Origin of the sequence: Achromobacter sp. B7 (assembly GCF_003600685.1) — a bacterium.
In the GTDB taxonomy this organism is placed as follows: domain Bacteria; phylum Pseudomonadota; class Gammaproteobacteria; order Burkholderiales; family Burkholderiaceae_B; genus Achromobacter; species Achromobacter spanius_B.
In genome coordinates this window covers 513,632-626,811 of record NZ_CP032084.1, presented here as the reverse complement: position 1 = coordinate 626,811, position 113,180 = coordinate 513,632, and the positions used below count along the sequence as shown (strand labels likewise).

Annotated in this window: 104 protein-coding genes and 1 pseudogene (1 of these 105 cut by a window edge); 35 read left to right on the top strand and 70 right to left on the bottom strand. The window is 65.1% G+C overall.

All coding sequences use genetic code 11. The features are described 5' to 3' along the window. Positions 1 to 17: 17 nt before the first annotated feature. Both DVB37_RS02855 and DVB37_RS02850 read left to right on the top strand, forming a co-directional pair. Positions 18 to 581 carry a cysteine hydrolase family protein gene (locus tag DVB37_RS02855; protein ID WP_120153772.1) on the top strand — a complete coding sequence of 188 codons (564 nt, stop codon included), beginning with the start codon at positions 18 to 20 and terminating at the stop codon, positions 579 to 581. A 17-nt stretch (positions 582 to 598) separates the two neighbouring features. Then, positions 599 to 1,561, top strand: a complete 963-nt coding sequence (locus DVB37_RS02850) for a GlxA family transcriptional regulator (RefSeq protein WP_120153770.1) — start codon at positions 599 to 601, stop codon at positions 1,559 to 1,561. Between the two features lie 70 nt (positions 1,562 to 1,631). On the opposite strand, the gene nrdR is transcribed toward DVB37_RS02850, so the two are convergent. The 4 genes from nrdR to tyrS all read right to left on the bottom strand — a co-directional run bounded on the left by nrdR (position 1,632) and on the right by tyrS (position 5,809). After that, positions 1,632 to 2,111 (bottom strand): transcriptional regulator NrdR, encoded by a 480-nt coding sequence (gene nrdR / locus DVB37_RS02845; RefSeq protein WP_046806113.1) that lies wholly within the window; start codon positions 2,109 to 2,111, stop codon positions 1,632 to 1,634. 220 nt (positions 2,112 to 2,331) lie between these two features. Next, positions 2,332 to 3,582 (bottom strand): serine hydroxymethyltransferase, encoded by a 1,251-nt coding sequence (gene glyA / locus DVB37_RS02840; RefSeq protein WP_046806112.1) that lies wholly within the window; start codon positions 3,580 to 3,582, stop codon positions 2,332 to 2,334. Positions 3,583 to 3,850: 268 nt separating this feature from the next. Then, the gene (locus DVB37_RS02835) at positions 3,851 to 4,507 is read right to left on the bottom strand and encodes a YbhB/YbcL family Raf kinase inhibitor-like protein (protein ID WP_104145164.1); all 657 of its coding nucleotides are present in this window, start codon (positions 4,505 to 4,507) and stop codon (positions 3,851 to 3,853) included. A gap of 72 nt (positions 4,508 to 4,579) precedes the next feature. Further along, entirely contained in the window at positions 4,580 to 5,809 is a 1,230-nt protein-coding gene (gene tyrS, locus DVB37_RS02830; protein ID WP_120153768.1) for a tyrosine--tRNA ligase, read from the bottom strand. 257 nt (positions 5,810 to 6,066) lie between these two features. On the opposite strand from tyrS, the gene DVB37_RS02825 reads away from it, so the two are divergent. Both DVB37_RS02825 and DVB37_RS02820 read left to right on the top strand, forming a co-directional pair. After that, a complete protein-coding gene (locus DVB37_RS02825) occupies positions 6,067 to 7,476 on the top strand; it encodes a peptidoglycan DD-metalloendopeptidase family protein (protein ID WP_120153766.1) in 1,410 nt (469 codons plus the stop codon). Positions 7,477 to 7,609: 133 nt separating this feature from the next. Then, positions 7,610 to 8,689, top strand: coding sequence for an anhydro-N-acetylmuramic acid kinase (locus tag DVB37_RS02820; RefSeq protein ID WP_240434125.1), 1,080 nt, complete (start codon positions 7,610 to 7,612; stop codon positions 8,687 to 8,689). 69 nt (positions 8,690 to 8,758) lie between these two features. Here the strand turns inward: DVB37_RS02820 and erpA are convergent, their stop codons facing one another. The 12 genes from erpA to pmbA form a co-directional block, all read right to left on the bottom strand. Then, the gene (erpA, locus tag DVB37_RS02815) at positions 8,759 to 9,130 is read right to left on the bottom strand and encodes an iron-sulfur cluster insertion protein ErpA (protein WP_006217313.1); all 372 of its coding nucleotides are present in this window, start codon (positions 9,128 to 9,130) and stop codon (positions 8,759 to 8,761) included. An 86-nt stretch (positions 9,131 to 9,216) separates the two neighbouring features. Beyond that, entirely contained in the window at positions 9,217 to 9,966 is a 750-nt protein-coding gene (locus DVB37_RS02810) for a DUF6776 family protein (RefSeq protein ID WP_371683101.1), read from the bottom strand. 46 nt (positions 9,967 to 10,012) lie between these two features. Continuing rightward, entirely contained in the window at positions 10,013 to 11,077 is a 1,065-nt protein-coding gene (gene argC / locus DVB37_RS02805) for an N-acetyl-gamma-glutamyl-phosphate reductase (protein WP_046806107.1), read from the bottom strand. 221 nt (positions 11,078 to 11,298) lie between these two features. Beyond that, positions 11,299 to 11,691, bottom strand: a complete 393-nt coding sequence (gene rpsI / locus DVB37_RS02800; protein ID WP_006217310.1) for a 30S ribosomal protein S9 — start codon at positions 11,689 to 11,691, stop codon at positions 11,299 to 11,301. Positions 11,692 to 11,700: 9 nt separating this feature from the next. Continuing rightward, on the bottom strand, positions 11,701 to 12,129 hold the full coding sequence (gene rplM / locus DVB37_RS02795) for a 50S ribosomal protein L13 (protein ID WP_006217309.1): 429 nt from the start codon (positions 12,127 to 12,129) through the stop codon (positions 11,701 to 11,703). Between the two features lie 328 nt (positions 12,130 to 12,457). Beyond that, on the bottom strand, positions 12,458 to 13,168 hold the full coding sequence (locus tag DVB37_RS02790; RefSeq protein ID WP_046806106.1) for an ABC transporter ATP-binding protein: 711 nt from the start codon (positions 13,166 to 13,168) through the stop codon (positions 12,458 to 12,460). Between the two features lie 55 nt (positions 13,169 to 13,223). Further along, positions 13,224 to 14,012, bottom strand: a complete 789-nt coding sequence (locus DVB37_RS02785; protein WP_120153760.1) for an ABC transporter ATP-binding protein — start codon at positions 14,010 to 14,012, stop codon at positions 13,224 to 13,226. Beyond that, positions 14,005 to 14,886 (bottom strand): branched-chain amino acid ABC transporter permease, encoded by an 882-nt coding sequence (locus DVB37_RS02780; protein WP_046806104.1) that lies wholly within the window; start codon positions 14,884 to 14,886, stop codon positions 14,005 to 14,007. Before DVB37_RS02780 ends, DVB37_RS02785 begins: the two co-directional genes overlap by 8 nt. A gap of 3 nt (positions 14,887 to 14,889) precedes the next feature. Continuing rightward, a complete protein-coding gene (locus DVB37_RS02775; RefSeq protein ID WP_046806103.1) occupies positions 14,890 to 15,771 on the bottom strand; it encodes a branched-chain amino acid ABC transporter permease in 882 nt (293 codons plus the stop codon). Positions 15,772 to 15,943: 172 nt separating this feature from the next. After that, on the bottom strand, positions 15,944 to 17,098 hold the full coding sequence (locus DVB37_RS02770) for an ABC transporter substrate-binding protein (protein WP_006226687.1): 1,155 nt from the start codon (positions 17,096 to 17,098) through the stop codon (positions 15,944 to 15,946). A gap of 259 nt (positions 17,099 to 17,357) precedes the next feature. Then, the gene (locus tag DVB37_RS02765) at positions 17,358 to 18,452 is read right to left on the bottom strand and encodes a TRAP transporter substrate-binding protein (protein ID WP_120153758.1); all 1,095 of its coding nucleotides are present in this window, start codon (positions 18,450 to 18,452) and stop codon (positions 17,358 to 17,360) included. Positions 18,453 to 18,611: 159 nt separating this feature from the next. Beyond that, positions 18,612 to 19,976: a metalloprotease PmbA gene (pmbA, locus tag DVB37_RS02760; protein ID WP_046806101.1), complete on the bottom strand. Its 1,365-nt coding sequence runs from the start codon at positions 19,974 to 19,976 to the stop codon at positions 18,612 to 18,614. Positions 19,977 to 20,034: 58 nt separating this feature from the next. Here pmbA and yjgA point away from each other — a divergent pair, with 58 nt between their 5' ends. The 6 genes from yjgA (at position 20,035) to DVB37_RS02730 (ending at position 25,050) form a co-directional block, all read left to right on the top strand. Then, entirely contained in the window at positions 20,035 to 20,586 is a 552-nt protein-coding gene (gene yjgA / locus DVB37_RS02755) for a ribosome biogenesis factor YjgA (RefSeq protein WP_046806100.1), read from the top strand. Positions 20,587 to 20,615: 29 nt separating this feature from the next. Then, a complete protein-coding gene (locus DVB37_RS02750) occupies positions 20,616 to 21,293 on the top strand; it encodes an alpha/beta hydrolase (RefSeq protein ID WP_120153756.1) in 678 nt (225 codons plus the stop codon). Positions 21,294 to 21,700: 407 nt separating this feature from the next. Next, a complete protein-coding gene (locus tag DVB37_RS02745) occupies positions 21,701 to 22,696 on the top strand; it encodes an ABC transporter substrate-binding protein (protein WP_046806098.1) in 996 nt (331 codons plus the stop codon). Next, a complete protein-coding gene (locus DVB37_RS02740) occupies positions 22,696 to 23,508 on the top strand; it encodes an ABC transporter ATP-binding protein (protein WP_120153753.1) in 813 nt (270 codons plus the stop codon). The genes DVB37_RS02745 and DVB37_RS02740 overlap by 1 nt, the downstream gene beginning before the upstream one ends. A 3-nt stretch (positions 23,509 to 23,511) precedes the next feature. Then, on the top strand, positions 23,512 to 24,348 hold the full coding sequence (locus DVB37_RS02735; RefSeq protein ID WP_120153750.1) for an ABC transporter permease: 837 nt from the start codon (positions 23,512 to 23,514) through the stop codon (positions 24,346 to 24,348). A 9-nt stretch (positions 24,349 to 24,357) separates the two neighbouring features. Beyond that, the gene (locus DVB37_RS02730) at positions 24,358 to 25,050 is read left to right on the top strand and encodes an isochorismatase family cysteine hydrolase (RefSeq protein ID WP_120153748.1); all 693 of its coding nucleotides are present in this window, start codon (positions 24,358 to 24,360) and stop codon (positions 25,048 to 25,050) included. Between the two features lie 120 nt (positions 25,051 to 25,170). On the opposite strand, the gene DVB37_RS02725 is transcribed toward DVB37_RS02730, so the two are convergent. Further along, positions 25,171 to 27,612 carry a GNAT family N-acetyltransferase gene (locus DVB37_RS02725; RefSeq protein WP_120153746.1) on the bottom strand — a complete coding sequence of 814 codons (2,442 nt, stop codon included), beginning with the start codon at positions 27,610 to 27,612 and terminating at the stop codon, positions 25,171 to 25,173. 119 nt (positions 27,613 to 27,731) lie between these two features. Here DVB37_RS02725 and gltX point away from each other — a divergent pair, with 119 nt between their 5' ends. Further along, positions 27,732 to 29,138 carry a glutamate--tRNA ligase gene (gene gltX / locus DVB37_RS02720; protein WP_046806093.1) on the top strand — a complete coding sequence of 469 codons (1,407 nt, stop codon included), beginning with the start codon at positions 27,732 to 27,734 and terminating at the stop codon, positions 29,136 to 29,138. Between the two features lie 233 nt (positions 29,139 to 29,371). On the opposite strand, the gene DVB37_RS02715 is transcribed toward gltX, so the two are convergent. From DVB37_RS02715 to DVB37_RS02705, 3 genes are all read right to left on the bottom strand, one after another. Beyond that, positions 29,372 to 30,571: an MFS transporter gene (locus DVB37_RS02715; RefSeq protein ID WP_120153744.1), complete on the bottom strand. Its 1,200-nt coding sequence runs from the start codon at positions 30,569 to 30,571 to the stop codon at positions 29,372 to 29,374. A 157-nt stretch (positions 30,572 to 30,728) separates the two neighbouring features. Continuing rightward, positions 30,729 to 31,235 carry a hypothetical protein gene (locus DVB37_RS02710; RefSeq protein ID WP_046806514.1) on the bottom strand — a complete coding sequence of 169 codons (507 nt, stop codon included), beginning with the start codon at positions 31,233 to 31,235 and terminating at the stop codon, positions 30,729 to 30,731. A gap of 267 nt (positions 31,236 to 31,502) precedes the next feature. Next, on the bottom strand, positions 31,503 to 31,952 hold the full coding sequence (locus tag DVB37_RS02705) for an Lrp/AsnC family transcriptional regulator (protein WP_046806515.1): 450 nt from the start codon (positions 31,950 to 31,952) through the stop codon (positions 31,503 to 31,505). Positions 31,953 to 32,082: 130 nt separating this feature from the next. Here DVB37_RS02705 and DVB37_RS02700 point away from each other — a divergent pair, with 130 nt between their 5' ends. From DVB37_RS02700 to DVB37_RS02680, 5 genes are all read left to right on the top strand, one after another. Then, positions 32,083 to 35,589: an indolepyruvate ferredoxin oxidoreductase family protein gene (locus DVB37_RS02700; protein WP_120153741.1), complete on the top strand. Its 3,507-nt coding sequence runs from the start codon at positions 32,083 to 32,085 to the stop codon at positions 35,587 to 35,589. Between the two features lie 303 nt (positions 35,590 to 35,892). Then, entirely contained in the window at positions 35,893 to 38,823 is a 2,931-nt protein-coding gene (locus DVB37_RS02695) for a ribonucleoside-diphosphate reductase subunit alpha (RefSeq protein ID WP_046806517.1), read from the top strand. Positions 38,824 to 38,842: 19 nt separating this feature from the next. Then, complete coding sequence (locus DVB37_RS02690) at positions 38,843 to 40,039, top strand: ribonucleotide-diphosphate reductase subunit beta (RefSeq protein ID WP_104145178.1); 1,197 nt, start codon at positions 38,843 to 38,845, stop codon at positions 40,037 to 40,039. Positions 40,040 to 40,386: 347 nt separating this feature from the next. Then, positions 40,387 to 41,151 (top strand): histone H1-like DNA-binding protein, encoded by a 765-nt coding sequence (locus DVB37_RS02685; RefSeq protein ID WP_104145179.1) that lies wholly within the window; start codon positions 40,387 to 40,389, stop codon positions 41,149 to 41,151. Between the two features lie 148 nt (positions 41,152 to 41,299). After that, positions 41,300 to 41,860 carry a YggT family protein gene (locus DVB37_RS02680; protein ID WP_046806520.1) on the top strand — a complete coding sequence of 187 codons (561 nt, stop codon included), beginning with the start codon at positions 41,300 to 41,302 and terminating at the stop codon, positions 41,858 to 41,860. A 51-nt stretch (positions 41,861 to 41,911) separates the two neighbouring features. Here DVB37_RS02680 and DVB37_RS02675 read toward each other — a convergent pair whose 3' ends face one another. The 14 genes and pseudogenes from DVB37_RS02675 to DVB37_RS02615 all read right to left on the bottom strand — a co-directional run bounded on the left by DVB37_RS02675 (position 41,912) and on the right by DVB37_RS02615 (position 53,670). Then, positions 41,912 to 43,357 carry a D-alanine--poly(phosphoribitol) ligase gene (locus DVB37_RS02675; protein ID WP_120153739.1) on the bottom strand — a complete coding sequence of 482 codons (1,446 nt, stop codon included), beginning with the start codon at positions 43,355 to 43,357 and terminating at the stop codon, positions 41,912 to 41,914. A gap of 16 nt (positions 43,358 to 43,373) precedes the next feature. Beyond that, positions 43,374 to 44,501 carry an MBOAT family O-acyltransferase gene (locus DVB37_RS02670; RefSeq protein ID WP_120153737.1) on the bottom strand — a complete coding sequence of 376 codons (1,128 nt, stop codon included), beginning with the start codon at positions 44,499 to 44,501 and terminating at the stop codon, positions 43,374 to 43,376. Positions 44,502 to 44,508: 7 nt separating this feature from the next. Beyond that, on the bottom strand, positions 44,509 to 44,661 hold the full coding sequence (locus DVB37_RS02665) for a hypothetical protein (RefSeq protein WP_104145181.1): 153 nt from the start codon (positions 44,659 to 44,661) through the stop codon (positions 44,509 to 44,511). After that, positions 44,658 to 45,845 (bottom strand): D-alanyl-lipoteichoic acid biosynthesis protein DltD, encoded by a 1,188-nt coding sequence (locus tag DVB37_RS02660; RefSeq protein ID WP_120153735.1) that lies wholly within the window; start codon positions 45,843 to 45,845, stop codon positions 44,658 to 44,660. Before DVB37_RS02660 ends, DVB37_RS02665 begins: the two co-directional genes overlap by 4 nt. Next, the gene (locus tag DVB37_RS02655) at positions 45,823 to 46,062 is read right to left on the bottom strand and encodes an acyl carrier protein (protein WP_046806524.1); all 240 of its coding nucleotides are present in this window, start codon (positions 46,060 to 46,062) and stop codon (positions 45,823 to 45,825) included. The genes DVB37_RS02660 and DVB37_RS02655 overlap by 23 nt, the downstream gene beginning before the upstream one ends. Before the next feature lie 394 nt (positions 46,063 to 46,456). After that, positions 46,457 to 46,960, bottom strand: a complete 504-nt coding sequence (locus tag DVB37_RS02650) for a glycine zipper 2TM domain-containing protein (RefSeq protein WP_046806525.1) — start codon at positions 46,958 to 46,960, stop codon at positions 46,457 to 46,459. Between the two features lie 215 nt (positions 46,961 to 47,175). Further along, positions 47,176 to 48,117: a carbohydrate kinase family protein gene (locus tag DVB37_RS02645; RefSeq protein ID WP_046806526.1), complete on the bottom strand. Its 942-nt coding sequence runs from the start codon at positions 48,115 to 48,117 to the stop codon at positions 47,176 to 47,178. A gap of 12 nt (positions 48,118 to 48,129) precedes the next feature. Next, positions 48,130 to 49,206 carry a DUF3426 domain-containing protein gene (locus DVB37_RS02640; protein ID WP_240434124.1) on the bottom strand — a complete coding sequence of 359 codons (1,077 nt, stop codon included), beginning with the start codon at positions 49,204 to 49,206 and terminating at the stop codon, positions 48,130 to 48,132. Between the two features lie 384 nt (positions 49,207 to 49,590). Continuing rightward, positions 49,591 to 49,656 (bottom strand): annotated as a pseudogene (locus DVB37_RS28595) (zinc-ribbon domain-containing protein); the annotation flags it as partial. Positions 49,657 to 49,682: 26 nt separating this feature from the next. Then, positions 49,683 to 50,609 carry a 50S ribosomal protein L11 methyltransferase gene (prmA, locus tag DVB37_RS02635; protein ID WP_120153731.1) on the bottom strand — a complete coding sequence of 309 codons (927 nt, stop codon included), beginning with the start codon at positions 50,607 to 50,609 and terminating at the stop codon, positions 49,683 to 49,685. Between the two features lie 95 nt (positions 50,610 to 50,704). Further along, positions 50,705 to 52,051: an acetyl-CoA carboxylase biotin carboxylase subunit gene (accC, locus tag DVB37_RS02630; RefSeq protein ID WP_046806529.1), complete on the bottom strand. Its 1,347-nt coding sequence runs from the start codon at positions 52,049 to 52,051 to the stop codon at positions 50,705 to 50,707. Between the two features lie 9 nt (positions 52,052 to 52,060). Beyond that, positions 52,061 to 52,516 carry an acetyl-CoA carboxylase biotin carboxyl carrier protein gene (accB, locus tag DVB37_RS02625; RefSeq protein WP_046806530.1) on the bottom strand — a complete coding sequence of 152 codons (456 nt, stop codon included), beginning with the start codon at positions 52,514 to 52,516 and terminating at the stop codon, positions 52,061 to 52,063. A gap of 88 nt (positions 52,517 to 52,604) precedes the next feature. Continuing rightward, on the bottom strand, positions 52,605 to 53,039 hold the full coding sequence (gene aroQ / locus DVB37_RS02620) for a type II 3-dehydroquinate dehydratase (RefSeq protein WP_120153729.1): 435 nt from the start codon (positions 53,037 to 53,039) through the stop codon (positions 52,605 to 52,607). Between the two features lie 97 nt (positions 53,040 to 53,136). Next, complete coding sequence (locus tag DVB37_RS02615) at positions 53,137 to 53,670, bottom strand: TlpA disulfide reductase family protein (RefSeq protein ID WP_046806532.1); 534 nt, start codon at positions 53,668 to 53,670, stop codon at positions 53,137 to 53,139. A 94-nt stretch (positions 53,671 to 53,764) separates the two neighbouring features. On the opposite strand from DVB37_RS02615, the gene mpl reads away from it, so the two are divergent. The 13 genes from mpl (at position 53,765) to DVB37_RS02550 (ending at position 70,000) form a co-directional block, all read left to right on the top strand. After that, positions 53,765 to 55,135, top strand: a complete 1,371-nt coding sequence (gene mpl, locus DVB37_RS02610) for a UDP-N-acetylmuramate:L-alanyl-gamma-D-glutamyl-meso-diaminopimelate ligase (RefSeq protein ID WP_120153727.1) — start codon at positions 53,765 to 53,767, stop codon at positions 55,133 to 55,135. Positions 55,136 to 55,160: 25 nt separating this feature from the next. After that, the gene (locus DVB37_RS02605; protein WP_046806573.1) at positions 55,161 to 55,763 is read left to right on the top strand and encodes a YqiA/YcfP family alpha/beta fold hydrolase; all 603 of its coding nucleotides are present in this window, start codon (positions 55,161 to 55,163) and stop codon (positions 55,761 to 55,763) included. Positions 55,764 to 55,836: 73 nt separating this feature from the next. After that, complete coding sequence (locus DVB37_RS02600) at positions 55,837 to 57,738, top strand: ribonuclease catalytic domain-containing protein (RefSeq protein ID WP_046806534.1); 1,902 nt, start codon at positions 55,837 to 55,839, stop codon at positions 57,736 to 57,738. Positions 57,739 to 57,866: 128 nt separating this feature from the next. After that, complete coding sequence (locus DVB37_RS02595) at positions 57,867 to 58,538, top strand: response regulator transcription factor (RefSeq protein WP_046806535.1); 672 nt, start codon at positions 57,867 to 57,869, stop codon at positions 58,536 to 58,538. Further along, complete coding sequence (locus DVB37_RS02590; RefSeq protein ID WP_120153725.1) at positions 58,525 to 61,011, top strand: extracellular solute-binding protein; 2,487 nt, start codon at positions 58,525 to 58,527, stop codon at positions 61,009 to 61,011. The genes DVB37_RS02595 and DVB37_RS02590 overlap by 14 nt, the downstream gene beginning before the upstream one ends. A gap of 139 nt (positions 61,012 to 61,150) precedes the next feature. Continuing rightward, positions 61,151 to 62,248, top strand: a complete 1,098-nt coding sequence (locus DVB37_RS02585) for an ABC transporter substrate-binding protein (RefSeq protein ID WP_046806537.1) — start codon at positions 61,151 to 61,153, stop codon at positions 62,246 to 62,248. 151 nt (positions 62,249 to 62,399) lie between these two features. After that, entirely contained in the window at positions 62,400 to 64,178 is a 1,779-nt protein-coding gene (locus DVB37_RS02580) for an iron ABC transporter permease (RefSeq protein ID WP_120153722.1), read from the top strand. After that, positions 64,171 to 65,259, top strand: coding sequence for an ABC transporter ATP-binding protein (locus DVB37_RS02575; RefSeq protein ID WP_046806539.1), 1,089 nt, complete (start codon positions 64,171 to 64,173; stop codon positions 65,257 to 65,259). Before DVB37_RS02580 ends, DVB37_RS02575 begins: the two co-directional genes overlap by 8 nt. A gap of 152 nt (positions 65,260 to 65,411) precedes the next feature. Beyond that, positions 65,412 to 66,269, top strand: a complete 858-nt coding sequence (locus DVB37_RS02570) for a TonB family protein (protein WP_046806540.1) — start codon at positions 65,412 to 65,414, stop codon at positions 66,267 to 66,269. Continuing rightward, complete coding sequence (gene aroE, locus DVB37_RS02565) at positions 66,266 to 67,129, top strand: shikimate dehydrogenase (RefSeq protein ID WP_104145190.1); 864 nt, start codon at positions 66,266 to 66,268, stop codon at positions 67,127 to 67,129. The genes DVB37_RS02570 and aroE overlap by 4 nt, the downstream gene beginning before the upstream one ends. A gap of 5 nt (positions 67,130 to 67,134) precedes the next feature. Further along, entirely contained in the window at positions 67,135 to 67,860 is a 726-nt protein-coding gene (mtgA, locus tag DVB37_RS02560) for a monofunctional biosynthetic peptidoglycan transglycosylase (protein ID WP_046806542.1), read from the top strand. Between the two features lie 131 nt (positions 67,861 to 67,991). Further along, positions 67,992 to 69,170 (top strand): LPS export ABC transporter permease LptG, encoded by a 1,179-nt coding sequence (gene lptG / locus DVB37_RS02555; RefSeq protein ID WP_104145191.1) that lies wholly within the window; start codon positions 67,992 to 67,994, stop codon positions 69,168 to 69,170. Continuing rightward, positions 69,167 to 70,000, top strand: a complete 834-nt coding sequence (locus DVB37_RS02550) for a symmetrical bis(5'-nucleosyl)-tetraphosphatase (RefSeq protein ID WP_046806544.1) — start codon at positions 69,167 to 69,169, stop codon at positions 69,998 to 70,000. The genes lptG and DVB37_RS02550 overlap by 4 nt, the downstream gene beginning before the upstream one ends. Before the next feature lie 13 nt (positions 70,001 to 70,013). Here DVB37_RS02550 and DVB37_RS02545 read toward each other — a convergent pair whose 3' ends face one another. Genes DVB37_RS02545 through DVB37_RS02520 form a run of 6 tightly spaced genes read right to left on the bottom strand, consistent with a single transcriptional unit; the run spans position 70,014 to position 74,930 of the window. Next, a complete protein-coding gene (locus DVB37_RS02545; protein ID WP_046806545.1) occupies positions 70,014 to 70,739 on the bottom strand; it encodes an amino acid ABC transporter ATP-binding protein in 726 nt (241 codons plus the stop codon). Next, positions 70,736 to 71,452 carry an amino acid ABC transporter permease gene (locus DVB37_RS02540; protein WP_046806546.1) on the bottom strand — a complete coding sequence of 239 codons (717 nt, stop codon included), beginning with the start codon at positions 71,450 to 71,452 and terminating at the stop codon, positions 70,736 to 70,738. The genes DVB37_RS02545 and DVB37_RS02540 overlap by 4 nt, the downstream gene beginning before the upstream one ends. Before the next feature lies 1 nt (position 71,453). Then, complete coding sequence (locus tag DVB37_RS02535; RefSeq protein WP_046806547.1) at positions 71,454 to 72,155, bottom strand: amino acid ABC transporter permease; 702 nt, start codon at positions 72,153 to 72,155, stop codon at positions 71,454 to 71,456. A 28-nt stretch (positions 72,156 to 72,183) separates the two neighbouring features. Continuing rightward, complete coding sequence (locus tag DVB37_RS02530) at positions 72,184 to 73,011, bottom strand: ABC transporter substrate-binding protein (RefSeq protein WP_046806548.1); 828 nt, start codon at positions 73,009 to 73,011, stop codon at positions 72,184 to 72,186. 30 nt (positions 73,012 to 73,041) lie between these two features. After that, positions 73,042 to 74,259: an aminotransferase class I/II-fold pyridoxal phosphate-dependent enzyme gene (locus DVB37_RS02525; protein WP_120153720.1), complete on the bottom strand. Its 1,218-nt coding sequence runs from the start codon at positions 74,257 to 74,259 to the stop codon at positions 73,042 to 73,044. Next, the gene (locus tag DVB37_RS02520) at positions 74,256 to 74,930 is read right to left on the bottom strand and encodes an RraA family protein (protein WP_120153718.1); all 675 of its coding nucleotides are present in this window, start codon (positions 74,928 to 74,930) and stop codon (positions 74,256 to 74,258) included. The genes DVB37_RS02525 and DVB37_RS02520 overlap by 4 nt, the downstream gene beginning before the upstream one ends. A gap of 216 nt (positions 74,931 to 75,146) precedes the next feature. Here DVB37_RS02520 and DVB37_RS02515 point away from each other — a divergent pair, with 216 nt between their 5' ends. Then, positions 75,147 to 76,037 carry a LysR family transcriptional regulator gene (locus DVB37_RS02515; RefSeq protein WP_046806551.1) on the top strand — a complete coding sequence of 297 codons (891 nt, stop codon included), beginning with the start codon at positions 75,147 to 75,149 and terminating at the stop codon, positions 76,035 to 76,037. A 27-nt stretch (positions 76,038 to 76,064) separates the two neighbouring features. Here DVB37_RS02515 and DVB37_RS02510 read toward each other — a convergent pair whose 3' ends face one another. From DVB37_RS02510 to DVB37_RS02485, 6 genes are all read right to left on the bottom strand, one after another. Next, positions 76,065 to 76,805, bottom strand: a complete 741-nt coding sequence (locus DVB37_RS02510; RefSeq protein ID WP_046806552.1) for a 1-acyl-sn-glycerol-3-phosphate acyltransferase — start codon at positions 76,803 to 76,805, stop codon at positions 76,065 to 76,067. Then, entirely contained in the window at positions 76,802 to 78,148 is a 1,347-nt protein-coding gene (locus DVB37_RS02505; RefSeq protein WP_120153715.1) for a dihydroorotase, read from the bottom strand. Before DVB37_RS02505 ends, DVB37_RS02510 begins: the two co-directional genes overlap by 4 nt. Next, positions 78,145 to 79,146, bottom strand: a complete 1,002-nt coding sequence (locus DVB37_RS02500; protein ID WP_120153713.1) for an aspartate carbamoyltransferase — start codon at positions 79,144 to 79,146, stop codon at positions 78,145 to 78,147. The genes DVB37_RS02505 and DVB37_RS02500 overlap by 4 nt, the downstream gene beginning before the upstream one ends. A gap of 22 nt (positions 79,147 to 79,168) precedes the next feature. Then, a complete protein-coding gene (gene ruvX, locus DVB37_RS02495) occupies positions 79,169 to 79,570 on the bottom strand; it encodes a Holliday junction resolvase RuvX (protein WP_046806574.1) in 402 nt (133 codons plus the stop codon). Then, the gene (locus tag DVB37_RS02490) at positions 79,563 to 80,150 is read right to left on the bottom strand and encodes a YqgE/AlgH family protein (RefSeq protein ID WP_046806555.1); all 588 of its coding nucleotides are present in this window, start codon (positions 80,148 to 80,150) and stop codon (positions 79,563 to 79,565) included. Before DVB37_RS02490 ends, ruvX begins: the two co-directional genes overlap by 8 nt. 148 nt (positions 80,151 to 80,298) lie before the next feature. Next, positions 80,299 to 80,463 carry a rubredoxin gene (locus DVB37_RS02485; protein ID WP_003814980.1) on the bottom strand — a complete coding sequence of 55 codons (165 nt, stop codon included), beginning with the start codon at positions 80,461 to 80,463 and terminating at the stop codon, positions 80,299 to 80,301. Positions 80,464 to 80,625: 162 nt separating this feature from the next. On the opposite strand from DVB37_RS02485, the gene DVB37_RS02480 reads away from it, so the two are divergent. From DVB37_RS02480 to hemL, 3 genes are read left to right on the top strand one after another with little or no spacing between them, the layout of a single operon-like run. Next, positions 80,626 to 81,435: a hydroxymethylpyrimidine/phosphomethylpyrimidine kinase gene (locus DVB37_RS02480; RefSeq protein WP_104145197.1), complete on the top strand. Its 810-nt coding sequence runs from the start codon at positions 80,626 to 80,628 to the stop codon at positions 81,433 to 81,435. Continuing rightward, positions 81,432 to 82,097, top strand: coding sequence for a thiamine phosphate synthase (gene thiE, locus DVB37_RS02475; RefSeq protein WP_046806557.1), 666 nt, complete (start codon positions 81,432 to 81,434; stop codon positions 82,095 to 82,097). Before DVB37_RS02480 ends, thiE begins: the two co-directional genes overlap by 4 nt. Positions 82,098 to 82,102: 5 nt before the next feature. Further along, positions 82,103 to 83,380: a glutamate-1-semialdehyde 2,1-aminomutase gene (gene hemL / locus DVB37_RS02470; RefSeq protein ID WP_046806558.1), complete on the top strand. Its 1,278-nt coding sequence runs from the start codon at positions 82,103 to 82,105 to the stop codon at positions 83,378 to 83,380. Positions 83,381 to 83,430: 50 nt separating this feature from the next. On the opposite strand, the gene DVB37_RS02465 is transcribed toward hemL, so the two are convergent. Further along, positions 83,431 to 84,180, bottom strand: coding sequence for a lytic transglycosylase domain-containing protein (locus DVB37_RS02465; protein ID WP_104145199.1), 750 nt, complete (start codon positions 84,178 to 84,180; stop codon positions 83,431 to 83,433). Positions 84,181 to 84,415: 235 nt separating this feature from the next. Between DVB37_RS02465 and DVB37_RS02460 the strand changes: the two genes are divergently transcribed. After that, on the top strand, positions 84,416 to 86,194 hold the full coding sequence (locus DVB37_RS02460) for a DUF342 domain-containing protein (protein WP_120153711.1): 1,779 nt from the start codon (positions 84,416 to 84,418) through the stop codon (positions 86,192 to 86,194). Between the two features lie 15 nt (positions 86,195 to 86,209). On the opposite strand, the gene DVB37_RS02455 is transcribed toward DVB37_RS02460, so the two are convergent. The 6 genes from DVB37_RS02455 to DVB37_RS02430 are packed head-to-tail and all read right to left on the bottom strand — an operon-like array spanning position 86,210 to position 91,993. After that, complete coding sequence (locus DVB37_RS02455) at positions 86,210 to 87,016, bottom strand: SDR family oxidoreductase (protein WP_120153709.1); 807 nt, start codon at positions 87,014 to 87,016, stop codon at positions 86,210 to 86,212. A gap of 13 nt (positions 87,017 to 87,029) precedes the next feature. Further along, positions 87,030 to 87,638 (bottom strand): cysteine hydrolase family protein, encoded by a 609-nt coding sequence (locus DVB37_RS02450; protein WP_120153707.1) that lies wholly within the window; start codon positions 87,636 to 87,638, stop codon positions 87,030 to 87,032. Further along, positions 87,638 to 88,171: an aromatic-ring-hydroxylating dioxygenase subunit beta gene (locus tag DVB37_RS02445; protein WP_046806562.1), complete on the bottom strand. Its 534-nt coding sequence runs from the start codon at positions 88,169 to 88,171 to the stop codon at positions 87,638 to 87,640. The genes DVB37_RS02450 and DVB37_RS02445 overlap by 1 nt, the downstream gene beginning before the upstream one ends. After that, positions 88,162 to 89,505, bottom strand: coding sequence for an aromatic ring-hydroxylating dioxygenase subunit alpha (locus DVB37_RS02440; protein WP_046806563.1), 1,344 nt, complete (start codon positions 89,503 to 89,505; stop codon positions 88,162 to 88,164). The genes DVB37_RS02445 and DVB37_RS02440 overlap by 10 nt, the downstream gene beginning before the upstream one ends. Positions 89,506 to 89,514: 9 nt before the next feature. After that, positions 89,515 to 90,759 carry a dienelactone hydrolase family protein gene (locus DVB37_RS02435; protein ID WP_120153705.1) on the bottom strand — a complete coding sequence of 415 codons (1,245 nt, stop codon included), beginning with the start codon at positions 90,757 to 90,759 and terminating at the stop codon, positions 89,515 to 89,517. Between the two features lie 55 nt (positions 90,760 to 90,814). Further along, positions 90,815 to 91,993: an ABC transporter substrate-binding protein gene (locus DVB37_RS02430; protein ID WP_120153703.1), complete on the bottom strand. Its 1,179-nt coding sequence runs from the start codon at positions 91,991 to 91,993 to the stop codon at positions 90,815 to 90,817. Between the two features lie 277 nt (positions 91,994 to 92,270). Here DVB37_RS02430 and DVB37_RS02425 point away from each other — a divergent pair, with 277 nt between their 5' ends. Beyond that, positions 92,271 to 93,257, top strand: a complete 987-nt coding sequence (locus DVB37_RS02425; RefSeq protein ID WP_046806566.1) for an AraC family transcriptional regulator — start codon at positions 92,271 to 92,273, stop codon at positions 93,255 to 93,257. Positions 93,258 to 93,306: 49 nt separating this feature from the next. On the opposite strand, the gene DVB37_RS02420 is transcribed toward DVB37_RS02425, so the two are convergent. From DVB37_RS02420 to DVB37_RS02340, 17 genes are all read right to left on the bottom strand, one after another. Then, a complete protein-coding gene (locus DVB37_RS02420) occupies positions 93,307 to 93,714 on the bottom strand; it encodes a RidA family protein (RefSeq protein WP_006217230.1) in 408 nt (135 codons plus the stop codon). Positions 93,715 to 93,764: 50 nt separating this feature from the next. Then, the gene (locus tag DVB37_RS02415) at positions 93,765 to 94,190 is read right to left on the bottom strand and encodes a thioesterase family protein (RefSeq protein WP_046806567.1); all 426 of its coding nucleotides are present in this window, start codon (positions 94,188 to 94,190) and stop codon (positions 93,765 to 93,767) included. Between the two features lie 53 nt (positions 94,191 to 94,243). Then, positions 94,244 to 95,884, bottom strand: a complete 1,641-nt coding sequence (locus tag DVB37_RS02410; protein WP_120153701.1) for an AMP-binding protein — start codon at positions 95,882 to 95,884, stop codon at positions 94,244 to 94,246. A 72-nt stretch (positions 95,885 to 95,956) separates the two neighbouring features. Continuing rightward, positions 95,957 to 97,126: an acyl-CoA dehydrogenase family protein gene (locus DVB37_RS02405; protein WP_120157379.1), complete on the bottom strand. Its 1,170-nt coding sequence runs from the start codon at positions 97,124 to 97,126 to the stop codon at positions 95,957 to 95,959. Between the two features lie 2 nt (positions 97,127 to 97,128). Continuing rightward, positions 97,129 to 97,986 carry an enoyl-CoA hydratase family protein gene (locus tag DVB37_RS02400; RefSeq protein ID WP_046806569.1) on the bottom strand — a complete coding sequence of 286 codons (858 nt, stop codon included), beginning with the start codon at positions 97,984 to 97,986 and terminating at the stop codon, positions 97,129 to 97,131. Between the two features lie 41 nt (positions 97,987 to 98,027). Beyond that, positions 98,028 to 98,819, bottom strand: coding sequence for an SDR family NAD(P)-dependent oxidoreductase (locus DVB37_RS02395; RefSeq protein WP_120153699.1), 792 nt, complete (start codon positions 98,817 to 98,819; stop codon positions 98,028 to 98,030). Beyond that, entirely contained in the window at positions 98,816 to 101,167 is a 2,352-nt protein-coding gene (locus DVB37_RS02390; RefSeq protein WP_120153697.1) for a bifunctional salicylyl-CoA 5-hydroxylase/oxidoreductase, read from the bottom strand. Before DVB37_RS02390 ends, DVB37_RS02395 begins: the two co-directional genes overlap by 4 nt. Positions 101,168 to 101,901: 734 nt before the next feature. After that, the gene (locus tag DVB37_RS02385) at positions 101,902 to 104,517 is read right to left on the bottom strand and encodes an EAL domain-containing protein (protein WP_120153695.1); all 2,616 of its coding nucleotides are present in this window, start codon (positions 104,515 to 104,517) and stop codon (positions 101,902 to 101,904) included. Further along, a complete protein-coding gene (siaD, locus tag DVB37_RS02380) occupies positions 104,518 to 105,318 on the bottom strand; it encodes a biofilm regulation diguanylate cyclase SiaD (protein WP_046807397.1) in 801 nt (266 codons plus the stop codon). After that, positions 105,315 to 105,692 (bottom strand): biofilm regulation phosphoprotein SiaC, encoded by a 378-nt coding sequence (siaC, locus tag DVB37_RS02375; RefSeq protein ID WP_104144762.1) that lies wholly within the window; start codon positions 105,690 to 105,692, stop codon positions 105,315 to 105,317. Before siaC ends, siaD begins: the two co-directional genes overlap by 4 nt. A 40-nt stretch (positions 105,693 to 105,732) precedes the next feature. Further along, entirely contained in the window at positions 105,733 to 106,272 is a 540-nt protein-coding gene (gene siaB, locus DVB37_RS02370; RefSeq protein WP_120153693.1) for a biofilm regulation protein kinase SiaB, read from the bottom strand. 24 nt (positions 106,273 to 106,296) lie between these two features. Continuing rightward, complete coding sequence (siaA, locus tag DVB37_RS02365; protein ID WP_205571601.1) at positions 106,297 to 108,285, bottom strand: biofilm regulation protein phosphatase SiaA; 1,989 nt, start codon at positions 108,283 to 108,285, stop codon at positions 106,297 to 106,299. A gap of 252 nt (positions 108,286 to 108,537) precedes the next feature. Beyond that, positions 108,538 to 109,242: an ABC transporter ATP-binding protein gene (locus tag DVB37_RS02360; protein WP_046807400.1), complete on the bottom strand. Its 705-nt coding sequence runs from the start codon at positions 109,240 to 109,242 to the stop codon at positions 108,538 to 108,540. Then, positions 109,242 to 110,033, bottom strand: coding sequence for an ABC transporter ATP-binding protein (locus tag DVB37_RS02355; protein ID WP_120153691.1), 792 nt, complete (start codon positions 110,031 to 110,033; stop codon positions 109,242 to 109,244). The genes DVB37_RS02360 and DVB37_RS02355 overlap by 1 nt, the downstream gene beginning before the upstream one ends. Further along, positions 110,030 to 110,995 (bottom strand): branched-chain amino acid ABC transporter permease, encoded by a 966-nt coding sequence (locus DVB37_RS02350; protein WP_120153689.1) that lies wholly within the window; start codon positions 110,993 to 110,995, stop codon positions 110,030 to 110,032. Before DVB37_RS02350 ends, DVB37_RS02355 begins: the two co-directional genes overlap by 4 nt. Beyond that, positions 110,995 to 111,915, bottom strand: coding sequence for a branched-chain amino acid ABC transporter permease (locus DVB37_RS02345; protein WP_046807392.1), 921 nt, complete (start codon positions 111,913 to 111,915; stop codon positions 110,995 to 110,997). Before DVB37_RS02345 ends, DVB37_RS02350 begins: the two co-directional genes overlap by 1 nt. A 131-nt stretch (positions 111,916 to 112,046) precedes the next feature. Next, positions 112,047 to 113,180: the 3' portion of an ABC transporter substrate-binding protein gene (locus DVB37_RS02340; protein WP_120153687.1), read on the bottom strand. The gene runs 30 nt beyond the window's last position; 1,134 of the gene's 1,164 nt are visible here — the last part of the coding sequence; the start codon falls outside the window, past its right edge; the stop codon is at positions 112,047 to 112,049.

The window sequence follows — 113,180 nt, the reverse complement described above, 5'->3', positions numbered from 1 at the left end:
GGCCTGGAGGCCGGACCATGAAACAAGCACTGATCGTCATCGACGTCCAAGAGTCTTTTCGGCAACGTCCGTTTTGGGACGAAACCGAGTACCCCGCGTTCGTGACGCAGCTCCAAGGCCTGATCGATTCGGCGCGCGCCAAAGACATTCCGGTGCTGCAGGTGTTTCACAAAAGCCCGTCGGACGACGCCTCCAACCCCTTCTCGCTGGCTTCGGGACAAGTCAAAACGCTTGCCGAGCTCCGCATTTCGCCCACGGCCGTTTTCCACAAAACCGTGCATTCGTCGCTGTTTGCGGTTGATGCCAACGGCGCAACGCTGCACGATTGGTTGCGTGAAAACGGGGTGGAAGGCGTCATCGTCAGCGGCATCCGCACCGAACAATGCTGCGAAACCACCTCGCGCCACGCCAGCGATGCGGGTTTCAAAGTGGTGTTTCCGACGGACGCCACGCTGACCTTCGCGATGCAAAGCCCTTCGGGCAAGCATTACAGCCCGGCCGAGATTCGCGACCATACCGAACTGGTACTGAACGGCCGCTTCGCGCGCATTGCGCGGGCAGCGGACGCGCTGGCGGGCTGAAACGAGGCAGGGCACCCATGATTCCGGTGTATTTCGTTCTACCGCGCGGCATTGTTCTCCTGGACCTGGCGGGGCCGGCGGAAGCGTTCCGCGTGGCCAACAAGCTGTGCCCGGGTACGTTCGAACAGCACTTTTGCGGACCCTCACCGGAAGTGGAAAGTGGGATTACGGGCTTGCATCTGGCCCGCATCCGGCCACTGCCGGCGACGCTGCCAGCCAATGCGCTGGTCATTATTTCGGGCGTGGTCGGCCAACACACCCGTCTGGAGGACCCCGACGCGCACGCCATCATCAAGTGGCTGGCCGTCCGCCATCCCGCCGACGGCTTCACGCTGATGACGGTGTGCGCGGGCGCGCTGTTTGCGGCCTCGGCGGGGCTGACCCGCCAGCGCGACTGCACCACCCACCACTCATGCCTGGCGCAACTGAGCAGTATTGATCCCAGCGCCCGCGTGCATGACAACCGCATCTTCATCGAAGACGGCAACCTGGTCAGCAGCGCGGGCATCACCGCCGGCATCGACCTGGCGCTGCATATGGTCGCGCGTCACTGCGGGCCGCGCGTGGCCAGCGAGGTCGCGCGCGAGATGGTCGTCTACCAGCGCCGCGCGGGCACCGATACCGCGCTGTCGCCATGGCTGGAACACCGCAGCCACATGCACCCCACCGTGCACCGCGTGCAGGACGCGGTGATTCGCGATCCCGCCGCGCCATGGTCCGCGCAATCGTTGGCGGACCAGGCGTACACCAGCCCTCGGCACCTTACCCGGCTGTTCCGTGAGCATGCCGGCTGCACACCGATGGATTACCTGTACCAGATCCGGGTGGCGCTGGCGCGCGACTTGCTGCGTGAAACCCGGCTGGACCTGGAGCGTGTGGCCGAAAAATCCGGGTTCGGATCTGCCCAGCACATGCGCCGCGTTTGGCGCAAATTTCAGCCCCAATCCCCCAGCCTGGCGCGTTCGGCGCCCATGCAATAGCGGCGCCGAAGCGCCGCTGTTTCACCGCCATATCGCCACCGCCCGACAACGCCGGCCTGCGAACGTCGACTTATTCCTTGCGCAACTTGCCTGGCAGCAGTGGCCCCTGCATTTCACGGATGGCCTCGACGAATTCGCCGATGTCCTCGAAGCTTTTGTAGACCGAGGCAAAGCGAACGTACGCCACCTTATCCAGCTTGCGCAGTTCGTTCATGACCAGCTCGCCGATATGTTCCGACGGCACTTCGCGTAGCCCGCTGGCCAGCAATTGCTCTTCGATGCGTGCGACCGCGGCGTCCACGTCTTCAGTACTGACGGGTCGCTTGCGCAGGGCCAGGCTCAGGCTGGCGCGCAGCTTGACGGGATCGTAGTCGCTGCGGCTGCCATTGCGCTTCACGATGGAAGGCATGGCAAGTTCCACCCGTTCGTAGGTGGTGAATCGCTTGTCACAGGACAGGCAACGGCGGCGGCGACGGATGGCGTCGCCCTCTTCCGACACCCGGCTGTCGACGACCTGCGTTTCGGCATTGCCGCAAAATGGACACCGCATGTGTGTTCCCTATAGGCACGAATGGCAAAATTTGAGCATATTGTAACGACGCGCCCATGGGAAGCGCCGACAGGGATTAATTTGTCCCTAATATTTTCGATGAATGGCGCGAGGATACCGCAGTGCCGCGCAAAGCAAAGGGACGGCGCCTTGCGGGGCCGTCCCTTTATCCGTCGCCCGCGCGGCAAACCACGCAGGCTGATTGCTTACCGCGTATGGCTTAACGCTTGCCGTACACGGGCAGGCGCGAGGTCAACTCGTTGACGCGGGCGCGCACGGCGGCGATGTTGGCTTCGTCGCGCGGGTTGTCCAGCACGTCGGCGATCAGGTTGGCGGTGAGTTCGGCGTCGGCTTCAGTGAAACCGCGCGTGGTCATGGCCGGGGTGCCCAGGCGGATGCCGCTGGTCACGAAGGGCTTTTCCGGGTCGTTCGGGATGGCGTTCTTGTTGACCGTGATGTGGGCCTGGCCCAGCACGGCTTCCGCTTCCTTGCCGGTGATGCCCTTGGAGCGCAGGTCGACCAACATGACGTGGCTTTCTGTACGGCCGGACACGATGCGCAAACCGCGCTTGACCAGCGTGTCGGCCAGCACCTTGGCGTTCTTGACCACTTGTTGCGCGTAGTCCTTGAAGCCGGGTTCCAGCGCTTCCTTGAAGGCCACTGCCTTGCCGGCGATGACGTGCATCAGCGGGCCGCCTTGAATGCCGGGGAAGATGGCCGAATTGATGATCTTCTCGTGCTCGGCCTTCATCATGATGACGCCACCGCGCGGGCCGCGCAGCGACTTGTGCGTGGTCGACGTGACGAAGTCGGCATGGGGAACCGGATTGGGATAGGCGCCGCCGGCGACCAGGCCCGCGTAGTGGGCGATGTCGACCATGAACAGCGCGCCGTTTTCGCGGGCGATGCGGGCCATGCGTTCGAAGTCGATGTGCAGGGCGTATGCCGACGCGCCGGCCACGATCAGCTTGGGCTTGTGTTCCTTGGCCAGCTGCTCGACTTGCGCGTAGTTCAGGACTTCATTTTCGTCCAGGCCGTACGAGATGAAGTTGTACAGCTTGCCGGAAGCGTTGACCGAGGCGCCGTGCGTCAGGTGGCCGCCTTCAGCCAGGCTCATGCCCAGCACGGTGTCGCCCGGCTTGAGCACGGCCATGTACACGCCCTGGTTCGCTTGCGAGCCGGAGTTCGGTTGTACGTTGGCGGCTTCAGCGCCAAAAATCTGCTTCAGGCGGTCGATAGCCAGTTGCTCGACCACATCCACGTATTCGCAACCGCCGTAGTAACGCTTGCCCGGGTAGCCTTCGGCGTACTTGTTCGTGAGCTGCGTGCCTTGGGCTTCCATGACGGCCGGGCTGGCGTAGTTCTCCGAAGCGATCAGCTCGATGTGCTGCTCTTGGCGAACGTCTTCCTTCTGGATGGCGGCCCAAACGTCCGGGTCAGCCTTGGACAAGGTAAGGTTGCGGTCAAACATGACGGGGGATTCCTGAGGCGGTAAGAGAGGAGAAAGCAGTGTCGGGTGGGTAAACCCGAAGAATTTGCGTAGTTTACCGCGTCAACCAGAATCAATTGCCGCCAAAATGCGCCGAAGGCAGGCAATTTTCGGCCGACGGGCGCGAAAACCACGGCACAGGCTGACGGCGGGAAATCGCGCTCATACCGACTTGAACAAGATTCATGCAAGGCGCCGCATAAAAAAAGGGCCGCACTCAACCGCGGCCCTTTTGGTTTTTGCAACGGCGTCAGGTCGCTGACGTTGCGCCGATCTGTTTAGGCGCCAGCCGCGGGTTCAGCGTGTAGGTGCCCGTGACCGAAGCCTGCGCCAGCACGTGCTTTTGCATGGCGCGCAGCGCGTCTTCGCCGGTGAATGAACCGTTCAGGTTCAGGCTCTGGACGTCCAGCGCATACAGCGTGAACACGTAGCGGTGGACGATGGAATCGTTCCAGGGCGGGCACGGGCCGTCGTAGCCGAAGTAGTCGCCGCTCATGTCGTGGTCGTTGGCGAACCAGGACGAATACGAGTTGATGCCCTGGCGGGCGTCCATCGGCGCCAGCGGGCCGCCTTTTCCGCGCGGGGTAATTCCATTGGAGAACGCGCCTTCGTCGATTTCGCGAAGATCCGCTGGCAGGTCCACCAGGACCCAATGGAAGAAATCAACGCGGGGCAGGTCGGCGGGCACTTCGCGGCCTTCCTGGTTGACGTCATCGGGCTGCGACGGCACGTCCGGATCATGGCAGATCAACGCAAACGACTGCGTTCCCGCCGGGACGTCGTCCCACGAAAACTGCGGGTTGTGGTTGTCAGCCAGCGCGACGTGCGATTGCGCATCGACTTTGCCGAACGCATAACGCTCGGGAATCGACTCGTGATCGGAAAAAGACAAACTCGAAAGTTTCATGTCGTGCTCCTTGAAATGCCGCAAAGGCGTACCAGCCTTCGTCCGTACCCTCAGCGTATCAAAACTTCGCAATCATGGGTTCAAGTTAACACGCGCGAACTTGCGCTTGCCCACTTGCACCACGTAGGTGCCCGCAGGCAATTGCAACGATTTATCTTCCACCCGATCGCCATTGACGCGCACCCCGCCTTGCTCGACATTGCGCTGCGCCTCGGAACCGGATGCGACCAGGCCGGCCTCGCGCAGCAGCTTCAGGATGCCGACGGGCGCCCCGCCGATATTCACTTCGGGCATGTCTTCGGGGATGGCGCCGTCACGGAAGCGCGCCTCGAACGAGGCCAGCGCGTCGTCCGCCGCCTTGGCCGAATGAAAGCGCGTGATGATTTCCTGAGCCAGCATGACTTTGGCATCACGCGGGTTGCGGCCGCCATCCGTCTCTTGCTTGAGGGCAGCGATGTCTTCCAGCGAGCGGAACGACAGCAGTTCGAAGTAGCGCCACATCAGCGTGTCCGAAATGGACATCAGCTTGCCGAACATCGAATCGGGCGACTCTGAAATACCGATGTAGTTGCCCTTGGACTTGGACATTTTCTCGACGCCGTCGGTACCGACCAGCAGCGGCATCGTCAAAATGCACTGGGGCTCCTGGCCATATTCCTTTTGCAGCTCGCGCCCGACCAGCAAGTTGAATTTCTGATCGGTGCCCCCCAGCTCCAGATCGGACTTCAGCGCCACGGAGTCATAGCCCTGCATCAACGGATACAGGAATTCGTGCACCGAAATCGGGATGCCACCCTTGAAGCGCTTGGTGAAATCCTCGCGTTCCATCATGCGGGCAACCGTATAACGGGACGCCAGCTGGATCATGCCCCGAGCACCCAGCGGATCGCACCATTCGGAGTTGTAGCGGATCTCGGTACGCGCCGGGTCCAGCACCAGGCTGGCCTGCGCGTAATACGTCTTGGCGTTGGACTCGATCTGCTCGCGCGTGAGCGGCGGGCGGGTGCTGTTGCGGCCGCTGGGATCGCCGATGGTCGAGGTGAAATCGCCGATCAGGAAGATGACGTTGTGGCCAAGGTCCTGCAACTGGCGCATCTTGTTCAGCACCACCGTGTGGCCCAGATGGATGTCGGGCGCGGTGGGGTCCAGCCCCAATTTGATGCGCAGCGGCACACCGGTGGCGCGGCTCTTTGCCAGCTTGCGCGCGAATTCGGATTCAACCAGCAGTTCGTCGCAACCGCGCTTGGCTATACGCAGATCAGCTTCGACTTCAGGAGTGATAGGGGCTTCAGAGGGAGACATGGCAGGGGGACCAAAGCGGCTTCAGCCGACAAAAAGGTGTAAAAAGTGACGAAAACTATCGAAAATTCTAGCCGAATCAGCTAGGATACCGCCCAATCATACGCAACTGCCATATATACGCAGTTGTGGTTCGGTCTACCACCCGTTGTTCACAAGATGCGCCCCGCGCCAGCCCTTGCCCCGGATATCGTGGCGCGCGGGGGCCGTTCGTGTCACGCACCCTGCGAGCTCATGCCACCTGAGAGGGTATCTTCACGATGAATCGTGGCCTCCACGAACTGGCGAGTAGCATCAAGCGCAAAGTTGCTGCCCTGTTTGCGCCCGTTGAGCCCAAGCCGCATCGCTCGGGACTTTTCCGTCGCACTGTTCTCGTCACCGCTATTGGTCTGTTTGCCGGCGCCGCCGCCCTGGGCATGGTGCAGCAACCCGACCGCTCCGAACTCCCCCCGTCCCGCATCATCCAGAGCGTTCTGCCGCTGACAGCCGAACAGGTCGAAGTCAGCACGCCCAGCGCCGCGCCGTACATCAGCGAAACCCGCATTCGCTCCGGCGACACGCTGGCCGCGGTGTTGCAGCGCCTGGAGCTGGACGCGCCCAGCCTGCAAACGTTCCTGACGCATGACCCCAGCGCCCGCAGCATCTACAAGCTGTACCCGGGCCGCTCGGTGCAAGCCGCCACGGACGAACAGGGCAACCTGATCTGGCTGCGTTACATCCACACGCCGGGCAACGAGACCGACGGCCAGGTCGTCACGCGCATGCTGCACGTCGCCCCTGCCGGCGACACCTACAAGGCCGAGGAAGTCACCGAAAGCACCGAGCGCCAGACGCGCGTTGCCGTGGGCACGATCAAGTCGTCGCTCTTTGGCGCGACCGACTCCGCCGGCATTCCGGACTCGGTCACCATGCAGATGGCCGACATCCTCAGCGCCAAGATCGACTTCCTGCGAGACCTGCGCCAAGGCGACCAGTTCCGTGTGGTCTACGAAGTCCGCTCGCACGACGGCCGCTATGCCGGCGCGGGCCGCGTGCTGGCCCTGGAATTCATCAACGACGGCAAGACCTACAACGCCGTCTGGTTCAGCCCTGACGAAAAATCCGGTTCGTACTACGACTTCGACGGCACCAGCCTGCGTGGCGCGTTCCTGCGCACCGCGTTGAAGTTCAGCCGTATCAGCTCGACCTTCGGCATGCGCATGCATCCCATCCACAAAACGTGGACGGGTCACAAGGGCGTGGACTACGCGGCGCCTTCGGGCACGCCGATCCACTCCACGGCGGATGGCACGGTCGAGTTCTCGGGCTGGCAGAACGGTTACGGCAACGTCGTCATCGTGAAGCACCACGGCAAGTATTCGACGCTGTACGCGCACCAGAGCCGCATCGCCGAAGGCATTACCAAGGGCGCCAAGATCTCGCAGGGGCAACTGCTGGGCTATGTCGGTTCCACCGGCTGGGCCACCGGCCCGCACCTGCACTACGAGTTCCGCGTGGACAACCAGCCGATCGACCCACTGGCGGTGGACCTGCCCGTTGCTCGTGCCCTGGAACCGGCGGAAGTCCGTGCATTCAACAATGCCGTGGCGCCCTACAAGCAACAGATCCAACTGCTGACGCAATTCCAGCAGACACTGCCCGACGCGTTGACCAACGTGGCCAGCCGCTAGGCGGCCAGATCCGCAAACGTCCAGAAAGGCGGCCCGCGCACACTCTGCCGGCCGCCTTTTTCTTTTTATCGAGGCGCCCGTGAACTCCCCTTCAACCGCATCGCCCGCACACCAGGGGCTTTATATCGGCTTGATGTCCGGCACAAGCGTCGACGGCGTGGACGGCGTGCTGGTGCGCCTGGGCGACTCCCAGGCCCCGCAGGTGCTGGCCAGCGCCAACCTGCCCATGCCGGAAAACCTGCGGCGCGAGCTCTTGGCGCTGAACGTTTCCGGCAACGATGAGCTGGCTCGCGCCGCCTTGGCCGCCAATGCGCTTGCCCGCTTGTATGCGCAAGCGGTTTCCGCCCTGCTTCAGGACGCCGCAGCGGATGCCACCGACGTGATCGCCATCGGCGCGCACGGCCAGACCGTCAGGCACCGACCCGATAGCGGATATACGGTGCAATTGAATGCGCCCGCGCTGCTTGCAGAACTGACCGGGATCGACGTCGTAGCGGATTTTCGCAGCCGCGATGTGGCCGCCGGGGGCCAGGGCGCGCCGTTGGTGCCGCCCTTTCACGCGGCGATCTTCGGCACGCCGCATGGCCGTGCCGTCCTCAACCTGGGCGGTATCGCCAACGTCACCCTGCTTGTTCCTGGCCAGCCCGTGCGTGGCTTCGATACCGGCCCCGCGAACGTGTTTCTGGACGCCTGGTGCCAGCGTCACCTGGGCCAGCCGTACGACGCAGACGGCCGCTGGGCCGCCACCGGCCAGGTGGTGGCGCCGCTGCTGGAACAGATGATCGCCAGCGAACCGTGGTTTGCGCTGCCCGCGCCCAAGTCCACCGGGCGCGACCTGTTCAACCTGCAATGGCTTGATGATCGTCTGGCGGCCTTTGACGGCCCAAAGCCCGCGCCCCAGGACGTGCAGGCCACGCTGCAACGCTTGACCGCCCGCACCGTGGCAAACGCCATCGATGCCGCGGCGGCGGGCACGCAGGACGTCTTCGTATGCGGAGGAGGCGCGCGCAACGCGGGCCTGATGCAAGAGCTGGCGTACTGCCTGCAACGGCCCGTACAGCCAACCGACGCGCTGGGCGTGCCGGCACAACAGGTCGAGGCATTGGCCTTTGCGTGGCTGGCGCAGGCGTTCGTGCAGCGGCGGCCGGCCGGGCATCCCGCCGTGACGGGTGCACGCGGGCCGCGAATTCTGGGCGCGCTGTATCCGGCCTGATCGCCCAATCACTGCAATGCAAAAAGCCCTTCGGCGTGCCGAAGGGCTTTTACTTTCCTGCCAGGGTTATTACACCGAGAACGAGGAACCGCAGCCGCACGTGGTGCTGGCGTTGGGATTGCGGATGACGAATTGCGCGCCTTCCAAGTCTTCCTTGTAGTCGATTTCGGCACCGACCAGGTATTGGAAGCTCATCGGGTCAACCAGCAGTTGGACGCCGGCCTTGTCCAGCACGGTGTCGTCTTCGTTGACGACTTCGTCAAACGTGAAGCCGTACTGGAAACCCGAACAGCCGCCACCTTGGACAAAGACGCGCAGCTTCAGGTCAGGGTTGCCTTCTTCGGCCAGCAAATCCTTCACTTTGGCGGCAGCCGAGTCGGTAAAGACCAAGGGCACAGGCGGGGCGGCCTGAAGATCGACGGTTTCGGTTACTGCATTCATGGTTCACTCCTGGCCGGGTCGGCCATATTTCGGTGAGCGGCAACGGCGCTCGCATAGTGTCACTATAGCGCAGGGCTTGACTAGACTCAAAGTTCCAGTTTGACACTTCGCGACGCGCGGACGGTTTCGCCTTCCAGGACGCTGACGGTCACGCTTTCGGGGACAAATCCCTCGGGTACGGCCAGGATGCCCTGGCTGCGTTGGTACTGATCGAACTGCAACGCCAGCGAGGCGGCCGTGGTGGTTTCGCCTGTAGTCGTTACCGGGCCGGTCTCGGCCTTGACCTGCATCGGCGCCAGGTCGACGGTAACGGTTTCGCCCTTGAGCACGCCCGTGGCTTGAAACCGCAACGCGCCCGCAAACGGCGTGCCGCCATTGCGGCCGCTGCGCATCAACAACACTTTGTAGCGCAGGCCGCCGCCTTCACGGTCGATCTGCACGCCCCGGATATCCACCGACCCTTCCGGGCCCGCAGGCAATAATTGTTCGTAGAACGCCAGCTGGTCGCGCACCCGCCCGACCTCGGCCTGGGCGACGCGCAACTGCGTTTCAAGCTCTTGACGCGCCGACCGCTCAATGACGAGCTCGCCGTCCGCCGTATCCAGCTGGCTTTGCGTGTAGCGCAGCTGGGCGTTTTGCTGGCGCATGGCCTCTGCCTGCGCCTCGGCCTGTTGTGTACTGATCACCAAGGCGTCCGGCGGACGAGCCTGCCGCAGCGCATAGCCGTAACCGACGGCGCCTCCCAGCAGCACGCCGAACAGCAGCCCGGCAACGATGCGCAGCATCCCGCCTGCTGGGCGGGATGGCGAGTGGGAGGACGGGGCGTCGACGGACATAAAGCGCGCAGGGCCGGCCACTTGCGCCGCCGGCCCGTGCAAAGCCTCAAGGCAGGATTGCCACCTGATCCAGGCCCGTGGATTCGGTAAACCCGAACATCAGGTTCATGTTCTGCACGGCCTGGCCGGCAGCGCCCTTGACCAGGTTGTCCTGCACGACCATGACGATCAGCAGGTCACCGTTGTCGGGGCGGCTAAGGGCGATGCGCAGGTTGTTGGATGCGCGTACCGACCGGGTCTCGGGCAGGCTGCCGGCGGGCATGACGTCAACAAAAGGCTCGTTGGCGTAACGCTCTTCGAACAGGGCCTGGAAGTCCGTGTCGCGCGCTTCGGGCAGGATGCGCGCGTACAACGTCGAGAACATGCCACGGATCATCGGCACCAGATGCGGCACGAAGGTCAGACCGACCTTGCCACCGGAGATCTTTTCCAGCTGCGACGAAATTTCCGGGTGGTGACGGTGACCCGACACGCCGTACGCCTTGAAGTTGTCGGACGCTTCGGAGAACAGCGAGCCAACCTCGGCCTTGCGCCCGGCGCCCGACACGCCCGACTTGCAGTCGGCGATCAGGGATTGCGTGTCGACCAGGGCCTTGCCGCCTTCCAGCAACGGGGCCAGGCCCAGCAGCACGGTGGTCGGGTAGCAGCCGGGGTTGCCGATCACGCGCGCCTTGGCGATGGCTTCGCGGTTCAGCTCAACCAGGCCGTACTGGGCTTCAGCCAGAATTTCGGGGCACGTGTGGGGGATTTTGTACCAACGTTCGAACGTCGGGATGTCCTGCAGGCGGAAGTCCGCCGCCAGATCGATGATGCGGGTTCCGGCGGCCAGCAGCTCTTGCGCTTGCGCCATCGCCACCCCGTGCGGGGTCGCGAAGAACACCACGTCGCATTCGGTCAGCGACGCCTTTTCCGGCGCGGAGAAGGCCAGATTCACGCGACCGCGCAGGTTCGGATACATATCAGCGACCGGCAAGCCGTCTTCCTTGCGGGACGTGATGGCGGTCAATTCCACATTGGGATGCTGCGACAGCAAGCGCAGCAGCTCGACGCCGGTATATCCGGTGCCGCCGACAATACCAACCTTGATACGGGTATTCGATGCTTGGGCCATGATAGGTATGAACTCTTCGTAGGACGAAAACAGATTGTATCGCCCGGAGAATACAGGGTTGCGCCGACGCGAGCATCGCGTGGAACGATCTGGACTCATCCGACCGAAAAAGGCGGCGCGGAGTTCCGCGTTGCAGAAGGCGGGCGGGACAAATCGGACACCCATCCGCCATCAATGCCCATAAACAAAAAACCCGCCGAAGCGGGTTTTTTGCAGCAACATTAACGCTTGCTGAACTGCTTGCGACGACGTGCCTTGCGGAAGCCGACCTTCTTACGTTCGACTTCACGGGCATCGCGGGTCACAAAGCCAGCTTGCGACAGTGCGGGCTTCAGGGTCGCGTCGTAGTCGATCAGGGCACGCGTGATGCCGTGACGGACTGCGCCAGCCTGGCCGGTTTCGCCGCCGCCGTGGACGTTGACTTTGATGTCAAACGATTCCAGGTGGCCGGTCAGTTCCAGCGGTTGGCGCACGATCATGCGACCAGTTTCGCGGGCGAAGAAATCGTCAACGGGCTTGCCGTTGACAACGATCTTACCCGTGCCCTTCTTGATGAAAACGCGAGCCACCGAAGTTTTGCGACGGCCGGTTCCGTAATTCCAGTTACCGATCATGGCGTTTCCTTAGATATCCAGCGTCTTGGGCTGCTGGGCGGTGTGCGGGTGCTCGGCACCAGCATAGACCTTCAGCTTCTTGATCATGGCGTAGCCCAGAGGACCCTTGGGCAGCATGCCCTTGACGGCCTTCTGAATGGCGCGACCGGGAAAACGCTCTTGCATTTTCTCGAAGTTCGTTTCGCGGATACCGCCCGGGTACGTGGTGTGGCGGAAGTACTTCTTGTCCTTCGCCTTGGTACCGGTAACGACGATATCGGAAGCGTTGATGATGACGATGTAATCGCCAGTATCAACGTGCGGCGTGAATTCAGGTTTGTGCTTGCCACGCAGACGACGTGCGACTTCGCTGGCCACACGACCGAGGACTTTGCCCTTGGCGTCGATCACAAACCAGTCACGTTGGACTTCATGCGGCTTGGCCACAAAGGTCTTCATGATGGTTCCTAAGAATAAAAAGTTCTTGCTGACTAGAACGTCTAGCCAGTGTTCTTTCCCCAACTGGGCAAAAACCAAAAACCTGATGAACCGCAACCCAAGGATTCGGTTCGGGGTTTTGCCTTTATCGACGTCCCGCCTAAGCGTTATTACCCGCCCGTGCAATAGTCAAAATGAGGGAAAGCCTGAAATTCTAACACGGCTGCTCAAAGATTGGGCAAGCGAAAAGAAGTCAGGTGGCGGCTGGCCGCAAGCAACGTTGCAGCCAGCGCACAGAAAAATCCAGGGACAAATCGCCCGCGCCCGGGCCGGCCAGAGCCCGGCGCGCTCAGGCGCCCAGGTAGGCTTCCAGCACGCGCGGGTGGCCCAGCAGTTCGCGGCCCGTGCCGGTCAGCGCCATGGCGCCGTTTTCCAGCACATACCCGCTTTGCGCGATCTTCAGCGCCTGACGCACGTTCTGCTCCACCAGGAACAGGGTCAGCCCATCGGCGTTGATGGCGCGCAGCGAACGGAAAATTTCCTGCACGACGATCGGCGCCAGGCCCATGGACGGCTCGTCCAGCAGCAGCAGGCGCGGCTTGGCCATCAGGGCCCGGCCAATCGCCAGCATCTGTTGTTCGCCACCCGACAGGTTGCCGGCGATGCCCGTGATCCGTTCCTTCAGGCGCGGAAACAGGTTGAACACGTATTCCAGGTCGGAAGCCACGTTCTTCAGGCCACGGCGATACGCGCCCAGCTCCAGGTTTTCCAGCACCGTCATGGTGGTCAGGATGGCGCGGCCTTCCGGCACCTGCACGATCCCGCGCGCCACCAGTTGGTGCGGCGCCAGGTTGGTGATGTCTTCGCCTTCGAACAGGACGCGGCCGCGCGCCTTGGGCAACAGGCCCGACAGCGCCAGCAGCGTGGTGGACTTGCCGGCGCCGTTGGCGCCGACCAGGGCGGTGATCTCGTTGGCGTTCAGGTCCAGGTCGATGCCGCGCACGGCTTCGATGTGGCCGTAGTTGACTTCGAGTCCGCGGACTTCAAGCATTGCGCTCATTGTGCAGCCTCCGCGCAACGCGCTACGGTATTCATCTTGGGAGCAGCCCGGCGACTCATTTGGCGGCCTCCACTTGTTCGGTGTCTTCGTCGTCTTCGCGGCCCAGATAGGCCTCGATGACCTGCTCGTTGTTGCGGATTTCGTCGGGGCCGCCGCAAGCGATGATCTTGCCAAAGTTCAGCACCGCGATGCGTTCGCACAGGCCCATGACGAAGCGCATATCGTGTTCGATCATCAGGATGGTGTAGCCGCGATCCCGAATGGCCAGGATCTCGCGCATGAGCTCGGCGCGTTCGCCGGTATTCATGCCCGCGACCGGCTCGTCCAGCAGCAGCAGCTTGGGCTCGGTGGCCAGCGCGCGCGCCAGCTCCAGGCGGCGCTGTTCGCCGTAGGACAGGTTGTCGGCCAGATCGTTTGCCTTGTGATCCAGGCGCATCCACGTCAGCAATTCGTGCGCGCGCTCGCGGGCACGTTTTTCGTGCTCGCGGTAACCCGGCAGGCCCAGCAGCAGGCTGGGAAAGCCGTAGTTCATGTGCCGATAGGCGCCCACCACCACGTTTTCCAGCAGCGTCATCTCTTTGAAGAGACGAATATTCTGGAACGTGCGGGCGATGCCCATGCGCGTGATGCTGTGCGGCTTCTTGGACAGGACGCTTTGGTCGTTGAACGTGATGGTGCCGCCGCTGGGCGGCAACAGCCCGGTGATCAGGTTGAACACCGTGGTCTTGCCGGCGCCGTTCGGGCCGATCAAGCCGAAGATGGAACCCTCGGGCACCGACAGGTTGACGTCATGCAGCACATGCAGGCCGCCGAAGCTCTTGGAGACGGAAGAAAGCTCAAGCATGGCGCTTGCCTCCCTGGCCGCCCCGGCCTTGACGCATCCAGCGCTTGAAGCGCGCCGGATCCCAGATGCCCTGCGGCAGGAACAACACAATCACCACCAGAATCACTCCGTTGGCGACCAGGCGCAGATCCGCAAAACCGCGCAGCAGCTCGGGCAACACGGTAATGATGAAGCTGCCCAGCACGGGACCGGCCAAACCGCCGATGCCGCCCAGGATGGCCATGGTCAGGATTTCAACGCCACGGTCGAAACCGTATTCATTGGGACCGATGAAGAAGGTCAGGTGCGCGTTCAGCGCGCCAGCCAGACCCGCGATCATCGCGCCGGCCACGAAGGCCAGCATCTTGTTGGCGCGCACGTCGATGCCCATCAAGCCGGCCGCCGTTTCGTCGCCACGAATGGCGTCGAACGAGCGTCCGATCTTGGAGGCGCGCACGCGCCACAGCACGAACAGCACGATGACGACCGCCAGCACCACATGCCACCACTGCGTCAGCTGCGGGATGCCGTTCAGCCCCAGCGCGCCGCCGGTAATGGATTCGGTGTTCAGGATGGTGACGCGCACCACTTCGCCAAAGCCCAGCGTGGCCATGGCCAGGTAGACCCCGGACAGGCGCAAGGTTGGCAAACCGATCAACGCCGCCACCAGCGCGGGCGCGGCCATGCCCCCGGCCAGCGCAACCGAGAACGGCGCGTCGTAGTTCATGGTGAGCAGCGCGGCGGTGTACGCCCCGATGCCCATGAAGGCGGCGTTGGCCATGGCCAGCATGCCGCAGGCCAGGGTCAGCCAGATGGAGAGGGCCAGCAATGCGTTGGTGCCCAGCGTAAGCACCAGGTTGCCGTAAATGGCCCAGAAGTTTTCGAATCCGCTCATTCTTTAAGCCTTGCGTTGAACCACTTTGCCGAACAGACCTTGCGGGCGCACCAGCAGGATCAGGAACAGCAGGCCGAATGCCACCGCGTCGCGCATGGTGGAGCCGATGTAGGCCACCGACAGCACCTCGGCGAATCCCAGGAACAGACCGCCCAGCATGGCGCCGCGTATGTCGCCCATGCCGCCCAGGATGATGACCGCGATGCCCTTGTGCAGCATCGGCTGGCCCATCAGCGGGAACAGCGCGTTCGAATACAGGCCGATCAGCACGCCGGCCACGCCACCCAGGGCGGCGGCAGCGAACGAGGTCGTGACGAACAGCTTTTCAACGTTGATGCCAAGCAGCCAGGCGGCCTTGGGCGATTCGGCGATGGCGCGCAGCGCGCGGCCGAACTGCGTGCGGCGCATGACGTACATCAGCACGGCCATCAACGCGAACGACAGGAAGATGATGCCCAGCTCGATCACGGTCAGGTGCAGGCCGGCGACCTCGATCACTTCCTCGGGCACGGTACCGTGCGGAAAGCGCAGGTTGCTGGCGCCAAAGATGCTCTGGGCGCCGTTATTCAGGATGATGCCCACGCCAATCGTGGCGATCATGGGGATCAAGTGGGGTGCGTTGCGCTTGCGCAGCGGCTTGAGGACCAGGTAATCGATGATGACCCCGGTGAAGCCGGCCACAAAGAACGCGACCATCAGCGCCGCCCACAAGGGCAGGCCGAATTGCTGAACCACGAACAGTGCCGCGTAGGCGCCAACCATGAAGACGGCGCCATGCGCCAGGTTGATCACCCCGAGCACGCCGAAGATCAGCGTGAAGCCCAGCGCGAACAGTGCATACACACAGCCCAGCGACAAGGCATTGACGAATTGTTGTTCGAACATGATGGGACTTTCCAGATCTATGAGGGCCCCATGCAGCGCCCACTGCATGGCCTGACGCCGCCCGCGAAGACGGCATGGCTTTTATTGGGACGGCCCTGCGATAAAAAGCGCCTTGCGGCCAGCCTGTGGGCTGCCCGCAAGGCGCATCCCCCCGCGCGGGGATGCGTAGCGCTTACTTTTCGATGACGTACTTGCCGTCCTTGGTCACGCTGACGATCGGCGCCTGGTCGGCGTCGTAGCCGGCGGGCTTGCCGGCGCGGTCGTTGGCTTGGCGGAACTTGAACGCGCCGGTGGCGCCGGTCCAGGTCACGGACGGCAGCGCGTCGCGCAGCGCGGCACGGTCCTTGGGCAATTCGCCGGTGATCTTGGTGTTCTTCAGTGCCTGGGCCACGATGTACATGGCGTCATACGACTGAGCCGCGAACTGGTCCGGCGAACCGTTGAACTTGGCCTTGTAGGCGTCGATGAACTTGACGTTCTCGGGGGCCTTGTTCTCGATGGACCACGGGCTGCCGATCCACAGATTGTTCGATGCGCCGCCAGGGGCCAGGTCGAAAATCTTGACCGAGTTCATGCCGTTGCCGCCGATGACCGGCACGTTCAGGCCCAGTTGGCGCGCTTGCACCATGATCGGGGCGCCTTCGGCCAGCAGTGCGGACAGCACGATGGCGTCGGGGTTGGTGCCCTTGATCTTGGTCAGCTGGGCCTTGAAGTCCACGTCGCCCTTGGCGAACGTTTCGGTCGTGGTGACCGGGATCTTCTGGTCTTCCAGGGCCTTCTTGAAGTTGTCGTAGCCGCTCTTGGTGAAGACGTCGTCGTTACCGTAAAGCACGGCCACGTTCTTCAGGCCGGTCTTTGCCTTGACGGTGGAAATCGTGGCCGGCAGCACGTCGGCTTCGGTGACCGAGTTGCGGAACACGTAGTTGCCGATGGAGGTGATGCCATCGGCGGTGTTGGACGTGCCGAAGGCGACCGTCTTGGCCGCTTGCGCGATCGGGTCAGCGGCTTGGGCCGAGTTGGACAGCGTCGGGCCAAAGACCATCAGGACGTTGTCTTTGAAAATCAGTTTCTTGAAGACGTTGATGGCTTCTTCTTTCTTGCCTTGTTCGTCTTCGACAACCAGCACCAGCTTGTTGCCGTTGATGCCACCCGCAGCGTTGATTTCATCAGCGGCAAGCTGGAAACCGTTACGGATCGACACGCCGTACTGGGCGGCGCCGCCGGACAGGGCTTCTGCCACGCCCAGCTTGATGTCAGCCGCGTGCGCAGCCGGGACGATACCAGCGGCGATCAGCGCAGCCAGCAGCTTCTTGGTCTTGGATTGCATGGTTGATACCACCTTAAAGTCTGTCTCGGAATATTGGTAATCCGGGCTGGTGTAATCCCGCCGGATTGACGTCATATGCCGCCTAAAGGCGCCATGATTGCGCGTCAAGACCCGGGATATTACTCCTTTGTATCAGGCCGAAACTCGAATGTGGTTCGAGAAAAGCCCGAAAACCGCCCATTTTTTTGTAAAAAATGCGCTATTACTAGCAAAAACCCTACTTTGCACCGAATGCCATTCGGCGTCCGGCGCCCTCCTTCTACCGTCCCGACAACGCCACGGCCACGTACTGGCCGTAAGCGTTTTCGGTCAGGCGGAACCACGGCATTTCGCTGTCGCGAAAGCCCATGTAACTGTCGTGTATTGCCTTGAATTTCGGGTCTTTGGCCGACAAGTCCTTGTAGACCTGTTGCGTGGCCTCGAATGCCACGTCCATGATGGATCGCGGAAAAGCGCGCACTTGCACGCCGCTTGCCGCCAGTTGCGCCAGCGCTGCCGGGTTGCGCGCGTCGTAGCGGGCAGTCAGCGACACGTGAGCAGCCAACGCGGCGGCCTGCACGATGGACTGGTAATGCTTGGGCAGCTTGTTCCAGGCGTCGTCATTGATATATAGCGACAGCTGCTCGCCGGGCACCCACCAGCCGGGTCCGTAGTAATACTTAGCTACTTTATTGAAGCCCAGCTTGGCGTCGTCATAGGCGCCCGCCCCCGCGATGGCTTGCAGCCCTTCTTTGTCGAAGGCCTCGGCAAGCGGCACCTGGGTGACCGGCTGCGGCGCTACGCCCAGCCGGGCCAGCACGTCGGCGCCAAGGCCGGAGACGCGCATTTTCAGGTCTTTCAGGTCAGCCTGGCGCTTGATTTCCCGCGTGTACCAGCCGCCCATCTGGGCGCCGGTATTGCCCAGCGGGAAGTTGATGATCTTTTCGGGTTTGAACAGTTCGCGGGTCAGGCGCAGGCCGTCGCCCTCGCTCATCCAGGCGTTCATCTGGCGCGCCGTCAGCCCGAAGGGCACGGCGGCATCGAAGCAAAAGGCGGGGTTCTTGGCGTGATAGGCGCGCGACGAGCCGTGTCCGCATTCCACCTTGTTGGTGGAGACGGCTTCAAGCAGGTCGGCGGCCGGTACGATTTCGCCTTCCGGGAAATGACGGATATTGAACTTGCCGCCGGTGGATTCCGTGACGAACTTGCAAAACTGTTCGCCCGCGCCGATGCGCAAGTCCAGCGCGCTGGGAAATGCAGAGGCAAGGCGCCAGCTCAAGGACGGCATGTCTTGCGCGAACGCAGGCGCGCTGACGGCGGCGCCGGTTGCAACGGCGCCCAGTCCGGCATGCTTCAAGAATGAACGTCGTTGCATCGCAATGCTCCTCAGCAGCTTCGGGGTACGTCGAGCAATACCCGCCGGATATTACACGGTGAGGCCGTGCCGGGCGCTAGAGGAATTCCCCAGCCGCGCGGCCCCCATCCCAATGCATTCGGCAGGATGGATGAGCGCGCCCGCGAGCGCGCTCATGGCTCAGGTGCCGGCGATGGCCATTTGCTCGATCAGGATCGAGCCGGTGGTCTTCGTGCCGCGCGAAATGGTGTCCGCGCCCACGGCAACGATCTGCTGGAACATGTCGGCCAGATTGCCGGCGATGGTGATTTCCTGCACCGCGTGCTGGATCTTGCCGTTTTCCACCCAGTAGCCAAACGCACCGCGCGAGTAATCGCCGGTGACGTAGTTGACGCCCTGACCGATCAGCTCGGTGACCAGGAAGCCCGTGCCCATCTTCTTGAGCATGGCTTCGAAGTCGTCGCCGCGCTTGGTCAGCGTGGAGCTGAACACCAGGTTGTGCGAGCCGCCGGCGTTGCCGGTGGTGGCCATGCCCAACTTGCGCGCGGTGTAGCTGGACAGGAAGTAGCCTTCCAGCACGCCGGCCGACACAACGTTGCGGCGGCGGGTGCGCACGCCTTCGTCGTCAAACGGCGAACTGCCCATGGCGCCGGGAATGTGCGGGTCTTCGGTCAGGTTGATGTGCTTGGGGAAAATGGGCTTGCCCAGCGCGTCCAGCAGAAAGCTGGCCTTGCGATACAGCGCCCCGCCGTTGACGGCTTGCGTCAGCGCGCCGACCAGGCCCAGCGCCAGGGGCGCTTCGAACAGGACCGGGAACTTGCCGGTGCGAATGCGGCGGGCCGACAGGCGCGACAACGTGCGTTCGGCGGCGTAGCGGCCGATGGCTTCGGGGGATGCCAGGTTGGCCGGGTCGCGTTCGGACGTGTACCAGTAGTCGCGCTGCATGCCGTTGCCCCGGCCGGCGATAGGCGCCACGGACAGGCTGTGGCGCGAATACGGGTAGCCGCCCATAAAGCCACGGCTGTTGCCCATGACGAACTGGCCTTCGTAGGTGCCCACGGTGGCGCCATCGGTATTCGTGATGCGCGGATCGACGTCACGCGCCGCGCGTTCGGCGCGCAAGGCGAGTTCGGCGGCTTCCTCGGTGGACACCGTCCAGGCGTGGTGCAGGTCCAGATCGGGGAATTCCGTGGCCAGTTGGTCGGCGTCGGGCAGGCCGGCGGCCGGATCGGCGGCGGTGTGGCGGGCGATGTGCCAGGCGGCTTCGACCGTCTGGCGCAGGGCGGCTTCAGAGAAGTCGGACGTCGAGGCCGACCCGCGGCTTTGGCCGGCGTAAACCGTCAGGTCCAGCGAGCGATCGCGTGTCTGCTCAACGGTTTCGATGTCGTTCTTGCGTACCGAGACCGACAGCCCCAGGCTTTCCGAGACTTCCGCCGCCGCGTCCGAAGCGCCAATCTGGCGCGCGTAGGCGAGGGTTTGCTCAACGAGTTCGGAAAAACGCGCGTGATTCGCCGCCAGCGGCAAGGATGAGGAGGTTTTAACCATTGCTGTCCAATTTGCAGAGACGGTTATCATAGCCAAGTCTGTCATTGCGCAGTTTTCCATGAATTCCCATACTGAAGAAGAATCCGTCGACGACGGTTACGACGAGAACGGCTACGACCGTCCCAGCAAGTCCCAGGTCAAGCGTGAAATGCACGCCTTGCTGGACCTGGGCAAACAGCTGATCGAACTGTCCCCCGACCGCCTCAAGCAATTGCCGCTGGCCGAGCGCCTCTATGAGGCAATCCGCACGGCGCAGCGCACGACGGGCCGCGAAGGCCGCCGCCGGCAGATCCACTTTGTGGGCAAGCTGATGCGCGACGCGCCCGCCGACGAGATCCGCGCCCAGCTGGATGTGTGGGAAAACGGCTCGCGCGAAGAAACCGCCGCCATGCACCGGCTGGAAGCCCTGCGCGACCGCCTGCTGGACGACGACGACACGCTGACCAAGCTGCTGGCGAACAATCCACAAGCGGATGCGCAGCAATTGCGCACGCTGATCCGCGCCGCGCGCAAGGAAAAGCTGGGCAATGCCTCGCTGCTGCAAGGCCAGGAGCCGCAAAAGAAGCACTATCGCGCGCTGTTCCAGGCCTTGAAGACCTTGACGCTCTGATTCCCCCTTTTGATTTTTTTCGGCCGTCCATGAACGCTTCCAACGACCTGCTCGACTGCATCGAGATCGAAACCGCCCCTAACCCCACACACGCCGTCATCTGGCTGCACGGCTTGGGCGCGGATGGCAACGACTTCGCCCCCATCGTGCCGGAACTGGACCTGCCCGCAGGGCTGGGCGTGCGCTTTGTGTTTCCGAACGCGCCGGTGCAGCGCGTGACGATCAACAACGGCATGTCGATGAGGTCCTGGTATGACATTTTGGTCATGGACCTGGTCCGTGTGGAAGACGCCAAGGGCATCCGCGCTTCCGAAGCCGCCATCCACAAGCTGATCGCGCGTGAAAACGCGCGCGGCATCCCGACGTCGAACATCGTGCTGGCGGGCTTCTCGCAAGGCAGCGCGATGACCTTGCACACCGGCTTGCGGCTGACCGAAAAGCTGGCGGGCATGATGGCGCTGTCGGGCTATCTGCCGCTGCTGAACACCGCCGAAGCCGAACGCCACGGCGCCAACCAAGCCACGCCGATCTTCATGGCGCATGGCCTGCACGACCCGGTTGTGTCGCTGGCGCGCGCCGAGGCGTCGGTGACGGAATTGAAGCGCCTGGGCTATGACGTGCGCTGGCACACGTACCCGATGCCGCATTCGGTGTGCGCCGAAGAAGTCCGCGATATCTCGGCGTTCTTGAATAGCGTGCTTGCCTGAAGCAGCAGTGATGTTCAGGCGCGCGCCGGGCTTGCCGGCCCGCCACGCCTGATCTTGCCGGCTGCCGGGACCCGCTTGCGGCACGCCGCCGTGCCCTGGGCATTGCCCCAGGCAAGCCGGCTCCAGCCCCCTGCCGACAATCCGGCAAAAACCCCTTTGGTATACCAAGTGGTATTCAAGCCCTGAATTTTCCGGGCTTCGCCGGCCCTCGTCCATAGAGAAAAACGCCAATCCCAAAAAGCTTGTCTACGCCCGCTGCTTGAATATAGTATTCGATCCATGCCTTATCGGCCCGGGCTGCTGGTGTTCGGGCTTCCCTGTTGTTGCTGTCGATTCAACCCCATTGGCCATGCTGCGCCGGGTTTCGGCGTGCCATATAAGACGCAGGAGAAAGTCCCGTGAAATCCATGCCACTTCCCCGCCTGGCGGGCGCGGCGCTGCTTGCGCTGTTTGCTCCCTTGGCCGCCCAGGCCCAAGCCCTGAATCCCCCCGTGAAGGTGCGCTACGAAGAAGTGGTGCGATCCGTGCTTTACGTGCCCAAGTACGTGGCCCTGTCACAGGGATACTTCAAGGACGCCGGACTGGACGTGTCCATGAAAACCTCGCAGGGAACCGACAAGGGCATGACCGCCTTGCTGTCGGGCAGCGCGGACATTGTGCTGATCGGGCCCGAGGCTTCCATCTATGTGCAGAACAGCGAATCGCCGGTCAAACCGAAGATCTTTGCCGGGCTGACCGCCACCGATGGCTTCTTCCTGCTGGCGCGCAAGCCGGTCGACAAGTTTGACTGGTCGATGCTTAAGGGCAAGGAAGTCATCGGGTTTCGACCCGGCTCGAACCCCATCGTGTTCCTGGAAACCGCGTTGCGCAAGCATGGCCTGGATCCGCAAAAAGACGTCAAGCTGCTGAACAACATCGGCATCCCGGCGCGTGCGGGCGCCTGGATGGCGGGCCAGGGTGAATACGGCATCTTCCTGGAGCCCGAGGCCGGCGAGCTGGTGCGCAACGGCAAGGGGTACATCGTTGCGTCGGTGGGCCATGAAGTCGGCCAGGTGGACTACACCGTCTTCACCGCCACCGACAAATACATCCGCGACAACCCCAAGGTCATCCAGGCCTGGACCAATGTGGTGGCGCGCGCCGAGAAGTACGTGAAGGACACGCCGGCCGCAACGCTGGCGCCGCAGATCATGACGTTCTTCCCGGGCATGGACCAGGGCGCCGTCACGGAAGCCATCGAGCGCTACAAGCAATACCAGATCTGGAAGACGTCGCCACTGGTCACCGCCGAGGCCATGAACAAGTTGCAGGACATGCTGATCGCCAGCGCCGTCATGAAGGACTCCGCCCGCGTGAAATACGAGGACGTGGTGGTGGCCGACTTTGCCAACAAGGTGCAGTAATGGGAGCCGCCATCCATAACCTGAAGCCGGCCACCGCCACGGCAAAAATCGAGCTGCGCGACGTCTGCCTGTCGTACTTCACGACCGATGGCGAAACCGAGGCGCTGTCGAACGTGTCGTTCTCGCTGGCGCCGGGCGAATTCGTCAGCCTGATCGGCCAAAGCGGATGCGGCAAAAGCACCTTGCTGTCGTTGATTGCGGGCCTGATTCCGCCCACATCGGGCGCCGTCATGGTCGATGGCCAAAGCGTGACCAAGCCGAACCCGCGCATCGGCTACATGTTGCAGCAGGACTATCTGTTTGAATGGCGCACCATCCTGGACAACGTGATGCTGGGCGCCGAGATCCAGGGCCGGCGCGATGCGCGCAGCGAGGCGCGCGCCGTGCACATTCTTGAAAAGTGCGGGCTGGGCGGGTTCCTGACGCACACGCCGCGCCAGCTGTCGGGCGGCATGCGACAACGCGCCGCGCTGGCGCGCACGCTGGTCACCGAGCCGGACGTGATTTTGCTGGACGAGCCGTTCTCGGCGCTGGATTCGCAGACACGCCTGGCCATCTCGGACGAAGTCGTGGACATCCTGCGGCGCGAGGGCAAGACGGTGGTGCTGGTCACCCACGATATCGGTGAAGCCATCGCCATGACGGATCGCGTCATCGTGCTGTCGCGCCGCCCCGGCCGGCTGAAAAGCCAGTACCGCATCCACTACGGCGACGGTGCGCGTCCCACGCCCTTCCAGGCGCGCTCGCGGCCGGAATTCAACGCCTATTTCAAACAGCTCTGGGATGAGCTGGACGTCCACGTGGAGGGCTGATCGATGAATTCCCCCGTTGCCAACACCGTTCCCCTGCGCGCCGTACCCGCGCCCAGCGCCAAATACCTGGACTACCTGCGCCGGGACCGCGCCAAGAAGCGCAATATCCGGCTAAGCCAGGCGTTGTTGCTGATCGTGTTCCTGTGCGCGTGGGAAATCCTGCCGCGCATGCACATCGTGAACCCGCTGCTGACCAGCTACCCCAGCGCGCTGTGGCCTACCTTTATCGACCTGTGGAACAACGGCCATCTGGCCAGGCACATCATGACCACGCTGTCGGCCACGCTGGTCGGCTTCACCCTGAGCATGGCGATCGGCATCGTGGTGGCGGCCGCGCTGTGGTGGTCGGACTTCCTGTACAAGGTGCTGGACCCTTTCCTGGTGGTGGCCAACGCCATGCCCAAGATTGCCTTCGTGCCGATCTTCTATCTGTGGCTGGGGTCTGACTACGCCGTGTACGGCATGGCGGTCGCCATCGCGGTGTTCGTCACCATCATGGTCGTGTACGCGGGCTTTCGCGGCATCGACCAGAACAAGGTCAAGCTTGCCCACACCTTTGGCGCCAGCCGCTGGCAGGTGCTGACCAAGGTAGTGCTGCCGGGCAGCGTGCCCACGTTGATCGCGGCCGTGAAGATGAACATCGGCCTGGCCCTGGTGGGCGTGATCGTGGGCGAATTCCAGTCGGCCGATTCCGGCCTGGGTTTTCTCATCATGAACGGCAGCCAGGTGTTCAAGCTGAACATCGTCATGACGGCAATTGCCATGCTGGCGCTGATCTCCAGCGTGATGTACCTAATCATCTATCGCGTCGAAGCCGCCGTGGCGCGGCGCTACGGCTAAGGAGGCGTCATGGAATTTCCGCAATGGGTACAAGACCGCGTCGTGGCCCGGCAAGGGCGCCTGCATCCCTACGACACTCTGCCGGCAGCGCGTTGCGCGGTGGTCGTGATCGACATGCAGCAGTACTTCACCCTGCCCGGCTATCAAGGCGAATGCGCCCCGGCGCGTGACATCATCGCGCCGATCAACCGGCTGTGCGACACGGTGCGCGCGGCGGGCGGGACGGTAGTGTGGGTGCAGACGGCGTCGGACAACGCCGACGCATTCTGGTCGCATCACCACGGGGTGATGCTGACGCCCGAACGCAGCAAGCGGCGCCTGGAAACGCTGCGCCGCGATTCGCCGGGGTTTCAATTGCACCCCGACCTGCACGTGGACGATGCCGACCCGCGCGTCGTCAAGCGCTTCTACAGCGCCATGGCGACGGGCTCGTCAGAGCTTGAACCGCTGCTGCGCGGGCTGGGCGTGGATACGCTGCTGATCACCGGCACCGTCACCAACGTGTGCTGCGAATCCACCGCGCGCGACGCGATGATGCGCGACTTTCGCACCATCATGGTCGACGACGCGCTGGCGGCGGTCACGCCGGCCGAACACGAACATGCCTTGCAGGGCTGGATGCTGTTCTTTGGGGATGTGCTGTCGGTGGACGAGGTAACGGCGCGGCTGACGCCGGCCGAGGCGGTGCGGAAAACCGCCTGACGGCGACGGCGCGTCGGGCTACACCCGGCAACAGGCGGTGCATCATGGGCGGCCCGGCCAGGCCCGACCCAGCCAGGCCGGGCCAAGCTGGGCCAACCCGATGCGTTGCCGTGTCGGCGCCTAGGCCAGGCCCAACCACACGCGCCGCATCGTCGGGTCTTCCGGGTCGGCGTCGTTGGTAAAGCCCAGGCTGGTCATCAGCGCCAGCATGGGCCGGTTGGTCGACAGCACCAGGCCATCAATGTATTCCAGCCCCTGCTCGCGCGCGGCGTCGATCAGCGCCGTCATCAGCTGGCGACCCAGGCCGCGCCGCTGCCAATCATCGCCGATCACCAGCGCGTATTCCGCACCGCGCCCGTCCGGGTTGCGCAGATAGTGGGCAAAGCCCACGATCACTTCGCGCGGATGGCCGCGGTTGGCCGGGTTGGGCACCTGCGTGGCCGCCACCAGCGCCAGTTCGCGGTGGTAATCCACCTGCGTATAACGCGACACCATGCGCGGTGTCAGCTCACGCATCATCGACACAAAGCGCATATAGCGCGACCGTTCGGACAAGCCGCGAATGAACTCCTGCAAGGCCTCGCCGTCTTCCGGGCGGATAGGGCGCAGCACCCACGGAATGCCGTCATTGAAGCGGCGCACGTGCACCAGCCGCGTGGGATACGGATGGATCGCCATATGCGGATAACCGGACGTCTGCGGCGTTTCACAGCCCGGCGTTTCGGTCAGCATCATGCGCAGTCCGCCCGCGCGCAGATGGGTTTCGCCGGCGTAGAGGGGGTCGATATCCAGCGTTTCGATGTCGGGCAATTCCGACACCATTTCAGACACCAGCACCACCGCCTGTTGCAGCGACTCGGCCGCCATATGGCCCACACGCGGCGCCAGCACACGGCGCCACAGCCGGCTGCGTTCGATCAGCTGACGGGCCAGGAAGCCGTTGAGCGGCGGCAGATCCATGCCGCGATCGGCCACGGACAGCACCGCGTCGGGCCCGCCCGCGCCAAAGCGGATGACAGGGCCAAACTGCGGATCGCGCCGCACCCGGATCGCCATGGGGCGGGATTCGGGTTCGGCGGACGCCACCTCCACCGGCATGTCGCGCAGCGGCACGTAGAACAGGCCAAGCAAGGTCCGGATTTCGGACGTATTCAATTCACGGCGGCAATCCGCCCGCACGCGCGCGATGAGTTCGCGCGCGGCGGCCAGGTCGGGCACGTGGGTGGGGGGTTCTTGCGGTTGCGTTTGCAGCAGCAACTGCTGGTTGTAGTGGTGCGAGGCCAGCACGCCGAACGCGTCGGCGGCCGATTCCGGCGTACGAAACGCCGACGTGCCCGCATCGTCCAGCATGCGGCGCAGCGGCCGCATGCCGGCGTCGCCCATGAAGCAGGTGACGACGGGCTTCTTCGCGCTGGGCGCAATCTGCGCCAGCTCGCGCGCCACGGCGGGCATGTCGGCCAGCGCGTCAGGCGCCAGCAGCACCAGCACGCCATCCACGCCCGTGTCGTCCAGCACCGTTTCCAGAATGGCGCGGATGCGTTCGGGCGTCAGCGGCGTGTAGGTAATGACGGGGTTGTCGCAGGCGGCGTCGGGCTCCAGCATGGCTTCCAGCGCGCGGCGGGTGGTGGGCGCCAGGTCGGCGCGCAGCACGGCGGCGTCGGGGCCGATCAGGTCCATGGCCAATTGCGGAGGCCCGCTGCCGTTCGAGATCAGCGCCACGCGCCGACCCTTGGGGCGGCGCGTATAGCCCAGCACTTTCACGGCCGAGAACAGCTGCACGAAGTAGCGCACGCGCACCGCGCCCGCGCGGCGCAGGGCGGCATCGAAAATGGCGTCGGCGCTGTCGGCATCGGACCGACCCGCCTTGAGCACGATGACGGGCTTTACGCTGGCCGCGGCGCGCAGCGCGCTCATGAATTCGCGCGCCGGCCCCACGTCTTCCAGGTACAGCACGATGCTGTCGGTGCGCGGGTCGCTGGCCAGGTAATCCAGCACTTTCGACAGCCCCACCACCGCTTCGTCGCCCAGCGACACGGCGGTGGAAAAGCCGATGTGCACGTCTTCGGCCCAGTCCATGACGGCGGCCATGATGGAGCGCGACTGCGCCACCAGCGCCACGCGCCCCGCGCGCGCCAGCACCGGGTGCTGGCTGAAGTTCAACCCGGCGTGCGGCCGCTGCGCGCCAAACGAGCGCGGCCCCAGCAGTTCGCAGCGGTTCTCTTCCGCCCACGCGCGACACAACGCCCAGGTGCCGCGCGGATACGGATCGGGCAGTTCGTGCGGCAACAGGATCACGGCGCGCGGCGCCAGCGGCGACAGGCGGCGCAGTGTTTCCGGCAGCACGGCGGGCGACACGCAAACCAGGGCCAGATCAGGCCTCGCTCCCGCCGCCAGGCCTTCCAGGGCGGCGGGCAATTCCGGCGCGGCGCCCGCCTGGCAATCGACCACCGTGGTCTTCGCCTTGAGCGCGGGCGACAGAGAGCCCGCCGCCGGCAGTGGCCGGTCGGCAACGATCACCAGCGAACTGGGTTCGAACATGGGGGCAAGCGCGTGTCGCAGCATAGGGGGTACGCCCTAATCTAAAATACCGTTCATCGTAACAAGACAAGCCCGCCGTCCGCTTGATGTGGACCCAGCCTGACGCCGCTTTTGTGGCGCCGCAGCCGCTATCATTGCCACCTATGACTTCCAACGCCACCTCCCCCATTCGTACGCGCTTCGCGCCTTCGCCCACGGGCTTTCTGCATTTGGGCGGCGCGCGCACCGCGCTGTTCTCCTGGGCGTTCGCGCGCCACCATCAAGGCACGTTTGTGCTGCGCATCGAAGACACGGACGTCGAGCGGTCCACGCCGGAAGCGGTCGAGGCCATTCTGGACAGCATGCAGTGGCTGGGCATGCAGCCCGATGAAGGCCCCTTCTATCAAATGCAGCGCATGGACCGCTATCGCGAAGTGGTCGCGCAGATGCTGGCCGCCGGCACTGCCTACCACTGCTACAGCTCGCCCGAAGAAGTGGAAGCCATGCGCGAAGCCGCCCGCGCACGCGGCGACAAGCCGCGCTATGACGGCACGTGGCGCCCCGAGCCCGGCAAGACGCTGCCCGCCATCCCCGAAGGCCGCAAGCCGGTGGTGCGCTTCAAGAACCCGCAAGAAGGCGCCACGTCCTGGAACGACATGGTCAAGGGCACCATCAGCTTCGACAACACCGAACTTGACGACCTGATCATTGCGCGCCCGGACGGCACGCCCACGTACAACTTCTGCGTCGTGGTCGATGACTGGGACATGGGCATCACGCACGTGTTGCGCGGTGACGATCACGTCAACAACACGCCGCGCCAGATCAACATCCTGCGCGCGCTGGGCGCCACGCTGCCCGAATACGGCCACGTGCCCATGATCCTGGGCCCGGACGGCGAAAAGCTGTCCAAGCGCCACGGCGCGGTCAACGTCATGGAATATGACAACGACGGCTACCTGCCCGAGGCCATGATCAACTACCTGGCCCGCCTGGGCTGGAGCCACGGCGACGACGAGCTGTTCTCGCGCGAGCAGCTGGTGTCCTGGTTCGACACCAAGCACCTGTCGAAGTCCGCGTCGCAATGGGACCCGAAGAAGCTGAACTGGGTCAACGCGCACTACATCAAGCAGATGGACAACGCGGAACTGGCAGAACGCGTGGCGCCGCGCGTGGCGAACCGGGGCGGCCACCCTGAAAAAATCGACCTGCCGGGCGTGATGGGCCTGCTGAAAGACCGCGCTGAAACGCTGGAACAATTGGCCGATGGCGCGATGCTGTTCTGCGCGCCGTTCGCACCGGCCGCGCCGGAACTGGTCGAGCAGCACCTGACTGCCCCCGCGCGCGAAGCGTTGGCGGACTTTGCCCAGCGCGCGCAAGACACCGACTGGACCCGCGAGGCCCTGTCGGCGCTGATCAAGGCCGTGCTGGCCGACCGTGGCATGAAGATGCCGCAACTGGCGATTCCGCTGCGCGTGGCGGTGACGGGTCAAACGCAAACCCCGGCCGTCGACGCCGTGCTGGCCCTGCTGGGCAAGCAGACGGTGCTGGCCCGCCTGGCTGCGATCTAAGCAGGACGGCCTTCAAGCCGGGCCGGGCAAGGCTGGCCCGACTCGGCACAGACCTGTTGAACCAGATCGGCTTAGCCAAGGCGATCCGGGTCGAATCCGATATGTTGGCCCCAAGACGGCGTTCCGAGTTTTCGGAACGCCGTTTTTTCGTTTTGCTATCGGCTTGCTGTTGGCTTGCTATTGGCTGGCTATTGGCGGGCGATTGCCTTGCCATTGGCCCTGCCCCCCCCGCCCTACGCGTTCGTGATCGCCGCGCGCGCCTTCAACGCCCGGGCGAAGAACGCGCCCAGCAGGGGCAGCAGCACCGCCGACCCGCCAAACAGCGCCGCGGCGCCGATCTCGTCCACCACCGCCCCCGCCAACGCCACGCCCGCCGCCTGCCCCATGAACAGGCACGACGCAAACCACGCCACCGCCGTGCCACGCGCGGAAGGCACCATCTGCGTCGCGTTGGTTTGCAACGTGGCATGCAGCAGGTAATAGCCAAAGCCCGCCAGCACGCTGGCAAGCAGGCTCCACATCCAGACCGGACCCAGCAGATACGACAGGAAGGCGACGCCCAGCACCAGACCGCCCGCAACCGCCAGGCCGCGTTCGCCCAGACGCTTGAGTATGCGGCCGGCCACGACCGTGTAGATCAGCCCGCCCACCGCGTACACCGCCACCAGCGCACCGGCGGCCGTCAGCGAAATGTTGAATCGTTCGTGCAGGTAAGACGGCGCGAATGCCAGCGCGCCAAAGACCAGCAGGCCCTCAACGAACACCGTGGCCAACACAATGCGCGCCCACGGCGTGCCCAGCACCAGCCGCGCCTGCCCGATAAAGCCCTGACGAACGGCGTTGGGGTCCACCTGCGCAAAGCCCGCCGCGCGCTGGCGCCGCACCTCCAGGTGCAGCAGCACGCCCACGATCAGGTAGCCCACCACCAGGGCCGCGAAGGCCCAGCGCCAGCCCACGGTGTCCGCGAAAATGCCGCCGGCCAACTGGCCCGCGGACATGCCCAGGATGGTGCCGGTCAAAAAGCGGGCCAGCGTCGCCTGGCGACGCTCGTAGGGTACGTTGTCGCCAATCCAGGCCATCGACAACGGCACGATGCCCGCCCCCGCCGCGCCGGACAGCGCGCGGCAAAGCACCAGCACATCCAGGGATTCGGCCATGATGGCGCCCGCGCTGCCCAGCGCACAGGCCACGGTGGCCACGCTGACCACGCGGTACTTGCCGTAGCGGTCGCCCACGGGACCGAAGAACATCTGCAACACGCCGTAGGCCACCGCAAACGCCGTCACGGCGCGCGCGGCCTGGCCGGTAGTCGTGCCGAATTCCGCCGCCAGCTGCGGCAGCATGGGATCACAGATGCGAAAGGCGCTGGCGCTGACAAAGGCGGCCAGGGCAAGCAGCGCGATGGCGCGTGCTTCAGAGGACATGGCGGGCATGGGGAACCGGCGGCTAGGCAAAAGTCGAAGCCCGCACCTTACCGCAGCCCGGCCATCTTGGCGCGGTGGGCGAACGCAGTGTCCGCCCCGCGCAACGGTGCGTCAGGCGCGGCCTTGTTCTGGCGCAGCGCCGGCACGCGCCCTCCCCGCGCAACGCTCAATACGGCAGGCGATAGCCCTGCGGCATGCGGCGCGCGGTGACCACCTGGCCGCCACTCTTGAGTTCGCGCAGCGTCAATTTGGCGTGCTCGACTTTTTCGACGCGATAGCGGTTCAGGTAAATGGGGTCGTTGGCATCCACGGGCTCGCCGGCGGACTTGGTCGTCTGCATCGTGTAGACGTTGTCGGCCACCGTCCAGCAACCGGTCTCGCGCAGGGCCGGGCGCGACTTGCGCCCGATCTTGAGCAAAGACTCATAGGCCATCGAGCCATCGGCGGACAACACGATCAGCGATTGCAATTCGCCGCTGACATCGCGCGGGCGCGTGTTCGACAGCCAGGTCCCAATCATGGGGTCGCCGCTTTTGGCCGGCACACAGGCCACCGCCTTGGGCGGGTCCGCGGGCTGCGCCTCGGTAATGACGGCGGGCTTCCTGGCGACGCACCCGGCCAGGATAAGAACGGCGCAGGCGATGCCGGCCGAACGCAAATACACACTGCTCATGACTTCCTCAACACGTCTGTCGACGCGCCGCGCCGATCACACCGGCACGTCCCTCGCGCAGCAAACATCACGCACTCTAAAGAGCCGCTCGGGAAGAATCAACGACGATCCGCGCGGTGTGCAATTGCGCAACAGTCGGCGTCGCAAAGCCGCTGGTTTAGCCATGGAACGCGCACGAATGCGTTGGTTTCAAGCGACACCGCGCGCGTGTCCACGGCTGCTCTTTCCGCGCTCTCTATATATAGAGAGCGCTGCGATCGGCCTGGGTCACAACGGCAGCCGCTGTTCGTGCTTGATCTCGCGCAGCGCCACGATGGTGCGCGTCTGGCGAATGCCCGGCATGTTGAACAGGAAGCGATGCAGGAAACGGTCGTAGGCCTCGGGGCTTTCCACCAGGATTTTCAACAGGAAGTCCGAATCGCCGGTGACCGCGTAGCACTCCAGGATTTCGGGCGCGTCGCGCACCGAGCGTTCGAAGTGTTCAACCGTGTTCGACGAATGCCGCTCCAGGCTGATCTGCGCAAACATGCAGCCCAGGCCCACCTTGCTGCGGTCCACCTGCGCGCTATAGCCCTGGATCACCCCGCTGGCTTCCATCGCCTTGACCCGCCGCCACACCGGCGCGGCCGATAGCCCTACCTTGTCGGACAGCTGCTGCGCCGAAGCCCGGCCGTCCTCCTGCAAGGCCTTGAGGATGCCGATATCGGTCTTGTCCATCGCTTTGTCTCCTGGTTTTTGTCGAACACGAAATGTTCATTGCGAATTATAGGGATAGCACGATCCCAAAACGCAATAAATCGGATGCCTCGCGAACCTATCATGGTGCGAAATACCAGGAGCATTCATTATGGACGGCACTCCCGCCCCCGAACCCCAGCTGGACCTTGATTACCAGCTTGCCGACAACCTTACGCGGGAGTCCGGCCGCATCTTCCTGACGGGAACGCAGGCGCTGGTGCGAATCATGCTGACGCAGGCACGGGTCGACCGTGAACGCGCGCTGAACACGGCGGGCTTTGTGTCGGGCTACCGCGGATCGCCATTGGGCGGCGTGGACATGGCCATGTGGAAGGCGAAGAAGGCGCTGGACGCCAGCAAGATCTCGTTCCTGCCCGGCATCAACGAAGACATGGCCGCCACCGCCGTCATGGGGACGCAGCAGGCCGGCGTACGCGCCGACCGCAACGTCGATGGCGTATTCGCCATGTGGTACGGCAAAGGCCCGGGCGTGGACCGCGCGGGCGATGCGCTGCATCACGGCAATGCGGCCGGCGCATCGCGCAACGGCGGCGTGCTGGTGGTGGTGGGCGATGACCACACCGCCGTGTCGTCCTCGATTCCGCACGCCAGCGAAGCGTCGCTGATCGGCTGGCAGATGCCGATCGTGCATCCGACGTCGATCGACGAGTACGAGACCTTTGCGCTATGGGGCTGGGCGCTGTCGCGCTATTCCGGCACGTGGGTCGCATTCAAGGCGGTGTCCGAAACCATCGAAAGCGGGCACTCGTTCACCCCCGCCGCCGTGCAGCACTACGACATGCCGTCCAACCCCGACATGCCGCCCGAGTCGCTGGAGTATTCCGCGCGCGACTTCCTGTCGCTGGCCGTGGAAGCGCGCATGAATCTGCGCATGAAAGCGGTGGCCGCCTTCGCGCGCCGCCACAGCATTGACCGCCTGACCTGTCCGGCGCCGCGCGCCACCGTGGGCATCGTCACCGTCGGCAAGGCGCATCTGGACACCATGGAAGCGCTGGCGCGCCTGGGCGTGGACACCGTCACCGCCAACGCGCCCGTGCGCATCTACAAGCCGGGCCTGACCTGGCCGATGGACGGTGAACGGCTGCTGGAGTTTGCACGCGGGCTGTCGCACATCCTGGTGATCGAAGAAAAAGGCGCCGTGGTCGAAAGCCAGATCAAGGATCTGCTGTTCAACCTGCCGGACCGCCCGAGCGTCATCGGCAAGAAAGGCCTGGACGGCGAAACGGTGGTGCCGTCGGCGGGCCAATTGCGCCCGTCGCTGCTGGCGCGGCCGCTGGCGGCGTGGCTGTCGCGCAGCGCCGGCCTGCCGCTGGGCACGGACCTGGCCGCGTTCGATTGCCAGTCGGCGCTGTCGAACGACGCCGACGGCATGCGCCGCCGGCCGTATTTTTGTTCGGGCTGTCCGCACAGCACGTCGACCAAGGTGCCCGAGGGCAGCCAGGCCTTGTCCGGCGTGGGCTGTCACTACATGGCTGCGTGGATGGACCGCGACACGGGCGGGCTGACGCAGATGGGCGGCGAAGGCGTGGACTGGATCGGGCTGTCGCGCTACACCAAGATGCCGCACATCTTCCAGAACATGGGCGAAGGCACCTACTACCACTCGGGCTATCTGGCGATTCGCCAGGCGGTCGCCGCGCGCGCCAACATCACCTACAAGATCCTGTTCAACGACGCGGTTGCGATGACGGGCGGGCAACCCGTGGACGGCCCGATCTCGGTGCCGCAGATCTGCCAGCAACTGCGCGGCGAGAACGTGGCGCGCATCGTCGTCACCAGTGACGAGCCTGAAAAATACCAGGGCGTGGACCTGGGACCCAACATCAAGGTGCACCACCGCCGCGAGCTGGATGCGTTGCAGCGCGAGTTGCGCGAGATTGCCGGCGTGACCGTGCTGATCCATGACCAGACGTGCGCCGCCGAAAAGCGCCGCCGCCGCAAGAAGAACCAGTTCCCCGACCCGGCGCGCCGCATGCTGATCAACAGCGCGGTGTGCGAAGGCTGCGGCGACTGCGGCGTGCAATCGAACTGCCTGTCGGTGGTGCCGCTGGAAACGCCGTACGGCCGCAAACGCGCCATCGACCAGTCCAGCTGCAACAAGGACTATTCCTGCGCCGAAGGTTTCTGCCCCAGCTTCGTGTCGGTCATGGGTGGCAAGCCGCGCAAGAGCGCCGCGCCCAAGACCGATCAGGAACGCCTGCAACGCCTGATCGAGCAATTGCCGCAACCCGCCACGCCGTCGCTGGACCGGCCCTACCGGCTGCTGGTCGCCGGCATGGGCGGCACGGGCGTCATCACCATCGGCGCCATCGTGTCGATGGCCGCGCACCTGGAAGGCCTGTCGGCGGCGGTGCTGGACCTGACCGGCCTGGCGCAAAAGGGCGGCACCGTTGTCAGCCATATTCGCCTGGCGCCTGCCGGCGCGCCGGCGGGTCCGGTGCGACTGGACTGGCAGCAGGCCGATGCCGCCATCCTGTGCGACCCGGTCGCCTCGGTCGCGCCGGATTCGCTGGGCGCGCTGCGCCGCGGGCACACGCAGGTCACCGTCAACACCTATGTGGCGCCCGTGTCCGAGTTCACGCGGGACCCCGACGCCGCCATGCGCCCCGAGGCGTTGCTGGCCAAGATTCGCCACGCCGCCGGCGATGCCAACACGGCCGCCATCGACGCGCACGAAGCCGCGCTGGCATTGTTCGGCGACAGCATCCTGTCGAACATGTTCATGCTGGGCTATGCCTGGCAGCGCGGCGGCGTGCCGTTGTCGCAGGCGTCGATCAACCGCGCCATCGAACTGAACGGCGTGGCCGTAGCCGCGAACCGCGCGGCATTCGACAGCGGCCGGCTGGCTGCGCATCAGCCCGACGCGCTGGAAAGCGCGCTGCGTCCGCGTGCCCAGGTGGTACAGCTGCACGTGCCGGAAACCTTCGAACGCGCCGTGGCCCGCCGCATTGCGGACCTGACCGCGTATCAAGACGCCCGCTACGCACGCGTCTACCAGGACGTGGTCGAAGCGGTTGCCGCGCGCGAACGCGAATTGGCGCCCGAGGCCAAGTCACCGCGACTGGCGATGGCGGTGGCGCGCGGCCTGTTCAAGCTGATGGCCTACAAGGACGAATACGAAGTGGCGCGGCTCTACACCGGCGAGGCGTTCCAGGCGCAGCTGAAGGGCCAGTTCGAAGGCGACTACAGCCTGCGCTTTCACATGGCCCCGCCGATCTTCGCCCGCAAGGATCCGCGCACCGGCGTGCCGCGCAAGATGACGCTGGGGCCGCGCACCATGTCGGCACTGAAATTGCTGACACGGTTGAAAGGACTGCGCGGCACCTGGTTCGACCCGTTCGGCCACACCGCCGAACGCAAGATGGAGCGGGCGCTTGTCACCGAGTACCGCCAGACCATAGACCAGCTTCTTGTAGGGTTGACCCGCGACAAGATCGCGCAAGCAGCTACAATCGCCGGCCTTGCAGAAACCATCCGCGGCTACGGCCACGTGAAGTCTGCGAACGTCGAGAAGTACCGGACGCAATTGGGTCGATTGATGCAGAGCTATATGGCACCGGCCCCGCGCGACATACCCCTGCGGAAAACCGCATAAACAGTCGCTCTGAGCGGTGCAGTCCTGGGCGCGCCTTACTGGGCGCGCCCAGTGCATTTAGTAACAATCTTTTGTGAGCTTCGTCATATCTTCTTCTTGTTCCAGTAGGTCTCGATCACTAGAATTAGTGTCCAACGAGGGGTGCTACACTACATGTTGTGGTCGCCTAAGCGCTGATTCTCGTCGGCCACGCCTTTTGGACTAAGCCGTCCAAGCCGTTCCGACCCCCTCAAAAGATCCACATTCGTACCCGACATGACCGCCGTCATGTCGCTATCTACGCGTTTTCGCACAGGAGCTTCCATGCAGACTTCGATCGCCTCTGTGACCCGGCCTTCGGCCGTGCCGCCCTCGCAAACCGATTCCCCTGCCGACGCCAATGGCGGGCAATGGGCCAGCTACAACATCATTCGCCGCAATGGCTCGGTGGTTGGGTTTGAACCCAGCAAGATCGCCATCGCCATGACCAAGGCCTTTCTGGCCGTCAACGGCGGCCAGGGCGCCGCGTCCGCGCGTGTGCGCGAACTGGTCGAAAACCTGACCAGCCAGGCCGTGAACGCCCTGGTGCGCAACCGCCCCAACGGCGGCACCTTCCATATTGAAGACATCCAGGACCAGGTCGAACTGGCGCTGATGCGCTCGGGCCAACATGACGTTGCCCGCGCCTACGTCCTGTATCGCGAGAAGCGCACGCAAGAGCGCGCCGCCGCCGCTGCCGCCGAAGGCCAGGAAAAGGCCGCCGCCGCTCCTGAAGAACACGTGCTGAACGTCACCGACGCCGGTGTGCGCCGTCCGCTGGACCTGGCTGAGTTGCGCGCGACCATCGTCGCCGCCGGCGAAGGCCTGGACGAATTCATCGATAGCGAAGCCATCCTGAAGGAAACGGTCAAGAACCTGTACGACGGCATCCCCGTCGACGAAGTGTTCAAGTCCGCCATCCTGTCCGCGCGCGCGCTGGTCGAAAAAGACCCGGCCTACAGCCAAGTCACCGCTCGCCTCTTGCTGCACACGATCCGCAAGGAAGTGCTGGGCGAAGAAGTCTCGCAAGACGGCATGATCGCGCGTTACGCCGAATACTTCCCCACGTTCATCGCACGCGGCATCGAAGGCGGCCTGCTGTCGCCCGAACTGGCCAACTATGACCTGACCCGCCTGGGCAAGGCCTTGAACGCCAAGCGCGATCTGCAATTCGGCTACCTGGGCCTGCAGACGCTGTACGACCGCTACTTCCTGCACATCCGCGGCACCCGCATCGAACTGCCGCAGGTGTTCTTCATGCGCGTGGCCATGGGCCTGGCGCTGCGCGAAGCCGACCGCGAAACGCGCGCCATCGAGTTCTACGAGATCCTGTCCTCGTTCGACTTCATGAGCTCGACGCCGACGCTGTTCAACTCGGGCACGCTGCACTCGCAGTTGTCGTCGTGCTATCTCACGACCGTCTCCGATGACCTGGAAGGCATCTACGACGCCATCAAGGAAAATGCGCTGCTGGCCAAGTACGCCGGCGGCCTGGGCAACGACTGGACCCCGGTGCGCGCGCTGCGCAGCCACATCAAGGGCACCAACGGCGAAAGCCAGGGCGTGGTTCCGTTCCTGAAGGTCGTCAACGACACCGCCGTCGCGGTGAACCAGGGCGGCAAGCGCAAGGGCGCGGTGTGCACGTACCTGGAATCGTGGCACCTGGACATCGAAGAATTCCTGGAACTGCGCAAGAACACCGGCGACGAACGCCGCCGCACGCACGACATGAACACGGCGAACTGGATTCCCGATCTGTTCATGAAGCGCGTCATGGAAGGCGGTGAATGGACGCTGTTCTCGCCGTCCGACTGCCCCGACCTGCACGACAAGGTCGGCCGCGCGTTTGAAGAAGCGTATGTCGGCTACGAAAAGCGCGTCGCCAGCGGCGAGCTCAAGCTGTACAAGAAGATGCCGGCGCTGACGTTGTGGCGCAAGATGCTGTCGATGCTGTTCGAAACCGGCCACCCGTGGATCACGTTCAAGGATCCGTGCAACATCCGTTCGCCGCAGCAACACGTGGGCGTCGTCCACAGCTCGAACCTGTGCACCGAGATCACGCTGAACACCAACGAATCCGAAATCGCGGTGTGCAACCTGGGTTCGGTGAACCTGGTCGCGCACATGAAGCCGGCTGCCGGCGGCGGATTCGAACTGGATCACGACAAGATCAAGCGCACGGTCAGCATCGCGATGCGCATGCTCGACAACGTTATCGACATCAACTACTACGCCGTCGAGAAGGCCCGCAATTCCAACGCGCGCCATCGTCCGGTGGGCATGGGCATCATGGGTTTCCAAGACTGCCTGCAAATGATGCGCGTGCCTTACGCATCGCAAGCCGCCGTTGAATTCGCTGATCGTTCGATGGAAGCCGTTTGCTATCACGCGTACTTCGCGTCGAGCCTGCTCGCCGAAGAACGTGGTCGCTATCAATCGTATGAAGGTTCGTTGTGGTCGCGTGGCATCTTGCCGCAAGACACGTTGAAGATGCTGCGTGATGAACGCGGTGGTCATGTTGAAGTTGATGAATCGAGCACGCTCGATTGGGATACGTTGCGCGCGCGCATCAAACAACACGGCATGCGCAACTCCAATTGCGTGGCAATTGCCCCAACCGCGACTATTTCCAATATCATTGGTGTATCTGCGTGCATCGAACCTACTTTCCAGAACTTGTACGTCAAATCGAATCTCTCCGGCGAGTTCACGGTCGTTAACGATTACCTCGTGCGTGACCTGAAGAAACTCGGTCTCTGGGACGAAGTCATGGTCGCCGACCTCAAGTACTTCGACGGCAGCCTGTCCCGCATCGATCGCGTACCTTCCGAACTCCGCGAACTCTACGCCACCGCGTTCGAAGTCGAACCGAGCTGGCTGGTTGAATGCGCGTCGCGCCGTCAGAAGTGGATCGATCAAGCTCAGTCGCTGAACATCTACATGTCGGGCGCATCGGGCAAGAAGCTGGATGACACCTACAAGCTGGCATGGCTGCGTGGCCTGAAGACCACGTACTACCTGCGTACCCTGGGCGCCACCAGCGCCGAGAAGTCCACGGGCCGCGGCGGCGAACTGAACGCCGTCACCGCTGGTGGTCAATCCACGGCCGCGGCCGTGGGCGCCGCACCTGTTTTGCCGGAACCCGAAGTTCTCGGGGCGGTTTGCACCATGCGGCCGGGCGACCCCGGCTTCGAAGAGTGCGAAGCCTGCCAATAACCGCCTCCGGAGAATTGAAATGATTAATTGGGAAGACGACACCACCGCCACGCAACCTGCTTCCCCCGCCCCTGCGGGCGGCCAGCAGGCTGCGCCCGAAGTCCGGGCGGCGACGGGTGTATTCGGCGACACCGCCATGCCCACGCCTGCCGCGCCTGAACACGCGGCGGGTCTGGCTGCCAGCGGCGCCGCTACCGCGCAGCGCGTGAAGGTTGCCGACAAGCGCATCATCAACGGCGAAACCGACGTCAATCAACTTGTGCCGTTCAAGTACAAGTGGGCGTGGGAAAAGTATTTGGCCACGTGCGCCAACCACTGGATGCCGCAAGAGATCAACATGTCGCGCGACATCGCGCTTTGGAAGAACCCCAACGGGCTCACCGAAGACGAACGCCGCATCGTCAAGCGCAACCTGGGTTTCTTCGTCACGGCCGACTCGCTGGCCGCGAACAACATCGTGTTGGGCACCTACCGCCACATCACGGCTCCCGAATGCCGCCAGTTCCTGCTGCGCCAGGCATTCGAGGAAGCGATCCACACGCACGCTTATCAATACATCGTCGAAAGCCTGGACCTGGACGAAGCCGAGATCTTCAACGCTTATAACGAAGTTCCGTCCATCCGCGCCAAAGACCAGTTCCTGATCCCGTTCATCGACGCGATCGCGGACCCCAACTTCAAGACGGGCACGCCCGAAGCCGACCAGACGCTGCTGAAGTCGCTGATCGTTTTCGCTTGCTTGATGGAAGGCCTGTTCTTCTACGTTGGCTTCACGCAGATCCTGGCGCTTGGCCGCCAGAACAAGATGACCGGCGCGGCCGAACAGTACATGTACATCCTTCGCGATGAATCCATGCACTGCAACTTCGGCATCGACCTGATCAACACCGTCAAACTGGAAAATCCGCATCTGTGGACGCCGGCCTTCCGCGAAGAAATTCGAGAACTCTTCCGCAAAGCGGTCGAACTCGAATACGCTTACGCCGAAGACACGATGCCGCGCGGCGTGTTGGGCTTGAACGCACCTATGTTCAAATCCTACCTGCGCTTCATCGCCAACCGTCGTTGCCAGCAAATCGGTATCGAACCGCTGTACCCGCAGGAAGAAAATCCCTTCCCCTGGATGGCGGAAATGATCGATCTTAAAAAGGAACGCAACTTTTTTGAAACTCGCGTGATCGAATACCAAACCGGTGGCACGCTGAGCTGGGAGTAAAGCAGTACGTCATCAAGCCCGGCGCGGGCACGCTCTGCGAATGCAGAGCGTCGCGTTCGCGACAGGCTTGATGACGCGCTTCCTGGTCAGGGTGTTTTCGAACACGTAGAACAAGCGGTCGGCGGCCTGTGATCAGGCTGCGACCGGCGCCATTTGAAATGGCTCGCGCCAAAGGAGCGGGGGCCATATCAAATGGCTGTGCCGAATTCATTAGCGCAAACCGTAGTAGCTGTTGCTCGCACAGAACAGCGGCATGCGCCGATGAATAGCCCGGGCACGGTTCGCCTTGTTGGCGAGTCGGGGCACGGGTTTAAGTTCTGGGACCCCTGAACCTAAGGAGCATGACCATGGCAACAGCCAAGAAAGCCGTAAAGAAAGCAGCGGCGAAGAAGCCCGCCGCCAAGAAGGCAGTCGCTAAGAAGGCCGCACCGGCCAAGAAAGCCGCTGTCAAGAAGGTAGCAGTCAAGAAAGTCGCCGCCGCCAAGAAGCCGGCAGTGAAGAAGGTTGCCGCCAAGAAGCCGGCAGCCAAGAAGGTCGTCGCCAAGAAAGCGGTAGCCAAGAAGGCCGTCGCTAAAAAGGCCGTCGCCAAGAAGGCGCCTGCCGCCAAGAAAGCGGTAGCCAAGAAAGCCGTCGCCAAGAAGGCCGTTGCCAAGAAGGCAGTTGCCAAAAAGGCCGTAGCCAAGAAAGCGGTAGCCAAGAAGGCCGTCGCCAAAAAGGCCGTTGCCAAGAAGGCGCCTGCCGCCAAGAAAGCGGTAGCCAAGAAGGCCGTCGCCAAGAAGGCAGTTGCAAAGAAGGCCGTTGCCAAGAAGGCTCCCGCCGCCAAGAAGGCCGTTGCCAAGAAAGCGGTAGCCAAGAAGGCCCCCGCTGCCAAAAAGGCTCCTGCCGCCAAGAAGGCGCCTGCTGCAAAGAAGGCTCCTGCTGCTGCGAAGAAGGCTCCTGCTGCCGCCAAGCCGGCTGCTGCTGCCAAGCCCGCCGCTGCCAAGAAGCCTGCTGCCAAGAAGGCCGCTCCCAAGAAGCCCGCAACGCCGCCCTCCACGGCTGCTGCCCCGGGCGCAAAGACCGCGCTGAATCCCGCCGCGTCGTGGCCCTTTCCCACGGGTGGCCGTCCTTAATTCGGACGGTTCGAAGCAATAGCTTCACTAGAGCCGCCTGGCCTTGGCCGGGCGGCTTTTTTGCGCCTGCGCCATCCGTCAAATGCGGCGGCAATATGTGCGCGCAGCGTGCGACAATTGACTCCTCTTTTTTTGGGTGATCGCGTCCATGCTCGGTGAAATCTTCCGCTTCCTACTCGAAATCGTGTTCACGCTGTTTGGCGCGGCATTGATTGCCCGCGCCTGGATGCACGCGATCCGCCTCCACGCTTTCAACCCCCTGGCGCGCACGATCTACCAAGCCACGAACTGGCTGGTGCTGCCGCTGCGCAAGGTCATCCCGGCAGGCAACAAGATCGACTGGACCAGCCTGGTTGCCGCCTGGCTGGCCGCGCTGTTCTATATCGTGCTGATCTGGCTGGTGGCGCTGGGCGCACTGATTCCCGCCGCGCTGCTGCCGGCCGCCATGGGTTCGGCGTTGATCATGGCCATCAAGTGGGCCTTGAACCTGGTGGTGTGGCTGACGCTGATCCAGGCCGTGCTGTCCTGGGTCAACCCGACGGCGCCGATGATGCCGCTGTTGCAGGCGCTGACCGCGCCCATGCTGGACCCCATCCGCCGCATCCTGCCGCGCACCAGCATCGACTTTTCGCCGTTGGTGCTGCTGATCGTGGCGCAGATCCTGCTGATGGTGCTGGCCAACCTAAGCCAGCGCATGATGGGCCTGTAGTAAACCAGGACACGGGGCATTGCGCCCCGTTCCTGTTTTCCTGTCAGCGCGCTAGGCCGGAATGCCGGCGTAGATCTCGACCAGCTTCTTGCGGTCGATCTTGTGGTTGTTGGACATGGGCAGCGCCGGGCAGGCCACCAGTTCCGACGGCACCATGTACGGCGGCAGCCGCTGGGACAGCCGCTCTTTCCAGCCGGCCAGCGCGTCGGGCGCCAGAAAGCGCGCATCGGGCTCTTGGGCCACACCCGCCACGAAACCAATCAAGCGCACCGCCGTGCCATCGGGCCGGCGCAGGACCGCGCACGCCCCGCCCTCCACGCCCGGCAGGCCATGCAATGCCTCATCGATCTCGGCCAGCTCGATGCGATAGCCGTTCAGCTTGATCTGGTCGTCCATGCGGCCACGACAAAACAGCAGCCCACCTTCCTGCATCAGCCCCAGGTCGCCGGTGCGAAACGCGCGGCGGCCATCTTCATAGGTGTAGAGCTTGGCTTCGTTCAGATCGGGCCGATTCAGGTAGCCGCGCATCACGTGGTCGCCCACGATGCAGATCTCGCCTTCGTCCACGATCAATACGCTATCGGGTTTGGCATGGCCCACGGGCAGCGGATCGTGCGCGGCCAGCACCGCGTCGGTGACTTCGATCCAGGTGGTTGCCACCGTGGCTTCCGTGGGGCCGTAGGTGTTCAGGATGACGGCATCGGGAAAGCGTAGGCGCAGCTTCTTGGCCAGCGCGGCGGGCAAGGGCTCGCCGCAAAACAGGAACGTGCGCAGCGCCGGCAAGGTCGCGGGGGAAAAGTCGCGGTTGGCCAACTGCTGGTGTGCGAACGACGGGGTCGACACCCACACCGTCACGCCATGCTCTGCCAGGCGCGGCATCCACGTGCCGGCCGCCGCGATCTGCTCGCGTGCGTTCAACACACAGGCGCCGCCCGAGGCCAGCGTGGCAAACACTTCATACATCGACAGGTCAAAGCTGAACGGCGCCTGGTTCATGAACACCGGCGCGTCACCCAGGCCAAAGCTGCCCAGCATCCAGTCGCCCAGCAGGCCGACGCTTTCGCGGCCGATCTGCACGCCCTTGGGGTCGCCCGTGCTGCCGGAGGTAAACATCACATAGGCCAGGCCGCGTTCAGCCAGCATCGCGCCTTCGCCACGCGTGAAGGTATCGGAGGCCGCATCATAGACAGCCGCGGCGCGCACGATCTCGACGATGCGGCGCAGGCGGTCGGCCGGGTAGATGGTGTCGACAGGCACGAACGGCGCACCGATCAGCAGTGCGCCCACCATGGCGACGAAGAACGACGCTTCTTTGTGGCCGTAGATGGCCACCGGCACATCGGGGGCCACGCCCTGCTTGCGCGCCACGTCCGCCCAGGCCTGGGCTTCGTCGCGCAACTGCGACCAGCTTAGCGAGCGGTCGGCGGCGGCAATGGCCAGGGCGTCGGGCGAGACGTCCGTATCCACGAACTGGAACGATTTCAGATCGAAACGCATGCCGAAACTCCCGGCGTCAGATGGGGCTGCGACCGCTGAACACGTACAGCGCCAGCGCAGCCAGGATCAAGGTAAGCACGCGGCCCAGGAAGCGCATCACCGGATGCGCCAGCGTGGCCTGCAACGCGGGGCGGGTGCGCGACGCGTTGATCAGCAGGTTGTGACCCACCGAATACGCGCCGAACATCAGCCCGCTGACGATGTAGTGCAGCGACAGGCCGTTCCACACGCCCATGGCCAGCAGCGTGGCGAAGATGCCGATGTTCTGCGCCGCCATGCGATGGCGTCCGAAGAACCTGGTCTTGCTCAGCGCTTTGTAGATCGGCATGAACACCACGTCGCGCAGCCACTCGGACAGGCTGATGTGCCAACGGCGCCAGAAATCCTGCGGGTTCAGCGTGGCCAGCGGATTGCGGAAGTTGATCGGCAAGGTGAAGCCGAACAGCATGCCGATGCCGATTGCCATCGTCGAATAGCCGGCGAAGTCGAAGAACAGATACGCGCTGTACAGCGACGCGTTCAACGCCACGCCCGTGAACGAATAATCGTGCGCGTCCAGCGTGGCCAGGCCATAGCGCCAGATCAGCTCGGCCAGGCCGAACTTCTGGATCACGCCCACCATGATCAGTTCCAGACCGATCAGCCACGTGTTCAGGTTCACACCTTCATAGCCGCGCTTCAGGTCGGCCTGGAAATTGCGCCAGCGGTACATCGGGCCGGCCAGCAGCGTCAGCGGGAAGAACAGGTAGATGAAGTAGTCCAGCGGCGACACGCGTTCGTTGCGCTGTGCGAACAGCAGCACATCGATGGCGCGGAAAGTCGCGAACGACAGGCCCAGCATGGCGCCCAGATGCGACACGCCCGTCTTGACCAGCAGCAGCGGCGTCATGGTGATGATGACGGCCAGCCACGTCGGAATGTAGTTGCGGCGGACCGCCCACAAGGCGCTGCCCGAGATGGCCAGCAGCGCGATGGGCTGATACGGCCGCGCCCAGAAGACCGCCATCCAGACGCCCAGGCAGATCACGCCGATGATGTGGCGATAACCGATGCGCAGCGGCATGCCGAACGACCGATACGCCAACAGGCCCAGGCCGCCGCACAGGGCGCCGCCAAAAAAGCTCAAGCTTGCGAACAATTCCATGGCACGCTCAGAACTGTTGGTATTGGAATTCGACCTTGATCGGTCCGCCGCTGCCCGTGGTGGGCTGAGCCTGAAGCACGAATACGAGGATCACCCCGATGTACAGGCACAAATGCCAGAAGAAGCGGCGCCCGGCGCCGTCCTTGCGAAAAAATTTCATCGGGAAAAGTACTCCGCAATACCTTGGTCCGCCAAGGCCCAGCCTAGCTCGGCCAGATGCATGTCATCGCGCACCATGCCCGGTTCGAACGGGATGCTGTAAAGGTCCAGGCAGCCCATCTGATAGCGCTGGCACATGCCGGTGATGGCGGCCACCACCGGGTCGAACCTTTCGACGTCCAGGATCAGCTTGGGGTTGAACGGCTGAATGACGAAGTACGCCTTGACCTTGCGCTTTTGCAGCAAGGCCATCACGCGCGACAGATCTCCGAGCTCGGTGCGGGTGATCGGGTCGACGTCGGCGAACTCGTTGCGCGCTGGCGAATACAGCGGCGCCAGGTACTGCTTGTAGTAATCGTCGCGCACGTCGTAGGGGTTGTTGCCGCCCAGCTGCCGTTCGACTTCGCGCGCTTCATGCGTCAGCCGGCCCCACTGCCCTTCGTTCAGGCGCGCGGCGGATGGCCAGGACACGAAGCGGTGCGCGGGCACCGACAGCTTGGTGCGCGGACGGTCGGGCGCCGGCTCTTTGCGGGCATGCCACCACAGCGACAGCTTGTCTTTCAGTTCAGCTACCTGGCCATTGGCGATCAGCCAGAGCAGCCCCCAGTTGGCGTTGTCGCTGATCCAGTTCTGCATCTGCTCGCGCGTGCTGGGCTGATCCCACAGGCGGTCCCAGACGGGGCCCGTCACGTGCTCGGCAAAGGCGCTGCGCGGCAGCTGGCCACCCGAGGCAAACCAGGCCGGCGACACCATGATGACCAACCGCGTGTTGGGCGTCAGGGAATCGGCCACGGACTCCAGCACGCTGACGATGCCGTAGGACTGGAACATGGCGTGGCCGTACGCCAGCGTCGGCACCTTCAGTTCTTCAGGGAAGAAGCGGTAAGGCACGAAGCGCAGGTCGTGGCTGGACAATTCGGACGAACCCAGCACGACCAGCGTCCCGTCGCTCAGGGCGTTGCCCAGGCGATTCAGGTTGACGTGTTGAGTGCCCCAGTCCGGCCCGAGATTAGGCAGGTAGTTGCTCTTGTCGGCAGCGGCGGCCATGGGCGAGGCGGCGGGCGTCACGATGCGGCTAAGCACATCGTCCGCGCCCCAGTACACGCCTATCGCCAGTGCTACTGCCGTCGCGGCGGCCGCGACGTGGGACAAGAACCGGGTGTTATGCAGTATGGGCAGCGACATAGCCGGCAAGCGTACGGACCGACTGCAGGTGTTCCGCGATTTCAGGAGCCGGGATGCTGCAACCGTACTCGGATTCGACAGCCAGCGTGATGTCCACGGCGGCAAGGGAATCGACCAGACCCGTGGCGATCAACTGCGTATCGGGGGTGACTTTCTTCATGACGATCGACTCGACGATCTCGCCGATCTTGGTGTGGAGTTCTTGCTCGGTATGCATAGATATTGCAGTTGCCTTGTCGGCAAAACATCCCCGCCCCTGGGATTCAGGTGACGAGAATACAGAAAAAAGCTGAAGCTCAACTGACGGGATTCAGCGATCCAGAACGATGTCGGGGAGCACGCAGGGACGCCCACAGGGACGCACTTGGTTACATCGCCGCGAAAGCTTGACATCGATCGCAGGCGCAATCATTGCACTTTGGCCGTCGAATCGCCATGAAACTTTTGGGCTAAATCGCGAGAAAAGGCAGGGAAACGTAACGCCTGCGGGTAAATCCCGGGGTTCTCGTTGCGGCGGAGCGACACTTTCAGGCAAAAAAAGGCCCCGATAATCGGGGCCTTCATACGCGTCGGCGCGCATCGAAAAAGCCCGCTTGCGCGGGCTTCGGGAATTACATCGGGGTGACGCGGGTGGGGCCTGCGCCGCTGATCACCTGGACGCGTTGGCCCACGCTGATCGGCACGTCGGCTTCTTGCGCCACGACACGGGTTTCGCCGTTGTCCAGGCGCACGGTGACTTCATAGCCGGAGTTGGTTCCAACGCGGTTTTCGACCGCGTTGCCCGCCAGCGCGCCAAGAATGGCCCCGCCAACCGTGGCGATGGTGCGGCCCGTGCCGCCGCCAACCGCGTTGCCGGCCACACCACCCAGCGCACCGCCGGCCAACATGCCGACACCGCTGGACTTGTCATTCTGGATCACGATCGGGCGCACGCCCGTGACCGTGCCCGTACGGACGATCTGCTCACGCTGGGCTTGGTCGTAGCTATATACCCCGCTGGACGCGCTGCGATTCGCGCAGCCGCCAAGCACAGCCATCGACGTCACGACGGCCGCGATGGCCAGCCACCGGCCAGTACGCGGGGTCACCAGGGAAAGAGATTTACTTTGATTCATTTGGACTCCTCGATCGGGCACTGCCGACGAAAACTGATCATACCCCGCGCACTACCCCGGGCAGGCGCGGTTGCAACACACTGAAACTCACGGCCAAAGCCAGCAATCACCTTGTGACAGCGCGATATTCGCGCCGTCGCATCGGTGATTTTCAACGTCCGTTCGACCGCGCAATCGCGCGGCGGTTCCCGTGTCTCGAAGTCCGGATAAAACGATCAAGCCGGCAAGTGGATGCCGTAGGTGGCGTGCAGCACCGCGTCGATATCGGCGCGCGACGGCGCGTGATTCTGCGGGCCGCGCGAGGCGATCTTGATGGCGCCCATGACGTTGCCCAGGCGGCAGCTGTCTTCCCAGTTCCAGCCGCTGGTCAGGCCGTAAAGCAGGCCGCCGCGCTGCGCGTCGCCGCAACCGGTCGGGTCGACCACTTGCGTGGCGCGCACCGGCGCGATCTGGATCGTCTTGCCGCCGGTCAAGAGCGTGGCGCCTTCGGCTCCGCGCGTCACGACCACGGCTTCCAACGTGGCGGCAATGTCCGCCATGCCGCGGCCCGTGCGCTGTTCGACAACGCCGGCTTCGTAGTCATTCACGGTCAGGGCGCGCGCCATCTTCAGCATGCGTTCCAGGTCGGCGCCGTCGAACAGCGGCATCGCCTGGCCCAGGTCAAAGATGAACGGGATGCCACGCGCGTGCAGGCGTTCGGCGTGCGCGAACATGCCTTCCTTGGCGTCCGGGGCAACGATGGCCCAGGCCGCTTGCGCATCGCTCAGGTCGTTGTCGGCCGAGAACGACATGGCGCCCGGGTGGAAAGCGGTGATCTGGTTGTCGTCCAGGTCGGTGGTGATGAAGCACTGCGCGGTGAACGTATCGGGAATCACCTTGACGCGGGCGATGTCGATGCCCAGGGCCGACAGGCGTTCCAGGTATTCGCCGGCGTCTTCGCCCACGGTGGCCACGGGCAGCGGCTTGCCGCCCAGCAGATTCATGTTGTAGGCGATGTTGCCCGAGCAACCGCCATATTCCTTGCGCATGCTGGGCACCAGGAACGACACGCTCAACGACTGGATGCGGTCGGCAAGAATGTGCTCTTTGAAGCGGCCTTCGAACACGGCGATCGTGTCGAACGCCATCGAACCGCAAACCAGGACGGGGGTTGCCATGCGTGTCATCCTTTAAGGAAAGAACTTATCAAGTTGGTAGCCATTGACCTGAACACCAGTCACTTCAATGGGCACGGAAATCTTCAGCTCGCCCGCCGGCGCGAACGGCCCGCGCAGTTGCTCGGGCGTCAGGTAGTCTTCGGGCCGCAACACGCGGCGCACCACGACCGTGTCGGACAGATCCGTCAGGTCCAGCACCAGCGCCGGCCAATGCTGCGGCTTGTCGTAGCGGTTGCGCAGCACCAGGTTCAGCACCAGGCGGCTGCGACCATCGTCGATGGCGGCGGCGCCCGTGGGCGGTTGCAATGACGACGAGGAAATCGCGATGCGCTCCAAGCGCCGCGCGTAGCCGACCGTGCAGCCCAGCGGCTTGCACGCGGCTTCCAGCACCGGGCGCACGGCCGGCACGGAGTTGGCGATGTCGGTGCGGTAAACGTATAGCAGTTGCAGGCCCAGCGCGATCAGGCCCAACAGGCACGCATAGCCCCACAATTTGCGCAGCAGGCCACGGCGTTCGGTACGGTCCTGGTCCAGGAACTCGGGCGGGGCGCGGCCCACATCGGTGGCGCTGGAATATCGCGTGCGCGCATCGCCCAGCACGGGCTCGATGCCGTCGTCAAAGCCGGGGCCGTCGTCGTCGGCGCGGTAGGCGTCGTGACGGCTCAGGGCGTGGTCGGCGACGTAAGGCTGGCGAACGTCGTGGTGGCGGGGGGTGCGATCGCGGGAGACGTTGCGGTGATCGACGCGCGGGTCATCGTGGTGGCCTATGCGGTGATCGTCGTGGTCGTGATCGCGGTCTTGGTCGCGGTCGCGGTCGTGATCGTGGTCGCGGTCGTGATCCCGATCGTCGATTCGATGATCGTCTCGGTCGTCTTCGTCGGCCCGGTCCTGCCAGTTGAACACCGGTTCGTTGCCGCGCGGCGTGGCGATGATGGGTTCGGGGCGATACGTCTGGACGCGGCCATGCCGGTCGTCCCGCATTTCATCTTCCAGGTCCCGGTCCAACGGGCCTTCGTCGTCAAACTCGTCTTCCGGCAGCTTATCGTCGGGCTCGACGTGGCGGCGTATCGCGTCGCGCCCGCGCAGCACGGCGGGCGCAGCGGCAGGCGCCACGGCGGCCGGAATTACCGGCTCGGCTCGGCCCGGCGGCGGCGGCGGCGTCATCGGGGCGTACGCAGGCGTGGCGGGGGCTGGCGGCACTGCCGGAGCAGGCCTTGGTGCGGCAGGCGTCGGCGCGGCGGCCGGGGCATGCGGATGCGAGGCCGGTTCGTCTTCCCAGGGCGGAACCTGGCGCGGCTCTACCGAGGGCCGCGAGAGGACCGGCGCGGCGGCGGCTGCGGCCGGGGCCGGCGTTGCGGGACGCGCGGCTGGCGGCACGGGCGGCAGCGCCTTCGCGTCGGCGCCGGGCAAGAGGCAGGCGCGGCCGTCGAAAACCGTCGAGCAGGCGCCGCAGCGCACCAGGCCGTTACGGACGCGCAGCTGGTCCGGCACCACCTTGAACGTGGTGCCGCATTGCGGGCAGCGGGTGGTCAAAGCCATGTGATGCGATCCTGCCTAAGCGGTGCTCAGGCCTTCTGGCCGTGCAGGCAAACCCAGCCGTCGCGGGCGCGCCAGACCGACATCGCCATCCAGGGCGCGTAGGCGGCAGCCACTTCCTCGGCCTGGCGTTCCAGCACGCCGGACAGCACCAGATGCCCGCCCTCTGCCACGCGGCCGGCCAACATCGGCGCCAGCACTTTCAGCGGATTGGACAGGATGTTGGCCACGACCACCTGGAAGGTGCCGTCGGCCAGCGCGTCGGGCAGCATGGCTTGCAGTGCTACGTGGTTGACCTCGGCGTTGTAGGCCGTGCTTTGCACGGCCTGCGCGTCGATGTCCACGGCCAAGGTCGGGCCTGCGCCTAGCTTGCGCGCGGCAATGGCCAGAATCCCCGAGCCGCAGCCGTAGTCCAGCACGGTCGCGCCGGCGGGCAATTCGGCTTCCAGCCAGGCCAGGCACAGGTGCGTGGTGGGATGGCTGCCCGTGCCGAACGCCAAGCCCGGGTCCAGCTCGATATGGATGGCGCCCTCTTCAGCGGTGGCCGGGTCCAGCCCGGGCACATCGGGATTGTCGCGGTGCCAGCTGGGCACGATCCACAGGCGTTCGGCAATGTGGATGGGGCCAAACTGCGATTGCGTCAGGCGCACCCAGTCGGCGTCCGGCACGTCGCGCAGCGTCCAGCCGGCAAACAGCGTCGGGTCCAGCTCACCGGCCGACGCGGCTTCTTCCATGATCTGCGTGGGATCGGCGCCATCGGGCAGCAAGGCCACGACGCGGTTGCGGTCCCAGGCCTGCACGTCGGGCTCGGTGCCCGGTTCGCCAAACAAGGGGCGTTCGTCATCGGTGCCGAAATCGGCGTCTTCCACGGACACCGACAGCACGCCCGCTTCGAGCAACGCGTCCGACAGGGCTTCGGCCTGAGCCTCCAGGCAATGGAGCACGAGTTCACGCATGATTATTCTTCCATCTGGCCATCGGGCCGCGGCTCGCGCCGCGGCCCGATAGACCATAAAACGTAAAAAGGGGCCGTGAGGCCCCGGGTCGTCGGTCAGGGACGCTGAGCCAACTTGTTTTCCAGATAGTGGATGCTGGTGCCGCCTTCGATGAAGCGGGCATCTTGCAGCAATTCACGATGCAGCGGGATGTTGGTCGAAATGCCTTCCACCACCATTTCCGACAGCGCGATGCGCATGCGCGCCAATGCCTGGTCACGCGTATCGCCATACGTGATGACCTTGGCGATCATCGAATCGTAGTTGGGCGGCACGAAGTAGCTGTTGTAGGCGTGCGAATCAATCCGAACGCCAGGGCCGCCCGGCGTGTGCCAGTTGGTGATGCGGCCGGGGCTGGGCACGAAACGGAACGGATCTTCGGCGTTGATGCGGCATTCGATGGCATGGCCCTTGAAGGCGATGTCGCGTTGGCGCAGCGTGAACTTCTCGCCAGCGGCGATCAGGATCTGCTGCTGCACCAGGTCGATGCCGGTGATCAGTTCGGTGACCGGGTGTTCGACCTGGATGCGGGTGTTCATTTCAATGAAATAGAACTCGCCGTTTTCAAACAGGAACTCGAACGTGCCCGCGCCGCGATAGCCCATCTTGCGGCAAGCGTCGGCGCAGCGGTCGCCGATGCGCTCGATGGCGCGACGGGCGATGCCGGGAGCCGGCGCTTCTTCGATGACCTTCTGGTGGCGGCGCTGCATGGAGCAGTCGCGCTCACCCAGCCAGACGGCGTTGCGGCCACCATCGGCCAGCACCTGGATTTCCACATGGCGAGGGTTCTCAAGGAACTTCTCCATATAGACTTCCGGGTTGTTGAACGCGGCGCCCGCTTCCGAACGCGTCATGGTGACGGCGTTCAACAGCGCGGCCTCGGTGTACACCACGCGCATGCCACGGCCACCGCCGCCGCCTGCTGCCTTGATGATGACCGGGTAGCCCACTTCGCGCGCAATGCGGATGATTTCCTGCGGATCTTCGGGCAACGCGCCTTCAGAACCGGGCACCACCGGCACACCCGCTTCGATCATGGCGCGCTTGGCGCTGACCTTGTCGCCCATCAGGCGAATGGTGTCGGGACGCGGGCCGATGAAGACGAAGCCGCTCTTTTCGACGCGATCGGCGAAGTCGGCATTTTCGGACAAGAACCCGTAACCCGGGTGGATTGCCTCGGAATCCGTCACTTCGGCGGCCGAAATGATGGCCGGCATGTTCAGGTAGCTGTCACGCGACGGCGCGGGCCCGATGCACACGGATTCATCGGCCAGGCGCACGTACTTGGCCTCGCGGTCAGCCTCGGAGTGCACGACCACGGTTTTGATGCCCAGCTCACGGCAAGCGCGCTGAATGCGCAGGGCGATTTCGCCCCGATTGGCGATCAGGATTTTTTCGAACATTTTCAGCTATCAGCCAATGACGAACAGGGGTTGACCGTACTCGACGGGCTCACCGTTTTCGACCAGGATTTCTTTGATGACGCCGGACTTGTCGGCTTCGATTTCATTGAGCAGCTTCATGGCTTCAATGATGCACAGCGGATCGCCTTCCTTGACGGTGGCGCCCACGTCGATGAACGGGGCGGCGCCCGGGTTCGGCGAACGGTAGAACGTGCCGACCATCGGCGCCTTGACGACGTGGCCCTGGATGACCGGGGCGGCTTCGGCGGCCGGCGCGGCGGGCGCGGCGGCTTGTGCGACGGGCGCGGCTTGCGCGCCGGCTTCGGGCTGGTGGTAAGCCACCGGCTGCAAGGTTTGCGAGAACTTGACGATGCGTACCTTGCCTTCGCCTTCGGTGATTTCCAGCTCGGCGATACCCGATTCAGCCACCAGGTCGATCAGGGTTTTGAGTTTTCGAAGGTCCATAGAAGCTGCTTCCCGAGATAGTGTCGGCGGCGTCCCAGCGTGGGGTCCGCGCCGTATAAGATGTAAAAGCCGTGAGTTTGGTGCGAGATCAGTGCCGCACTGCGTAACGCAGAGCCGCCTCGTAGCCGTCCGCGCCCAGGCCAGAGATAAGGCCTACCGCCAAGTCGGACAGATAAGAGTGATGCCTGAAGGGCTCTCGCTTATACAGATTGGACAAATGTACTTCAATAAATGGGATCGCGACCCCAGCCAGCGCATCGCGGATAGCGACGCTGGTGTGCGTATAAGCCGCCGCGTTGATGATGATGAAGTCTGTGCCGTCTTGCCGGGCCGCTTGAATGCGGTCAACCAGCGCGCCTTCGTGATTGCCTTGCCAAGCAGCCAGCTTGGCGCCCAATTCCCCTGCAAGCAGCTCCAGGCGCTCATTGATCTGAGGCAGCGTCAAACTGCCGTAGATATGAGGTTCCCGGGTGCCAAGCAGGTTTAGATTCGGGCCATGCAATACCAGTATGTTTTGCGCCATGCGCTTGCCAATGAGTGGATTGCCAACGGTGGAATTGTTGGCAAAACAGCCGATAAACCAGCTTTTTACGCCAATTCCTACTATTTGTCCAACAGACTTATGCCTTCAAACCGGATAAGGTTTGGTTCAGATCGTCGGGTTGAATTTCGCCCAGTATCTTCCGGTTAATTGCGCCATCAGCGTTGAACACGATGGTAAAAGGCAAGCCGCCGCTGGGGTTGCCCAGCTTGCGCAAGGTATCGATCGCACCTGCCCCGATCACCCACAAGGGGTACGAAACTTGCACTTTCTCGACAAATTTTTGCATGTTCGCTGCGGAATCAACGCCGATGCCGACAAAGCGGACATTCGGGTATTTTTTCTGCAAGGCATCCAATTCCGGCATCTCGCGCACACACGGCGCGCACCACGTTGCCCAGAAATTGACCACCATCGGCTGGCCCTTCCAGTTGGCCAGCGACTGCGTCGCGCCATGCAGGTCGGGCATCTGCAATTGCATCAAGGCGGCAACCGGGTCGCCGGCCTCAGTGGGCGGTGCAGACGTGCGGGACTTCTGCCCCAACAGGGTATAGCCCCCGGCGACCGTGGCGGCCACGGCCACGCCGGCGGATAGAAGTAGGCGTCGATTCATGGCGCGATCATAACCGCTGCCGGTATTTTGCGCGCTGCCCGGGCGGCATGGCCGGTGGCCGCTATATATACAATGCCGGACAGGAGAGTTTTCAATGCACCTGCACATTCTTGGCATCTGCGGTACGTTCATGGGCGGCTTGGCGCTGATCGCGCGGGCCGCCGGCCACAAGGTCACTGGTTGCGATGCGGGCGTATACCCGCCGATGAGCACGCAGTTGTCCGAGCAAGGCATCGACCTGATCGAAGGCTTTGGCGCGGACCAGATGGCGCTGGCCCCCGACCTGTACGTGATCGGCAACGTCGTCAGCCGCGGCAACCCCCTGATGGAAGCCATTCTGGAATCCGGCGCGCGCTACGTGTCCGGCCCGCAATGGCTGGGCGACAACATCCTGCCGGGCGCGCACGTGCTGGCGGTGGCGGGCACGCATGGCAAAACCACGACCAGCTCGATGCTGGCCTGGATCCTGGAAGCCGCCGGCCTTGCCCCCAACTTCCTGATCGGCGGCGTGGCGGCGGACCTGCATGTATCCGCCCGCTATGACCCCACGCGCCGCCCCTTCGTGATCGAAGCGGACGAATACGACACGGCGTTCTTCGACAAGCGGTCCAAGTTTGTCCATTACCGCCCGCGCACCGCCATCCTGAACAACCTGGAATACGACCACGCCGACATCTTCCCCGATCTGGCGGCCATCGAAACGCAATTCCACCATCTGGTGCGCACCATTCCCGCGTCCGGCCGCATCGTACGGCCCGCCCATTGCGACGCACTGGACCGCGTGATTGCGCGCGGTTGCTGGTCTGAAACGGTCGCGTTCGGCGCGGATGGCGCCTGGCAGGCATCCCCGCCGGATGATGACGGCGCCTTCACGGTGATACGCAGCGAGGTCGACATCGGCACCGTGCGCTGGAACCTGACCGGCGAGCACAACCGCATGAACGCGCTGGCCGCGCTGGCCGCCGCCGAGCACGCGGGCGTGTCGGCCCCGGAAGGCATTGCCGCGTTGACGCGTTTTGCGGGCGTGAAGCGCCGCATGGAACTGCGCGGCACCGTGGACGGCGTCAAGGTCTATGACGATTTTGCGCACCACCCCACCGCCATCGCCACCACCGTCCAAGGGCTGCGCCGCCAAGTCGGGTCGGCCCGCATCCTGGCGGTACTGGAACCGCGCTCCAACACGATGAAGCTGGGCACCATGGCCGCCCGCCTGCCCGACGCGCTGGCCGACGCCGACCTGGTGTTCTGCTTTGGCGCCCACAGCGGCAAGCATGCGCTGGGCTGGAATCCGGCCGAGGTCCTGGCGCCGCTGGGCGACCGAGCTTCCAGTTACGATGACATCGACGCGCTGGTCGCGGCCGTGACCGCCGCCGCCCGCCCCGGCGACCAGGTGCTGGTCATGAGCAACGGCGGGTTTGGCGGCGTCCATGGCAAGCTGCTGGACGCGCTGCGGGCACGCCGCTGATCCCTCTTTATTGGACGAGCACGAAATGATTCTCTACCTGCACGGTTTTCGTTCCTCGCCCAGTTCCACCAAAGCCCGGCAGATGGCCGATGCCATGGCCGGGCTTGGCCTGGCCGCGCAGTGGGCCTGCCCCCAGCTGCCCGCCAGCCCCCGGCAAGCCATTGCGCTGGCGATGGACATTGCGCAGCGCCAAGTGCAAGGCGCGGACAGCCCCCGGGCGCTGACCGTGGTGGGCTCGTCCCTGGGCGGTTTCTACGCCACCTGGCTGGCAGAACAACTGGATTGCAAGGCGGTGCTGCTGAACCCGGCCGTCGAGGCCGCGCGCGACCTGGCCACCCAGGTCGGCGAGCACCACATGTATCATTCCGACGCGCCGTTCGTCTTTTTGCCTGAATATGTAGACGAACTGGCCGCCATCCACGTCCCCCGCATCACCCATCCCGACCGGTACTTCCTGCTGGCGGCCACGGGCGACGAGGTCCTGGATTGGCGTGAAATGCGCGATCGCTACGCGGGCTGCCGGCAGCGTATCGTCGAAGGCAGCGACCACGGTTTGTCCGACTTCGAACGTTGGATGCCCGAGGTGCTTGAATTCGCCCTTGGCGGCAAGCAGGTTAGCCCTCAATAATCAGTACCAGACATCAACACTCTATTTCGCTGCGCAAGGCGGTGCGTACGCGCCGCCCAGGAAGATCCCCACCATGTATGTGTTTTACGAAGATGACGGCAGCTTCAAGGCCGGCAACATCCTGTCCGAAACCGACGCCAGCTTGCAGGTGGAGTCAGAGTCGGGCAAGCGCAGCAAGATCAAGCGCGCCAATACCCTGTTCAATTTCGCGTCGCCCGAACCGGCGGCGCTGATGAGCCAGGCGGCCGCGGCCGCCGACGAACTGGATCTGCAATTCCTGTGGGAATGCGCGCCGCAAGAAGAGTTCGACACGCCCACGCTGGCCGCCGACTACTTCGGCCACGCCCCCACGCCGGTGGAACATGCCGCCCTGCTGATGCGCCTGCACAGTGCGCCCGCGTACTTTCACCGCCGTGGCAAGGGCCGTTACCGCCCTGCCCCGCCGGACATCCTGGCCGCTGCGCTGGCGGCGCTGGAAAAGAAGCAGCGCCAGGCCGAGCAGCAACAGGAATGGGTCGACGAGATGGCCGCCGGCCGCCTGCCCGAACCCATTGCCCAGGTTGCCGAAACGCTGCTGATCCGCCCGGACAAGAATTCGCAGCAATGGAAGGCGCTGGACGCCGCCTGCGCCAAGCTGGGCAAAAGCCCCGACCGCCTGCTGCTGGAACTGGGCGCATGGCCGCACGCGCTGGCGTTGCACAAGCGCCGCTTCCTGGCCGTCAACTTCCCGCGCGGCCTGGAATTCCCGGAACTGGAACTGCCGCCCATCGACCGAGAACTGCCGTTGTCCGATGCCGAGATCTATTCGGTGGACGACGTCACCACGACCGAGATCGACGACGCGCTGTCCGTCACGACGTTGCCCGACGGCCGCCTGCGCGTGGGCGTGCACGTGGCCGCCCCCGGCCTGACCGTGACCCGCGACAGCGAATTCGACAAGCTGGCGCGCGCCCGCCTGTCCACGGTGTACATGCCGGGCGACAAGATCCCGATGCAGCCGGACAACGTCATCAAGGCGTTCTCGCTGGATGCCGGGCGCGAAGTGCCGGTGCTGTCGCTGTATGTGGTGGCCGACCCGGAAACGGGCGAAATCATCGAATCCGACACGCGCCTGGAACGGGTGGTGGTGCGTGAAAACCTGCGCCACAACATGCTGGACGCGCAAGTCACCGAGGCCAGCCTGGCCGACCCGTCGGCCGACATTCCCTACGGCCATTGGTTGCGTCCGCTGTGGAAGCTGGCGCAGGCGCTGTCGGCGCAACGCGAAAACGTGCGCGGCAAGCCCGAAAACAATTCCCGCGTGGAATACAGCTTCTACCTGGACGGCAACCCCGACGACCCGGACACGCCGGTGCGCCTGGTGCCGCGTCAGCGCAACGCGCCGCTGGACCGCATGGTGGCCGAATACATGATCCTGGCCAACAACCTGTGGGGCGGCTTGCTGCACCAACACGGCGTGCCGGGCATTTATCGGTCGCAACAGGCGGGCCGCGTGCGCATGAGCACGCAGGCCTTGCCGCACGAAGCTATCGGCGTGCCGCAGTATGCGTGGAGCACGTCGCCGCTGCGCCGCTATGTCGACCTGGTCAACCAGTGGCAACTGATCGCCGCGGTGGAACACGGCGTATCGGCGCGTCTGGTGGCGCCGTTCAAGCCGCGCGACGCCGACCTGTTCGCCATCATCGGCGCGTTCGATGCGCAGTACGCGGCCTGGGCCGAATTCCAAAGCGCCATGGAACGCTACTGGTGCCTGCGCTGGTTGAAGCAAAACGGCATCACCCGCACGGTGGCGCACGTGCTGCGCGATGATCTGGTGCGATTTGCCAACGCGCCGCTGGTGACGCGCGTGGGCGGCATGCCCGAACTGGAACGCGGCACGCCGGTTGAAATCGACATCCTGGGCATGGATGAACTGGCGCTGGAACTGGACTGCCGGTATGTCGGCCAGCTGGCTCCCGAGCCCGCAAGCACGTAGGATGCATCCAGCGCGACAGCGCAACGTAACAAAAGCATAAAAAACGTCCCTGCCGCGGGCAGCCCCTCCCGCCATTGCGCAAGAGGGGTTGCCCGCGGCAGAGGACCATAACAAGACGGAGACGCAACATGCGCATTTTGCTGGTCGAGGACAACCTTGATCTGGGCGATGCGGTGGAGAGCAAGCTGCGGTCGGCCGGCCACAGCGTGCAATGGGTGCGCGACGGCGTCGCGGCCTTGCGCTGGGGCCTGGACGAAACCTGGGACGCCCTGGTGCTGGACATCAACCTGCCCGGCAAGGATGGCTTCTCGGTCATCCGTGAATTGCGCGCCGCCGGGCTGGAAGCGCCGGTGCTGGTCATGACCGCGCGCGCTGAAATCGAAGACAAGATCGACATGCTGGACCTGGGCGCGGACGACTATCTGGTCAAGCCCTTCGACCTGCGTGAACTTGAGGCGCGGCTGCGCGCGCTGATGCGCCGGCCGGCCGGGCAAACCAGCAGCACCACCTCCTACGGCAATCTAAGCCTGGACCTGGCCGGGCGCAGCGTGACGCTGGCGGGTACACCGCTGGAACTGGGCCGGCGCGAATTCCGCCTGCTTGAGATCCTGGTGGGCCGCATTGGCCAGACCGTGGCGAAAGAGCGGCTGATGAACCAGCTGTTCGACCTGGACGACGGTTCGCTGAACGCGCTGGAACTGTTGATCTCGCGGCTGCGCAAGAAGCTGGCGGGCGCGTCGATCGACATCATCACCGTGCGCGGCGTCGGCTATCAGGCCCGCAGCCATGAACATCCCTGAAAGCGCCTCGATCCGGCGCCGCGTCTTCACCTTGGGCGCGGCGCTGCTGGCCTGCGCGCTGATCGGGCTGGTTTTTTTCCTGCGGGGTTATGCCCAGCGCGCCGCCGAGCAGGCGTTCGACCGCCTGCTTGCCGCGTCGGCGCTGACCATTGCGGGGTCCGTGCAGATCGATGACGAAGGCGTCACCGTCGAGCCGCCAGTGTCGTCGCTGGCCATGCTGTCGGGCGGCGAACGGGTCTTTTACGAAGCGCGCACCTCCAATGGTCACCTCATCACCGGCTATGGCGACCTGGCGCCCAAGCTGCCGCTGGCGCAAGCCGCCACGCCGGTGTTCGCCTACGTCACCTACCACGACGAGCCGGTGCGCGTGGCGACCGTGGGGCGGCTGGTGTCGGCCAGCCAGCATGCCGGCTGGGTCACGGTGCGGGTGGCCGAGACCCTGGGGTCGCGGGATGAACTGGCCGACGAAATACTGGGGCGTGGCGTCCTGCCGCTGGTGGTGGTGTCGTTGGTGGCGCTGGGCCTGTTGTGGTTTGGCGTGCAGCGCGCGTTTGCGCCGCTGGCCGTGCTGGAACGCGACCTGCGCACCCGCGCCCCCGAAGACCTGACGCCCGTGACCACGCCCGTACCGCGCGAAGTGCGCCGCCTGGTCGTAGCGTTGAACGCCTTCATGCAGCGCCTGTCCATCATCATGGACACGCTGAACACGCTGGTGGCCGACGCCACGCATCAGGTCCGCACGCCACTGGCCTCGCTGCGCGCGCAAGCCGAAGTGGCGCTGGACGAGACCGACCCCAAGCGGCTGCGCGAACGCATCGTACGCATTCACCAGAACGCCACGCATGCCAGCCAGCTGATCAACCAGCTGCTGATGGACGCCACCATCACGCACCGGCTGGGCAAGGGGCCACCGGAATCCGTGGGCGTGGCCGAGACCATCAACGAAACGCGCCGACGCATCGGCCCGGTGGAAGCCGAGCGCCTGCGCATCGAGATCGCGCCGGAAGTGCGCCGCGCGCGACTGGCCGGTGACCGGGTGGCCTTGCGCGAGATGCTGCGCAACCTGGTGGACAACGCCTTGCGCTATGCGCCCGACGGCACGGTGGACATCCAGGCCACGCCGGTAGCCGGTTTCCGCGTGGCGTTGACGGTGTCCGATCGCGGGCCGGGCATTTCGGACGACGAAAAAGAAGCCGTGCAGCAGCGCTTTACGCGCGGACGGGCTGGCGAGTCGCAGCCGGGATCTGGCCTGGGGCTGGCCATCGTGCGTTCGGTGGCGACGGCGCACGGGGGGTCGCTATGGCTGCATGATCGGCCGGGCGGCGGCCTGTCCGCGCGCGTCATCCTGCCGCTGCAACAACAGCCGGCCGGACGCAACGTGGCGGCGTGGCTGGGCGCGGCGTGCACGGCGGCGATGCTGCTGGTGTCCGCCCCGCAGGATGCGCGCGCGGCCGATCTGGACGAAATCGTCACGCGCTACCCCGCGCCGCAGCCCACGTCGCGCACACTGGTCATCGCCGGGCCCACGGACACGCCCGTCGTCGCGCCGCTGATCCAGGGCTTTCAATCATTGCGACCCGACGTGTCGGTGGTGTATCGCGAAATCAGCAGCCGCGACCTGTACGAAGCGACCGTGGACGGGCGCCTGAAAAACGTAGACGTGCTGATGAGTTCGGCGTCGGACTTGCAGATCCGGCTGGCCAACGACGGCTATGCGCAGGCGTACTCGTCGCCCTACGCGTCCAAGCTGCCGTCGTGGGCGGTCTGGCGCAACGAGGTCTACGGCTTCACGTTCGAACCGGCCGTCATCGTCTACAACCCCAAGCGTTTTACCGAGGCCACCGTGCCGCGCTCGCGGCAGGACATCCTGCGCCTGCTGGAACGCGAGCAAGCCAGCCTGCAAGGCCGTGTCGGCACCTACGACATCGCCGCCAGCAGCCTGGGCTATCTGCTGGCCGAGCAAGACGAACTGGTGTCGTCCAACTTCTGGGGGCTGGCCAACGCGATGGGGCAAGTGGGCGTGCGGCTGTCGCCCACCAGCGCGCAGATTCTGGACGCCATCGAGAACGACGAACTGGACCTGGCCTACAACATCCTGGGTTCATACGCCCTGTCGCGCCAGGCCGCCGGCAGCAAGATCGGCGTGGTGTTTCCGCAGGACTATGTGCTGGTGCTGGCGCGGTCGGTGCTGATCTCGCGGCGCGCGCCCAGCCCCGATCTGGCGCGCGCGCTGGTGGACTGGCTGCTGTCTCCGGCCGGCCAGCAGGTGGCGTCCAGCCACGCGGCGCTGGGTTCCATCATGGAAGACACGCCGGGCCGCTGGACCTCCGAGGCCGTGCTGGCGCGCTCGCAAGGCATCGTGCAGCCGGTGGTGTTAAGCCCGGCATTGCTGGTGGGGCTGGACCAGCGACGGCATTCGCGCTTCGTGCAGAACTGGGTGCGGCTGGTGACGGACACGCCCAAGCGGCCGTAGGCCGGGCGCGGCAAGGCCAGGGATTACCCCTAGCCGCTTATCGCCCCCATGACAGGACGACGACAGACGCCGCCTCCTAAGATGGCCGCAGGCTGGACCCAGATCCCGCTATAGACCAATTCCAATCGGAGACGAACACATGCTTGCCAAGTCCCAACTGGCGGCCGCCTGCGCCGCAGCTTTCGCCATCGCCACCGGCAGCGCCTTCGCGCAGGCCGTGCCGGCGGGTTACCCGGCCGACTATCAAAAGATCCTGGACGGCGCCAAGAAGGAAGGCAAGGTCGTCATCTATTCGACCACCGACACCAAGGCCGCCGGCCCCATCATCAAGGGCTTCGAAGCGCTGTATCCGGACGTCAAGGTCGAATACAACGACATGAACAGCACCGAGCTCTACAACCGCTACATCAGCGAGCAGGCGGCGGGCGGCGGTAGCGGCGACATCGTCTGGAGCTCGTCGATGGATTCGGCCCTGAAGCTGGCCACCGACTACGCGCTGCAATACAAGTCGCCCGAAGCCGGCAAGCTGCCGGCCTGGGCCGTCTGGAAGGATTCGGCCTACGGCACGACCTACGAGCCGGCCGTGTTCATCTACAACAAGCGCCTGATCCCCGCCGCCGAAGTGCCCACCACGCACGGCGCGCTGGCCAAGCTGATTGCCAGCCAGCCCGACAAGTTCAAGAACAAGGTCACCACCTACGACATCGAAAAGTCGGCCGTGGGCTTCATGCTGGCCGTGCAGGACAAGGCCAACGACCCCAAGTATTTCGACACGCTGAAAGACATCGCCAAGGGCGGCCTGGTCGTGCAATCGTCCACCGGCACCATGATGGAACGCGTGTCCTCGGGTGAAAACCTGATCGGCTACAACATCCTGGGTTCGTACGCCGAAACCCGCGCCAAGTCCGACCCGTCGCTGGGCGTGGCCTACCCGACCGACTACGCGCTGGTGCTGTCGCGCGTGGCGTTCATCAGCAAGAAGGCCAAGAACCGCAACGCCGCCAAGCTGTGGATGGACTACCTGCTGTCCAGGAAGGGCCAGGAAATCATGGCCAACCAGGCCGACCTGGCCTCGGTGCGCGATGACATCGACGGCGACAACGATGTGGACGGCATGACCAAGAAGCTGGGCGCCTCGCTCAAGCCGATTCCGGTCAACGAAACGCTGCTGGACTACCTTGAGCAGACCAAGCGCCTTCAGTTCATCAAGGACTGGCGCGCCGCGGCCGGCAAGTAAGGCCGCGCGGGTCCGGGGCGCGGCGCGCCCGCCCCGGCGCCCCATACGCGTAGCGGACGGCAGCCTGCCGCCCGCCTGACCGCCCCCCGGGCGGGCCTGCCCCTACCCGGGCGGCGCGACCGTCGCGTCACTTTGAATACAGGATTTCCCCATGCAGTCATTGCGCAGAAAATGGCAGTCCCTGCCGCGCGGCGTGGTGGTGTTGATTACGGCCCTCGCCATCTATGTGCCGTTGTCGTTCATCATCGTCCAAAGCTTTCTATCCGCGCCCTTCTTTGCCCCGTCCAAGGTTTTCAGCCTGGACGCGTTCCGCTTCATCTTCGCGGACCCGGATTTCTACAAGGCGCTGAAAAGCGGCTTCATCCTGGCCTTCGGGCTGGCCATCATCGCCATTCCGCTAGGCGGCATGCTGGCCTTCCTGATGATCCGCACCGACCTGCCCGGCCGCCGCTGGATCGAACCGCTGATCCTGGTGCCGGTGTTCGTGTCACCCATGGTGCTGGGCTTTGGCTACGTCGTGGCCGCCGGCCCGGTGGGCTTTTTCTCGATCTGGGCGCAGAACATCCTGGGCTTCGTGCCCTGGAACGTCTATTCGCTGACCAGCATCGTCATCATCGCCGGCCTGACGCACGTGCCGCACGCGTACCTGTATATCTCGTCGGCGCTGCGCAGCATGGGCTCCGACGTGGAAGAAGCGGCTCGCGTGGCCGGCGCGTCGCCGCTGCGCGTGATGGTGTCGGTCAGCCTGCCGATGGTGCGCCCGGCCATGCTGTACGCCACCGTGCTGCTGTTCTTCCTGGGCCTGGAGGTGTTCGGCCTGGTGCTGGTGCTGGGTGACCCCGAAGGCAACCTGGTGCTGGCCACGTACCTGTACAAGCTGACCAACAAGCTGGGCATTCCGTCGTATCACCTGATGGCCGCCGTGGCCGTGATCCTGATCTGCATGACGATTCCGCTGGTGATGCTGCAACGCCGTTTGATGCGTACCGCGAATCGCTTCGTCACCGTCAAGGGCAAAGCCTCGCGCGCTCGTCCGCTGCCGTTGGGCAAGTGGCGCTGGGCGGCGGGCGCGGTCGTGGCGTTCTGGCTGGTGGTCACCATCATCGTGCCGCTGCTGGGCGTGCTGCTGCGCGCGTTCGTGTCCAACTGGGGCATGGGCGTGTCGCTGTTCGACGTGCTGTCGCTGGACGCCTTCCGTACGGTCTTCGCACAGCCCAACCTGATCCGCGCCATTGTGAACTCGGTCGCCATCGGGGTGTTCGGCGGCGCGCTGGCGGTGATGTGCTACATGTTCGTGGGCCTGGCCATGCACCGCAAGCCCGACAACGTGACGCGCTTCATGGACTACAGCGTGTTGGTGCCGCGCGCCGTGCCCGGCCTGCTGGCCGGCCTGGCCTTCCTGTGGGTGTTCCTGTTTGTGCCGATGTGGCTGGACAACGCCCTGGACGTGGACCAAAACGGCTGGCTGTCGGCGCTGCCGTTCGCCGACTGGCTGCGCGAGAACTTCATCGAATGGCTGCGCGCCATGCGCAGCACCATCTTCAGCGTGTGGCTGGCCTACACGGTGGTCTGGATGGCTTACGGGCTGCGCTTGATTTCGTCGACCCTGCTGCAAGTGGGCCCCGAACTGGAAGAGGCCGCCCGCAGCGCCGGCGCGCGCCGCGGCCAGGTCACACGCCACGTGACGGTGCCGCTGGCCAAGTACGGCCTGATCGGTTCATGGCTGCTGATGTTCCTGATCTTCGAGCGCGAATACTCCACCGGCGTCTACCTGCTGTCGCCCGGCACGGAAACCATCGGTTCCATGCTGGTGTCGCTGTGGGCCTCGGGCGCCATCGACATCGTGGCCGCGCTTTCCTTCATCAATATCGTTCTGGTCGTGATCGGCCTGGGCATCGCCCTGCGATTCGGAGTCAAACTTCATGATTGAGCTTTCTGTAGAAGACCTGCACCTGGACTACGGCGACAACCCCGTGCTGAAGGGCGTGTCGATGCAATTGCGCCAAGGCGAAGTGGTGTCGCTGCTGGGCCCCTCGGGTAGCGGCAAGACCACGCTGCTGCGCGCCGTGGCCGGGCTGGAAGGCCCCAAGCGCGGCCGCATCACCATTGGCGATCGCATCGTCTATGACGGCGGCGCGCGCAAGGAGATTCCGGCCGAAGAGCGCAACCTGGGCCTGGTGTTCCAGTCTTACGCGCTGTGGCCGCACAAGACCGTGTTTGAAAACGTGGCCTACCCGCTGAAGTTGCGCAAGGTGCCGTCGGCCGAAGTGCGCGAACGCGTGCAGGCCGTGCTGGACCAGCTGGGCCTGGGCAAGCTGGGCCAGCGCCATCCGCATGCGCTGTCGGGTGGCCAGCAACAGCGCGTGGCCATCGGCCGGGCGCTGGTGTACAGCCCGCCCGTCATCCTGCTGGACGAGCCGCTGTCCAACCTGGACGCCAAGCTGCGCGAAGAAGCCCGCGCCTTCCTGCGTGAACTGATCATCCGCCTGGGGCTGTCGGCCCTGATGGTGACGCATGACCAGAGCGAAGCCATGGCCATTTCCGACCGCATCCTGCTGCTGAACAACGGCAAGATCGAACAGCAGGGTACGCCGCAGGAAATGTACGGCTCGCCGTCCACGCTGTTCACGGCGGAATTCATGGGCAGCAACAACCGGCTGGAAGGCAAGGTCACCGAAGTGCGCGATGGCCGTGCCCGCATCGAGGGCCGTGGCTGGGCGCTGTGGGGCAAGGCGGGCGAAGGCGTGTCGGCCGGCCAGGACGGCACCGCCGTGATCCGGGTTGAACAAGTGCGCCTGGCGGACGACCCCGACGGCAACCACATCGACATGCCGCTGTTGACCAGCATGTACCTGGGCGACCGCTGGGAATACCTGTTCCGCACGCCCGACGCGGACCCGGCCAACACCCTGGCGCTGCGCGCCTATGGTCCCGAAGGCCGCGAACCCGGCCCCAGCCGCCTGGCCCTGCCGGCCAGCAAGGTGTGGGTGTTCCCGCGCAAGCAGGCCTGATCGGGCCGGGCGGCGCCGGCCGCTCGCCCGCCATCCCGGCATGCCGTCCAATAGCTGTTACAAGCGGTTGGCCGGCCTGTCCGGGCGGCGCGGACTCGCCTTACAATGCGTCCGTGCAACGCCCTGATTCCTCCTCCCCGCTAGGCCGTTATATGCGGTGGCTGGGCGCTCCCGCCCAGCACTACCTGCGCATCGGCATTGCAATATCGCTGTTGGTGCACGCCGGCGCCCTGGCGTGGCGCTTCGGCGTGCCCGCGCTTACCCGGCCGCCCGTAACCAGCCTGGAAGTGGTGCTGCTGAACGCCCGCAGCGAAACCCCGCCCGAGGCGCCGCGCGCCCAGGCGCAAAACCAGATGACCGGTGGCGGCAATGCCGAACAAGGCATGACCACCACGCCGCTGCCCCAGACCGGCGCAGCCGCCGAGACCATCGTGCTGGAAGCCATGCGCCGCCGCCAGGTGCAGCTGGAAGCCGAACAAACCCGCCTGATGACCCAATTGCGCTCGGCGCAACAGGCCGGCGCCGAACGCCAGGCCGTCAACCCCTGGCCCGACGGCGCCGACCTGGGCAAGGACGCCGAGGACCAGGCCAGCGTGATCCAGAATGCCCAGGTTGCCGCGCTGGCCGCGCGCGTCCAACAATACAGCAACGAACCCCGCAAGCAGTTCGTCGCGCCGTCTGCCGAAGCCTCGCGCTACGCCGCCTACCTGGACGCGTGGCGTGCCCGCATTGAAACGGTCGGCACCCAGCACTACCCGGACGAGGCGCGCGGACGCATCTACGGGTCGTTGCGCATTACCGTATCGGTGCGCGCCGACGGCAGCATCGCCAACGTGGAAATCGACCAGCCGTCCCCGCATGCCGTGCTGAACCAAGCCGCGCGCCGCATCGTCCAGCTGGCCGCGCCTTTCCCGCCCTTCCCCCCCGATATCGCGCGCGATACCGACGTGCTGGTCATCACCCGCACGTGGCATTTCGTCAACGACACCCTGGAAACCCAAGCCCCATGACCGAGGCGCCCCCTCTTGCCCGCTACGCCGTCATCGGCAACCCCGTCGCGCACAGCCGCTCGCCCCAGATCCACGCCATGTTTTCCCAGCAGACCGGCAAGCCGCTGCGCTACGAGCGCCTGCTGGCGCCGGTCGACGGCTTTGGCGAAGCGGTGGCCGCATTCGTGGCCGAGGGCGGGCTGGGGCTGAACGTCACGGTGCCCTTCAAGCTGGATGCCTACGCGCTGGCGGCGGGCCACCTGTCGGCCCGCGCGCGCCTGGCCGGCGCCGTCAACACCTTGTCCTGGCGCGATGGCGCCTGGCACGGCTGCAATACCGATGGCGTGGGCCTGGTGTCGGACCTGCAACGCCTGGGCCTGCGGTTGGCCGATGCCGCCGTGCTGATGGTGGGCGCGGGCGGCGCGGCGCGCGGCGTGCTGCAACCGCTGGCGCAAGCCGGCTGCGCGCGCATCCACATCGTGAACCGCACCGCGTCCAAGGCGCTGGAACTGGCCGATGCCTGGCGCGCCACCGGCGTGTCGCCCCAAACCCAGGTCACGGCGGGCGGCTTGACCGACGCCGCGCGGCCCGGCGGCTGGAACCTGGTCATCAATGCCACGGCCAGCGGCTTGCAGGATGCCGCGCCGGACCTGCCGCCCGGCTTGTACGCGCCGGGCGCCGCCGCCTACGACATGATGTACGGCGCCAAGCCCACTGCCTTCATGAAGCAGGCCGAGGCCGACGGGGCCAGCTTGACGGCCGACGGCCTGGGCATGCTGGTGGGCCAGGCCGCCGAGAGCTTTCTGATCTGGCATGGCGTGCGCCCCGACCCGGCGCCGGTGCTGGCCGCGCTGCGCGAGGCCCTGGCGGCCGGACACTAAGCGGCATGGCGACGCGCAAGCAGGGCCGATCCTGGTTCCGGATCATCACCGGCGTGCTGATGGCGCTGGTGTGCGCGGTGCTGTTGTACCAATTCTGGCTGTTCTCGCAGGTGGTCTGGTACAACTACCGCGATCCCGGCAGCAGCGCGATCATGCGCGAAGAACGCTCGCGCCTGCGCGAAGGCAACCCCGCCTTCCAGCTGAAATACGAATGGGTCCCCTACGACAAGATCAGCCGCAACCTCAAGCGCGCGGTGGTGGCGTCCGAGGATTCCAAGTTCACCGAACACGACGGCATCGAATGGGACGCCATCCGCAAGGCCTGGGAATACAACCAGCGCCAGGAAGAAGCCGGCCGCAGCAAGATGCGCGGCGGCTCCACCATTACGCAGCAGCTGGCCAAGAATATGTTCCTGTCCAGTTCGCGCAGTTACATCCGCAAAGGGCAGGAACTGGTCCTGGCCTACATGATCGAACACGTCATGAGCAAGGAACGCATTCTTGAGCTGTATCTGAACGTGGCCGAGTGGGGCGTGGGCGTCTTTGGTGCACAAGCCGCCGCGCAGCACTATTTCAATACGTCGGCCGCCAACCTCAGCGCCAGCCAGTCCGCGCGGCTGGCCGCCATGCTGCCCAACCCACGCTTCTACGACACCCGCCGCAATTCCAATTACCTGAACTCCCGCGTGGGGGTACTGACCCGCCGGATGCAGATGGTGGACATCCCCTGATCCGCCTTGACGTCCCCGTGACGCATTCTTGCGTCTCCTGACCTCCCGAACCCGCCGCCCGCTACGCGCACTTCGCACCCTGGGCGGTGGGATTTGTTAAGCTTTCACGTTTAGCGCTTCCCCACATTTTCATGCGTACCGCCCGTCGCTACCTGGCCCGCGAAATCTATCGCTCTTGTGCAGTGGTCCTTATGGCCCTGCTCGGCCTTTTCACATTCTTCGCGCTGGTAGACGACCTGGACAACGTGGGCGACAAGTTCTCCATGATGGCCCTGCTCTACATGCAGGCGCTGGCCATACCCACCCGCCTGTACGATCTGCTGCCCATCGGCCTGTTGATCGGCGCGATCCTGGCGCTGGCCGGCCTGGCCCAGCGCAACGAACTGGTCATCCTGCGCGTCTCGGGCGTCAGCGGCATGCGGCTGTTGCGCATGCTGTGGGTGGTGACCATCCCGCTGATGATCGGCGCCGCCCTGTTGTCCGAATACGTCACGCCCTGGGCCGAGATCAAAAGCGGCGAAGCCAACCTGATGTTTCGCGGCAAGGCCGGCGGCGACCGCCTGAAAAGCGGCTACTGGTTCAAGGAACCCACCGCCAACGGCGGCATGCGCATCATCAACATCGCCGAACTCAAGGGCGACGGCCAGGTGGCCGGCATCACCCTTTACGAATTCAAGAAAGACCAGACGCTGACCGTGCTGTCCACGGCGCCCACCGGCCTGTTCGCGCATGGCGACCTGGTGCTGAAAGACGTGTCGGAAACCCGCCTGGACGACGACGCGGCCGAAGCACTGGCCAACGCGCGCCAACCCAAGAACCCGCCCGCCTCGGTCGCCAAGGTGCCCGAGCGCACGGTGGACACCACGCTTAGCGCCGAACGCCTGCTGGCCCGCGTGCTGACGCCCGAACGCATGTCCATCGTCACGCTGCTGGACTACGTGCAGTACTTGCGCGACAACCAGCTGCAATATGGTCGACAGGTGGTGGCCCTGTGGCGCAAACTGGCGTATCCGTTCACGCTGCTGGTGATGATCACCATTGCCGCGCCTATCGGCCTGATGCAAACCCGCCGTGGCGGCGTGGGCGCCAAAGTGTTCATCGGCATCCTGCTGGGCGTGGGCTTCTTCATGCTGAACCAGCTGGCGCTTAACGTCGGCATGCTGGGCAAATGGCCGTCATGGCTGACAGCGCTGGGTCCGAACATCGGTGCCATGGCCCTGGCCTTGGGCGCGATGAGCTACATGGAATACCGCCACACGATCACGCGCGTGGTCCAACAACGCTGGCCCTGGAGCAAGAGTCCCGCATGAACGGCAGTATCTGGATGATCGGCGACGTGCAGGGGTGCTGCTCGCCGCTGGACCGCTTGCTGGCCCATCCCGACCTGGTCGGAGACCCCCGTTCGCGCTTCTGGTTCGCGGGCGACCTGGTCAACCGGGGGCCGCAATCGCTGGAAACCCTGCGCCGCATCATCGACCTGGGCGACCGCGCCACCTCGGTGCTGGGCAACCATGACCTGCACCTGCTGGCCGCCGCGGCCGGCGTGCGCAAGCCGTCCAAGTCCGACACGCTGGACCCGATCCTGCGCGCGCCCGACGCCGCCGAACTCATCAACTGGTTGCGCTTTCGCCCCCTGGCCCATTTTGAACAGGGCCATCTGCTGGTGCACGCCGGTACGCTGGCCAAGTGGGACGTGGCCAAGACCCTGTCACTGGCCGGCGAAGTGCAGGACGCGCTGCGCGGCCCGAACTGGCACAAGGCGCTGCAAAAGATGTACGGCAACGAGCCGGCCACGTGGAAAGAAGACCACAAGGGCGGCAAGCGGATGCGGGTCATCATCAACGCGCTGACGCGTATCCGCCTGTGCACGCCCAACGGCCACATGGAATTTGCCACCAAGGTGGCCCCCGGCGCGTGGCCACCCAACCTGGTGCCCTGGTTTGACGTGCCCAATCGCGCCACGCGCGACATCACAACCGTGTTCGGCCACTGGTCCACGCTGGGCCTGCTACAGCGCCCCGACGTGATCTGCCTGGACACGGGCTGCGTCTGGGGCGGCGCGCTGACGGCCTTGCGTCTGCAAGACCGCAAGCTGGTCCAGGTCAAGTGCTCGCAATTCCAGAACCCGCTGTCGGACTGACCCCGTCACGCGCTCAGTGACGGATTTCGGCCAGGAACTTCTGTGCCCGCACCGTTGCGGGCCGGCTGAAGAACGCGTCGGGCGTGCCCGTTTCCACGATGCGCCCGGCGTCCATGAACCACACGCGGTCCGCCACTTCACGCGCGAAACCCATTTCGTGCGTCACGCACACCATCGTCATCCCGTCCTTGGCCAGGCCCTTCATCACCTGTAGCACCTCGCCCACCATCTCGGGGTCCAGCGCGCTGGTCGGCTCGTCAAACAACATCACCGGCGGGTTCATTGCCAAGGCGCGCGCAATCGCCACGCGTTGCTGCTGACCGCCCGACAACTGGGCGGGATACGCCTCTGCCTTGTGCGACAGGCCCACGCGTTCCAGCAATTGCAGCGCCCGCTCGCGCGCTTCGGGACGCCGCGCGCGTTTCAATTGCAGCGGCGCCAGCATCAGGTTTTCCAGCACGGACAGATGCGGGAACAGGTTGAACTGCTGGAACACGAAGCCGATGTGGCTGCGCAGCTGGTCCAGGTGCACCTTCGGCCCGTAGATGTCCTGCCCGTTCACTTCAATGAGGCCCTTCTGGATGGGTTCCAGCCGATTGATGGTGCGGATCAAGGTGGATTTACCCGACCCTGACGGCCCGCACACCACGACGACTTCGCCCTGCCTGACCTCTTCGGTCACGTCGGCCAGCGCCTGGTAATCGCCATACCACTTCTGCACTTGTGAAAATCGGATCATGTCGGCACCACTTTAGGGGCGGCCCCCAGCCCGGCGCGCCGTCTGCCGATACGTCGTTCGGTCAGGTGCACCAAGGAACTCAGGCCAAAATTCAAAACAAAATAGGTCATCGCCAGCAAGCCGAACACTTCAAACGGCTTGGTCAGCAACACGCTGTTGATCTGGTTGGCGGCGTAGGTCAGCTCCTGCACGCTGATGACGTAGGCCAGCGACGTTTCCTTCACCGTCGAGACGAACTGGCTCAGCATGCTGGGCAGCATGTTGTAGAGCGCCTGCGGCAGGATCACGCGCCGCATCGTCTGCATATACGACAGGCCCAGCGCCCGGCTGGCCTCTTGCTGTCCGGGCGGCAACGCCTGGATGCCGGCGCGGATGATCTCGGCCAGGTACGCGCTTTCGTAGCACACCAGCGCAACCACCATCGTGGTCGTGCCCGCCACGGGCCGGCCGATGATGAGCGGCACAAAAAAGTATGCCCAGAAAATAAACATCAGCAGCGGCAGCCCGCGCACCAGATACACCACGGCCGACGACGGCCAGTAGAAGATCCGGTAGGGGCTGATCCGGCCCAGCGCCAGCAGCACGCCGCAAGGCAGCGCCAACGCCAGGCTGATCGCCGCCAGGCCCAGCGTGGCGACCAGGCCGCCGACCGGGCCGTGCGGATACTGCCCGATCAGTAGCAGCAGCCAGTTGTCTTTCAGGATGTCCCACATATCAGCGCGCCCCCAGCGGACGATACCGTCGTTGCAAGATCGCGCCGCCACCCATGATGAGGAACGACAGCACCAGATAAATCACCGTCACCACCGCATAGGCCTCGAACGTGCGGAACGTGTAGTTCTCGATTTCGCGCCCGGCCGCCGTCAGCTCCGTCACCCCGATCGCCATCGCCAGGCTGGTGTTCTTCAACAACAGCAGCGTCTGGTTCAGCAGCGGCGGAATGGCGATGCGAAACGCCTGCGGCAGCACCACGCAGCGCATGGTGCGCAGAAAGCCCAGGCCCAGCGCTCGCGCGGCCTCGACCTGCCCCGGCGCAATGCCGCGCACGGCGCTGCGCAGGTCTTCGCAGATGTAGGCCGACATCACCAGCGCGATGGCGATGCACGACATGATGAATTCACTGCCGTGGCTGTTGAGCCAGTCGCTGGCCCCTTGCGGCAGCAGCGCCGGCACGCCGAAGTACCAGAACAGGATGTGCACCAGCATGGGCACGTTGCGATGAAACGCCACATAGGTGGCGATCACCGCGTTGGCCACGGGCGAGCCCGTCAGGCGGATCACCGCCAACAGGCTGCCCACGCCGAACGCCAGCACCCAGGACAGCCCCGCCAGCGCCAGGGTGGTGACGAATCCCCTCCACAGCCACGTTGGATACTCGCCCTGGAAAATGGCGTTGAAGTCGAAAACGTAATGCATCGAGACAGGCTCCGGCGCGCGTCGCGCATCAACCCTTGATGGCTTCGATGCGGAAGTCGCGCTTCATGTTGAACTGCGTGCCGGCGCCGAACCACTTGTCGAACACCTTACCGGCCTGGCCAGATGCCTCCATGCCGTCCAGCACCTTGTTGACCTGGTTCAACATCGCCGTGTCGCCCTTGCGTACGCCCATGCCCCAGGGCTCGACGAACAGCGCCGGCTCCAGAATCTTGACTGGCACGGCGCTGGTGGCCGCCTGATGCTGAAGCTTGACCAGCATTAGCTCAGACCCGACAAAGCCGCTGACCTTGCCTTGCTGCAAGGCCAGGAACGCGCCGCTGGGGTCCTTGAACGTCACGGGGTCCACGTTGGGGATGTTCTTGCGAGCGCCTTGCTCGGACGACGAGCCGCGCACGGCGCTGACGCGCTTGCCGGCCAGGTCGGCGGGCGCCTTCAGGTCTTTCTCGGAATCGCGGGCCAGGATCTTTTGCAGGCTGACGAAATGCTGGTGCGAATAATCGATCTGCTGCGCGCGTTCGGGGCTCCAGCCCAGGTTGGCCGCCACCACATCGACGCGACCCGCGATCAGTTCGGGGATGCGGGCCTCAACGGCGATCAGCTTGAGCTCCAGCGGTACGCCCAGGCTGTCGGCCACCGCCTGGCACATATCGACTTCATAGCCGACCACGGCACGGGTCTTGGGGTCCTGAAAGCTGAAGGGCTCGGCGGTGCCCATGGTGCCGCAAATGAATTTGCCGCGCGCCTTGATGTCCTGCAACGTGTCCGCGTGCGCGGCGGGCGCCAGCGTGGCGGCAACGCCCACGGCGGCAAGAAGGCTGGCGATGGTGGTCTTCATGAATATTCCCCTTGAGTATCGGTATGTAGGTCAATCCAGCGCCGCGCAAGCCTGGGCGATGCGGCGGCATCCTTCTTCGATGTTTTCCATCGATGTGGCAAAGCTCAGGCGCAGGTACGGCGACAAGCCATAGGCCGCGCCGTCCAGCACGGCGACACCCGCGTCATCCAGCAGATACATCACCACGTCCAAATCGGTTTGCAGCACGCGGCCGCCGGGCGTGCGCTTGCCCAGCAAGCCTTCCACCGACGGATAGACGTAGAACGCGCCCTGCGGTTGCGGGCAACGTATACCGGGCACGGCGTTCAGCAAAGACGCGATGCGGTCTCGCCGCGCATGGAAGATGGCGGCGGCGTCGGTGACGCAGCGCTGGTCTGCGGTCAAGGCCACGCGGGCGGCCGCCTGGCTGATGGCGCTGACGCAGCTGGTGCTTTGCGAGATCAGCGTGGCCATGGCGCGGATCAGCGGCTTGGGACCGCCCGCGTAACCCAGGCGCCAACCCGTCATCGCATAGGCCTTGGACACGCCGTTGATGGTCAGCGTGCGGCCCGCCAGCGCCGGCACCACGGCCGCCGGCGAGGCATGGCGCGCATCGCCATACGCCAGGTGTTCGTAGATTTCGTCGGTCAGCAACCACACGTGGGGATGGCGCGTCAGCACCTCGCCCAGCGCTTGCAGCTCCGCTTCGCTGTACATCGCGCCGGTGGGGTTGCTGGGGGTGTTCAGCAGCAGCCACTTCGTACGTGGCGTGATGGCTTGTTCCAGCGCTTGCGGCGTCAGCTTGAAGCCGTCGGCTTCGGGGCAGGCGACCACCACCGGCTTGCCGTCGTTGACCAGCACCATGTCCGGGTACGACACCCAGTACGGCGCGGGGATGATGACTTCGTCGCCGGCCTGCACGGAGGCGGCCAGCGCCGTGAAGATGAGCTGCTTGGCGCCCACGCCCACGATCAGTTCGTCCAGGCCGTAGTCCAGGCCGTTCTCGCGCTGGAACTTGGCGCGCACCGCTTCCAGCAGCGGCTTGGCGCCGACTGACGCGGTGTAGCGGATGTCGCCGCTGTTCAGCGCGTCGATGCCAGCCTGCACGATGTGCGCGGGCGTGGGCAGGTCCGGCTCACCGACCGTGAAGTCGACGATGTCGCGGCCCTGCGCGCGCAGTTGATCCACGCGCGTCTTGGCGGCCATGCTGGGCGATGGCTTGATGGCCAGGGCGCGGTCAGCCAGGAAGGCGGTGTCGGCGGCGTTCATGCCAGCCCCTTGGCGGCAAACGCGGCCTGCATCCAGCTTTGCGTCTTATCGCCCTTGGCGATCTCGGCCATGATGCGTTCTTCCTTGGCGGCGTGCGCGTGCGCGGCCTCGATCAGGCTTTGCGCGTCGGACGCGGGAAAGCTGACCAGGCCGTCTTCGTCGCCCACCAGGATGTCGCCGGGTTGGATGACCTGGCCGCCGATCGACACGGGCACGTTGACTTCGCCCGGGCCGTCTTTGTACGGGCCACGATGGATGTGGCCGCGCGCATAGCAGGGAAAGCTGTCGGCCTCGAACGCGGCCACGTCGCGGATCGCGCCGTCGACCACCACGCCGGCGCAGCCGTGCAGCTGCAAATAGCGCTTCATGATTTCGCCCAGCACGGCGTTGGACAAGTCGCCGCCCGCATCCACCACCAGCACGTGGCCGGGCTGGATCTGCATCATGGCCTTGTAGATCATCAGGTTGTCGCCCGGGCGGGTCTTGACGGTCAAGGCAGTGCCAACAAGCTTGCCGCCGCGGTTGTAGCGGTGCAGGCCCGAGATGCCTTCGCGGCGCGCCAGGTTGTCGCTAAGGTGCGGCGTGACGATGCCGGCCAGGGCTTGGAGTACGGCGGCGGGAGCAACGGGGGAAGCCGGCAATTGGCGTGCGCCGGTAAGAATCTGAGCCATGACGATCTGCAACGTCCTCTATCGAAAGCCGCCGGTGGCAAGGGGGGTAAGGCTCCGGGATGCCGGCGGTCGGGGTGGGTTCAGATCGCATGTTGCGAGCTTTTCGTTTTCAGAAAAAGGGATTAAATTTCCACGATCTATATCGCTTTTAAGAATATACGGGTTAGCCCTAGGCGGAAATTTCGGAATGAACATCACCCTTGCTCAGGGCTCGGCATGCTGACCTTCAAGCAGATCGAGGCGCTGTACTGGACCGTGCGGCTGGGCACGTTTTCGGCATCGGCGCAAAAGCTGCACACCACGCAATCGGCCATCACCAAGCGCATCCAGGAACTGGAGGCGGACTTCGACGTGGCGCTGTTCGACCGCTCGGGCCACCGCGCGGAATTGACGGCGCGCGGGCACGAGGTCTATGCGCTGGCCGAAGAAATGCTGGGGCATCGCGACCGCTTGCTGGTGCGTTTGAAGGGCCAGCACACGCTGACCGGAACGTTTCGCTTCGGCATCACCGAGATCACGGCGATGACGTGGCTGCCCGCGCTGATCCGCCTGCTGCGCGCGCACTATCCGCGCATCACGCTTGAGCCGCACATCGACCTGGGCGCCGACCTGCTCAAGCGCTTGCAGGCCGGGCAGCTGGACATGGCGTTCCTGCATGGGGAATTCGCGGAACCCAACTTGCAGGTGGTGGCGCTACAGCGGCTGGAATTCGCGTGGATGGGCAGCCCCGACCTGATCGACGCCAGCCGCGTCTACACGCCCGCCGACATCGCGCGCCTGCCGCTGCTGCGGCAAAGCCGCGAATCGGGCTTGAACATGATTTACGACGGGTGGCTGCGGCCGCACACGCCCGACAGCAATATCTTCACGATCAACAGCCTGATCGCAATGGCGGGGCTGACCGCCGCCGGCTTTGGCGTCAGCTGCCTGCCGCGCGATTACTTTGCGGACATGGTCAGCAAGAAGCAGCTGGTGATTGCGCGCACCAGCACCGCGCCGCCGCAATCGGTCTACAGCGCGATGTTCCGCCGTGACGCGGACGTGGCGTTTTGTGAAAGCGTGGCCGAGCTGGCCGAGAGTTGCTGCGAGTTTTCCGGCGGCATCTGAAGCCCGCCGGTGGGTCGGGCGCGGGCGTTACAACACGCCCAGGATTGCGTCGCGAGCCTGATGCGACAGCTCCAGCCGCGTGGGCAGGCTGCCATCCGGATGCCGCGCCGCCAGCGGCGGCAGGAACACCACTTCAACGGCCAGCCCCGTCGCGCCCAACACGCGCCAAAGATTGGCCACCAGGCTTTCTTCGCCAACAAAGGCGGCAAAGCCGTCGCGCTTGCCGTGGCGCAGGAAGCGCAGCGCCACCGGCTGGATCTCAACGGCCGCCGAACGCGCCGGTTCGAACAGGCTGGCATGAAATGGAAGCAGGTCGAAGCCTTCGGTCGTGGTGCCTTCGGGAAACAGCCCCACCGCATCGCCCAGCTTGAACCGGGCCTGCATGGCCTCGCCCATCGCGTGCACCGCGTGCCGTTGGCCGCGTTCGATGAACAAGGTGCCGGCGCCCGCCACCAGCCAGCCGATCACCGGCCATTTGCGGATCTCGCTTTTGGCGACGAACGAGGTGGGGCGCGCGGAATTCAGGACGAAGATATCGATCCACGACACATGGTTGGCCACCAGCAGCACGGGCCCGGTCATGCGGGGTTCGCCCTTGAAAGCGACCTTCAGGCCACAGACGGCCATCAACGCGCGAGACCATGAACGGTTCAGCCAGGCGCGCGTCGCGGGGCGGATGAAGGGGTAGACAAGGCCCACGCACACCAGGCCATAGACAATCAGCGGCAGCACCAGGGCCAGCCGTAAGACAAAGCGCAGCAGCTTCAAACTGAAGTCTCCCAGGCCAGTTGGCCACCGACCACGGTGGCGCGTACCCGACCGGGCAGCATCATACCCGCGAACGGCGTGTGCGGGCTGCGGCTTTGCAGCGCCGACGGCGTCACCAGCCATTCGGCGTCCAGGTCCACCACGCAAGCATCGGCGGGCGCACCCACGCCCAGTTGCCCGGCCCGCGCCGCGCTGCTTGCTGAGCCGACTGCCGGGGCAAATGCCGAGCCGACCGTCCGGCTATTCTCCAGGCTGTTCAACACGGCGCCGGGGCCGGATGTGACGCGCGCCAGCGCGTCGGCCAGCGGCACACGATGGTCGCGCGCCCATTTCAAGGTCAAGGACAGCAACAGCTCCAACGCCGTTGCCCCTGGCGTGGACGACGCGAACGGCGCCGCCTTGCCCAGCGTGTCCACGGGCGTGTGGTCCGAACACAGCGCCGCAACCAGGCCGTCGGCCAACGCCGCCTGGATGGCGTCGCGGTCACGCTGGCCGCGCAGCGGCGGTTGCAGGTGGTAGTGCGTGTCGAAGAATCCGATGTCCACGTCGGTCAGGTGCAGGTTGTGAACCGACACGTCCGCCGTCACCGCCAGCCCCTCGCGCTTGGCCGCGCGCAGCAGCGCCAAGCCCGCCGCCGTGGACAACCGCGTCAGGTGCACGCGCGCGCCCGTTGCCCGCTGCAATTCAAAAATCGTATTCAGCGCAATCGTTTCCGCTTGCGGCGCCAGGCCTTCCAGCCCCAGCCGTTCGGCATAGGCGCCCCCGGCAACCACGGCGCGCGGCGCCAACCACGGGTCTTGCGGGCGCAGCCACAGCGTGTGGCCCAGCCCGCTGGCATAACGCATCGCGCCCCACAGCACACGGGTATCCGCGATGCCATGTTCGCCCTGTGCGAACGCCACGCAACCGGCCTGGGCTAGCAAGCCCATCTCCGTCAGCGTCTGGCCCGCCAGCCCAACCGTCATCGCGCCCAGCGGGTAGATGCGCGGGTGGCCGGCTTCCTGTTGGCGCATCAGCGCGTCGACCTTGCCCGGTTCGTCCGGCGCGGCGTCGGCATCCGGCGGCATCACCAGGCGCGTCACGCCGCCTGCCAATGCCGCGCGCAATTCGGCGGGCGCGAAGGCCAGACCGGTCGCGTGGCCAGGCTGCGCGACCCTGGCCGACAAGTCGACCAGGCCGGGCAACACGGCCAAGCCCTGCGCATCGAATACACGGTCGGCCTGGAAGCCGTCGGGCGCGGTGCCCACCGCGACGACATGGCCGTCGGCAAGGTAAAGATCGTGCCGCCCGTCCACCGCATTGGCGGGATCGATCAGGCGGCCGTTGGCGATATGCAGCCTCATGGCGCGTCTCCGGCCAGCAGGCTCAACGCGGCCAGGCGCAGATGCTGTTCCAGGTCCGCCAACTGCGCCTGCACGGGCGGCAGGCTGGCGGCCACGTCGCCGTCCACTTCCACGCCCGGCGTCAATGCGCCCACGGGCAACAGCAGCGCATCGGGTTTGGCGGCGGCAAGCGCGGCGGGCGTCAGGCCGTAGCCATGTGCGTATTCGCGCGCGGACGGCAGCAGCGCGCCGCTGATCTGCTCAACCTTCAACGGCAAGACGATGATGACGTCGGCGTCCAGCAAGCCTTCGTACAGGCTGCCGCATTCGCGCACGCCCAACTGCGGCAAGCCTTCCGGCAGCAAGGTGCGCGGCGCGACCACGCGCACTTCGGGCACGCCCAGCGTGGTCATGGCGTGGATGACGGAACGCGCCACGCCGCAATGGCGCACGTCGCCCACCAGCGTCACGGCCAGGTTGGTCAGGTCCTGCCTTGCGTTCAGCATCGCCTGCACCAGCGCCAGGGCAGGCAAGGGGTCGGCATGCGATCCATCGCCGGCATTAAGAATGCGCAGTCCCGGCGCGGCATGCGCGGCGGCGCAATGCGCCGCGCCACTGGCCGCGTGGCGCAATACCAGCACGCCCGGCTGCAAACCGGCCACGGTCTGCGCCAGGGGATCGCCGGCGTGCGGGTCCACGGCTTGCGCGTCCAGGACCACGGGCAGCAGGGACAGGCGCGTCGCGCAGGCGGCATACGCCTCGCGGTCGTCAGCCAGGGACAGGAACACGGGACATGGCGCGACGATGGCGTCGGACGTGGGGGAGAAGGGCGTGGGAGAGAACGATGTGGCGGAGAACGACGTGGGGGAGACGGGCACGGAGGGCGTCGGCGCCGTCTCTGCCGACCGGGCATAGCCGCGCGCATCGTCAAGCAAGCGCTGGACGTGGCGCTTGGGCAGCCCTTCCGTTGTCAGCAGATGGATGAGTTCGCCGCGGCGATCAAGTTGCGGATTGAGCATAGAAGAAGCCGGGCCGCGCGTATCACGGCGCTGGCAGGGTATCCAGATATCGTTGCAGGATAACAGCCGCTGCCATCGCGTCGTCGGCGGCGTGCGTGCCCAGCAGCCGCTGCGCTTCCATGCTGGAACCGCGTTCGTCGACCAGTTCAACGGCGATGCCGAAGCGGCCGTGCAGTTGGTTGGCGAAGCGGCGGCAGCGCGCGGTGGCGGGTTGTTCGCCGCCATCGGCGTCAAGCGCCAGCCCTACCACCACACGGTGCGGCTGCCATTCCTGCAACAGCGCCGCGATGCGGCCAAAGCGCGCATCGCGGATTTCACTGAAGATGATTTCCAGCGGGCGCGCCTGGCGCGTCAGCGTGTTGCCGATGGCGATGCCGATCTTTTTTTCGCCGAAGTCAAAACCAAGCAGTGTTTCTTCAGGCATGGCCCGCATCGCCCGCCAGCATGACCGGATCGATGCCCAGCAGCTTGAGCGCGGCCGGGTAGCGGTCTTCGGCGGGTACGTCGAAGATGATGTGATCGTCGGCGCCGACATTGAGCCACGCGTTCTGGCCCATCTCGCTTTCCAGCTGCCCCGCGCCCCAGCCGGCATAACCCAGCGTGACCAGCATGCGTTCGGGGCCGTTGCCGTCGGCCACGGCTTGCAGCACGTCGCGCGAGGTGGTCAGCGCCATGGCGCCCATCTTGATGCTGGAGCTGTAGTCGCCGGCGGGCGCGTGCAGCACGAAGCCGCGGTCGGTCTGGACCGGGCCGCCGAAATAAACCAGCGTGTCTTTGACGGGGCCGATTTCAAGCGTCAGTTCGATGCGCTCGAACAAGGTGCCCAGCGTCAGGTCCGTAGGCCGGTTGATGACCAGCCCCAGCGCGCCGCGCTCGGTGTGTTCGCACACGTAGATGACCGAGCCGGCCAGGCTGCCCTCGACCATGCCGGGCATGGCGATCAGGAACTGGTTGGCAAAGTTGGCCGCCTGCGTGGTGGCGGATTCGTGGTGTTTTTCCGTCATGGCAACCCCTTTGGGTAGTCTGAAAGAACCGTCGACGTGGCACACGGCGGCGTGGCCATCTTGCCTGTCGGCAGACCGTCGTCGGTTGCGTTGGATGGGGCGATGCCCCATCTTACGAGCCCTGGCGGAATGGGTCAGCGGGTCGGGTTCAGATTTCCATCAATTCGAAATCCTCTTTGCGGGCGCCGCATTCGGGACAGACCCAGTTCGGCGGCACGTCTTCCCAGCGGGTGCCGGGCGCGATACCTTCGTCGGGGAGGCCGGCCTCTTCGTCATAGACCCAGCCGCAAATCAGACACATCCAAGTACGCATAGTTCTCTCTTACATCAATTCCCGACCCGGTTCCCCGTGGCGGGGCAAAGGTGGGGGGCTTCCATTAGAATGGGGACAATCTTACCGAAACCCAATAGGGGTTCCCCTGATTCACCTCAAAATGAGTCCGGGTACTCCGCTCAAAGCTCAAGCGCTGTCCACGTGGCCCCCGTTACCCCCCCTCTCGTTTTGGTCTTCGGCCCGTTTGATCCCTCGGGATCGGACGGCCTGCCCGCGGACGCCGTTACCTGCGCCCGCCTGGGCTGTCATGGCCTGGCGGCCGTGACCGCACTGACTGTGCAGGACACTGCCGGCATCGAAGAAATCCATCCCGTTTCGCCCGACCTGCTGGACGACCAGGCACGCTGCCTGCTGGAAGATATGTCCGTGCAGGCCATCAAGGTGGGCGGACTATACACCGCGGAAACGGCAAGCGTGGCCGCGCAGGTGGCCGCTGACTACAGCCAGGTGCCGCTGGTGTTGCACCTGGGCCAGCGCGCCCCGCTGCCCGCCGACGCCGCCGATGAAGACGACGCCGACGACCTCCTGGCCGCGACGCTGGAGCTGGTGCTGCCGCAGACGAATCTGCTTGTCATCGAACACCTGCGGCTGGCCCAGTGGCACGCCGACGGCGACATCGATATCGGGGACGCCCCGTCCCCCATGCACGCCCTGGTGGCGGCCGGCGCGCAGTGGGTGTTGGTGCTGGGCAGCCCGCAGCGGCCCGGCCACTTCGCCAACGTGCTGCTCGGCCCCAGCGGCCAGACCCACACCTGGCCCTGGCAGACCCCGCCCGACCGCAACGGCGACGCCGGCGGCCTGGCCGCCACGGCCATCACCGCCATGCTGGCGCGCGGGCTGGACATGCCGGAAGCCGTGCGCCAGGGCCTGGCGCATGCCGATGCCTCGGTGGCCGCCAGCTTCCTGCCGGGCATGGGCCGGCGCATTCCCAACCGGATCCAACCGCAATGAAACCCCTGCGCTTTCCTTCCGGCCTGTACGGCGTGACGCCCGAATGGGACGACACCGACCGCCTGCTGCAAGCCGTGCGCAAGGCCGCTGAGGGCGGCATGCGCTCCCTGCAATTGCGCCGCAAGAACGTGCCCGACGCCGTGCGTGCGGCGCAAGCGCGCGCCCTGGCGCCGCTGTGCCGCGAGCTTGGCGTGGTGTTCCTGATCAACGACGACTGGCGCCTGGCGCTTGACGTGGGCGCCGACGGCGCGCACGTCGGCCGCGACGACGAAAGCCTGGCGCACATCCGCGCCGAAGCCGGCCCCGACCTGATTCTGGGCGGCTCCAGCTACGACGACCTGACCCGCGCCCGCGAACTGCTGGACGCCGGCGCCGACTACATCGCCTTTGGCGCCATGTTCGCGTCCACCGTCAAGCCGGACACCGTGCGCGCGCCGCTGTCGGTGCTGACCGAAGCGCGCCGCCTCGTCGACGAGCGCGACGCGCCCCGGCCCGCCGTGGTCGCCATCGGCGGCATCACGCCCGACAACGCGCCGCTGGTGGCTCAGGCCGGCGCCGACGCCATCGCCGTCATCACCGCCCTTTTCGAAGCGCCCAGCATCCGTGCCGCCGCGGTGGCCTGCTCCGCGCCCTATTCCGCCAACCCTCTTCGCAAGCCTTGAACGCCATGTCCCGTAACGAACAGCTTTTCGATCGCGCCTGCCGCAGCATCCCCGGCGGCGTCAACTCGCCCGTGCGCGCCTTCCGCTCCGTGGGCGGCACGCCGCGCTTCATCAAGCGCGCGCAAGGGCCGTACGTGTGGGACGCGGACGACAAGCAGTACATCGATTACGTGGGTTCTTGGGGCCCCGCCATCCTGGGCCATTCGCACCCCGAAGTGGTGCGCGCGGTGCAGGAAGCGGCCGTCAACGGCTTGTCGTTCGGCGCCCCCACCGAAGCCGAAATCGATCTGGCCGAAGTGCTGATCTCGCGCCTGCCCTCGCTGGAACAGGTGCGCCTGGTCAGCTCCGGCACCGAAGCCACCATGACGGCCATCCGGCTGGCGCGCGGCGCCACCGGCCGCGCCAAGATCGTGAAGTTCGAAGGCTGCTATCACGGGCACTCCGACAGCCTGTTGGTCAAGGCCGGTTCGGGCCTGCTGACCTTCGGCAACCCCAGCTCGGCCGGGGTGCCGCCGGAATTCGTGTCGCACACGCTGACCCTGGAATACAACAACCTGGATGCCGTGCGCGAAGCCTTCGCCCAGCACGGCGCCGACATCGCCTGCATCATCGTCGAGCCGGTTGCCGGCAACATGAACCTGATCAAGCCCGCGCCCGGCTTCCTGGAAGGGCTGCGCGAAGTTTGCACCCAGCACGGCGCGCTGCTGATCTTTGACGAAGTGATGACGGGTTTCCGCGTGGGTCCGCAAGGCGTGCAGGGGCTGACCGGCGTCAAGCCGGACATCACCACGCTGGCCAAGGTGATCGGCGGCGGCATGCCGGTGGGCGCCTTCGGCGGCAGCGCCGACGTCATGAAGCACATCGCCCCGCTGGGCGGCGTCTACCAGGCGGGCACGCTGTCGGGCAACCCGGTGGCCGTGGCCGCCGGCCTGGCCACGCTGCGTTTGATTGCCGCGCCCGGCTTCTATGACAAGCTGGCCGCGCAAACCGCAAAGCTGGCCCAGGGGCTGCAAGAACGCGCTCGCGCCGCCGGCCTGGCGTTTTCGGCCGACTCGGTGGGCGGCATGTTCGGCATTTACTTCAGCAACACGATCCCGACGTCGTTCGCCGAAGTCTCGCAATGCGATACCGCCGCGTTCAACCGCTTCTTTCACGCCATGCTGGATCACGGCGTGCACTTCGCGCCGTCGGCATTCGAAGCGGGCTTCGTGTCGGCCACGCACGACGACGCGGTGATCCAGTCCACGCTGGATATCGCTGAAAAGGTCTTCGCCGCCATCTAGGCATCCGGGCGGCACGGGCGCCGGGCGGCAAGCCTGGCGCCGGTTTTTGTTCAGGGCGTTTTGTAGTGCTCGTACAGGGCCGTCACGTCCCGCACATACGCCTGCGTTTCGGCATACGGCGGCACCGCATCGTATTTGCGCACCGCCCCTTCCCCCGCGTTGTACGCCGCCAGCGCCAGATCGAGCCGGCCGGGATACTGGTCGATCAGCCGACGCAGATGGCGCGAGCCCGCCCGCACATTCGTTGCCGGGTCCACCAGGGCGCGCTCGATATCGTCCACCGCCAGCACCGACGCCGCCGTCGCGGGCATCAGCTGCATCAAGCCCAGCGCGCCCTTGGGCGAACGCGCATCGCTGCGAAAACCCGATTCAATCGCAATGACCGCCGTCAGCAAGGCGCGGTCCACGCCCGAGTCCTGGGCGGCCCTTTCGATCAGGCCATCGTGCGCGGTAGGCATGGCCTCGCCCCAGCGCAGCGCGCGTGATGTCGGCGCCAGCGCGGCCAGGCGGGCGCCGTCGCCGGCTTGCGGCGCGCAGTCCAGACAGACCTTCATGCCGTTGCCCCGCCACGCCGTCCGCGTCTGCGCCCGCTTGTAATGCTTGGCATAGCCGGTCGGCACCTTCATGGCGCGCCAGACGCCGTAGGGGTCCTTGTAGCGGTAGATCTCGGCAGCCTGCGCGGGGCGCGAGGGCGCCAGCGCCAGAGCGCCCAACGCAATCGCCATCAGCACCGCCATGCCGCCCGCACGTGCCACAAAGGCGTTGAAGGCCAGCGGAATGGGTCGGTGTCGAGGGTCCATGGTTGGGGCTCCGGCGGCGTCCAAAGACGCGTTGGCGAGCCCCTATGCTGCGGCGGTCGACCCGGTTTGTCGCTAGGCCCTACGCCCTAGTCCCTTGCCCGAGGATGCGCCCGCTGGGAACCTGGGGGACATACCTAGGACATACGGCGGACGCGAAGCTCAATATGTCGTAATATTTCGATTATTTTCCAAATGAATGAACCTGGCCGATCGTGCCAGGCACGGAGAGGCAAAGATGGACGCAGAAAACACGCTCCAGCTGGTGCTGGAAGCCAGCACCAACGTCCTGACGGCAATCTACACGCCGCCCCCACGCCAGGCCCCCTCTGCCCAAGACCCCGCCCAATCCTCTGCCGGCGCCGGTCCAGACGCCGCGTCCGACTCGCGCTCCGCCTCCGACGACGGCGACGCCGATGCGCAGCAGGCCGACGCCGACCTGGCCGTCGAAGCCGAACCCGCCCCGCCCTTCAATACCGACATCCCCAGCTGGGACACGCTGACCGCCGCCGCCGTCGCCAACGGCTGGGGCGCCGAAGCGCTGGACAACCACGCCGTGCTGGCCTTTATCGACCGCTGCCGCACCGCCACCGAACCGGTCCAATTCCCGGTGGGCATGGTGGTGGACGGCGCGTTCGAGCTGGAACTGGACCCCAACCGCATGACCGCGCTGCTGACGCTGCACCCGCCCAAGGGCGGCAAGCCGGTCACGCTGGACACGCTGCGCCAGGCCGTGGCCGACCGCGGCATCGTGCACGGCGTGCTCGACCAGGCGCTGGCCGAGGCCGTTGAAAAGGGCACGCGTGAAACCGTGGTCATCGCCCAGGGCACGCCGCCCACGCGCGGCACCCCCACCCGCTTCGAAAGCCTGCTGGACCGCCTGAAACCGCGCGCGCAGGAAATCGATGAGTTGGCGCAGGTGGACTACCGCGACCTGGGCAGCCTGCTGCTGGTATCGCCCGGCACGCCCTTGATGCGCCGCATACCGCCGCTGCCCGGCGTGGACGGCGTCACCGTGCTGGGCGAACCGGCCTTGCCGGATGAACTGCCCGACACCCCGTTCTCCCGGGACCTGTCCGGCGTCGAGGTGGACCCAGAAGATCCGCTGCTGCTGCGCGCCACCATTGCGGGCACGCCCACCTTGATCAGCCACGGCGTGCAGGTGAACCCGATGGTCGAGGTGGACGCCGTCAACCTGTCCACCGGCAACATCACCTTTGAAGGCTCGCTGCAAGTGCGCGGCGACATCGCCGCCACGATGGAAGTACGCGTGACGGGCGACGTCGTGGTCAACGGCACCATCGAAGCGGCCCTGGTGGAAGCCGGTGGCAGCGTCACGGTCAAGGGCGGCATCATCGGCATGGCGGAAGCCTTGCAGGACCCGTCCGCCACCGCGCGCACCGCTCACATCGTCTGTGGCGGCATGCTGCGCGCCAAGTTCATCGAAAACGCGATCATCAGCGCCGGGCAGGACGTCGAAGTGGAACGCGAGATCCGCCAGAGCAGCATCGCGGCGGGCGGCAGCGTCCACGTCGGGCCGCCCAACACGCAGCAAAGCGCCATCACCGGCGGCCAGATCCGCGCGCTGAACGCCGTGCGCGCCGGCACCATCGGTTCACCGTCGGGCATCCCCACCCTGGTCCAAGCCGGGCTGGACCCGCACGCCGACATCAAGCGTTCCGCGTTGACGCGCAAGCGCCTGAAGATGAACGAGGAAAAGGCCAAGCTGGAACAGCTGCTGATGTTCTTGCAGGCCAATCCGCAACGCGCCCCGGGCGACGTGGTCGAGCGCGCGCGCAACACCCACGTCAAACTCAGCGGCGACTTGATCGCCCTGGACGAGGAAGAGGGGCAACTCGTGCGCGACCTGCAACCGCTGCACACCGCCACCGTCACCGCCACCCGCCGCTTTTGCAGCGGCGCGAAGATTCAGCTGGGCAACAAGGTGCAGGAATTCCTGGAAGACCAGGTGGGCGGCAAGGCCGGTCTGGAAGAAGGCGAGATCGTTATCCGCTAGCTCGGCTCGGCCGGCTCAGGGTGCCAGTTCCTTGAACCACACGCGCGGCGAAATGCCACGGTCGGGGCCCAGGATGGAAAAGCCGCCGTCCACCGGGATGTCCACACCCGTCATCCACGAGGCCGCGTCCGAGCAAGCGAAGCACACGGCGGCGGCAATTTCGTCGCCCGACCCCACCCGGCCCAGCGGATGAAAATGCGCCCCCACGGCGTCCGCCGCCTGGCGCGATCCGCCCGACAGCTGTTCAACGGACGGCGACCACGTCCACGCCGGCGACACCGCCAGCACGCGCACGCCGGCCGGCGCCAATTCCACCGCGAAGTTCTTGGTGATTTGCAACATGGCCGCCTTGGACGCCGGATACAGCGCGCGCCCGGCCGCGCCGAACTTGCCGCCCGTGCTGCCCATGTTGACCACCACGCCCCCGCGCGGCAAATGCGGCGCGGCCAGCTGCGTGAAGATGGCGGCGGACACCAGGTTGGTGTCCAGCGTGGCGTGCCATTCGTCGCGCGATGACGCCAGCCCGCGGTCGGCGTACTGGCAGGCGTTGTTCACCAGAATGTCCAGCCGGCCAAAGCGCGCCAACGCGGCGTCGATGCAGCGCTGAATCTGCGCATCCTCGCCAATGTCGGTTTCGCAATACAGCGCGCGCCCGTCCAGTTCTTGCGCCAGTGCCTGGCCGGCCGGTGCGTTGCGCCCCACCAGCACCACGTTGGCGCCCGCCGCCGCCAGGCCGCGCGCGATGTCCGCGCCCAGGCCCTGCGTGCTGCCGGTGATGATGGCGGTCTTGCCGGCCAAGCCGGGAAAGCCTGAAAAGTCCATGAAGAATCCTTGATCAATGCGGCGCGGCTGCCCAGCGCATCGCTTGCGCCACCGAACCCGTTTGCGCAATCAGCCGCATGCTGGCCAGCGAGGCCTCATGCACGGACAGGTCGGCGGACGCGCACGCGTCCTCGGCCACCATCACCTCAAAACCGATATCGGCGGCGTGGCGCACCGTGCCTTCCACCACCGAATGCGTGGCCACGCCGGCCACCACCAGCCGGCGCGCGCCGATCACGCGCAGCGTTTCCTCTAGCGGCGTGCCGTAGAAGGCGCTGATGCGGGTGTGCTTCACCACGAACTCGCGCGGGCTTGCCGCCACGGGTTGCAGCCCGTCGTAGAACTCGCTGCCCCACTGGCCCTCTGGCACCGCGCCAATGGACGCCACGTTGCGAAAGATGGCGCAGTTGGGCAGCAGGTCGGCGTAGTCCGGACGAAACGCAATGCGCACGTGCACGATGGGCAACGATCGCGCGCGCGCACCGTCCAGCAGCGCCGCCGCGTTATCGAGCAGGCGCTGGCGCGCGCCATTGTCCGCATCCAGCCCGACGCGGATCTTGCCGTCGGGATGCAGCACGTCGTTCTGGTAGTGCAGCGCCAGCACCGCGGTATCCGCCAACATCACACGAACACCTCGAACACATCGTGCACGTCGTCGCAATTGACCAGGTCCACGCGCTTCATGCGGATGCGCCAGCTGTCGCCTTCGGCGGCCAGCTTGTGCGTGTAGCGGCCCGCCAGCTGGCGCGGCTGGCGCTTGCGCCATTCGGTCATCTGGAACGCGGAATGCACCACCAGGTTGCCGCCCGCGTCCACGCCTTCCACCTGCACCCCGCCCACCAGCCGCACGCTGCGCGTGGGCGGCTGCTGCGACCAGTTGCGCGGATGCTCCAGCCGCCGGATGCGCACGTCGCGCAGCATGCGGTCTTCCCAGAACAGCGAGATATGGTCGTACGGGCTTTGCTGCCCGTGCACGCGCGGCATCCAGTACATACCGTCCTGCGTCCACAGCGCCTGCCAGTCGTCGTAGCGGCGCTCGTCCAGCAGCCGGGCCTCGCGATACAGGAACTGCGCGATGCGGTGATACGCATCGGCGGGCACCTCGGCGGGCGACAGGTCGGCCGTGCCGACATCGAAATCCAGGTCTAGCAGCATGCGCCTTCTCCCGTGGCGGGCGCGTGCGACGCCGCGCCGGCTTCCATGTAGGTCTTCCACGCGCGGAACTGGTTGCGCATGGGCAGTTCGCTGGTGCCGTTGACGGACACCATGCCGTCCGCGTCGCTGCGGTCGCTACCGTGATAGCGGTGCATGCTGACCCATTCGCCGCCGCGCGTGGCGTTGCCTTCCTGACAGCGGTTGTAGAGCTCGATGTCGTCGGGCATGACGTTGGACGACGGCGAATTGATGACGTTGGCGTACAGCATCGCGCGCTTGAAGACGCCGTCGGGCGCGCCCTTGCAGCGGAACGTCTGGATTTCGATCAGCGTACGGTCCACGGCGATGGGGCGAATCACGCGAAATTGCTGGAACACCGTGTGAGGCGAGCCGCTGCCGTAGATGACGGTGTTGTGGCGGTTCATGCCCAGGATTTCACGCGCGCGGTCTTCACCATACGCGGCGCTCAGCGTGTCGAAGTGCGCGCGCGACACCGGATCGCGTTCGGCGGCGCCGGGGTTGAAGATGCCTTCCATATAGCCGTGGCCGTTGTCGTAGGCGCGCAGCTCCAGCTTTTCCCAGAATTCGTAGGGCTCGCCGTTGCCGTCCATGATGTGCAGCTCAAGCGGCATTTCGCCCATTTCCTTGGCCTCGTCGCGCGCCGCCGCGTAGGACGATTCGTGCGTGACGCGGGCGTGCATCGTGTCATGCAGGTTTTCGTAGAACACCTTCCAGTTCGACCGCTGCATCACGCGGAAAATGCCGCCGGCCACTTCCACCTCGCCCACCGGCGAGCGGTCGCACAGGTTGTCGATGGACGAGCGCACGCCGCCCAGGAAGTCGACCAGCGCCGGGCCTTCCTTGGCCTGGCTGGCGAACACGAAGCCGCGATAGCTTTCCACGCGCGCCAGGCGGCGCATCGAGAACGCCGGGTCGGTGGGGTCATACGACGTACCTTCCAGGCCCTGCTTGAGCGGCACGCCCAGATGGCTGCCGTCCAGCTTGAACGTCCAGGCGTGGTACGGGCAGCGAAAGAACTTGCCCACGCAGCCCTCGCCGTCCGCCACCACCTTGGCGCCCTTGTGCGGGCAGCGGTTGTACAGCACGTGCACGCGGCCATCGGACGCGCGCACCATCAGCACGTCCTGATCGCCCACGCGGGTGGTGTGATAGTCGCCCGTCTTGGGCACCTGGCTTTCATGGCCCACGTAGATCCAGGCGCGGCCGTAGATGCGTTGCATCTCCAGGTCGAAGATGGCCGGATCGGTGTAGACGCCTCGGTGCACGCTGTCGCCGCGCACCATCTCGGACAGTTGTTGGTCGGTGTAAGACATCAGGCGCTCCTACTTGTTCTCGCTGTCTTTCCAACGCGCCATCAGCGTGTTGGACGGCAGGGTTTCATCCAGCAACTTGGCGGCGGTCTCGCGGCCCGCCACCGGCAAGCCGGTGGGGTCCAGCAGGCCCACCTGCACCAGCACGCTGGCCTGGTCCCAATAGATGTGCTCGTGATAGAGCTTGTCGCCCCGGAACTTCACCACGGCAAGCAGCGGAATTTCCACGGTGCGGCCGGTGGGCGGCACGCCGGGCAGCATCCAGTCGATCTCGGTGGTGTGCGTGAAGCAGAACAGCAGTTCGTCCACGATCTGGGTGGCGCCCACGGTGCGCGACAGCGGAATCAGGCGCGTGTCGGGCGGGTTGCCGTTGACGAAATGGTGCTGGTAGAAACGCGACAGTTCCTTGTGGCCCACGCCGCCCGTCATGGTGGGGATGTGGTTCACGTAGGGTTCGGCCACCATCGTCGCCATCGTGGCGGCCACGTCGCGCGTGCCGAATTCGTATTCGCAGTGCTTGTCCCACAAGTACGAATAATCGAACTCGGGGCCGATGGCGCGTTGCAGCGCGGCCATGCTGCGCTGGTGCGCCATCAACGCGGCGGGCTTGTCGTAGTGATCGCCGCCCGTGCGCGCAAAAGCGTGGTCCATGCCCGGGTACACGTACAGCTCGACGCCGGGCTTGCCGCCCAGCGCGTCCAGGATGCGCTGGCGCGCGGCGGGCGGACAGAAACCGTCCTGCTCGGCAATGTGCAGCACCAGGCGGCCGCGCAGGTTGACGGCTTCGTCCAGGCTGTCTTCGATGCCCACGCCGTAATACCCCACGGCCACGTCCACATCGGTGCGGCAGGCGGCCAGATAGGCCAGCTTGCCGCCCAGGCAATAGCCCAGCACGCCGACGCCGCCCTGCTGCTCGGGCAAGTCGCGCAGCAGGGTGATGGTGGCGGCAATGTCTTTCAAGCCCTGCTCGACGTCAAAGCCCTGATACAGCTCGAACGCGCGCGGCATGTCGGCCGGGCCGTCGGTCAGTTCAATGCCGGGCTGCTGGCGCCAGAACAGGTCGGGCACCAGCACCACATAGCCCTCTTCGGCCAGCAGCTGCGCGGCCCGGCGCATGAAGTCGTTCACGCCGAAGATTTCCTGGCACAGCACCAGCCCGGGGCCGTGGCCCGAGGCGGGCACGGCCAGATAGGCGCTGAAGGTCTTGCCGTCGTGCGAGGGAACGGTCACCTCGCGCGTCGTGATGGATGGGGTCATGCGGTTCTCCTGTGTTGCAACGTGCCCGCGGCGCGATTGCCGTGGCGGCCGGCGCCTATTTCATCTGGCAGGCGGCGGCGAACGGGTCCTGGTACTGCGTCAGCACCGTGCCCGACAGCTTGTTGGCCAGCTTGCCGTCCGCGCCCGCCTCAACGACGCGCAGGTAGTAGTTCTGGATGGGGTATTGGTTGCGGTTGAACTTGAAGTCGCCTCGCACCGATTTGAAATCCGCGCGCCGCAGCGCCGGGCGCAGCGCGTCGGCGTCCAGCTTGCCGCCCGTTTGCCGCACGGCGCTGTCCAGCAGCATGGCCGCGTCATAGCCCTGCGAGGCATACAGCGTGGGCGTGCGCTTGTAGGTCTTCTTGAAGTCTTCGACGAATTTCCGGTTGGCCGGGTTGTCCAGGTCGGCGGCCCACTGCGACGTGTTGCGCATGCCCACAATCGGCGCGCCCACCGCCGCGATGGTGTCTTCGTCACCCGAGAAACCGGGCGCCAATAGCGCGATGTCCTTGGACAGGCCCGCGCCGTTGAATTGCTTGATGAAGTTCACGCCCATGCCGCCAGGCAAAAAGAAAAACACCGCGTCGGGCTTGCTGGCGCGCAGCCGGGTAATCTCTACGCCGTAGTCCAATTGGCCCAGCTGCGTGTAGATCTCCTCGGACAGCCCGCCCTTGTACAGACGCTTGAAGCCGTTGAGCGATTCGCGGCCGCCCGGGTAGTCGGGCGCAATCAGCGCCACGCGCTTATAGCCCTGGTCCATGGCGTACTTGCCCATGGCGGCGGGGATGTCCTCGTTCTGCCAGGCCACCGCGAAAAAGTTGGGGTTGCAGCCGGCGCCCGCGTAGTTCTCGGGGCCCGTGTTGGTGCTGAGGTACACCGTGTTCGATTGCAAGATGGCGGGCATCACCGGCAGCAGCACGTTCGAGAACACGATGCCCGTCATGACATCCACGCGGTCGCGCTTGAGCAGGCGTTCCACCGCCTGGCGGCCTGCGTCCGCCTTCTGCTGGTCATCGGCCACGATGACCTCGGCAGGCAGGCCGCCCAGCTTGCCACCGGTATGTTGCAGCGCCAGATTGAAGCCGTCGCGGATCTCATTGCCCAGCGCCGACCCTGGCCCGGACAACGTCGTCAGCAACCCCACCTTGACCTTGTCGGCCGCCCCGGCGCTTGCCATGGCGGACATACAGACCAGCGCCGCCAGCGCGCGCCGGCTCCAAAGATGTTGAATCATGGGCTACCCCGTTTTCGCCGCCAGCCACGCTGGCGCAAAGCTGACAGATCCCGTCTGCCGTCGGTACACGCATGCCGCCGATCGAAGTCGCCAAGCTTACGCGCCGTGACGACGCCCTCCAATACCCGCAAGAGAGCTTGGGCTAGCGTATGCCGCCCGGGCGCGCCGCTCTATCCGTTTCCGCCCAGCCTTATCCGGGATTCACTTAATTCCAAACCCTGGCCGATTAATTTATTCTGGCCCCAGATACGGGAGCGTTCCCGTTCCGGAGGCTTCCATGCACGGCTGGTCACGACGAGAACTTGCGCCGCTATTCAAGCGCCGCGTGTTCAGCTCCACGCAACAGGACGAGACACGCACGCGCGTGTCCGAAGCGCTGAAGGAACACCGGCTGACCTGGAAGGGCGGCCGCGTGGACGCCGAGCTGAACCGGGGCCGGTTTGGCGCGCTGACGGTCTGTACGTTGCGCTACGGCGCCGAAGTGCATATTGAGCCCGACCGCTTGCAGGATTTCATGCTGGTGCAGGTGCCGCTGCGCGGCCGCGCGCGCATTGAATGCGGCGACGACTGCGTGGACGCCCACCCCGATTGCGCCGCCGTCATCGCACCGAACCGCCCGCTACGCCTGCACTGGGAGGCCGGCTGCGAGCAGCTGCTGTTGAAGATTCCGCGCGGCAAGCTCGAAGCCATCGGCCGCCGCGCCTTTGGCGAGGCCGCCACCCTGCCGCTGGACTTCAGCCCCGCGCTGCGCCTGGACAACCCCGTGGGCGCGGCCTGGCGCAGCATGGTCACCAGCATGATTCACCTGCTGCCCACGCTGGATGACGGCGCCCTGCGCCCGCCCTCGGCATGGCTGGAACACCTGGAAGACACGCTGGTGCTGCACCTGCTGTACAACCAGCCCAACAGCTGGCAGTCGCACGCGGGCCAGTCGCCCCGCTTGCCGCGCCGCCTGACGCTGGCGGAATCGTATATGCGCGAGCACCTGTCGGCCCCGCTGACCTTGACCGACATCGCCCGCCACGCCGGCGCCAGCGCTACCGCGCTGACCCGCTTGTTTCAGGAACACCGGGATACCACGCCCATGATTGCGCTGCGCGCGTTGCGGCTGGACACGGCGCGACAAAAGCTCAAGACAGACGCCCACGCCAGCGTCACCGACGTGGCGCTGGGCGTGGGCTTTGGGCACTTGGGAAGGTTCTCGGAGTATTACCGGGAACGGTTTGGCGAACTGCCGCGCGAGACGCGGCGTGGGCAAGGGTAGAACGCGGCCCGGGGCAAAGCGCCGGAATCAAGCCGCCCTTGGCACCGGCTCAGGCAGCGGGCACCACCGCCGTCACTTCGATTTCAACCTTGGCGCGGTCCTCGACCAGGTCCGCCACTTCCACCGCCGTCATCGCCGGAAAGTGCCGGCCGATGAACTCGCGGTAGTGCTTGCCGATGGCCGGATACGCCGCCACATAGGCCTCCTTGTCGGTGACGTACCACGTCATGCGCACGATGTGTTCGGGCTTGGCGCCGCCTTCGGCCAGGATGGCGACAATGTTCGACAGCGTCTGGCGGACCTGGTCCGCCAGATCATCCGATTCGAATTGCTGCTGCCCATTCCACCCCACCTGCCCGCCCACGAACACGAGCTTGCTGCCCACCGTCATTTCGGTAAGCACACCATTCGAATAGCCCCGGGGCGCCATCCAATCCGGCGGTTGCAGAATCTTCATAACGTCTCATCCTATTTATAAAAAACAAACGACTGGGTGGTCTCGCGGCGTCAGGCCGCGGGAACCAGATAAGCCTGCATGCGTTCCCGCAGGTCGGCAGGCATGGGCATGGACTTCATCGTCCGTAAATCCACCGTCACGATCGTCAGCGTGGCCGACAAGCGCAACTGTCCGTCCGGCCCTTCAAAGCGCACCAGCGCCTTGAACGACGCGCCGCCGATACGCTGGACTTCCAGCGTTTGGCGCAGGCGTTCATGCCAGCGGCTGGGCGCGCTGAAATCGCACGTCACCGACGCCATGGGCGTGCCGATATGCCGGTCCACATGCAGGGCATGGAAAGGCAGGCCCATGCCCTTGTCGAACCATTCTTCGACAAAGTCATTGATCATTTCAAAATAGCGGGGGTAGAACACAATGCCCGCCGGGTCGCAATGACGAAAGCGGACTTCTACCTGGCTGGTGAATGCTGCGGCCATGATGAGTTCCTGAGTTTCTGATTTCCTGATTTCCTGATTTCCCGACTTCGCGTTCAAGCCATCTTGCGCAGCGCAAAGCGTTGCAGCTTGCCGGTTTCGGTACGGGGCAATGCGGTCACGAATTCAATGGCGCGCGGATATTTGTACGGGGCGATGCTGGCCTTTACGAACGCCTGCATGTCGGCCACCAACGCATCGCTGGCCGTGTAGCCGGGCTTGAGCACCACAAACGCCTTGACCAACTGGCCGCGCTCGTCGTCCTGCGCGCCGACCACGCCGCACTCGGCCACGGCTTCGTGGCGCAGCAGCGCGTCTTCCACTTCCGGCCCGGCGATGTTGTAGCCGGCCGAGACGATCATGTCGTCGTTGCGCGCCTGATAGTACAGATAGCCGTCATCGTCCTGCATGAACGTGTCGCCCGGCAGGTTCCAGCCCTGCTGTACAAACCGGCGCTGGCGCTCGTCGGCCAGGTAGCGGCAGCCGGTGGGGCCTTTGATGGCCAGTCGGCCGACCGTGCCGTTGGGCACCGGCTTCATATCGTCGTCCACCACTTGCGCCACATAGCCCGGCACCACCTTGCCGATGGCGCCGCGCTTGACGGCCTCGGGCGGGCTGGACACGAACACATGGATCATTTCGGTGCCGCCGATGCCATCGATCATTTCGATGCCGCTGGCCTGCTTCCACAACTGACGCGTGGCGTCCGGCAACGCTTCGCCCGCCGACACGCTTTTCTTCAGCGACGACAAATCAAACTTGCCGACCAGCGCGGCCATCTGGCGGTAGAACGTGGGCGCGGTGAAAACGATGGTGGCGCGGAAGTCCTGGATCAGTTCAAGCAGGCTTTCCGGCGACAGCTTTTCCGCCAGCACCGTACTGGCGCCCACGCGCAGGGGAAAGCACAGCAGCCCGCCCAGGCCAAACGTGAAGGCCAGCGGCGGCGTGCCGCAGAAGATATCGTCGGGGCCGGGCTTGATCACATGCTTGGGGAACAGGTCGCACATCGCCAGCACGTCGCGATGAAAGTGCATGCAGCCCTTGGGCGAGCCCGTGGTGCCGCTGGTAAAGGCGATCAGGCACACGTCGTCGGCGGCGGTATCGCAAGCGGTGAAATCGTCGGGCTTGGTGGCGGCCAGCGCGTCCAGCGCATCGGGCGCGGCGTCATTGAAAAACATGACCTGCGTCAGCTGCGGGCAATGATGCTCGTGGTCGGGCTGTGCGCAGAACTGCGCTTCTTCCTTCAGGCGTGCATCGCACAGCACCGCCTGGATCTGCGCCTTTTCAATGATCTGCTTGAGTTCCTTGGCGCGCAGCAGCGGCATCGTCGGCACCGTCACCAGCCCCGCCTTGATCGCGGCCAGCCAGGCCGCCGCCATCATCGGGTTGTTCGGTCCGCGCAGCAGCAGACGATTGCCGGGCGCGAGGCCCATGTCCTCGGTCAGCACGCGCGCAATGCGGTTGGTCAGCGCGGCCAGCTCGCGATAGCTCATCGTGGCTTGCTTGTCGCCGTCGCGCCAGCGCAGCGCAACGCGATCGCCAAAGCCGCGATCGGCCATGGCATCCACCAGTTCAACAGCGCAATTGAACCGCTTGGGGTAGGCCACGTCGGGGCCATCAAGCAGGAACTCGGGCCATTGATCGCCCGGGGGTAGATTGTCCCGGGCAAAGGTGTCGATGTGGGCGGATACTTCCATGAAATTCCCCTTGATGTGCGATGCGGTGCGGTGTGGTTTTTTCTTGCTGGAAGGCGAGGGCTCGATGGCCCCTTACGACTTCAACAATTCACGGGCAATGATCAACTTCTGCACTTCGGTGGCGCCTTCGTAAATACGCAGCGCTCTGATTTCCCTGTAAAGCTTCTCCACCGGCATCCCCGATACCACGCCCGCGCCGCCAAACATCTGCAAGGCGCGGTCGATCACGGTCTGCGCCGATTCCGTGGCCGTCATCTTGGCCATCGCGGCTTCGCGCGTGGTGCGCAGCTTTTGCACGTCGCGCATCCACGCGGCGCGATACGTCAGCAACGCCGAGGCGTCGATGGCGGTCGCCATGTCGCCCAGCGCGGCTTGCGTCAGTTGCAGGTCGGCCAGCGTCTGGCCGAACATGCGGCGCGACTTGGCGCGCGCCAGGCCTTCGTCCAGCGCGCGGCGCGCGAACCCCAGCGCGGCCGCCGCCACCGAGGCGCGGAAAATATCCAGCGTCATCATGGCCAGCTTGAAGCCCTGGCCCGCATCGCCCAAACGATGCGAGGCCGGCACGCGGCAGTTGTCGAACGTGATCGTGGCCAGCGGGTGCGGCGCGATCAGTTCGATGCGTTCGCTGACGTCAAACCCCGGCGTGTCGGCATCCACCACGAAGGCACTGATACCGCGCGCGCCCGGGGCCTCGCCGGTGCGGGCAAACACCACGTAGAAATCCGCGATGCCGCCGTTCGAGATCCACGTCTTGGTGCCGTTCAGTACGTAATGATCGCCGTCCTGCCTGGCTTCGCAGGCCAGCGCGGCCACGTCGGAACCGGCATCGGGTTCCGACAGCGCAAAGGCGGCAATGGCTTCGCCCCGCGCCACGCGCGGCAGGTAGCGTTGGCGCAATTCGTCCGAGCCCATCAACGAGATGGCGCCGCTGCCCAGCCCTTGCATCGCAAAGGCAAAATCCGCCAAGCCTTCGTGGCGCGCAAACGTTTCGCGCAGGATGCACACGGCGCGCGAATCGACTTCCGGCAGCGCGCCGCCCCAGGCACCGCCCGGGCCGCCCGCCACCGCGTAGCGCAACCAGCCGGCCTGGCCCATGGCCTTGACCAGCTTCTTGCACGCGGCGTCCGCGTCGTGATGGTCAACGTCGCCCAGCGACGCCTCGCACCAGGCGTCCACCTCGTGCGCCAGCTTGCGGTGCGCATCGTCAAAAAAAGGCCAGTCCAGCCAGCTTGCGTCACGCATCATCAGTTCCCCTCGAAGACCGGCTTTTGCTTGGCCACGAAGGCCTCGTAGGCGCGATGGAAGTCCCGCGTCTGCATGCAGATGGCCTGGGCCTCGGCTTCAGCCTCGATGGCCTCGTCCACGCCCATGTTCCATTCCTGATGCAGCAACTTCTTGGTGACGCCATGCGCGAACGTCGGGCCGGCGGCCAGTTGCGCGGCCAGCGTCTGCGCGGCTTCGGCCAGCTTGGCCGAATCATGCAGCGCGTTGAAGAAACCCCAGCTGGCGCCCTCGTCTGCCGTCATGGCGCGGCCGGTGTACAGCAATTCGGATGCGCGGCCCTGGCCGATCATGCGCGGCAGCAAGGTGCACGCGCCCATGTCGGCGCCCGCCAAACCCACGCGGGTGAACAGGAACGCCGTGCGCGCGGCCGGCGTGCCCAAACGCATATCGGCGGCCAGCGCCACCATGGCGCCCGCACCCGCGCACACCCCATCCACCGCCGCCACGATGGGCTGCGGGCAGGCGCGCATCGCCTTGACCAGGTCGCCCGTCATGCGGGTGAAGTCCAGCAGCTCGGGCATGCTCATCTTGGTCAGCGGCCCGATAATCTCGTGCACATCGCCACCCGAGCAGAAGTTGCCGCCCGCGCCCGTCACCACCACGACCTTCACGTCGGTGGCATACACCAGCGAACGGAACAGGTCGCGCAGTTCGGCGTACGAATCGAACGTCAACGGGTTCTTGCGTTCGGGCCGGTTCAGCGTGACCGTGCCGATCTTGCCGTCGGCCGACACCTCCCACAGAAACGTCTGCGCCTGATAGCCGGCCAGCGGACGCTTGTGGTGCTTCATGGTGTGCTCTTCGGACTGCTTGCTCATGGTGTCTCCGTTCGTTATCCAGGGGTTGATGGGGCGCCGGCCTAGCCGGTCATCACTTCGCCGCCGTCCACGGCGATCGCCTGCCCGTTGACCGAGGCCGAGGCCGGCAACGCCAGCCATGCCACCGTTTCGGCCACTTCCTCGGGCTGCACCAGGCGGCCCTGCGGGTTGCGCTCGGCCAGTTTGGCGCGAGCGGCGTCCGGCGTCATGCCGGTCTTGTCGACGATATTGGCCACCGCGCCGCGCACGATGTCGGTCTCGGTGTAGCCCGGGCACACCGCGTTCACGGTGACGCCCTTCTGCGCGGTTTCCAGCGCCAGTGAACGGGTCAGCCCGATCACGCCATGCTTGGCGGCGCAGTAAGCACTGACATACCCATAGCCGGTCAGGCCCGCCGTGCTGGCCACGTTGATAACGCGGCCCCATTTTTCTTGCAGCATGCCGGGCAACGCAGCCTGGATGCAGTGAAACGTGCCGGTCAGGTTCACCGCGATCATCTGGTGCCACAGCGCGGCGTCGGTGCGGTCAAAGCGCTGGCTGACCGCCTGGCCCGCGTTGTTCACCAACACCAGCACCGGGCCGAATTCTGCTTCTGCCTGTGCAAACGCGGCTCGTACCGACGCTTCGTCCGCGATGTCGGCGCTGACGGACTGCACCTGCCCCAACGCGGCCAGGCTATCCGTGGCCGCTTCCAGCGCCGCGCCATCACGGCCCAGCAGCGTCACGCGTGCACCACGCGCCAGCAGCGCACGCGCGCTGGCCAGCCCGATGCCGCGCGCGCCCCCCGTCACCAAGGCGTGGCGCCCCGCCAGCGGTTGCGCAAGACTTGTCATTTGATATCCAGTTGCGCCATCGCGGCAGCGCGTTCGAAGTTGGTTTCCAGCTGGCGCTTGCCCGCAAAGTACTGGCTGGGCCAGGCCACATCGCGATAGCCCACGCGCGCCGCTTCACGCAGCGTCCACGAGGCATCGGCCAGATGGGGACGCGCCAACGCGCACAGGTCCGCCCGGCCCGACGCGATGATGCCGTTGGCATGGTCCGCTTCGAAAATGGCGCCCACCGCGATGGTGGGAATGCCCGCCTCGTTGCGCACGCGATCCGCGAACGGCGTCTGGAACATGCGGCCGTAAACCGGCTTCTCTTCCTTGCTGACCTGACCGGACGAGCAATCGATCATGTCGGCGCCCGCCGCCTTGAAATGGCGCGCGATCTCCACCGCGTCGTCGGCGGTGATGCCGCCTTCCACCCAATCGCTGGCCGAAATCCGCACCGACATCGGCTTGTCCTGCGGCCACACCTCGCGCACCGCCTTGAAGACCTCCAACGGGAAGCGCAAGCGGTTTTCCAGGCTGCCGCCGTACTCGTCGTCCCGATGGTTCGTCAGCGGCGAAATGAAACTGGACAGCAGGTAGCCGTGCGCGCAGTGCAGCTCCAGCCAATCGAAACCGGCCGCTTGCGCGCGCCGAGCCGCCGCCACAAAGTTGTCGCGCGCATCGTCCATGTCGGCACGCGTCATCGCGCGCGGCGTCTGCGACACCCCTTCGATGTACGGCAGCGCCGAGGCCGACAGCAACGGCCAATTCCCTTCCGCCAACGGGTGATCGATCTTCTGCCAGCCCAGCTGCGTTGACCCCTTGCGGCCCGCATGGCCCAGCTGCACACCGATCCGCGCATCGCTATTGCCATGCACGAAATCCACAATGCGCTTGAACGCCTGCGTCTGCTCGTCGTTCCACAGGCCCGGGCACCCCGGCGTGATGCGCCCATCCGGCGACACGCACGTCATCTCAACCATGACCAGCCCCGCGCCGCCCATGGCGCGCGCCCCCAGGTGCACCAGATGAAAATCACCCGGCACGCCGTCCGTGCACGAATACATCGCCATCGGCGACACCAGAATGCGATTCTTCAAGCGCACGCCGCGCACCTGATACGGCGTCAGCATCGGAATGGCCGGACGCTGACCCGGCGCCGCCGGCGCACCGGCACGTTCCGCAATCCAGCGCTCAAACCCTTCCAACCACGCCGGATCACGCAAGCGCAGGTTTTCATGCGAGATGCGCTGCGAACGCGTCAGCAACGAATACGCAAACTGCTCCGGCTCCAGTTCGGCGTAACGCTCAACGTTCTCGAACCACTCGGTGGAATTGCGCGCCGCGTTCTGAATCTTCAGCACCTCGACGCTGCGCACCTCTTCATAGTGCTTCAGCCCCGCCTCGACGCTGCCCTCGGCGCCGCTCAGGCAGCGCGCCAGCTCGATGGAATCCTCAAGCGCCAGCTTGGTGCCCGAGCCAATGGAAAAGTGCGCCGTGTGCGCCGCATCGCCCATCAGCACAACCGGCACCCGACGCTGACCGCGCGCCGTCTCCAGCGTATTCCAGTGCACCCAGGTGTTGCAGATCACCCGCGGGAAACGAATCCAGATCGCCGAGCCACGCAGGTGCGACGCATTGCTGATCAGCGCATTGCCATCCAGCCAGGGCGCAAACAGCTTTTCGCAGTACGCAATGCCCTCTTCCTGGCTCATCTGCTCAATGCCCGCCGCCTGCCACGTCTCTTCAGGCGTCTCGACAATAAACGTCGACATGCCATCTTCGTAACGATAGGCATGCGCCTGGAACCAGCCGTGTTCCGTCTGCACGAACGCAAACGTGAACGCATCAAACACCTTCTTCGTGCCCAGCCACACAAAGCGGCAACGACGCTGGTCAATATCCGGGTGGAACGTATCCGCGTAGCGCGTACGGATCTGGCTGTTGATACCGTCCGACGCAATCACCAGGTCCGCGTCGTACTCGCGGGCAATGGCCTGATCGTCCTGAACAAAGTTCTCGAACACCAGCTTCACGCCCACATCCTCGCAACGCGCCTGCAAGATGTTCAACAGCTTCTTGCGCCCAATCCCGATAAAACCGTGCCCGCTGCTGCGGATGCTGCGGCCCTTGAAATGGATGTCGATGTCATCCCAATGGTTGAACGCATCGCCAATGGTCTGAGCGGACACGGGATCGGCTTCACGCAAGTTCTGCATGGTGGCATCCGAAAACACCACGCCCCATCCAAAGGTGTCATACGGACGATTACGTTCGATGACCGTCACTTCGTTAGCGGGGTTCTGCAACTTCATGAGCAGACCAAAATACAGGCCGGCGGGACCGCCGCCGATGCAGACTATTTTCATTGCCGTATACGCTCCGAGGTACGCGACAGTCGCTCGTGTATCGGAGCGGGGCGCCGCGGATATTTAGGTCTGGATAGTTTAGGCTTGAAATATATACCTGAAGTGAGGGGTGCGCAAATGCGGGAAAGCTATTAGGAAAACCAGAAAAAAGGGACACGGCAACGAACGTCACCGCAAAAAAGACAAACCGCACGGACCACAAAATAGTGCCGCACCCGCCGCGCGGAGCCAGCAAGGCAAATTGAAAGAAAGGAATAGAAGCAGAGAAAAGAAGCAGGGGAGAGAGGCAGGGGAGAGAAGCAGAGAACGAGAGCCAGAGCCAGCGCGCCAACGCACGCAAGACCCGCCCCGAAAAGCGCGAGAGCGCCCCCCACCGACGCACAAAAGCGCGTAAGCCCCAAAAGGCCGCCCGCGCGGCCGGCCTGGGGCGGGCCCCGCAAGACCTTCCGCCCCACCCCACCCGTGGCTAAACCCTCAAGAACCCCACCCGCCCCAGCGACCGATCACAATGCCCGATCGCAGCCCGGCGCGGCGGCGGCACGGGGCGGTGGGGAGTCGATAAGCCCGAGGGAATCCGAAGGCAGTCGCCGCAGGCGACAACGAGGATGACGACGGGGCAGTCCGGAGCGAAGGCTCCGGACCGCAATCGTTGACCCGCCGCCCCGTGCCGTCGCCGCGCCGGGCGTCAAAAGAACCCAACACCCGCCCCTAGAACGCCAACCCAAAACAGCCACCTACCTCCCCCGCAACCACTCCTCCAACTCCCCCGCCGGCAACGGTGGCGAAAACAAAAACCCCTGCCCCGCCGCGCACCCCTGCTCGATCAAAAACCGTCGCTGCTCTTCATTCTCGACGCCTTCAGCCACCACAGGCAGGCTCAAGCTTTCACCAATCCGTATCACCGCACTGGTCAACGCCCGCGCCGCATCATCGCTTTCCAGCCCCTGCACAAAGCTGCGATCCAGTTTCAGCTCATCGACGATCAGCCGCCGCAAGTGCCCCAGGCTGGAATACCCGGTTCCGAAGTCATCCATCGACAGCCGCACCCCCAGGCGATGCAGCTCCGCAATCGTGCGCAGCGTCCCGGCCGTGGCATCCAGCACCACCCCTTCCGTGATCTCAAGCATCAGATCCGCCGGCGCCAGCCCAAATTCCGCCAACGTCGCCGCAATCATCCGCGGCAGATTCAGATTATGGAAATTCGTGGCCGACAAGTTCACCGACACCGACGGCACCCGCAAACCGTTATTGCGCCAGATCGCCAACTGCGAACACGCCTCGCGCAGCGCCCAGTCCCCCAGGTCGCCGATCAGCCCGCATTCCTCGGCCAACGGCACAAACCGCGCCGGCGAAATATCGCCCAACGTCGGATGGCGCCATCGCGCCAACGCCTCAATTCCATACAGACTGCCGTTCTTCAACCCCACCTGCGGTTGATAATGCAGCCGCAACGCCTTCGCTTCCAACGCATCTCGCAACGCCGCTTCCAGCGCCAGACGTTCTTGCGCCTGACGGTTCATTTCCGCGCTGAAGAAAGAAATGCGGTTCCGCCCCGCCGTCTTCGCCTGATACATCGCCATGTCCGCATGGCGCAGCAACGTATCCATATCGCGGCCGTTCTCCGGGAACACGCTGATCCCGATACTGACCGACGGATTCAACGTCACGCCGCCCACCGAAAACGGCTGGGCCAACGCCACCAGGACATGTTCCGCCGCCGCCGTCAGACGGCCATGCTCGAAGTCCGGCATCAGCATCACAAACTCGTCGCCCGACAAGCGGCCCACGATGTCCGACGCCCGCGCCAGCCGGCGCAAACGCTGCGCCACATCCCGCAGCAACGCATCGCCGATGGGATGTCCCAGCGTATCGTTCACCTGCTTGAACCGATCCAGGTCCAGGAACAACACCGCCACCCGCTTGCGTTCCGGCTCCGCCCGCGCAATCGCCTGCTCGGCCTGCGCCAGCAACAGATTGCGGTTCGGCAAGCCCGTCAGCTCGTCATAGAACGCCAACTGACGAATCCGGGCGCGCGCTTCCTCGCGTTCCAGCGCCAGCGCGCACAGATACACACACACATCCACCAGCCGATGATGAAAATCGTCCGGCAGGCGGCGTTCGCGGAAGTAAAAGCCGAACGTACCGATCACCCGGCCATCGCTGGACTTGATGGGCGACGACCAGCATGCCTTGATGTCTTCAGGCAGCGGCAGATGGCGGTAGTCGTCCCACAGCGGGTCCGTCGCGATGTCCGGCACGATGACCGGCCGACCCAGGAACGCCGACGTGCCGCAGGCGCCCACATTCGGACCAATCTTCACCCCGTCCAGCGCGCTGGAGTAGGCGTCCGGCATGCTCGGCGACGCCAGCGGGCGCAGATGCCCCGTATCGTCCACCCGCAACACCGTCGCCGCCACTTCGGGCGCCAGGCGCTCGACCTCGCGGCACACCATGTTCATGACCTCGACCACCGACGCCTCGTTCACCATGGCTTGCAGCACGCGGCGTTGCAGCACCTCGTGCACCTTGGTGGGCGTAATGTCGGTCAGCACATCCACGATGTTGACCAGCGTGCCACGGTCATCGAAGACCGAGTTGGCCATGACCGACACCCACAACGGCTTGCCGCAGCGGTCATAGACCAGCACGTCTTTATGGAAGCCTTCGCGGCAAGCGATGCGGCGGTCCAGTTCTTCGCGCGTGCCGCCGTCCGGGCGTCCGCCCGCCAGCAACTCGCCCAGTTCCTGATGCAGCGCGGCGCCGCGCGCAAAGCCCAGCATGCGCTGAAAGCCGTCGTTCACGTAGACGATGCGGCCATCGCAACCGGACACCGCCACCGCGTTGCCCGTTTCGTTGATGCCCAGCAGCAGCAAGCGAATCTCTTCCTGCCGTTCCGCGTCGGCAATCGACTTGCGCGACACCACCGACACGCGCGTGATGGCGCCGTCCTCGTCGGGCAAAGGCAGGTACGTGGCTTCGATCCACAGGCTGCCGCCGTCCTTCATGCGGTAGCGACACGTGCCGGAAAAATGTTCGCCCCGACGCAAGCGCGTCCAGATGCGTTCGCCGCTGGCGATGCCCTTGCCTTCATCCATGCTGTCGCACAGCATGTCGTGGCGCAGCGTCAGCGCCTCTTCGCGGGTATAGCCAACCGCCGCCAGGAAATTGGCGTTGGCCTTCAATAGCGCGCCATCGGCGTCAAAGTCGAACAGCAACAGCGCCCGATCCATCGACGCCAGGTAATTCTGGGTATGCCACGCGGCGCCCTGGGGGCCCGCGCTTGAAACGCTTGCCTGATGAGTGTCAAGCATAAGGGGCTCCATACCGGAAAACAGCAGTTCCGGTTTCATTCAGCGCTTTGGAAAACCAAGGGCGACGCGATCGCGTCCGTCCTGCTTGGCCAGATACAGCGCCTGGTCCGCTCGGCTTAGCGTTTCGGAAAAGGTTTCTCCGGATTGGTAGTGCGCCATGCCGATGCTGACCGTCAGCCTCAATACGTCGTGCTCGCCCGCCGCCACCGCCAGCCCGCGCACCGCGCCGACCAGCCTGTCCATGACGCCTTGGGCGGCTTCGGGTTGCGTGTTGGGCAGCATCACCAGGAATTCTTCGCCGCCCCAACGTCCGCATAGATCACCGGTGCGCAGGCTTTCGCGCAGCACCCCGGCCAGTTCAACCAGCGCGCGGTCGCCGGTTTCGTGCCCATAGCGGTCGTTGACCGCCTTGAAGTGGTCCACATCCAGCATGGCAACCACGAAGCTCTCGTTGCTGCGCGAGGCGCGGCCCACTTCCTGCTTGATCATGTCCATCAGCGCGCGCCGGTTCAGCAGGCCCGTCAGCGGATCGCGGCTGGACGTTTCCTCCAGCGCGGTGTTCAAGTCCCGCATCATGTTCTGGTAGTGATCGGAAATGCGGGCAATGCGCGTCAATCGGCGCAGTTGGCGGTCGAACTGGTCGCACAGGCCCAGCTCGCGCTCGTGCGCCATCGATTGGTACGCGTCCGACAACTGCGTCACGCGTTCGATGCGCGCCATCTGTTCGGCCGTGTGCCGCCACAGCGCTTCAAGCGCCTCGCGCAGCGGGTGGCCGGTATGGGCAGGGTCCGCCAGCAGTTCGGCGATGCGGCGATCCAGCTCGGCGGCGCCCGGTTTCATTCGCGGCCAACCACCGAAAACGGAAAGGTGCAGTCTTCCTTGAATTCCTCGGCCAGCTCGCCGACACGCTCGTTGCGCTTGTCGTAGAACCAGGTCACGCTGACCGGCTGGCCCTTGCAATGGGCCGCTTCCAGCAGGTCGAAGATGTCCATGACGGACTTGATGCTGCTGGTGTTCAGGTACAGCAGCTCCAGTTCCAGGCGCAACGGGGCCGTCGTGCCCAGCAGATAGGCTTCGACCCATTCAATGACCGGGCCGAACAATTCAAACGAATTCTCGGGGTAGGAGTCGCCGCGCATCGCCAGCACGCCGGCAGCGGCGTCGGCGGTGATGGCGGGCGTGGACTGCGTCCCGGGAATGTTCAGGTCTTTCATCAGATACTCCGAAAATGATTCTTGGCTGCGCGCGTAGCCTTCAGATCACAACGCTAAGGCTGAAGAACGCAACGCCCTCGCCCGCCGTGGGCGTCAGGCTGGCTTCCAGCGGAGCGCCGGCGCGCCGCGCAATATCGATCAGGCCCAGGCCCGCGCCCGAGGCCACGCCCTGGGCGCGCGGCTTGTGCAGCTGCGCCTTGTATTCGGCCTTGAGCGCCGCCTTGTCCAGCGCGGCCAGTTCGCGGATGCGCGCAACCAGCGCGTGGCCGTCCTCGGCCTTGACCCTGTTGCCCGCCGACACCACGTAGCGGCTTTCGTCGCGGCGGCCTATGACCACCGTGGCGCAGGCTTCGGCATCGCCATTGGCGGTGGCGTATTGGCGGATGTTCTGGATCATTTCGATATAGACCGAAAAGACGTCCATGGCTTCGGCCGGCCGCGCATGTTCCGCGTTCAGGTAATTCTTGAGCGCATTGCCGATTTCCTCGATCAGGCTGCGGGAGATCGGCCCGTTAAAGCAAAGCAGGGTCCGGTTCTGGTTGAACCGTTCGCCCAACGCGTAGAGATCGGAGGCATTCATAGGGGGTTACCGCCCTGATAACGTTTATTCGAAACGGAAAGACAGCAGGGTGATGTCGTCACGTTGGGGACGGCCACCCTGGTACTGCGCCAGCGCCTGCGAAAACGCGGCTGCTTGCTCGGTTAACGGCTGCCGCGCGTGTCTCTTGAGCATTTCCGCGAAACGCGTGTTGCCGAAACCGAATCCGTGCTCGCCGCCGGCCTGGTCCAGGAAGCCGTCGGTGGCCAGGTAATACGTCCAGCCGGATTGCAGCGGCACGTCGATGTTTTCATAGACGCCCACCCGCTTGTCGCCCAGCGCGCGCTTGCCGCCCTGGATTTCGCGCAGGGTCTCGCCATCGCTGGCGTACAGGCTGATCTTCGCGCCGGCATAGCGCAGGCGCGCGGATTGGCGGTCAATATATACCAGCCCCGCATCGGTATTCGTGGCCAGCGCGCGCGGCAATTGCGCATCCGCAAGCATCGCGCGGATGGCGCCGTCGGTGCGGGTCAGCACCCCGGCCGGGTCGCTGGGGCCGACCTCGGTAATCGCCAGATCGATCGCGGCGCGCGCCAGCATCGTCATCAGCGCGCCCGGCACGCCGTGGCCCGCGCAATCCATGATGCCCAACAGGCAGTTGGCGCCATCGGAACGGAACACGTAGAAGTCGCCGCCGACCACATCGCGCGGCTTCCACAGCACGAAGTGGTGCGCGCCCAGCGATTGCGTCATCTGGCGGTCGGGCAGGATGGCGCGCTGGATCAGGCTGGCGTAGTCGATGGAATCGCCGATCTTCTTGTGCGCGGCCGCCATGGCGCGGTTGGCGTCTTCCAGGGCAGAGGTGCGCTCGCGCACCTTGCTTTCCAGTTCGGCCGTGTGCTGGCGGACCTTGTCGGCCATGACGCCGAACGCGCGGCTGAGGTCGCCGATTTCGTCCTGGCCGCCCGGCGGCAGGCGCACGTCGTAACTGCCGTCGGCGATGGCGCGTGCCGATTGCTGCAAGCGTCGCAAGGGGCGCAGCATCAGGCGTTCAATGGCGTAGCCAAAGCACAGCAGCATGGCGGCGAACAGCACCACCAGGCCGATGGCGGCCGGCCACAGCCAGTCGGTGTCCAGCACGCGCGCGGCGCCCAGGTCCACCAGGGTGAGCACGTGCCAGTGCAGTTCGGGCATATACGCCACCGACACCAGCTGGCGCGCGCCGTCCATGACCACCCAGGCCGTCTGCACCGATTGCGGGTCCGCCTGCGCGGCATGCATGGCCGCGCGCAATTCTTCCCGGCCCGGCCCCGCGTCCAGCAGGCTGAACACCCGCCCGCGGTCCGCCGCGCCGCCGCCCGCGCCCGAGTTATAGGCGATCAGCGTGGGGTCCATGTGCGCCTGGATGGCGCCGTCTTCGTCAACGATGATCGGCGTAACGCCAGGTTGGCCGCTGTTGACGAATTCGCGCAGGAAGCCGCCCACATCCAGCCCCGCACCGGTCAGCCCCACCACCTTGTCGCCGTCGCGCACCTGCGCGTTGATCCAGACCTTGGTGGTCTTGAGCTTCAGGTCCGGGTTGACGTTGATGTTGTACTTGGCCGGCGACTTCAGCGTGGCGTAGAACCAGCCGTCGTCCGCTGCCGAGGGGCTGAGCGTATAGCGCGGCGCCTCGGACAGCGGCTGGTCGTCGTTGAAGTAGTAGTTGCCGGAGGCGGCGCTGGCGATAAAGTAGGCGCGCCCAAGCAAGTCGCGCCGATAGCCGTCGGCCTCGCGAAAGAACAGCTCGCGGGCGGCGGGATCGTTTTCGTTGCGCAGCCAGCGGCGAGTGACTTCGCTGTCGGCCAGCCGCAAGGACAAGGCCAGTTCGCGCGACACCGGCGCCAGGATGCGTTGCCGGTTCAGCTGCGTGAAGTTATCGGCGAAGGCGCGTCCGAAGTGGTCCCGGACGCCGTCCAGCACCAACCAACCGATGACGGCGGCAGGCGCCAAGGCGACCACGCACGCCAGCAACAGCGCCATCAATGATTTTTTGCGCAAACCCCATTTCGCCATGCGAAGTCTTCCTGACAACTTGATAAGACATAACGTGCGTCACGTGCGTACCCAGTCGGCAAGCACACGCGATGGGGACAGGCGCGACAAGTGTAGAGAACAGCGGGGGCTTTTGAAACAGCTGCAAACGTCTGGATTCGAGCCAGACACCTTGTGTTTCAACGCAGCAATGAAAATGGCGGTTTATTGCGTTTTATTTCCTACTTTTTTCTTATTATTTTTCCGCTCACCCGCCCCTGTGCAGCTTTATTACTACACGCCCAGATAGCGTTCCCATAGGCCACGGTCGGCGTCCAGCGCGGGGGAGTCGCCCGTCCAGACCACTTTGCCGCGTTCCAGGATGACGTGCTGATCCGCCAGGCTGAGCAACCTTTCGACATATTTATCGATGACCAGGATGGTCTGCCCGGCTTCGCGCAGACGCGCCAGGCAATGCCAGATCTCTTCGCGGATCTTGGGGGCCAGCCCTTCGGTGGCTTCGTCCAGGATCAAGAGGCGCGGATTGGTCACCAGCGCCCGGCCGATAGCCAGCATCTGCTGTTCGCCGCCCGACAACTGGTTGCCCATGTTGCGGGCGCGTTCGCGCAGGCGGGGGAACAGGTCGAAGACGCGGTCGGGCGTCCACGGGTCCGTAATGTCGGGGTTGCGGCCCGCCACGAAAGCGGTCAGGTGTTCGCGCACGCTCAGGTTCGGAAAGCACTGGCGACCTTCCGGCACGATGGCCACGCCGGCCCGCGCGATACGGTCCGTGCTCCAGCCGCTGATGTCCTGGCCCGCAAAGTGAATCTTGCCGCCGCGCAGCGGTAACTGGCCAAACAGGGTGCGCAGCAGCGTGGTCTTGCCCATGCCGTTGCGGCCCAGCAGCGTCACCACCTGCCCCGCGCCAATTTGCAGGTCCACGCCGAACAGCACCTGGCTGGCGCCGTAGCCGCTCTTGGCCGATTCAATGGTCAGCATCATGCGGTCTCCTCGTCGCCCAGGTAGGCTTGGCGCACTTCGGGATTGGCGCGGATGTCGTCGGGGGTGCCGGTGGCGATGACGCGGCCATACACCAGCACCGACAAACGGTCGGCCAGGCGGAACACCGCCTGCATGTCGTGTTCGACCAGCAGCATGGCGGCCCGGCCGCGCAGGCTTTCGATCAGTTCGGTCAGGCGGACGGTTTCGTCCGGCCCCATGCCGGCCATGGGCTCGTCCAGCAACAGCACACTGGGACGCGCGGCCAGCGCCAGCGCGAATTCCACCTTGCGCTGTTCGCCGTGCGGCAGGGTGCCGGCCGGGCGGTCCAGCAGGCTGGCGTCGATGGCGCATTCACGCGCCAGCTCGCGCGCCTGTTCGTACAGCGCAGCCTCGGCGGCGCGCGGCTTCCAGAACCGGAAGCTGCTGCCGGCGTGCGCCTGCACCGCCAGGACCAGGTTGTCCAACACGTTGGACTGCTTGAAGATATTGGTGATCTGGTATGACCGGGACAAACCGGCCGCCACCCGCTGGTGCGCGTTCAGGCCGGTCACGTCGCGTCCGCCGACCGTCAGCGTGCCCGAGTCGGCCGCCAAGGTGCCGGACAACAGATGGATCAACGTGGACTTGCCGGCGCCGTTGGGGCCGATCAAGGCGTGGATCTCACCCGGATTCAAGGACAGCGACACATTGTCGGTGGCCACCAGCGCACCAAAGCGGCGCACCAGGCCGGTGGCTTGCAAGGCGGGCGTATTTGCCGAGGGGGTCTGGACAATGGATGACAGGCTCATGATCCCACCTTGCCGGATTGGGCAGCGGCGCGTCCGCCGAACATCGGGCCGAACAGGCCCACCAGACCGCGCGGGGCGCCGAACACCACGCACAGCAGCAACACGCCCAGCGGCAGGTGCCAGTATTCCGTCCACAAGCGCAGCACTTCTTCCAGCGTCAGCATCACGACCGCGCCGGCCACACCGCCCCAGCGCAGCCCGATGCCGCCCACCAGCACCATGATCAGCAGGTTGGCCGACTGCGTCCAATGCATCAGGCTGGGAGAAATGAACAGGTTGTGATTGGCCAGCAGCGCGCCCGCCAGGCCCGCCGCCGCGCCGCTGAGCGTGAACGCCACCAGCTTGATGCGGTAGACGGGATAGCCCATGGATTCCATGCGCGATTCGTTTTCGCGAATGCCCTGCAAGGCGGTGCCAAAGCGCGACGACACCACGCGGCTGAACACCCACATCAGCAGCGCAAACAGCACCAGCACCAGGTAATAGAAGCTGACGTCATTAGCCAGGTCGATGCCCGGCAAGGTGGAATAGCCGGGCAGGTTCAGCCCGTCTTCCCCGCCGTACTGGCGCAGCGAAATGAAGATATAGAACAGCATCTGCGCGAACGCCAGCGTGATCATGATGAAGTAGACGCCACGCGTGCGCAGCGAGATCGCCCCCGTGATCGCGGCCAGCACGGCCGCCAGCAGCATCGCCACCGGCCAGACGATAAACGCCGATGTAACGCCCGACATCGCCAGGATGCCCACGGCGTAGGCGCCCGCGCCAAAGAAGGCCGCGTGGCCCAGCGCCACCATGCCGCCGTAACCCAGGATCAGGTTCAGGCTGGTCGCGGCCAGGGCGTAGATCAGCACGCGGCGCACGAACGAAATGTAGAAATCCAGGCCCAGTGCGGGCGCGACCAGCGGGAATGCCGCCAGCGCCAACAACAGGACCACCGTCCAGATTGTGCTTTTCATCATCAACCCCGCGCCGGAAAGAGGCCCGAGGGCCGGAACACCAGCACGGCCGCCATCAATACGTAGATGGCGATGGCGGCCAGCGTCGGACCGACACTGGACGCGACAGCGGGCGAAAAGACCTGGCGCAGCAACATGGGCAGGAAGGCCCGCCCCGCCGTGTCGACCATGCCCACCAGCAAGGCGCCGACAAACGCGCCACGAATCGATCCGATGCCGCCGATGACGATGCACACCAGCACCAGGATCAGGATTTCTTCGCCCATGCCGACCTGCACCGACGTGATCGGCCCCAGCAACGCGCCGGCCACGGCGGCCAGCATGGCGCCCAGCACGAACACGCCCAGGAACAGCAAGGGCACGCGCACGCCCATCAGCGTGGCCATCTGGCGATTGGACGCGCCGGCCCGCACCAGCACGCCGGCGCGGGTGCGCGTCACGAACCAGTACAGCCCTGCGGCGGCGGCCACGCCGAACACGATGATCATCAGCCGATAGGCCGGGTACAGCAGGTCGGGCAGCAGCCGCACCGGACCTGACAACACAGCCGGCATGTTCAGCATGACGGGCGCCGGACCCCAGATCATCTTGACCAGGTCATTGGCGATAAGGATGACGGCGTAGGTGCCCAGCACCTGGGCCAGATGGTCGCGCAGCGCAAGGCGGCGGATAAGCGTCAGTTCCAGCACCACGCCGACCAGGCCGGTGGCGACGGCCGCCACCAGGACGGCGGCGGTGAATGAACCTGTGCGCTGCATGGTCTCGGCGGCGACATAGGCGCCGGCCATGTAGAGCGAGCCGTGAGCCAGATTCATGATGTCCATGATGCCGAAAACCAGGGTCAGCCCGGCCGCGATCAAAAACAACATCAACCCAAACTGCAGACCGTTCAGCAATTGCTCGACGATCAGCGTAAACGTCATGAACACTTCCCCCTGCCGCGCGCCTGGATAGCGGTGCGCGTGCGATTCAAACCTACATGGGACGGCGGCGCGCGCCGGCCGCGTCCGGCTGGGCCGGAAACCACGGCTGACGCGCGCTTGGGCGTCTTACCTCAGAGCTTGCACTCGCCGACGTAGACGTCCTGGTACTTGTCGAACACCTTGCCGACCAGCTTGTTGGTGATGCGGCCGCTGCCGTCCTTGTCGACGACGCGCAGGTAATAGGCCTGGATCGGATAGTGGTTCTTGCCGTAGGTGAAGCTGCCGCGCACCGACGGGTAGTCGGCCTTTTCCAGGGCGGCGATGACGGCCGCGCGATCCGAGGCCTTGCCGCCGGCCTGCTTGACGGCGGCGTCCATGGCCATGATCACGTCGTACGCCTGGGCGGCGTAAACCGACGGGTAACGGCCGTTGTATTCCTTGCGGAAGGCGTCCACGAACGCCTTGTTCTGCGGCACGTCCAGGTCATGCGCCCACTGGGCGGTGTTGTACATGCCCAGCATGGGTTCGCCCACGGCCTGGATCACGTCTTCGTCAGCCGAGAAGCCCGGGCCGATCAGCTTGACGCTTTGCGACAGGCCGGCCGACACGAACTGCTTGACGAAGTTGATGCCCATGCCGCCCGGCAGGAAGATGTAGACGGCGTCCGGCTTGGCGGCGCGAATCTGCGCGATCTCGGCGGCGTAGTCGATCTGGCCCAGCTTGGTGTAGACCTCGTCGCCCGGGGCGGTCTTGTAGCCGCGCTTGAAGCCCGTCAACGCGTCCTTGCCCGCCGGATAGTCGGGGGCCATGATGAACATTTTCTTGAAGCCTCGGTCGGCGGCGACCTTGCCGGCGGCTTCGTGGAAGGCGTCGTTCTGGTACGACGTGCCGAACCAGTAGTTATTGCACTGGGCGCCGGCGAACTGGCTGGGGCCCGGGTTGTTCGACAGGTACGGCACCTTGGCGGCGAACAGGGCGGGGCCGACGGCCAGCGCCACGTTCGAGCCGATCGGGCCGGTGAAGAAATCGATTTTTTCGCGCTGGATATAACGCGTGACCAATTGGCGGGCCTGGTCGGGATTGCCGCCCATGTCGGTCTGCACGAATTCGGCGGGCTGGCCGCCCAGCTTGCTGCCCAGTTGCTTGATGGCCAGGTTGAAGCCATCGCGCGCTTCGGCGCCCAGCGCCGAGAACGGGCCGGAGATATCGTTGGCGATGCCGACCTTGACGGCGTCGGCCATGGCCACGGCCGGAACCAGCGCGGC

Excerpts from the sequence above, each read along its gene's own strand:
- DVB37_RS02855 (WP_120153772.1), top strand. The coding sequence starts at position 18 with ATGAAACAAGCACTGATCGTCATCGACGTCCAAGAGTCTTTTCGGCAA.
- DVB37_RS02850 (WP_120153770.1), top strand. The coding sequence starts at position 599 with ATGATTCCGGTGTATTTCGTTCTACCGCGCGGCATTGTTCTCCTGGAC.
- nrdR (WP_046806113.1), bottom strand. The coding sequence starts at position 2,111 with ATGCGGTGTCCATTTTGCGGCAATGCCGAAACGCAGGTCGTCGACAGC.
- glyA (WP_046806112.1), bottom strand. The coding sequence starts at position 3,582 with ATGTTTGACCGCAACCTTACCTTGTCCAAGGCTGACCCGGACGTTTGG.
- DVB37_RS02835 (WP_104145164.1), bottom strand. The coding sequence starts at position 4,507 with ATGAAACTTTCGAGTTTGTCTTTTTCCGATCACGAGTCGATTCCCGAG.
- tyrS (WP_120153768.1), bottom strand. The coding sequence starts at position 5,809 with ATGTCTCCCTCTGAAGCCCCTATCACTCCTGAAGTCGAAGCTGATCTG.
- DVB37_RS02825 (WP_120153766.1), top strand. The coding sequence starts at position 6,067 with ATGAATCGTGGCCTCCACGAACTGGCGAGTAGCATCAAGCGCAAAGTT.
- DVB37_RS02820 (WP_240434125.1), top strand. The coding sequence starts at position 7,610 with ATGTCCGGCACAAGCGTCGACGGCGTGGACGGCGTGCTGGTGCGCCTG.
- erpA (WP_006217313.1), bottom strand. The coding sequence starts at position 9,130 with ATGAATGCAGTAACCGAAACCGTCGATCTTCAGGCCGCCCCGCCTGTG.
- DVB37_RS02810 (WP_371683101.1), bottom strand. The coding sequence starts at position 9,966 with ATGTCCGTCGACGCCCCGTCCTCCCACTCGCCATCCCGCCCAGCAGGC.
- argC (WP_046806107.1), bottom strand. The coding sequence starts at position 11,077 with ATGGCCCAAGCATCGAATACCCGTATCAAGGTTGGTATTGTCGGCGGC.
- rpsI (WP_006217310.1), bottom strand. The coding sequence starts at position 11,691 with ATGATCGGTAACTGGAATTACGGAACCGGCCGTCGCAAAACTTCGGTG.
- rplM (WP_006217309.1), bottom strand. The coding sequence starts at position 12,129 with ATGAAGACCTTTGTGGCCAAGCCGCATGAAGTCCAACGTGACTGGTTT.
- DVB37_RS02790 (WP_046806106.1), bottom strand. The coding sequence starts at position 13,168 with ATGAGCGCAATGCTTGAAGTCCGCGGACTCGAAGTCAACTACGGCCAC.
- DVB37_RS02785 (WP_120153760.1), bottom strand. The coding sequence starts at position 14,012 with ATGCTTGAGCTTTCTTCCGTCTCCAAGAGCTTCGGCGGCCTGCATGTG.
- DVB37_RS02780 (WP_046806104.1), bottom strand. The coding sequence starts at position 14,886 with ATGAGCGGATTCGAAAACTTCTGGGCCATTTACGGCAACCTGGTGCTT.
- DVB37_RS02775 (WP_046806103.1), bottom strand. The coding sequence starts at position 15,771 with ATGTTCGAACAACAATTCGTCAATGCCTTGTCGCTGGGCTGTGTGTAT.
- DVB37_RS02770 (WP_006226687.1), bottom strand. The coding sequence starts at position 17,098 with ATGCAATCCAAGACCAAGAAGCTGCTGGCTGCGCTGATCGCCGCTGGT.
- DVB37_RS02765 (WP_120153758.1), bottom strand. The coding sequence starts at position 18,452 with ATGCAACGACGTTCATTCTTGAAGCATGCCGGACTGGGCGCCGTTGCA.
- pmbA (WP_046806101.1), bottom strand. The coding sequence starts at position 19,976 with ATGGTTAAAACCTCCTCATCCTTGCCGCTGGCGGCGAATCACGCGCGT.
- yjgA (WP_046806100.1), top strand. The coding sequence starts at position 20,035 with ATGAATTCCCATACTGAAGAAGAATCCGTCGACGACGGTTACGACGAG.
- DVB37_RS02750 (WP_120153756.1), top strand. The coding sequence starts at position 20,616 with ATGAACGCTTCCAACGACCTGCTCGACTGCATCGAGATCGAAACCGCC.
- DVB37_RS02745 (WP_046806098.1), top strand. The coding sequence starts at position 21,701 with ATGCCACTTCCCCGCCTGGCGGGCGCGGCGCTGCTTGCGCTGTTTGCT.
- DVB37_RS02740 (WP_120153753.1), top strand. The coding sequence starts at position 22,696 with ATGGGAGCCGCCATCCATAACCTGAAGCCGGCCACCGCCACGGCAAAA.
- DVB37_RS02735 (WP_120153750.1), top strand. The coding sequence starts at position 23,512 with ATGAATTCCCCCGTTGCCAACACCGTTCCCCTGCGCGCCGTACCCGCG.
- DVB37_RS02730 (WP_120153748.1), top strand. The coding sequence starts at position 24,358 with ATGGAATTTCCGCAATGGGTACAAGACCGCGTCGTGGCCCGGCAAGGG.
- DVB37_RS02725 (WP_120153746.1), bottom strand. The coding sequence starts at position 27,612 with ATGCTGCGACACGCGCTTGCCCCCATGTTCGAACCCAGTTCGCTGGTG.
- gltX (WP_046806093.1), top strand. The coding sequence starts at position 27,732 with ATGACTTCCAACGCCACCTCCCCCATTCGTACGCGCTTCGCGCCTTCG.
- DVB37_RS02715 (WP_120153744.1), bottom strand. The coding sequence starts at position 30,571 with ATGCCCGCCATGTCCTCTGAAGCACGCGCCATCGCGCTGCTTGCCCTG.
- DVB37_RS02710 (WP_046806514.1), bottom strand. The coding sequence starts at position 31,235 with ATGAGCAGTGTGTATTTGCGTTCGGCCGGCATCGCCTGCGCCGTTCTT.
- DVB37_RS02705 (WP_046806515.1), bottom strand. The coding sequence starts at position 31,952 with ATGGACAAGACCGATATCGGCATCCTCAAGGCCTTGCAGGAGGACGGC.
- DVB37_RS02700 (WP_120153741.1), top strand. The coding sequence starts at position 32,083 with ATGGACGGCACTCCCGCCCCCGAACCCCAGCTGGACCTTGATTACCAG.
- DVB37_RS02695 (WP_046806517.1), top strand. The coding sequence starts at position 35,893 with ATGCAGACTTCGATCGCCTCTGTGACCCGGCCTTCGGCCGTGCCGCCC.
- DVB37_RS02690 (WP_104145178.1), top strand. The coding sequence starts at position 38,843 with ATGATTAATTGGGAAGACGACACCACCGCCACGCAACCTGCTTCCCCC.
- DVB37_RS02685 (WP_104145179.1), top strand. The coding sequence starts at position 40,387 with ATGGCAACAGCCAAGAAAGCCGTAAAGAAAGCAGCGGCGAAGAAGCCC.
- DVB37_RS02680 (WP_046806520.1), top strand. The coding sequence starts at position 41,300 with ATGCTCGGTGAAATCTTCCGCTTCCTACTCGAAATCGTGTTCACGCTG.
- DVB37_RS02675 (WP_120153739.1), bottom strand. The coding sequence starts at position 43,357 with ATGCGTTTCGATCTGAAATCGTTCCAGTTCGTGGATACGGACGTCTCG.
- DVB37_RS02670 (WP_120153737.1), bottom strand. The coding sequence starts at position 44,501 with ATGGAATTGTTCGCAAGCTTGAGCTTTTTTGGCGGCGCCCTGTGCGGC.
- DVB37_RS02665 (WP_104145181.1), bottom strand. The coding sequence starts at position 44,661 with ATGAAATTTTTTCGCAAGGACGGCGCCGGGCGCCGCTTCTTCTGGCAT.
- DVB37_RS02660 (WP_120153735.1), bottom strand. The coding sequence starts at position 45,845 with ATGTCGCTGCCCATACTGCATAACACCCGGTTCTTGTCCCACGTCGCG.
- DVB37_RS02655 (WP_046806524.1), bottom strand. The coding sequence starts at position 46,062 with ATGCATACCGAGCAAGAACTCCACACCAAGATCGGCGAGATCGTCGAG.
- DVB37_RS02650 (WP_046806525.1), bottom strand. The coding sequence starts at position 46,960 with ATGAATCAAAGTAAATCTCTTTCCCTGGTGACCCCGCGTACTGGCCGG.
- DVB37_RS02645 (WP_046806526.1), bottom strand. The coding sequence starts at position 48,117 with ATGGCAACCCCCGTCCTGGTTTGCGGTTCGATGGCGTTCGACACGATC.
- prmA (WP_120153731.1), bottom strand. The coding sequence starts at position 50,609 with ATGCGTGAACTCGTGCTCCATTGCCTGGAGGCTCAGGCCGAAGCCCTG.
- accC (WP_046806529.1), bottom strand. The coding sequence starts at position 52,051 with ATGTTCGAAAAAATCCTGATCGCCAATCGGGGCGAAATCGCCCTGCGC.
- accB (WP_046806530.1), bottom strand. The coding sequence starts at position 52,516 with ATGGACCTTCGAAAACTCAAAACCCTGATCGACCTGGTGGCTGAATCG.
- aroQ (WP_120153729.1), bottom strand. The coding sequence starts at position 53,039 with ATGGCGCAAAACATACTGGTATTGCATGGCCCGAATCTAAACCTGCTT.
- DVB37_RS02615 (WP_046806532.1), bottom strand. The coding sequence starts at position 53,670 with ATGAATCGACGCCTACTTCTATCCGCCGGCGTGGCCGTGGCCGCCACG.
- mpl (WP_120153727.1), top strand. The coding sequence starts at position 53,765 with ATGCACCTGCACATTCTTGGCATCTGCGGTACGTTCATGGGCGGCTTG.
- DVB37_RS02605 (WP_046806573.1), top strand. The coding sequence starts at position 55,161 with ATGATTCTCTACCTGCACGGTTTTCGTTCCTCGCCCAGTTCCACCAAA.
- DVB37_RS02600 (WP_046806534.1), top strand. The coding sequence starts at position 55,837 with ATGTATGTGTTTTACGAAGATGACGGCAGCTTCAAGGCCGGCAACATC.
- DVB37_RS02595 (WP_046806535.1), top strand. The coding sequence starts at position 57,867 with ATGCGCATTTTGCTGGTCGAGGACAACCTTGATCTGGGCGATGCGGTG.
- DVB37_RS02590 (WP_120153725.1), top strand. The coding sequence starts at position 58,525 with ATGAACATCCCTGAAAGCGCCTCGATCCGGCGCCGCGTCTTCACCTTG.
- DVB37_RS02585 (WP_046806537.1), top strand. The coding sequence starts at position 61,151 with ATGCTTGCCAAGTCCCAACTGGCGGCCGCCTGCGCCGCAGCTTTCGCC.
- DVB37_RS02580 (WP_120153722.1), top strand. The coding sequence starts at position 62,400 with ATGCAGTCATTGCGCAGAAAATGGCAGTCCCTGCCGCGCGGCGTGGTG.
- DVB37_RS02575 (WP_046806539.1), top strand. The coding sequence starts at position 64,171 with ATGATTGAGCTTTCTGTAGAAGACCTGCACCTGGACTACGGCGACAAC.
- DVB37_RS02570 (WP_046806540.1), top strand. The coding sequence starts at position 65,412 with ATGCGGTGGCTGGGCGCTCCCGCCCAGCACTACCTGCGCATCGGCATT.
- aroE (WP_104145190.1), top strand. The coding sequence starts at position 66,266 with ATGACCGAGGCGCCCCCTCTTGCCCGCTACGCCGTCATCGGCAACCCC.
- mtgA (WP_046806542.1), top strand. The coding sequence starts at position 67,135 with ATGGCGACGCGCAAGCAGGGCCGATCCTGGTTCCGGATCATCACCGGC.
- lptG (WP_104145191.1), top strand. The coding sequence starts at position 67,992 with ATGCGTACCGCCCGTCGCTACCTGGCCCGCGAAATCTATCGCTCTTGT.
- DVB37_RS02550 (WP_046806544.1), top strand. The coding sequence starts at position 69,167 with ATGAACGGCAGTATCTGGATGATCGGCGACGTGCAGGGGTGCTGCTCG.
- DVB37_RS02545 (WP_046806545.1), bottom strand. The coding sequence starts at position 70,739 with ATGATCCGATTTTCACAAGTGCAGAAGTGGTATGGCGATTACCAGGCG.
- DVB37_RS02540 (WP_046806546.1), bottom strand. The coding sequence starts at position 71,452 with ATGTGGGACATCCTGAAAGACAACTGGCTGCTGCTACTGATCGGGCAG.
- DVB37_RS02535 (WP_046806547.1), bottom strand. The coding sequence starts at position 72,155 with ATGCATTACGTTTTCGACTTCAACGCCATTTTCCAGGGCGAGTATCCA.
- DVB37_RS02530 (WP_046806548.1), bottom strand. The coding sequence starts at position 73,011 with ATGAAGACCACCATCGCCAGCCTTCTTGCCGCCGTGGGCGTTGCCGCC.
- DVB37_RS02525 (WP_120153720.1), bottom strand. The coding sequence starts at position 74,259 with ATGAACGCCGCCGACACCGCCTTCCTGGCTGACCGCGCCCTGGCCATC.
- DVB37_RS02520 (WP_120153718.1), bottom strand. The coding sequence starts at position 74,930 with ATGGCTCAGATTCTTACCGGCGCACGCCAATTGCCGGCTTCCCCCGTT.
- DVB37_RS02515 (WP_046806551.1), top strand. The coding sequence starts at position 75,147 with ATGCTGACCTTCAAGCAGATCGAGGCGCTGTACTGGACCGTGCGGCTG.
- DVB37_RS02505 (WP_120153715.1), bottom strand. The coding sequence starts at position 78,148 with ATGAGGCTGCATATCGCCAACGGCCGCCTGATCGATCCCGCCAATGCG.
- DVB37_RS02500 (WP_120153713.1), bottom strand. The coding sequence starts at position 79,146 with ATGCTCAATCCGCAACTTGATCGCCGCGGCGAACTCATCCATCTGCTG.
- ruvX (WP_046806574.1), bottom strand. The coding sequence starts at position 79,570 with ATGCCTGAAGAAACACTGCTTGGTTTTGACTTCGGCGAAAAAAAGATC.
- DVB37_RS02490 (WP_046806555.1), bottom strand. The coding sequence starts at position 80,150 with ATGACGGAAAAACACCACGAATCCGCCACCACGCAGGCGGCCAACTTT.
- DVB37_RS02485 (WP_003814980.1), bottom strand. The coding sequence starts at position 80,463 with ATGCGTACTTGGATGTGTCTGATTTGCGGCTGGGTCTATGACGAAGAG.
- thiE (WP_046806557.1), top strand. The coding sequence starts at position 81,432 with ATGAAACCCCTGCGCTTTCCTTCCGGCCTGTACGGCGTGACGCCCGAA.
- hemL (WP_046806558.1), top strand. The coding sequence starts at position 82,103 with ATGTCCCGTAACGAACAGCTTTTCGATCGCGCCTGCCGCAGCATCCCC.
- DVB37_RS02465 (WP_104145199.1), bottom strand. The coding sequence starts at position 84,180 with ATGGACCCTCGACACCGACCCATTCCGCTGGCCTTCAACGCCTTTGTG.
- DVB37_RS02460 (WP_120153711.1), top strand. The coding sequence starts at position 84,416 with ATGGACGCAGAAAACACGCTCCAGCTGGTGCTGGAAGCCAGCACCAAC.
- DVB37_RS02455 (WP_120153709.1), bottom strand. The coding sequence starts at position 87,016 with ATGGACTTTTCAGGCTTTCCCGGCTTGGCCGGCAAGACCGCCATCATC.
- DVB37_RS02450 (WP_120153707.1), bottom strand. The coding sequence starts at position 87,638 with ATGTTGGCGGATACCGCGGTGCTGGCGCTGCACTACCAGAACGACGTG.
- DVB37_RS02445 (WP_046806562.1), bottom strand. The coding sequence starts at position 88,171 with ATGCTGCTAGACCTGGATTTCGATGTCGGCACGGCCGACCTGTCGCCC.
- DVB37_RS02440 (WP_046806563.1), bottom strand. The coding sequence starts at position 89,505 with ATGTCTTACACCGACCAACAACTGTCCGAGATGGTGCGCGGCGACAGC.
- DVB37_RS02435 (WP_120153705.1), bottom strand. The coding sequence starts at position 90,759 with ATGACCCCATCCATCACGACGCGCGAGGTGACCGTTCCCTCGCACGAC.
- DVB37_RS02430 (WP_120153703.1), bottom strand. The coding sequence starts at position 91,993 with ATGATTCAACATCTTTGGAGCCGGCGCGCGCTGGCGGCGCTGGTCTGT.
- DVB37_RS02425 (WP_046806566.1), top strand. The coding sequence starts at position 92,271 with ATGCACGGCTGGTCACGACGAGAACTTGCGCCGCTATTCAAGCGCCGC.
- DVB37_RS02420 (WP_006217230.1), bottom strand. The coding sequence starts at position 93,714 with ATGAAGATTCTGCAACCGCCGGATTGGATGGCGCCCCGGGGCTATTCG.
- DVB37_RS02415 (WP_046806567.1), bottom strand. The coding sequence starts at position 94,190 with ATGGCCGCAGCATTCACCAGCCAGGTAGAAGTCCGCTTTCGTCATTGC.
- DVB37_RS02410 (WP_120153701.1), bottom strand. The coding sequence starts at position 95,884 with ATGGAAGTATCCGCCCACATCGACACCTTTGCCCGGGACAATCTACCC.
- DVB37_RS02405 (WP_120157379.1), bottom strand. The coding sequence starts at position 97,126 with ATGCGTGACGCAAGCTGGCTGGACTGGCCTTTTTTTGACGATGCGCAC.
- DVB37_RS02400 (WP_046806569.1), bottom strand. The coding sequence starts at position 97,986 with ATGAGCAAGCAGTCCGAAGAGCACACCATGAAGCACCACAAGCGTCCG.
- DVB37_RS02395 (WP_120153699.1), bottom strand. The coding sequence starts at position 98,819 with ATGACAAGTCTTGCGCAACCGCTGGCGGGGCGCCACGCCTTGGTGACG.
- DVB37_RS02390 (WP_120153697.1), bottom strand. The coding sequence starts at position 101,167 with ATGAAAATAGTCTGCATCGGCGGCGGTCCCGCCGGCCTGTATTTTGGT.
- DVB37_RS02385 (WP_120153695.1), bottom strand. The coding sequence starts at position 104,517 with ATGAAACCGGAACTGCTGTTTTCCGGTATGGAGCCCCTTATGCTTGAC.
- siaD (WP_046807397.1), bottom strand. The coding sequence starts at position 105,318 with ATGAAACCGGGCGCCGCCGAGCTGGATCGCCGCATCGCCGAACTGCTG.
- siaC (WP_104144762.1), bottom strand. The coding sequence starts at position 105,692 with ATGAAAGACCTGAACATTCCCGGGACGCAGTCCACGCCCGCCATCACC.
- siaB (WP_120153693.1), bottom strand. The coding sequence starts at position 106,272 with ATGAATGCCTCCGATCTCTACGCGTTGGGCGAACGGTTCAACCAGAAC.
- siaA (WP_205571601.1), bottom strand. The coding sequence starts at position 108,285 with ATGGCGAAATGGGGTTTGCGCAAAAAATCATTGATGGCGCTGTTGCTG.
- DVB37_RS02360 (WP_046807400.1), bottom strand. The coding sequence starts at position 109,242 with ATGCTGACCATTGAATCGGCCAAGAGCGGCTACGGCGCCAGCCAGGTG.
- DVB37_RS02355 (WP_120153691.1), bottom strand. The coding sequence starts at position 110,033 with ATGAGCCTGTCATCCATTGTCCAGACCCCCTCGGCAAATACGCCCGCC.
- DVB37_RS02350 (WP_120153689.1), bottom strand. The coding sequence starts at position 110,995 with ATGATGAAAAGCACAATCTGGACGGTGGTCCTGTTGTTGGCGCTGGCG.
- DVB37_RS02345 (WP_046807392.1), bottom strand. The coding sequence starts at position 111,915 with ATGACGTTTACGCTGATCGTCGAGCAATTGCTGAACGGTCTGCAGTTT.